The sequence below is a fragment of the Micromonospora sp. NPDC005299 genome (genome assembly GCF_042872345.1).
Classification (GTDB): Bacteria; Actinomycetota; Actinomycetes; order Mycobacteriales; family Micromonosporaceae; genus Micromonospora.
Genome location: NZ_JBIAKG010000007.1, coordinates 1 through 111,270 on the forward strand (window position 1 = coordinate 1; position 111,270 = coordinate 111,270).

General features: G+C 73.5%; 111 protein-coding genes, 4 tRNA genes and 2 pseudogenes (1 of these 117 only partly in view). 57 read left to right on the forward strand and 60 right to left on the reverse strand.

The window, feature by feature from the left end:
• Positions 1-235: 235 nt before the first annotated feature.
• Both ACFYPD_RS20460 and ACFYPD_RS20465 read right to left on the reverse strand, forming a co-directional pair.
• Positions 236-308, reverse strand: a tRNA-Lys gene (locus ACFYPD_RS20460).
• 186 nt (positions 309-494) lie between these two features.
• Positions 495-567, reverse strand: a tRNA-Lys gene (locus ACFYPD_RS20465).
• Between the two features lie 187 nt (positions 568-754).
• Between ACFYPD_RS20465 and ACFYPD_RS20470 the strand changes: the two genes are divergently transcribed.
• Together ACFYPD_RS20470 and ACFYPD_RS20475 are read left to right on the forward strand one after the other, a co-directional pair.
• Entirely contained in the window at positions 755-2,020 is a 1,266-nt protein-coding gene (locus ACFYPD_RS20470; RefSeq protein WP_387115647.1) for an Ig-like domain-containing protein, read from the forward strand.
• Positions 2,021-2,234: 214 nt separating this feature from the next.
• Positions 2,235-3,542 (forward strand): Ig-like domain-containing protein, encoded by a 1,308-nt coding sequence (locus ACFYPD_RS20475; protein ID WP_387115650.1) that lies wholly within the window; start codon positions 2,235-2,237, stop codon positions 3,540-3,542.
• A gap of 104 nt (positions 3,543-3,646) precedes the next feature.
• Here ACFYPD_RS20475 and ACFYPD_RS20480 read toward each other — a convergent pair.
• Together ACFYPD_RS20480 and orn are read right to left on the reverse strand one after the other, a co-directional pair.
• Positions 3,647-3,722, reverse strand: a tRNA-His gene (locus ACFYPD_RS20480).
• Between the two features lie 103 nt (positions 3,723-3,825).
• Complete coding sequence (orn, locus tag ACFYPD_RS20485) at positions 3,826-4,422, reverse strand: oligoribonuclease (protein ID WP_387115653.1); 597 nt, start codon at positions 4,420-4,422, stop codon at positions 3,826-3,828.
• Between the two features lie 68 nt (positions 4,423-4,490).
• Here orn and ACFYPD_RS20490 point away from each other — a divergent pair, with 68 nt between their 5' ends.
• Positions 4,491-5,765, forward strand: a complete 1,275-nt coding sequence (locus tag ACFYPD_RS20490) for a glycosyltransferase 87 family protein (RefSeq protein WP_387115656.1) — start codon at positions 4,491-4,493, stop codon at positions 5,763-5,765.
• Positions 5,766-5,905: 140 nt separating this feature from the next.
• On the opposite strand, the gene ACFYPD_RS20495 is transcribed toward ACFYPD_RS20490, so the two are convergent.
• The 4 genes from ACFYPD_RS20495 to ACFYPD_RS20510 form a co-directional block, all read right to left on the reverse strand.
• Complete coding sequence (locus ACFYPD_RS20495; RefSeq protein ID WP_387115659.1) at positions 5,906-6,820, reverse strand: hypothetical protein; 915 nt, start codon at positions 6,818-6,820, stop codon at positions 5,906-5,908.
• A 175-nt stretch (positions 6,821-6,995) separates the two neighbouring features.
• Positions 6,996-7,721 (reverse strand): YcnI family protein, encoded by a 726-nt coding sequence (locus tag ACFYPD_RS20500; protein ID WP_387115662.1) that lies wholly within the window; start codon positions 7,719-7,721, stop codon positions 6,996-6,998.
• A 16-nt stretch (positions 7,722-7,737) separates the two neighbouring features.
• Complete coding sequence (locus ACFYPD_RS20505) at positions 7,738-9,429, reverse strand: copper resistance CopC/CopD family protein (protein WP_387115664.1); 1,692 nt, start codon at positions 9,427-9,429, stop codon at positions 7,738-7,740.
• A 35-nt stretch (positions 9,430-9,464) separates the two neighbouring features.
• Positions 9,465-9,605, reverse strand: a complete 141-nt coding sequence (locus ACFYPD_RS20510) for a hypothetical protein (protein WP_387115667.1) — start codon at positions 9,603-9,605, stop codon at positions 9,465-9,467.
• A gap of 108 nt (positions 9,606-9,713) precedes the next feature.
• Here ACFYPD_RS20510 and ACFYPD_RS20515 point away from each other — a divergent pair, with 108 nt between their 5' ends.
• Genes ACFYPD_RS20515 through ACFYPD_RS20530 form a run of 4 tightly spaced genes read left to right on the forward strand, consistent with a single transcriptional unit; the run spans position 9,714 to position 12,682 of the window.
• On the forward strand, positions 9,714-10,301 hold the full coding sequence (locus tag ACFYPD_RS20515; RefSeq protein WP_387115670.1) for a sigma-70 family RNA polymerase sigma factor: 588 nt from the start codon (positions 9,714-9,716) through the stop codon (positions 10,299-10,301).
• Between the two features lie 38 nt (positions 10,302-10,339).
• Entirely contained in the window at positions 10,340-10,855 is a 516-nt protein-coding gene (locus ACFYPD_RS20520; RefSeq protein ID WP_387115673.1) for a MauE/DoxX family redox-associated membrane protein, read from the forward strand.
• Positions 10,848-11,564, forward strand: a complete 717-nt coding sequence (locus tag ACFYPD_RS20525; RefSeq protein WP_387115675.1) for a DsbA family protein — start codon at positions 10,848-10,850, stop codon at positions 11,562-11,564. The genes ACFYPD_RS20520 and ACFYPD_RS20525 overlap by 8 nt, the downstream gene beginning before the upstream one ends.
• Complete coding sequence (locus ACFYPD_RS20530; protein WP_387115678.1) at positions 11,561-12,682, forward strand: hypothetical protein; 1,122 nt, start codon at positions 11,561-11,563, stop codon at positions 12,680-12,682. Before ACFYPD_RS20525 ends, ACFYPD_RS20530 begins: the two co-directional genes overlap by 4 nt.
• Here ACFYPD_RS20530 and ACFYPD_RS20535 read toward each other — a convergent pair.
• From ACFYPD_RS20535 to ACFYPD_RS20550, 4 genes are read right to left on the reverse strand one after another with little or no spacing between them, the layout of a single operon-like run.
• Positions 12,655-13,416: an energy-coupling factor ABC transporter ATP-binding protein gene (locus ACFYPD_RS20535; RefSeq protein WP_387115680.1), complete on the reverse strand. Its 762-nt coding sequence runs from the start codon at positions 13,414-13,416 to the stop codon at positions 12,655-12,657. The two genes, ACFYPD_RS20530 and ACFYPD_RS20535, sit on opposite strands and share 28 nt — an antisense overlap.
• Positions 13,413-14,183, reverse strand: coding sequence for a cobalt ECF transporter T component CbiQ (gene cbiQ, locus ACFYPD_RS20540; protein ID WP_387115683.1), 771 nt, complete (start codon positions 14,181-14,183; stop codon positions 13,413-13,415). Before cbiQ ends, ACFYPD_RS20535 begins: the two co-directional genes overlap by 4 nt.
• A gap of 7 nt (positions 14,184-14,190) precedes the next feature.
• Positions 14,191-14,637, reverse strand: a complete 447-nt coding sequence (locus ACFYPD_RS20545; protein WP_387115686.1) for a PDGLE domain-containing protein — start codon at positions 14,635-14,637, stop codon at positions 14,191-14,193.
• On the reverse strand, positions 14,634-15,353 hold the full coding sequence (locus ACFYPD_RS20550) for an energy-coupling factor ABC transporter permease (protein ID WP_387115688.1): 720 nt from the start codon (positions 15,351-15,353) through the stop codon (positions 14,634-14,636). Before ACFYPD_RS20550 ends, ACFYPD_RS20545 begins: the two co-directional genes overlap by 4 nt.
• A 122-nt stretch (positions 15,354-15,475) precedes the next feature.
• On the opposite strand from ACFYPD_RS20550, the gene bcp reads away from it, so the two are divergent.
• From bcp to ACFYPD_RS20570, 4 genes are all read left to right on the forward strand, one after another.
• Positions 15,476-15,946, forward strand: coding sequence for a thioredoxin-dependent thiol peroxidase (bcp, locus tag ACFYPD_RS20555; RefSeq protein WP_387115691.1), 471 nt, complete (start codon positions 15,476-15,478; stop codon positions 15,944-15,946).
• A gap of 30 nt (positions 15,947-15,976) precedes the next feature.
• Positions 15,977-16,876 carry an HNH endonuclease gene (locus ACFYPD_RS20560; protein ID WP_387115694.1) on the forward strand — a complete coding sequence of 300 codons (900 nt, stop codon included), beginning with the start codon at positions 15,977-15,979 and terminating at the stop codon, positions 16,874-16,876.
• Positions 16,862-16,945 (forward strand) — tRNA-Leu (locus tag ACFYPD_RS20565). Before ACFYPD_RS20560 ends, ACFYPD_RS20565 begins: the two co-directional genes overlap by 15 nt.
• A 68-nt stretch (positions 16,946-17,013) precedes the next feature.
• Entirely contained in the window at positions 17,014-17,544 is a 531-nt protein-coding gene (locus tag ACFYPD_RS20570; protein WP_387115696.1) for a GNAT family N-acetyltransferase, read from the forward strand.
• Between the two features lie 255 nt (positions 17,545-17,799).
• On the opposite strand, the gene ACFYPD_RS20575 is transcribed toward ACFYPD_RS20570, so the two are convergent.
• Together ACFYPD_RS20575 and ACFYPD_RS20580 are read right to left on the reverse strand one after the other, a co-directional pair.
• Positions 17,800-18,810, reverse strand: coding sequence for an expansin EXLX1 family cellulose-binding protein (locus ACFYPD_RS20575; protein ID WP_387115699.1), 1,011 nt, complete (start codon positions 18,808-18,810; stop codon positions 17,800-17,802).
• Positions 18,811-18,901: 91 nt separating this feature from the next.
• Positions 18,902-19,726 (reverse strand): O-methyltransferase, encoded by an 825-nt coding sequence (locus ACFYPD_RS20580; protein WP_387116486.1) that lies wholly within the window; start codon positions 19,724-19,726, stop codon positions 18,902-18,904.
• Between the two features lie 129 nt (positions 19,727-19,855).
• On the opposite strand from ACFYPD_RS20580, the gene ACFYPD_RS20585 reads away from it, so the two are divergent.
• A complete protein-coding gene (locus tag ACFYPD_RS20585) occupies positions 19,856-20,929 on the forward strand; it encodes an LCP family protein (protein WP_387115702.1) in 1,074 nt (357 codons plus the stop codon).
• Between the two features lie 12 nt (positions 20,930-20,941).
• On the opposite strand, the gene ACFYPD_RS20590 is transcribed toward ACFYPD_RS20585, so the two are convergent.
• The 5 genes from ACFYPD_RS20590 to ACFYPD_RS20610 form a co-directional block, all read right to left on the reverse strand.
• Entirely contained in the window at positions 20,942-22,087 is a 1,146-nt protein-coding gene (locus tag ACFYPD_RS20590; protein WP_387115705.1) for an endo-1,4-beta-xylanase, read from the reverse strand.
• The gene (locus ACFYPD_RS20595) at positions 22,084-23,259 is read right to left on the reverse strand and encodes a polysaccharide pyruvyl transferase family protein (RefSeq protein ID WP_387115708.1); all 1,176 of its coding nucleotides are present in this window, start codon (positions 23,257-23,259) and stop codon (positions 22,084-22,086) included. The genes ACFYPD_RS20590 and ACFYPD_RS20595 overlap by 4 nt, the downstream gene beginning before the upstream one ends.
• Entirely contained in the window at positions 23,249-24,568 is a 1,320-nt protein-coding gene (locus tag ACFYPD_RS20600) for a lipopolysaccharide biosynthesis protein (protein ID WP_387115711.1), read from the reverse strand. Before ACFYPD_RS20600 ends, ACFYPD_RS20595 begins: the two co-directional genes overlap by 11 nt.
• 52 nt (positions 24,569-24,620) lie before the next feature.
• Entirely contained in the window at positions 24,621-25,403 is a 783-nt protein-coding gene (locus tag ACFYPD_RS20605) for a glycosyltransferase (RefSeq protein ID WP_387115714.1), read from the reverse strand.
• 107 nt (positions 25,404-25,510) lie between these two features.
• A complete protein-coding gene (locus tag ACFYPD_RS20610; protein WP_387115717.1) occupies positions 25,511-26,950 on the reverse strand; it encodes an O-antigen ligase family protein in 1,440 nt (479 codons plus the stop codon).
• 386 nt (positions 26,951-27,336) lie between these two features.
• On the opposite strand from ACFYPD_RS20610, the gene ACFYPD_RS20615 reads away from it, so the two are divergent.
• Positions 27,337-28,182, forward strand: a complete 846-nt coding sequence (locus ACFYPD_RS20615) for a glycosyltransferase (RefSeq protein WP_387115720.1) — start codon at positions 27,337-27,339, stop codon at positions 28,180-28,182.
• Positions 28,183-28,188: 6 nt separating this feature from the next.
• Here ACFYPD_RS20615 and ACFYPD_RS20620 read toward each other — a convergent pair whose 3' ends face one another.
• Positions 28,189-30,057 carry a trypsin-like peptidase domain-containing protein gene (locus ACFYPD_RS20620; RefSeq protein WP_387115723.1) on the reverse strand — a complete coding sequence of 623 codons (1,869 nt, stop codon included), beginning with the start codon at positions 30,055-30,057 and terminating at the stop codon, positions 28,189-28,191.
• Between the two features lie 129 nt (positions 30,058-30,186).
• Here ACFYPD_RS20620 and ACFYPD_RS20625 point away from each other — a divergent pair, with 129 nt between their 5' ends.
• From ACFYPD_RS20625 to hutH, 6 genes are read left to right on the forward strand one after another with little or no spacing between them, the layout of a single operon-like run.
• Positions 30,187-31,035 carry a MurR/RpiR family transcriptional regulator gene (locus ACFYPD_RS20625; RefSeq protein ID WP_387115726.1) on the forward strand — a complete coding sequence of 283 codons (849 nt, stop codon included), beginning with the start codon at positions 30,187-30,189 and terminating at the stop codon, positions 31,033-31,035.
• Between the two features lie 12 nt (positions 31,036-31,047).
• Positions 31,048-32,703 (forward strand): urocanate hydratase, encoded by a 1,656-nt coding sequence (gene hutU, locus ACFYPD_RS20630; RefSeq protein ID WP_387115729.1) that lies wholly within the window; start codon positions 31,048-31,050, stop codon positions 32,701-32,703.
• Between the two features lie 55 nt (positions 32,704-32,758).
• A complete protein-coding gene (locus ACFYPD_RS20635; protein WP_387115732.1) occupies positions 32,759-33,958 on the forward strand; it encodes an allantoate amidohydrolase in 1,200 nt (399 codons plus the stop codon).
• Entirely contained in the window at positions 33,955-35,307 is a 1,353-nt protein-coding gene (locus ACFYPD_RS20640) for a formimidoylglutamate deiminase (RefSeq protein WP_387116488.1), read from the forward strand. Before ACFYPD_RS20635 ends, ACFYPD_RS20640 begins: the two co-directional genes overlap by 4 nt.
• Positions 35,304-36,479 (forward strand): imidazolonepropionase, encoded by a 1,176-nt coding sequence (gene hutI, locus ACFYPD_RS20645; protein WP_387115734.1) that lies wholly within the window; start codon positions 35,304-35,306, stop codon positions 36,477-36,479. The genes ACFYPD_RS20640 and hutI overlap by 4 nt, the downstream gene beginning before the upstream one ends.
• Positions 36,467-38,005, forward strand: a complete 1,539-nt coding sequence (gene hutH, locus ACFYPD_RS20650) for a histidine ammonia-lyase (RefSeq protein ID WP_387115737.1) — start codon at positions 36,467-36,469, stop codon at positions 38,003-38,005. The genes hutI and hutH overlap by 13 nt, the downstream gene beginning before the upstream one ends.
• Positions 38,006-38,054: 49 nt before the next feature.
• Here hutH and rdgB read toward each other — a convergent pair whose 3' ends face one another.
• The 10 genes from rdgB to ACFYPD_RS20700 form a co-directional block, all read right to left on the reverse strand.
• A complete protein-coding gene (rdgB, locus tag ACFYPD_RS20655; RefSeq protein ID WP_387115740.1) occupies positions 38,055-38,672 on the reverse strand; it encodes an RdgB/HAM1 family non-canonical purine NTP pyrophosphatase in 618 nt (205 codons plus the stop codon).
• A gap of 34 nt (positions 38,673-38,706) precedes the next feature.
• A complete protein-coding gene (gene rph, locus ACFYPD_RS20660; RefSeq protein ID WP_387115743.1) occupies positions 38,707-39,432 on the reverse strand; it encodes a ribonuclease PH in 726 nt (241 codons plus the stop codon).
• A gap of 51 nt (positions 39,433-39,483) precedes the next feature.
• Positions 39,484-40,161 carry a hypothetical protein gene (locus tag ACFYPD_RS20665; protein ID WP_387115746.1) on the reverse strand — a complete coding sequence of 226 codons (678 nt, stop codon included), beginning with the start codon at positions 40,159-40,161 and terminating at the stop codon, positions 39,484-39,486.
• 87 nt (positions 40,162-40,248) lie between these two features.
• Positions 40,249-40,995, reverse strand: coding sequence for an MBL fold metallo-hydrolase (locus ACFYPD_RS20670; RefSeq protein WP_387115747.1), 747 nt, complete (start codon positions 40,993-40,995; stop codon positions 40,249-40,251).
• Positions 40,996-41,220: 225 nt separating this feature from the next.
• Positions 41,221-42,186: a PLP-dependent cysteine synthase family protein gene (locus ACFYPD_RS20675; RefSeq protein ID WP_387115749.1), complete on the reverse strand. Its 966-nt coding sequence runs from the start codon at positions 42,184-42,186 to the stop codon at positions 41,221-41,223.
• Positions 42,187-42,197: 11 nt separating this feature from the next.
• Positions 42,198-42,542: a MoaD/ThiS family protein gene (locus ACFYPD_RS20680; protein WP_387115752.1), complete on the reverse strand. Its 345-nt coding sequence runs from the start codon at positions 42,540-42,542 to the stop codon at positions 42,198-42,200.
• 71 nt (positions 42,543-42,613) lie between these two features.
• Complete coding sequence (locus ACFYPD_RS20685; protein WP_151463080.1) at positions 42,614-43,099, reverse strand: Mov34/MPN/PAD-1 family protein; 486 nt, start codon at positions 43,097-43,099, stop codon at positions 42,614-42,616.
• 55 nt (positions 43,100-43,154) lie between these two features.
• Entirely contained in the window at positions 43,155-43,658 is a 504-nt protein-coding gene (locus tag ACFYPD_RS20690) for a DUF2017 domain-containing protein (protein ID WP_357078644.1), read from the reverse strand.
• Positions 43,655-43,945 carry an ATP-dependent Clp protease adapter ClpS gene (gene clpS / locus ACFYPD_RS20695; protein ID WP_091269570.1) on the reverse strand — a complete coding sequence of 97 codons (291 nt, stop codon included), beginning with the start codon at positions 43,943-43,945 and terminating at the stop codon, positions 43,655-43,657. The genes ACFYPD_RS20690 and clpS overlap by 4 nt, the downstream gene beginning before the upstream one ends.
• A 115-nt stretch (positions 43,946-44,060) precedes the next feature.
• Positions 44,061-45,596 (reverse strand): hypothetical protein, encoded by a 1,536-nt coding sequence (locus tag ACFYPD_RS20700; protein ID WP_387115755.1) that lies wholly within the window; start codon positions 45,594-45,596, stop codon positions 44,061-44,063.
• Positions 45,597-45,823: 227 nt separating this feature from the next.
• On the opposite strand from ACFYPD_RS20700, the gene ACFYPD_RS20705 reads away from it, so the two are divergent.
• The 4 genes from ACFYPD_RS20705 (at position 45,824) to ACFYPD_RS20720 (ending at position 51,670) form a co-directional block, all read left to right on the forward strand.
• Positions 45,824-48,502: a LuxR C-terminal-related transcriptional regulator gene (locus ACFYPD_RS20705; protein ID WP_387115758.1), complete on the forward strand. Its 2,679-nt coding sequence runs from the start codon at positions 45,824-45,826 to the stop codon at positions 48,500-48,502.
• Between the two features lie 16 nt (positions 48,503-48,518).
• Entirely contained in the window at positions 48,519-49,805 is a 1,287-nt protein-coding gene (locus ACFYPD_RS20710) for a nicotinate phosphoribosyltransferase (RefSeq protein ID WP_387115761.1), read from the forward strand.
• Positions 49,806-49,815: 10 nt separating this feature from the next.
• On the forward strand, positions 49,816-50,397 hold the full coding sequence (locus tag ACFYPD_RS20715; protein ID WP_387115764.1) for an isochorismatase family protein: 582 nt from the start codon (positions 49,816-49,818) through the stop codon (positions 50,395-50,397).
• Between the two features lie 64 nt (positions 50,398-50,461).
• Positions 50,462-51,670, forward strand: coding sequence for an MFS transporter (locus tag ACFYPD_RS20720; RefSeq protein ID WP_387115767.1), 1,209 nt, complete (start codon positions 50,462-50,464; stop codon positions 51,668-51,670).
• A 333-nt stretch (positions 51,671-52,003) separates the two neighbouring features.
• On the opposite strand, the gene ctaD is transcribed toward ACFYPD_RS20720, so the two are convergent.
• Positions 52,004-53,761 (reverse strand): cytochrome c oxidase subunit I, encoded by a 1,758-nt coding sequence (ctaD, locus tag ACFYPD_RS20725; protein ID WP_387115770.1) that lies wholly within the window; start codon positions 53,759-53,761, stop codon positions 52,004-52,006.
• A gap of 127 nt (positions 53,762-53,888) precedes the next feature.
• Complete coding sequence (locus tag ACFYPD_RS20730; protein WP_387115773.1) at positions 53,889-54,995, reverse strand: FAD-dependent monooxygenase; 1,107 nt, start codon at positions 54,993-54,995, stop codon at positions 53,889-53,891.
• Positions 54,996-55,314: 319 nt separating this feature from the next.
• On the opposite strand from ACFYPD_RS20730, the gene ACFYPD_RS20735 reads away from it, so the two are divergent.
• On the forward strand, positions 55,315-56,454 hold the full coding sequence (locus ACFYPD_RS20735; RefSeq protein ID WP_387115777.1) for a cellulose binding domain-containing protein: 1,140 nt from the start codon (positions 55,315-55,317) through the stop codon (positions 56,452-56,454).
• A gap of 46 nt (positions 56,455-56,500) precedes the next feature.
• On the opposite strand, the gene ACFYPD_RS20740 is transcribed toward ACFYPD_RS20735, so the two are convergent.
• Positions 56,501-57,289 (reverse strand): aldo/keto reductase, encoded by a 789-nt coding sequence (locus ACFYPD_RS20740; RefSeq protein ID WP_387115780.1) that lies wholly within the window; start codon positions 57,287-57,289, stop codon positions 56,501-56,503.
• 118 nt (positions 57,290-57,407) lie between these two features.
• Here ACFYPD_RS20740 and ACFYPD_RS20745 point away from each other — a divergent pair, with 118 nt between their 5' ends.
• The gene (locus ACFYPD_RS20745) at positions 57,408-58,442 is read left to right on the forward strand and encodes a DNA polymerase ligase N-terminal domain-containing protein (RefSeq protein ID WP_387115783.1); all 1,035 of its coding nucleotides are present in this window, start codon (positions 57,408-57,410) and stop codon (positions 58,440-58,442) included.
• An 8-nt stretch (positions 58,443-58,450) separates the two neighbouring features.
• Positions 58,451-59,638, forward strand: coding sequence for a threonine synthase (locus ACFYPD_RS20750; RefSeq protein WP_387115786.1), 1,188 nt, complete (start codon positions 58,451-58,453; stop codon positions 59,636-59,638).
• Positions 59,639-59,678: 40 nt separating this feature from the next.
• Here ACFYPD_RS20750 and ACFYPD_RS20755 read toward each other — a convergent pair whose 3' ends face one another.
• From ACFYPD_RS20755 to ACFYPD_RS20775, 5 genes are all read right to left on the reverse strand, one after another.
• A complete protein-coding gene (locus ACFYPD_RS20755) occupies positions 59,679-61,046 on the reverse strand; it encodes a pectate lyase (protein WP_387115789.1) in 1,368 nt (455 codons plus the stop codon).
• A 273-nt stretch (positions 61,047-61,319) separates the two neighbouring features.
• Entirely contained in the window at positions 61,320-61,712 is a 393-nt protein-coding gene (locus ACFYPD_RS20760) for a cupin domain-containing protein (protein ID WP_151463249.1), read from the reverse strand.
• Between the two features lie 202 nt (positions 61,713-61,914).
• Positions 61,915-62,697, reverse strand: a complete 783-nt coding sequence (locus tag ACFYPD_RS20765) for a hypothetical protein (protein ID WP_387115792.1) — start codon at positions 62,695-62,697, stop codon at positions 61,915-61,917.
• 37 nt (positions 62,698-62,734) lie between these two features.
• Positions 62,735-63,136, reverse strand: a complete 402-nt coding sequence (locus ACFYPD_RS20770) for a hypothetical protein (RefSeq protein ID WP_387115795.1) — start codon at positions 63,134-63,136, stop codon at positions 62,735-62,737.
• 124 nt (positions 63,137-63,260) lie between these two features.
• A complete protein-coding gene (locus ACFYPD_RS20775; RefSeq protein WP_387115798.1) occupies positions 63,261-63,734 on the reverse strand; it encodes a septum formation initiator in 474 nt (157 codons plus the stop codon).
• Between the two features lie 104 nt (positions 63,735-63,838).
• On the opposite strand from ACFYPD_RS20775, the gene ACFYPD_RS20780 reads away from it, so the two are divergent.
• The 4 genes from ACFYPD_RS20780 to ACFYPD_RS20795 all read left to right on the forward strand — a co-directional run bounded on the left by ACFYPD_RS20780 (position 63,839) and on the right by ACFYPD_RS20795 (position 67,669).
• Positions 63,839-64,531, forward strand: a complete 693-nt coding sequence (locus ACFYPD_RS20780) for a response regulator transcription factor (protein ID WP_387115801.1) — start codon at positions 63,839-63,841, stop codon at positions 64,529-64,531.
• A complete protein-coding gene (locus ACFYPD_RS20785; RefSeq protein ID WP_387115804.1) occupies positions 64,528-65,814 on the forward strand; it encodes an ATP-binding protein in 1,287 nt (428 codons plus the stop codon). The genes ACFYPD_RS20780 and ACFYPD_RS20785 overlap by 4 nt, the downstream gene beginning before the upstream one ends.
• 58 nt (positions 65,815-65,872) lie before the next feature.
• Positions 65,873-66,433 carry a PepSY domain-containing protein gene (locus ACFYPD_RS20790; RefSeq protein WP_387115807.1) on the forward strand — a complete coding sequence of 187 codons (561 nt, stop codon included), beginning with the start codon at positions 65,873-65,875 and terminating at the stop codon, positions 66,431-66,433.
• A 132-nt stretch (positions 66,434-66,565) separates the two neighbouring features.
• Entirely contained in the window at positions 66,566-67,669 is a 1,104-nt protein-coding gene (locus ACFYPD_RS20795; RefSeq protein WP_387115809.1) for a hypothetical protein, read from the forward strand.
• Position 67,670: 1 nt separating this feature from the next.
• On the opposite strand, the gene ACFYPD_RS20800 is transcribed toward ACFYPD_RS20795, so the two are convergent.
• Positions 67,671-67,952 (reverse strand): HesB/IscA family protein, encoded by a 282-nt coding sequence (locus ACFYPD_RS20800; protein ID WP_387115811.1) that lies wholly within the window; start codon positions 67,950-67,952, stop codon positions 67,671-67,673.
• Between the two features lie 311 nt (positions 67,953-68,263).
• Here ACFYPD_RS20800 and dacB point away from each other — a divergent pair, with 311 nt between their 5' ends.
• Positions 68,264-69,847, forward strand: a complete 1,584-nt coding sequence (dacB, locus tag ACFYPD_RS20805) for a D-alanyl-D-alanine carboxypeptidase/D-alanyl-D-alanine-endopeptidase (protein ID WP_387115814.1) — start codon at positions 68,264-68,266, stop codon at positions 69,845-69,847.
• A gap of 49 nt (positions 69,848-69,896) precedes the next feature.
• Here the strand turns inward: dacB and ACFYPD_RS20810 are convergent, their stop codons facing one another.
• From ACFYPD_RS20810 to ACFYPD_RS20830, 5 genes are all read right to left on the reverse strand, one after another.
• Entirely contained in the window at positions 69,897-70,208 is a 312-nt protein-coding gene (locus ACFYPD_RS20810; RefSeq protein ID WP_387115817.1) for a hypothetical protein, read from the reverse strand.
• Between the two features lie 134 nt (positions 70,209-70,342).
• Entirely contained in the window at positions 70,343-70,780 is a 438-nt protein-coding gene (locus ACFYPD_RS20815; protein ID WP_387115820.1) for a nitroreductase family deazaflavin-dependent oxidoreductase, read from the reverse strand.
• A 77-nt stretch (positions 70,781-70,857) separates the two neighbouring features.
• Positions 70,858-71,736, reverse strand: coding sequence for a hypothetical protein (locus tag ACFYPD_RS20820; RefSeq protein ID WP_387115822.1), 879 nt, complete (start codon positions 71,734-71,736; stop codon positions 70,858-70,860).
• A gap of 121 nt (positions 71,737-71,857) precedes the next feature.
• A complete protein-coding gene (locus tag ACFYPD_RS20825) occupies positions 71,858-72,952 on the reverse strand; it encodes a hypothetical protein (protein ID WP_387115825.1) in 1,095 nt (364 codons plus the stop codon).
• A gap of 115 nt (positions 72,953-73,067) precedes the next feature.
• A complete protein-coding gene (locus ACFYPD_RS20830; protein WP_387115828.1) occupies positions 73,068-73,661 on the reverse strand; it encodes a pentapeptide repeat-containing protein in 594 nt (197 codons plus the stop codon).
• A gap of 66 nt (positions 73,662-73,727) precedes the next feature.
• Here ACFYPD_RS20830 and ACFYPD_RS20835 point away from each other — a divergent pair, with 66 nt between their 5' ends.
• A complete protein-coding gene (locus ACFYPD_RS20835; protein WP_387115830.1) occupies positions 73,728-74,960 on the forward strand; it encodes a serine hydrolase domain-containing protein in 1,233 nt (410 codons plus the stop codon).
• Positions 74,961-75,028: 68 nt separating this feature from the next.
• Entirely contained in the window at positions 75,029-75,670 is a 642-nt protein-coding gene (locus ACFYPD_RS20840) for an NAD(P)-dependent oxidoreductase (protein WP_387115833.1), read from the forward strand.
• A 2-nt stretch (positions 75,671-75,672) separates the two neighbouring features.
• Here ACFYPD_RS20840 and ACFYPD_RS20845 read toward each other — a convergent pair whose 3' ends face one another.
• A complete protein-coding gene (locus ACFYPD_RS20845; protein ID WP_387115836.1) occupies positions 75,673-76,137 on the reverse strand; it encodes a PPOX class F420-dependent oxidoreductase in 465 nt (154 codons plus the stop codon).
• Positions 76,138-76,169: 32 nt separating this feature from the next.
• Positions 76,170-76,811, reverse strand: coding sequence for a DUF6642 family protein (locus tag ACFYPD_RS20850; RefSeq protein WP_387115839.1), 642 nt, complete (start codon positions 76,809-76,811; stop codon positions 76,170-76,172).
• A 290-nt stretch (positions 76,812-77,101) separates the two neighbouring features.
• On the opposite strand from ACFYPD_RS20850, the gene ACFYPD_RS20855 reads away from it, so the two are divergent.
• Entirely contained in the window at positions 77,102-77,878 is a 777-nt protein-coding gene (locus tag ACFYPD_RS20855) for a D-Ala-D-Ala carboxypeptidase family metallohydrolase (RefSeq protein ID WP_387115842.1), read from the forward strand.
• Positions 77,879-78,004: 126 nt separating this feature from the next.
• Here the strand turns inward: ACFYPD_RS20855 and ACFYPD_RS20860 are convergent, their stop codons facing one another.
• The 3 genes from ACFYPD_RS20860 to ACFYPD_RS20870 all read right to left on the reverse strand — a co-directional run bounded on the left by ACFYPD_RS20860 (position 78,005) and on the right by ACFYPD_RS20870 (position 80,474).
• A complete protein-coding gene (locus tag ACFYPD_RS20860; RefSeq protein WP_387115846.1) occupies positions 78,005-78,457 on the reverse strand; it encodes a hypothetical protein in 453 nt (150 codons plus the stop codon).
• Between the two features lie 104 nt (positions 78,458-78,561).
• Positions 78,562-79,170, reverse strand: coding sequence for a response regulator (locus ACFYPD_RS20865; protein WP_387116491.1), 609 nt, complete (start codon positions 79,168-79,170; stop codon positions 78,562-78,564).
• Between the two features lie 65 nt (positions 79,171-79,235).
• Positions 79,236-80,474: a sensor histidine kinase gene (locus ACFYPD_RS20870; protein WP_387115849.1), complete on the reverse strand. Its 1,239-nt coding sequence runs from the start codon at positions 80,472-80,474 to the stop codon at positions 79,236-79,238.
• A gap of 132 nt (positions 80,475-80,606) precedes the next feature.
• On the opposite strand from ACFYPD_RS20870, the gene ACFYPD_RS20875 reads away from it, so the two are divergent.
• The 5 genes from ACFYPD_RS20875 (at position 80,607) to ACFYPD_RS20895 (ending at position 84,172) form a co-directional block, all read left to right on the forward strand.
• A complete protein-coding gene (locus ACFYPD_RS20875; protein WP_387115852.1) occupies positions 80,607-81,506 on the forward strand; it encodes an ABC transporter ATP-binding protein in 900 nt (299 codons plus the stop codon).
• On the forward strand, positions 81,503-82,285 hold the full coding sequence (locus ACFYPD_RS20880; RefSeq protein ID WP_387115855.1) for an ABC transporter permease: 783 nt from the start codon (positions 81,503-81,505) through the stop codon (positions 82,283-82,285). The genes ACFYPD_RS20875 and ACFYPD_RS20880 overlap by 4 nt, the downstream gene beginning before the upstream one ends.
• Before the next feature lie 2 nt (positions 82,286-82,287).
• Positions 82,288-83,007, forward strand: a complete 720-nt coding sequence (locus ACFYPD_RS20885) for a hypothetical protein (protein ID WP_387115858.1) — start codon at positions 82,288-82,290, stop codon at positions 83,005-83,007.
• 36 nt (positions 83,008-83,043) lie between these two features.
• Positions 83,044-83,607 carry an SOUL family heme-binding protein gene (locus ACFYPD_RS20890; protein ID WP_387115861.1) on the forward strand — a complete coding sequence of 188 codons (564 nt, stop codon included), beginning with the start codon at positions 83,044-83,046 and terminating at the stop codon, positions 83,605-83,607.
• Between the two features lie 70 nt (positions 83,608-83,677).
• Entirely contained in the window at positions 83,678-84,172 is a 495-nt protein-coding gene (locus ACFYPD_RS20895; protein WP_387115863.1) for a hypothetical protein, read from the forward strand.
• 293 nt (positions 84,173-84,465) lie between these two features.
• Here ACFYPD_RS20895 and ACFYPD_RS20900 read toward each other — a convergent pair whose 3' ends face one another.
• On the reverse strand, positions 84,466-86,589 hold the full coding sequence (locus ACFYPD_RS20900) for a hypothetical protein (protein WP_387116493.1): 2,124 nt from the start codon (positions 86,587-86,589) through the stop codon (positions 84,466-84,468).
• A 331-nt stretch (positions 86,590-86,920) separates the two neighbouring features.
• Between ACFYPD_RS20900 and ACFYPD_RS20905 the strand changes: the two genes are divergently transcribed.
• The 4 genes from ACFYPD_RS20905 (at position 86,921) to ACFYPD_RS20920 (ending at position 90,798) form a co-directional block, all read left to right on the forward strand.
• Positions 86,921-87,517 carry a hypothetical protein gene (locus ACFYPD_RS20905; RefSeq protein WP_387115866.1) on the forward strand — a complete coding sequence of 199 codons (597 nt, stop codon included), beginning with the start codon at positions 86,921-86,923 and terminating at the stop codon, positions 87,515-87,517.
• Positions 87,518-87,528: 11 nt separating this feature from the next.
• A complete protein-coding gene (locus ACFYPD_RS20910) occupies positions 87,529-89,538 on the forward strand; it encodes a sensor histidine kinase (protein WP_387115869.1) in 2,010 nt (669 codons plus the stop codon).
• Positions 89,535-90,179 (forward strand): response regulator, encoded by a 645-nt coding sequence (locus ACFYPD_RS20915; protein WP_387115872.1) that lies wholly within the window; start codon positions 89,535-89,537, stop codon positions 90,177-90,179. The genes ACFYPD_RS20910 and ACFYPD_RS20915 overlap by 4 nt, the downstream gene beginning before the upstream one ends.
• 79 nt (positions 90,180-90,258) lie before the next feature.
• Positions 90,259-90,798, forward strand: a complete 540-nt coding sequence (locus ACFYPD_RS20920) for a DUF1697 domain-containing protein (RefSeq protein WP_387115875.1) — start codon at positions 90,259-90,261, stop codon at positions 90,796-90,798.
• Between the two features lie 45 nt (positions 90,799-90,843).
• Here ACFYPD_RS20920 and ACFYPD_RS20925 read toward each other — a convergent pair whose 3' ends face one another.
• Together ACFYPD_RS20925 and ACFYPD_RS20930 are read right to left on the reverse strand one after the other, a co-directional pair.
• The gene (locus tag ACFYPD_RS20925) at positions 90,844-91,824 is read right to left on the reverse strand and encodes an MBL fold metallo-hydrolase (protein WP_387115878.1); all 981 of its coding nucleotides are present in this window, start codon (positions 91,822-91,824) and stop codon (positions 90,844-90,846) included.
• A gap of 154 nt (positions 91,825-91,978) precedes the next feature.
• Entirely contained in the window at positions 91,979-92,860 is an 882-nt protein-coding gene (locus ACFYPD_RS20930) for a serine hydrolase (RefSeq protein ID WP_387115881.1), read from the reverse strand.
• Positions 92,861-92,908: 48 nt separating this feature from the next.
• Here ACFYPD_RS20930 and ACFYPD_RS20935 point away from each other — a divergent pair, with 48 nt between their 5' ends.
• Entirely contained in the window at positions 92,909-93,898 is a 990-nt protein-coding gene (locus ACFYPD_RS20935; protein WP_387115884.1) for a LysR family transcriptional regulator, read from the forward strand.
• Between the two features lie 137 nt (positions 93,899-94,035).
• Complete coding sequence (locus tag ACFYPD_RS20940) at positions 94,036-94,890, forward strand: aldo/keto reductase (RefSeq protein WP_387115887.1); 855 nt, start codon at positions 94,036-94,038, stop codon at positions 94,888-94,890.
• 46 nt (positions 94,891-94,936) lie between these two features.
• Here ACFYPD_RS20940 and ACFYPD_RS20945 read toward each other — a convergent pair whose 3' ends face one another.
• Positions 94,937-95,773 carry a helix-turn-helix transcriptional regulator gene (locus ACFYPD_RS20945; RefSeq protein WP_387115890.1) on the reverse strand — a complete coding sequence of 279 codons (837 nt, stop codon included), beginning with the start codon at positions 95,771-95,773 and terminating at the stop codon, positions 94,937-94,939.
• 103 nt (positions 95,774-95,876) lie between these two features.
• On the opposite strand from ACFYPD_RS20945, the gene ACFYPD_RS20950 reads away from it, so the two are divergent.
• Positions 95,877-96,626 carry an SDR family oxidoreductase gene (locus tag ACFYPD_RS20950; RefSeq protein ID WP_387115893.1) on the forward strand — a complete coding sequence of 250 codons (750 nt, stop codon included), beginning with the start codon at positions 95,877-95,879 and terminating at the stop codon, positions 96,624-96,626.
• A 64-nt stretch (positions 96,627-96,690) separates the two neighbouring features.
• Positions 96,691-97,674 carry an aldo/keto reductase gene (locus tag ACFYPD_RS20955; protein WP_387115896.1) on the forward strand — a complete coding sequence of 328 codons (984 nt, stop codon included), beginning with the start codon at positions 96,691-96,693 and terminating at the stop codon, positions 97,672-97,674.
• A 42-nt stretch (positions 97,675-97,716) separates the two neighbouring features.
• On the opposite strand, the gene ACFYPD_RS20960 is transcribed toward ACFYPD_RS20955, so the two are convergent.
• A complete protein-coding gene (locus ACFYPD_RS20960; RefSeq protein ID WP_387115898.1) occupies positions 97,717-98,217 on the reverse strand; it encodes a GNAT family N-acetyltransferase in 501 nt (166 codons plus the stop codon).
• A gap of 181 nt (positions 98,218-98,398) precedes the next feature.
• Between ACFYPD_RS20960 and ACFYPD_RS20965 the strand changes: the two genes are divergently transcribed.
• The 4 genes and pseudogenes from ACFYPD_RS20965 to ACFYPD_RS20980 all read left to right on the forward strand — a co-directional run.
• Positions 98,399-99,016 carry an IS607 family transposase gene (locus tag ACFYPD_RS20965; protein WP_387115901.1) on the forward strand — a complete coding sequence of 206 codons (618 nt, stop codon included), beginning with the start codon at positions 98,399-98,401 and terminating at the stop codon, positions 99,014-99,016.
• Complete coding sequence (locus ACFYPD_RS20970; protein ID WP_387115904.1) at positions 99,013-100,428, forward strand: RNA-guided endonuclease TnpB family protein; 1,416 nt, start codon at positions 99,013-99,015, stop codon at positions 100,426-100,428. The genes ACFYPD_RS20965 and ACFYPD_RS20970 overlap by 4 nt, the downstream gene beginning before the upstream one ends.
• Before the next feature lie 73 nt (positions 100,429-100,501).
• On the forward strand, positions 100,502-100,993 hold the full coding sequence (locus ACFYPD_RS20975; protein WP_387116496.1) for an NADPH-dependent FMN reductase: 492 nt from the start codon (positions 100,502-100,504) through the stop codon (positions 100,991-100,993).
• A 26-nt stretch (positions 100,994-101,019) separates the two neighbouring features.
• A pseudogene (locus tag ACFYPD_RS20980) lies at positions 101,020-101,567 on the forward strand (ATP-binding cassette domain-containing protein); the annotation flags it as partial.
• A gap of 50 nt (positions 101,568-101,617) precedes the next feature.
• Here the strand turns inward: ACFYPD_RS20980 and ACFYPD_RS20985 are convergent.
• Together ACFYPD_RS20985 and tnpA are read right to left on the reverse strand one after the other, a co-directional pair.
• A complete protein-coding gene (locus tag ACFYPD_RS20985; RefSeq protein WP_387115907.1) occupies positions 101,618-102,835 on the reverse strand; it encodes an RNA-guided endonuclease InsQ/TnpB family protein in 1,218 nt (405 codons plus the stop codon).
• Positions 102,836-103,048 (reverse strand): annotated as a pseudogene (gene tnpA / locus ACFYPD_RS20990) (IS200/IS605 family transposase); the annotation flags it as partial.
• Between the two features lie 214 nt (positions 103,049-103,262).
• Here tnpA and ACFYPD_RS20995 point away from each other — a divergent pair.
• Complete coding sequence (locus ACFYPD_RS20995; RefSeq protein WP_387115910.1) at positions 103,263-103,484, forward strand: hypothetical protein; 222 nt, start codon at positions 103,263-103,265, stop codon at positions 103,482-103,484.
• A gap of 1 nt (position 103,485) precedes the next feature.
• Entirely contained in the window at positions 103,486-103,806 is a 321-nt protein-coding gene (locus tag ACFYPD_RS21000; protein WP_387115912.1) for a GYD domain-containing protein, read from the forward strand.
• A 3-nt stretch (positions 103,807-103,809) separates the two neighbouring features.
• Here ACFYPD_RS21000 and ACFYPD_RS21005 read toward each other — a convergent pair whose 3' ends face one another.
• The 3 genes from ACFYPD_RS21005 to ACFYPD_RS21015 are packed head-to-tail and all read right to left on the reverse strand — an operon-like array spanning position 103,810 to position 105,194.
• Positions 103,810-104,214: a hypothetical protein gene (locus tag ACFYPD_RS21005; protein WP_387115915.1), complete on the reverse strand. Its 405-nt coding sequence runs from the start codon at positions 104,212-104,214 to the stop codon at positions 103,810-103,812.
• Positions 104,211-104,471, reverse strand: coding sequence for a hypothetical protein (locus ACFYPD_RS21010; protein WP_387115918.1), 261 nt, complete (start codon positions 104,469-104,471; stop codon positions 104,211-104,213). Before ACFYPD_RS21010 ends, ACFYPD_RS21005 begins: the two co-directional genes overlap by 4 nt.
• Before the next feature lie 12 nt (positions 104,472-104,483).
• Positions 104,484-105,194 (reverse strand): hypothetical protein, encoded by a 711-nt coding sequence (locus tag ACFYPD_RS21015; RefSeq protein WP_387115921.1) that lies wholly within the window; start codon positions 105,192-105,194, stop codon positions 104,484-104,486.
• A 1,129-nt stretch (positions 105,195-106,323) separates the two neighbouring features.
• Between ACFYPD_RS21015 and ACFYPD_RS21020 the strand changes: the two genes are divergently transcribed.
• The 3 genes from ACFYPD_RS21020 (at position 106,324) to ACFYPD_RS21030 (ending at position 109,349) form a co-directional block, all read left to right on the forward strand.
• Positions 106,324-107,157, forward strand: coding sequence for a DUF2637 domain-containing protein (locus tag ACFYPD_RS21020; RefSeq protein ID WP_387115924.1), 834 nt, complete (start codon positions 106,324-106,326; stop codon positions 107,155-107,157).
• Between the two features lie 444 nt (positions 107,158-107,601).
• The gene (locus tag ACFYPD_RS21025) at positions 107,602-108,540 is read left to right on the forward strand and encodes a replication-relaxation family protein (protein WP_387115928.1); all 939 of its coding nucleotides are present in this window, start codon (positions 107,602-107,604) and stop codon (positions 108,538-108,540) included.
• Between the two features lie 371 nt (positions 108,541-108,911).
• Entirely contained in the window at positions 108,912-109,349 is a 438-nt protein-coding gene (locus tag ACFYPD_RS21030) for a hypothetical protein (RefSeq protein WP_387116499.1), read from the forward strand.
• A gap of 79 nt (positions 109,350-109,428) precedes the next feature.
• On the opposite strand, the gene ACFYPD_RS21035 is transcribed toward ACFYPD_RS21030, so the two are convergent.
• A complete protein-coding gene (locus ACFYPD_RS21035; protein ID WP_387115931.1) occupies positions 109,429-110,493 on the reverse strand; it encodes a glycoside hydrolase family 43 protein in 1,065 nt (354 codons plus the stop codon).
• A gap of 471 nt (positions 110,494-110,964) precedes the next feature.
• Between ACFYPD_RS21035 and ACFYPD_RS21040 the strand changes: the two genes are divergently transcribed.
• Positions 110,965-111,270: the 5' end (the start) of a formylglycine-generating enzyme family protein gene (locus ACFYPD_RS21040; protein WP_387115934.1), read on the forward strand. The gene runs 654 nt beyond the window's last position; 306 of the gene's 960 nt are visible here — the first part of the coding sequence; it begins with the start codon at positions 110,965-110,967; its stop codon lies off the right edge, out of view.

Consider the following 111,270-nt stretch of genomic DNA (forward strand, 5'->3'; position numbering starts at 1 on the left):
ATACAACGACTCCCACCCACCCGCCATTCCGCCACCCGGATGCCGCCGATCACACCCCCGACCCGGACACTCACCCCACACGACGCAGACGTCGCGAACCCGCCGCCGATCTTGGACAGTTGCCGTTCGTCACGAACGACAACTGTCCAATGATCTCGACAGAGGCGCGCGGGGCCGGGTGCGGGCCGAAAAGACATCAGGCCCGGTCCGCGAAGGACCGGGCCTGACCGAACCGTGCGCCGCCAGGGACTCGAACCCCGAACCCGCGGATTAAGAGTCCGCTGCTCTGCCAGTTGAGCTAGCGGCGCTCGCCGGCAACGGCAGGAACGGTAACACGTCGCCCATCCGCCTCCTCCGGGGGCGGCCACCGCTCCACCGTCGGTGCCGGCCGGTCGCGGCCGGCGCGCCAAGCCGCGCTGCTCGGCCCGGCGAGCGGGGGTGGCAGGCCGAAAAAGGTCAGGCCCGGTGCACTGCACCGGGCCTGACCTGAAGTGTGCGCCGCCAGGGACTCGAACCCCGAACCCGCGGATTAAGAGTCCGCTGCTCTGCCAGTTGAGCTAGCGGCGCTCGCTGACAACGGGAAGAACCTTAGCACGCACGCCGACCCGGGTTCCAATCCGATACCGGGCTCCCCCCTTCGGTCGAGCTTAACCGGCGAAAGCCCCCAAAGTTCGCGTCTGTCCGGTCGAGGGGCGCAGGCCGCGGGCTCTCATGGGGCACGATGTCCGCCAGGCACGCGAGAACAGAGGTGGGGATGGGCAGGTTCGCGCGGTCCGGGGCGGTGGTGGGCGTCCTGGTCCTCACGGCGTCGCTGGCACTGACCGGGTGCGGCGATGACCAGAAGAAGCCGGCGTTCGTGGCCGGCGCGCAGCAGGGCGACGCGGTGGCGACCACGTCGCCGGGCACGACGGGCGAGCCGAGCCCGCCCGCTCTGCCGGCGCTGACGGTGAGCCCGGCCGACGGGTCCGACAAGCGTCCGGTCAGCACCGAGATCGGCGCGAGGATTCCGGGTGGCGGCAAGGTGTCGAAGGTCGTCCTCACCGCCGCCAACGGCGCGACCGTCGCCGGACGGCTGCGCCGGGACGGCTCGTCCTGGGTCCCGTCGGCCGCGTTGAAGTACGCGACCCGGTACACCGCCACGGTCACGGGCACCGGCACGGACGGCCAGACCCGGCAGGGCACCAGCAGCTTCACCACGATGGCCAAGCCGAAGTCGATGATCGGCTCCGGGCTGTACATGTTCAGCGGCAAGACCTACGGGGTGGGCATGCCGGTGGTTGCCGAGTTCTCGCCGGGCATCCCGAAGAAGGACCGCGCCGCGGTGCAGAAGCGGATGTTCGTGCAGACCGACCCGCCGCAGCCGGGCGCCTGGCACTGGGTCTACAACGGCACGCAGGCGTACTACCGGGCGCCGGAGTACTGGAAGCCGGGCACCACGATCACCGTCCGGCTGGCGCTGGCCGGGATCCCGCTGAGCAACGGCCGCTACGGCAACGTCGACCGGAGCGCCACCGCCAAGATCGGCCGCGCGTTCGAGATGAAGGTCGACAACGCGACCAAGCAGATGACGGTGTACGAGAACGGGGCGGTGGTCCGCACCCTGCCGGTGAGCCTGGGCAAGAAGAGCACCCCCTCCTCTAGCGGCACCATGGTGGTGATGGAGAAGAAGGAGTCCACGGTCTTCGACACCCGTGACGAGCCGGACCCCAGCAACCAGTACGTCACGAAGATCGACTTCGCCCAGCGGCTCACCTGGGGTGGCGAGTACATCCACGCCGCACCCTGGTCGGAGGGCGTGCAGGGCAGGGCGAACGTCTCGCACGGCTGCGTCAACGTCTCCATGGCGAACGGCCGGTGGCTCTTCGGCAAGACGCTGGTCGGCGATCCGATCACGGTGAAGGGCACGGAGCGGCGGCTGGAGCCGGGCAACGGCTGGACGGCCTGGACCATGAGCTGGTCGCAGTTCGTCGCGGGCAGCGCCGTGCCGGTACCCGAGGGTGGCCAGGGATCGCCCTTCTGACCAGGCGTAACGTGGGCGGACGCGCTGCCGTCGGTGGCCGTTCGTCCGCGTACTGCCGGGCGGAGGGGAGACCACTCCACCCGACAAAGCGCCGCACGATATCAGAATCGTTACATCACGGGCGGGGTGTTTCGGTTCACTTCCTGCAACGGGTAACCGTTCCGGTGCGTCTGTAGGGGACGATGGGACCCGGGACCACGACTGTGAGGGAAACATGCGAGCTAGCCAGGACGAGTTGATCCGTGGCGGGGCGGCCCGACGCGGCGGGCGACGCCGCGTGTTCGCGGCCGCGGTGCTCGCCGCCGCCATGGCCCTGACCGCCTGCACCAGCGGCGGCGGCGACGGCGACGGGGACAAGTCGTCGAACTGGCAGGGGGGCGGCGAGAGCGGCCCGAAGGCGGCGGCCACCATCACCGAGCCCGCGGCCGACGCCAAGGACGTGCCGGCCTCCACCGCCGTCACCTTCACGACGAAGGAGGCGCAGGAGACCACCGTCGAGCTCAAGGACTCCGCCGGCAAGGTCGTCGAGGGCCAGCTCGCGAAGGACGGGAAGAGCTGGGTCCCCGACGGCGCGCTCGGCTACGGCGAGACGTACACGGCCACGGTGACCGCGACCGGCGACGACGGCAAGGCGGCCACCGCGACCAGCACCTTCACCACCATGGCGAAGCCCGGCAAGCAGATCCGGGTCACCAGCTTCCTCGGCGACAACCAGGTCGTCGGGGTGGCCATGCCGCTGATCGTCAAGTTCGGCCGGGCCATCCCGGAGGACTACCGCGACGACCTGCAGCGCCGGATGACGGTCACCGCGAAGCCCGCCCAGGAGGGCATCTGGCACTGGATCAGCCCGACCGAGGTGCACTACCGGCCGAAGTCGTACTGGAAGGCCAACAGCACGGTGAGCTACAAGGTGCAGGCGGGTGGGCTGCCGCTCGGCGACGGGTGGTACGGCCGTTCCGACCTGACCGTCGACGTCAAGATCGGCCCGTCGTTCGTGATGACCGTCGACAACCGCACCAAGAAGATGACGGTCACCAAGGACGGCAAGGTGATCAAGACGATCCTGGTGAGCCTCGGCAAGAAGAGCACCCCGTCGTCCAGCGGCACGATGGTGGTGATCGAGAAGCTTCGCCACACGGTCTTCGACACCATGGAGGAGCTGGGCCCCGAGGAGGGCTACCGCACTGAGATCGACTACGCGCAGCGGCTCACCTGGGGTGGCGAGTTCATCCACGCCGCGCCTTGGTCGGAGGGCGTGCAGGGCCGGACGAACGTGTCGCACGGCTGCGTGAACGTCTCGATGAAGGACGGCAACTGGCTGTTCAGCAACACCCGCATGGGCGACCCGATCACGGTGAAGGGCACCGAGCGCAAGCTCCAGAACGGCAACGGCTGGACCGACTGGAACATGAGCTGGGACGAGTACGTCAAGGGCAGCGCCCTGCCGTACGAGCCGCCGGCCGAGCCGGGCGACGACACCAGCCCGGACGCGGACGAGCCGAGCGTCGAGCCGACTCCCTGACCGACGGGCAGTGAGCGGCCTCCTCCACCCGGAGGGGGCCGCTCGCCGCTTCGAGAACCGGAAAAGACCGAAGCCCCCTCCCGGAGGAGGGGGCTTCGGTCTTCTGGGGTGACTGATGGGAATTGAACCCACGACAACCGGGACCACAACCCGGTGCTCTGCCAACTGAGCTACAGCCACCATGCTCTCCGCGCCGGGTCGACCCGGGCGGGGCGCGGACTAATAATAGCCACACCCCTGCCGGCCCCGTCCACCGGGTTGCGGCCAGCCCGCCCGGCGGGGCTCAGAGCTGGGCGGCGATCGCCTTGGCGCTCTCCACGTCCGGGCCGGGCAGCGGCACGAAGACGGTCCGCCGGTAGTACTCCAGCTCCCGGATGCTCTCCCGGATGTCGGCCAGCGCCCGGTGGGCCAGCCCCTTCTGCGGCTGACCGAAGTACACCCGCGGGTACCAGCGCCGGCAGAGCTCCTTGATCGAGGAGACGTCGATCATCCGGTAGTGCAGGTGGGCGTCGAGCCGGAGCATGTCCCGGGCGATGAAGCCCCGGTCGGTGGCGATCGAGTTGCCGCACAGCGGGGCGGTGCGCGGATCCTTCACGTGGCTGGTGACGTAGTCGAGCACCATGTCCTCGGCCTCGGCCAGGGTGACCGTGGAGCGGCGCACCTCCTCGGTGAGGCCGGACTTCGCGTGCATGGTGCGCACGATCTCCGGCATCGCCTCCAGCGCCGCCTCGTCGGCGTGGATGACCACGTCGACGCCCTCCCCGAGCACGTTGAGGTCGGGATCGGTGACGAGAGCGGCGACCTCGATCAGCCTGTCCCGGCCGAGGTCCAACCCGGTCATCTCACAGTCGATCCAGACGAGAAGATCAGCCACCGCCACAGACTACGCGCCGCCGACCCGCCCGCGCCTGAAGCACCCTCGCCGAGGTGGACCGCTAGGGTTTCCCCGTGCCAGCCGAACCCGTCGCACCACCAGCCGTCACCGAGGACGACCCGGGCGGGCGTACGGCCCGTCGGCTGGTCACGGTGGTGGCACTCGCGGCGCTGCTGCCGGCGCTCTACCGTCCGGGCCTCAACCACAAGTTTCTCGATCTCAAGATCTACATGAGCGCGATGGACTGGTGGCGGGCCGGTCATCCGCTCTACGACTACGTGCAGCCGGACCGGGTGCAGGGCCTGCTGTACTTCACCTATCCCCCGCTCGCCGGACTGGTGCTGTGGCCGTTCGCGCTTCCGCGGCTCGGCGTCACCATCGCGATCTTCACGGTGCTCACCGTGGTAGGCGTGGTGGTGACCACCCGCTGGCTGGTGCTGCCCCTGGTGCGGCGGCATGACCTGCCGAAGCTGTTCAGCGTCACGGTGGCCGTGCTGCTGGTCCTCGCGGTGGAGAGCACCCGGGAGACGATCACCTTCGGGCAGATCAACATGCTGCTGGTGGTGCTGATCCTGGGCGACCTGCTGTTCGCCGTACCCCAGGGGCGACGTTGGGCCGGCGTGGGCGTGGGGCTGGCGGCGGCGCTCAAGCTCTTCCCCGGCATCTTCGTGCTCTACCTGCTGGCCACCCGGCGCTGGCGGGCGGCCGTGGTGGCGTCGGTGACCGCGACGCTGGCCACGCTGCTCGCGGCGGCGGTCGCGCCCGGCGACTCGTGGCGGTTCTGGACCCACGAGCTGTGGGCGACCGACCGGGTTGGCCGGACCGACTACACCGGCAACCAGTCGCTGTTCGGCCTGCTCAGCCGGATCACCGCGCCGGACAAGCCGAGCCAGCTTCCCTGGCTGCTGCTGGCGCTGCTGGTCGCCGGGTACGGGCTGTGGCGGGCCGCCCGGGCGGCGCGGGTCGGGGACGCGCTGGCCGGCCTCACCCTGACCGGCCTGGTCGGTGGGCTGGTCAGCCCGATCACCTGGAGCCACCACCTGTACTGGTTCATCCCGGCGGTGGTGGTGCTGATCGACGCGGCGCTGGACGCCGACCCGGCCACCGTGGAGGGTGCCCGCCGGCGACGGTGGCTGCTCGTCCTGGCCGTCGGCACCGGCCTTGTGATCGTCTACGGGGTGGTCACGTTTCAGGACTGGGGCGTCGCCCCGGCGCGCACCGACGATCCCGTGGACTTCGTCGTCCGCAACGCGTACGTGCTGCTCAGCCTGCTGCTGCTGGCCGTGCTCCCGAGCCGCCGGCCAGCGCCGCCGGCGGGTGCCGACGCCCCGGCCGGAAACGGGCACTAACCGGACAGAACTCGCGAGAAGCGTTGTTCGGCGCTAATCTGGTCCCAACTACCTCAGGTTTCTCCCAGGTAGCACCGATCCCCCGGTGACGGTGGCCCTCCGCGTCGGCAGCGCGGAGGGCCACCGCCGTAGGGGCCGGTTCACTCGTCGACCGGCGGGGCCGGCCGGACCGGGCGCGGCGTCTCGGCGGTGGTCACCGGGGGCCACGACCAGTCCGGGTCCACCGGCAGGTCGGCGAGGCTCTCCGGCCGCCGGCTCGGCACCGGGCCGATGGCCACCCGGGACCGCTCGGCGGGCCCCGACCCGACCGAGACCAGTTGCCGGTCGGGCAGGGCGGACGACTCCGCCCGCTGGCCCAGCCCGCTGAGCGAGCTGACGCCCAGCCGGCCGGCCAGCACCGGAACCTGGTCGGGCTCGACCACGAAGACCACCTCGCGCGGGCGGACCGGGCGCAGCAGCAGCACCACGGCGAGCACCACCAGCAGCGTCCCGCCGGCCAGCAGCGCCCAGGCCACCCCGGGGAACCAGCCGGCGCGCAGTTCGGCGCGCAGATCCAGGGCCAGGTCGGCCCGCCCGTCCGGCCGCATCACCACCAGGCTCAGCGACCGGTCGGCCAGCTCGGCCGGGCTCCACTCCAGAGCGCCGACGCCCTGGCGTACCCACAGGTCCTGGCCGAGCGGGACGGCGGCCGCGGTGCCGGCGGTGGTCGGGTCGAGGCGGACCGGCAGCGGCCCCCGGGCCAGCGCGACCCGGCGCACGGTGGTGTGCGGGACGTCGGCCAGCCACCGTCGCACCTGGTCGGTCGGCGCGAGGCCGAGGAAGGCGGGGCCGTCGGCGGTCCGCGCGGTGAGCCGCAGCCGGGCTTGCCCGGCCCGGGCGACCGGCGCCTCGGCCCGGAGCAGCGCGTCCACGTCGGTCACCACGACCGCCCGGGCGGGGGTGCGGATCGTCTCGAAGCGGGCGGCGAAGCCGCCGTCCGGGTCGGCGTGCCGGGCGGCGAGCCAGAGCCCCGCGCCCGCCAGCAGGGCCGGAATCCCCACGGTCAACAGCAGCATGCCGGCGATCGTGCGCACGAAACGCATTCGCGTCGTCCCCCTCGGTAGCGAAGTACCCGGCCGACCTTACCGACGCCGACCTGCGATTCGCCGGATATCCACGCAAGCACCCGAAGGACCGCGGAAAGGCCGCCGGCCCGCCGGAAGATCCGACGGGCCGGCGTGGCGACGCAGGTCAGGACTTCGCGGCGGGCCCCCGGCGGGTACGCAGGAAGGCCAGCCCGCCGAGGATCAGGCCGGCCAGGCCGGCCACGAGACCGGCCACACCGAACGCGGTGGCGGCGCCGGTGTCGGCGTCGTCGTCGGCGGCGGCGGCGGCGGCCGGGGCGCTCGCGACGGGCGAGGCGGACGCCGAGGCGGCGGCCAGGGTCAGCACCGGCGCGGGGTTCTCCGGCTCCTCCCCGCCCGGCGTGGGCTCCTCGATCCAGCGCGAGACGTTGCCGTCCGAGTAGGTCTGGAGCACCTTGAACACCATCCGGTCGACCTGCGGCAGCGGGCCCATCGACACCGGGAACTCCTGGAACTCGCCCGGCTTCACCCCGCCGTTCGGGGCCGCCGTCCAGGTGAGCTTGGAGACCGCCTCGGTGAGTTGGCTGCCGTGCACCTCGATCGGCGGGTCGACCTTGCGCTTCTCCACCGCGACCGTCCACCCGGGGACCGGCATGGTGGAGACCGAGCCGACCGGGGCGTTCTCCGGCAGGTTCACCTCGACCTTCGTGGTCGACGCCGTGTCGCTCTCGTTCGGCACCCGGAACGCGAAGCGGCCGTAGCTGCCCTGCGTGGCCTCCTTCGGGTTGACGGTGACGTGCGCCGAGGCCGACCCGGCCAGACCGAGCACGGCCGTGGCCACGGCGGCGAGGGTGAGTGCTGCGGCGGTTGCGGGACGCCGGAGACGGATCATGTGGGCGAGCCTTCCGTTACGTGACGGGCACGGTGGCGGTCACCGTGGCCTGGTCGATGTCGGACGTGCGGACGGTGAAGCGGAGCTGCCACTGCCCCGCCGCCGGGAGGTTGATCTCGCCGAAGGCGTGGTTGTCGGTCAGCGGCAGCAGCGGGATCGTGATCGGCTCGATGCCGGCCGACGGCAGCGCGGCGGTGGCCTTCCACTCCTGCACCGGCTGAGGCCGGTTGTCCTTGGTGTACGCGTAGAGGTGCAGCGAGTTGCTGCCGGTCTCGGCCGGGTCCAGCTCGACCTGCAGCGAGTAGAGCGGGCTGCTCAGCGTGGCGGAGAAGAAGTTGTCGGGGGCCCCGGCCACGGTGGCGGAGGCGGTCCGGGCCGGCGTGGTCTGCACCAGCGTCGCCGAGAGGCCGAGCACCACCGCGGTGATCGCCAGCTCGGCCACCACCGCCCGCCGCATCGACCCCGGACGGCCCGCGGCGGCGCGCCGCCGGACCAGCGCCCGGGAGTACGCGGCCACCCCGATCACCAGTGCGAACAGCACGATCTTGGCGAGCAGCAGCCGCCCGTACGTGGTGTCGACCAGCGCCTTCGGGGTGGCTACCTCGATCAGCCCCTGCACCGTGCCGGCGAGCAGCAGCGCGGCCACCGCCAGCGCCGCCCAGCGGGACCAGATCGGCAGGATCGCGTCCAGCTCCCGCTCGTCGGCCCGGCGCAGCAGGAAGACCGCGAGCATCACCAGGCCGCCCAGCCAGACGGCCATGCCGCCCAGGTGCACGGCGTCCACCACCACCGACACGGCGGGCGCGGGCGACGCGGCCGGGTGTCCCGCGAGGGGCCAGGTGAACAGCGCCGACCCGCCGAGGATGGCCAGGATGAGCCCGTCGGTGCGGCCGACCGGCCCGGCGAAGAGCGGGCGGAGCAGGAACGCCGCCGCGGCCAGCAGACCGAGCCGGACCAGGTGCGTGGCGCCGTAGGTGCTGCCCAGCACGTCGCCGAAGCCGGAGCCGGTGACGTCGAACAGGCCGCCGCCGTTGGTGTAGGGGACCTGGAGCCACAGCTCGGCGACCGTGGCCACGGCCAGCAGGCCCAGCCCCCACCAGGCCAGCCGGGCGGGACCGCGCCGGGACAGTCGGCGGGGCCACAGCGCGGCCAGCACCAGGGCCGGGCCGACGAGCAGCAGCAGCCCGACGTAGCCGAGGTACTTGGCCACCTTCACCGCGTTGCCCACCACCGGGTTGGCCCGGATGTCCGCGCCGCTGTCCGTCGGCGGGGTGGACGGCGCGCCGACCGAGTAGGTGAACGCGCCGGAGACCGGGTGGCTGTCGGCCGAGATCACCCGGTAGCTGACCAGGTAGGTGCCGCGCGCGCCGGACGGGTCCACCGGGATGGTGACCACCGCGCCCTTGAAGGTGGGCTCGCCCCGGTCGGCCCGGGAGCCGTCGGGCGCGATCACCCGGACCTTGTCGGGGACCTTGCGGACCCCCTCGCTGAAGGTGATCACCACTTCGGCGGGCGCGCTGGGCACCACGGCCGAGGCGGCGGGGCTGCTGCTCACCAGCACCGCGTGGGCGCTGGCCGGGGTGGCCGGGGCCAACAGCAGGGCGACGAGGGTGACCAGCAGCCCGGCGGCGGTCGCCAGCCGGGCGGCCCAGGGACGGTCGGCGACGGCCACGGGGCGGCGGCGTACGGCAGCAGTCATGACCGTCATGCTTCCCGAACCGTTCGGTACCCGGCGACCCGACCTCATCCGCGCCCCGGCGCGAGCGCCGTGGGCAGCCGGCGCTCCGTCCCGCCGCTCACCCGCCCCAGCGCCCGGAGCGGGACCTGCGGGTCCTCCCCGTCCAGCCCCGCGGCGAGCGCCACGCGTACGTCGTCGCACGTCATGATCGGGTAGTCGGCGGGCGGACGGAAAAAGTTCCCGGCGTGGGCGGGACCACGTAATGGGCCGAAGGACCCTGTCCGACACAGGTACTCCGCGTAACCTCGTCTGTCGTGATCCCCGCGCCGCGCGACACCTCCACCGACCGCCCCGCGGCGGCGCGCGAGGCTGCGCGGGACGCCGCCACCGACTGGGCGCTGGCCGCCCGGGCGGGTGACCCGGTCGCCCAGGCCGCCTTCGTCCGGGCCACCCAGGCCGAGGTGTGGCGCTTCGCCGCCGCCCTGGTCGAGCCGGACAGCGCGGACGACCTGACCCAGGAGACGTACCTGCGCGCGTTCCGGGCGCTGCCCGCCTTCGAGGGTCGGTCCACCGCGCGGACCTGGCTGCTCGGCATCGCCCGGCGGGCCTGCGCCGACCACCTCCGTACCGTGGTCCGCCGCCGGCGGCTCGACGCGAGGCTCGCCGCGCACGCGGCCACCGACCGGCCCCACCCGGACCCGTCCGGGCAGCTCGGCGCCACCGACCTGGTCCGCCGGCTCCCCGCCGAACGGCGCTCCGCGTTCGTGCTCACCCAACTGCTCGGCCTGTCGTACGCCGAGGCCGCCGCGGTGGAGGGGGTGCCGGTGGGCACCATCCGCTCCCGCGTCGCCCGAGCCCGCGACGAGCTGGTCGAGGCCGTCGGCGACGCGTTGACCGGCTGATCGTGGAACTTTCCTCGGATCCGAAGCGACCAACGACCGTGACCGCACCCCGCATCCCGGCCGCCCGCTGGCCCGCCGCCCGGCCGTGGCTCGGCATCGCGGCACGCCTCGGCCTGGCCGCCGTCTGGCTGGTCGCCGGCGCCACCAAGGTCGACGACCTGGCCGCCTCCGGCCGGGCGGTCAACGCCTACCAGGTGCTGCCGTACGACCTGGCCACCGTGATCGGCGCCGCGCTGCCCTTCGTCGAGCTGGCGCTCGGCGTGCTCCTGCTCGTCGGACTGGCCACCCGGCTGGCGGCCGGCATCTCCGCGGCGCTGCTGGTCGTCTTCGTCACCGGCATCGCCTCGGCCTGGTCCCGCGGCCTGGCCATCGACTGCGGGTGCTTCGGCAGCGGCGGGCAGCTCGCCGCCGGCCAGGCCCCGAGCTACCTCCCGGAGATCCTCCGGGACCTGGGATTCCTGGTACTGGCCGGGTTCCTGCTGACCTGGCCCCGCACCCCGTTCTCGGTGGACGGCTGGCTGGCGGGCGACACCGTGGAGGTCGACGATGAGTAGTCGCAAGGGGCGGAAGAACGCGGCCCAGATGGTCCGCAACCAGATCGCCCGGGAGAAGCGGCGCACCCGCACGATCTGGACCTCCGTCGCCGCGGTGGCGGTGCTGGTGATCGCCGGGTTGATCGGCTGGGCGGTCTTCTCCAGCCAGAAGTCGGAGACCTTCACCACCCCGCCCGGCGCCAACCCGCCCGGCACGGCCATCGTCCTCGGCCAGGGCGCGGTCACCGTCGACCTCTACGAGGACTACCTCTGCCCGGTGTGCAAGCAGTTCCAGGAAACCAGCGGCGCGACGATCAACCAGTTGATCAACGAGGACAAGATCCGGGTGAACTTCCATCCGGTGGCCTTCCTCAACCGCTTCTCCACCACGGAATACTCCACCCGCTCCTCGGCCGCCGCCGGCTGCGCCGCGCAGGGCGGAAAGTTCAAGGAGTTCACCGACCAGCTCTTCGCCCGGCAGCCCGCCGAGGGCAGCGCCGGGCTCAGCGACGACGAGCTGATCGACATCGGCGCGGGCGTCGGGCTCAACCGCGACGACTTCGGCTCCTGCGTGCAGGACGGAAAGTACAAGACGTGGAGCGAGCACGTCACCGACGACGCCAGCAAGTCCGGCGTGACCGGCACCCCGACCATCCGGGTGAACGGCAAGGACATCGGGGACCGCAGCCCCGAGGGGATCAGGGCGGCCGTGGAGGCGGCCCGCAAGTGATCCCCGCACCGCTGCGGCGGGCCGCCCTGGTGGTCACCACCGCGCTCGCCGCCCTCCTCGCCCTCGCCACCCCGGCCGCCGCGCACGGCGCGGACGCCCCCGACGGCACCGACTACCGGGCCGAGGTCACCGGGATCGGCCCGGCCCGCCCCGGGCTCACCGCCCGGATGGTCGAGGCCGGCGCCCGGCTGGAGCTGACCAACCGCACCGGGGCCGACGTCGAGGTGCTCGGCTACTCCGGCGAGCCGTACCTGCGGATCGGTCCCGGCGGGGTGTACGAGAACACCCGCTCCCCCGCCACCTACCTCAACCGCACCCTCGCCGGGGACACCCAGCTCCCGCCCGAGGCCGACCCGGCCGCCGCGCCGGTCTGGCGGCGGATCGCCGACGGGCCGACGGCCCGCTGGCACGACCAGCGGACGCTCTGGCTGGAGTCGGACCCGCCGGCCCAGGTGGCCGCCGCCCCCGACCGGGAGCAGCGGGTCCGCGACTGGGTGGTGCCGCTGCGCGCCCGCACCGGCACGATCGAGGTGCGCGGCACCCTGGACTGGGTGCCGCCGCCGGACGCGTACCCCTGGTGGGCGGCGGCCACCCTCGGTTTCCTGGTGATCGGCGCGGCCGGCCTGGTCCCGGCCGGCACCGCCACCGGCGTCCGCGCCCTGCGCGGGGTCGGCGCGCTGCTCGCCCTGGGCGGGGCGGCGACCGTGGCGCTCACCGTCGCCAAGGCCGTGGACACCGGCGCCGCCGGGGCCGGCGGGATGCTCCTCGAACTGCTCACCGGGCAGATGTGGACGCTGCTCACCGGGCTCGGCGCGCTCGCCGCCGGCGGCTACGCGCTGGCCCGCCGTCCCGCCGCCGACTTCGCGCTGGCACTGGCCGGCGCCTGCCTGACCCTGTTCGCCGGCGTCTCGAACCTGGCCGTCCTGTCCCGCTCGGTGGCCCCGGTCGCCGGCCCGCCCACCCTCGCCCGTGTCCTCGTCACCGTCGCCCTGGCCACCGGCGTCGGCGCGGTCGCCGCCGGCCTCCTGCGCCTGCGCACCGCCTCCCGGGCCGCCCGCGTCACTCCCGCGACGCCCCGTCGCACGCTGACTCAGGACGCGCGGGGCACGAAGCCGTAGGGCAGCTCCAGGCGGTGCTCGGCGAGCAGGCGCTCGTCGGAGAGCAACTCCAGGGTGAGTGCGTCGGCGACCACGCGGCCGGCGTCCAGGATCACCGAGCGGTCGCAGAGCTCCGCCGCGTACGGCAGGTCGTGGGTGACCATGAGCAGGGTCACCGGGAGGCCGCGCAGGATCTCCGCCAGCTCCCGGCGGGCGGCCGGGTCGAGGTTCGACGACGGCTCGTCCAGCACCAGGATTTCCGGGCGCATGGCCAGCACGGTGGCCACCGCCACCCGGCGGCGCTGCCCGAACGAGAGATGGTGCGGCGCCCGGTCCCGGTGCTCGGCCATCCCCACCGCGGCGAGCGCCTCGTCCACCCGGGCGGCCAGCTCCGCCCCGCGCAGCCCCAGGTTGGCCGGCCCGAACGCCACGTCCTCGGCGACGGTGGGCAGGAAGAGCTGGTCGTCCGGGTCCTGGAAGACGATGCCCACCCGGCGGCGGATCTCGGCCAGCGTGTCCCGGTCCCGGCTCACCGTCAGGCCGCCCACGCTGACCGTGCCCCCGGTCGGGGTGAGGATGCCGTTGAGGTGCAGCACCAGGGTCGTCTTGCCGGCGCCGTTCGGCCCGAGCAGCGCCACCCGGTCGCCACGCGGCACGGTCAGGTCCACCCCGTGCAGGGCGACGTGACCGTCCGGGTACGCGTACCGGACGCCACGGACGTCCAGGGAGGGCGGCTGCTGCACGTACCCGATCATGTCAGGACGAGCGCGACGGCGGCGATGGTGGCCGCGATCGCCGGCACGGTCGCGGCGGCCGCCCACTGGCCGGCGGTGGCCGCGCCCGCCCCCTGCCACACCGCCGGCATCCGGCCCGTGTAGCCACGGGAGACCATGGCCAGGTAGACCCGCTCGCCCCGCTCGAAGGCGCGCAGGAAGAGCGCGCCGACCCCGGCGGCGAAACCACGGAGCTGCCAGAGGAAGCGCGGGTCGTCACCCCGGGACATCCGGGCCACCCGCATCCGCCGGGCCTCGCCCACCAGCACGTCCAGGTAGCGCAGCATGAACGTGGCGATCTGGGTGAGGATCTGCGGGCAGCGCAGCCGGTCCAGGCCGACGATCAGGTCCCGCGTCGTCGTGGTCGCCGCCAGCAGGAGCGATGCGAGTACGCCGAGCGTGCCCTTGGCCAGGATGTTCCACGCGCCGTGCAGCCCGTCGACGGAGAGGCTCAGCCCGGCCACCTCGACCCGCTCCCCGGTGCCGAAGAACGGCAGCGCGAACGCGAACAGCACGAACGGAAGCTCGATCAGCGCCCGGCCGAGCAGCCAGCGCGGCCCCACCCGGGCCAGCGCCGCCACGGCGACGACCAGCAGGGCGTAACCGCCGAAGGCCCAGTACGCCTCCCGGGGCGTGGCAACCACCGCGAGGGTGAACAGCACCATCGCGGCGATCTTCACCTCCGGCGGGAGGCGGTGCACCGCGGAGGACGACTCGCGGTAGAGCACGTGCGCGTGGCCGGCACCCATCCGGGACTCAGCGGGTGCCGGCGGCGCGCGCCGGACGCTCGTCGGCGGCCGGCTCACTGCGGGAACCGGCCGGGCCGGTCGCCGGGCCGGTGGCCGAGCCGGTCGCCGAGCCGGTCGTCGGACCGCGGCGACGGGTCAGCCAGAACAGGCCGCCGCCGACGGCGAAGGTGAGCAGCACGCCGAGCACGCCGGACAGGCCGGTGGAGAGGAAGCCGTTGCCCACCCCGCGCACGCCGTAGTCGGCGAGCGGGCTGTCCGCCAGTTCATGCTCCTTCGCCTGCTGCGCCGGGCAGGTGCCGCCGGTGATCTCGTCGTCGGCGTTCACCGTGCAGCCCTTGAGCAGCGACGAGTCGAGCCCGTCCGGGTGCGCCGAGGCGTAGTTGCTGACCACGCCGGCCAGCAGCAGGGCGACCAGCAGGCCGCCCAGGACGAACGGCCAGGAACGCTTGCTCATCGGGCACCTCCGGCGACCGGGACGGCGGGAGCCGGCACGGCCGGCTTGAGGGCGCGCAGGGCGTACACCAGGTCGGGGCGGACCTTGGCGACGGTGACCACGGTGGTCGCGGTGATCAGGCCCTCGCCGATGCCGATCAGCAGGTGGACGCCGGCCATCGTGCCGGACAGCCCGGCCAGGTTGCCGCCCAGGTCGGTGGTGCCCCCCAGCCAGTACTCGAGCACGAACCCCTGGGACGCCACCACGACGCTGACCAGCGCGGAGACGAAGGCGGTGACGCCGAGCCCGGCCGGGGTGCGCGGCAGCACCCGCAGCAGCAGCGCGATCAGCAGGTAGGCGGCGGCGGTGCCGAGGAGCGCCATGTTGGTGATGTTGAGGCCGAGCATGGCCACCCCACCGTCGCCGAACACCAGCGCCTGCACGACCAGCACCACGGCGACGCAGAGCGCGCCCACCCACGGGCCGACCAGCAGCGCGGCGAGGGCGCCACCGAGCAGGTGGCCGCTGACCCCCGCCGTGAAGATCGGGAAGTTGAGCATCTGCACGGCGAAGATGAACGCGGCCACCAGGCCGGCCATCGGGGCCAGCCGGTCGTCGAGGTCACGGCGCCCGCGCAGCACGCAGAAGGTGAGCACGGCCAGCGCGAGGGCCGCGAACACCGCGGCGACGGGACCGTCGATGATCCCGTTCGAGATGTGCATCGCCAGGGTCTCCACCCGCTGAGCTTATTTGTGCGCGGCCGTTGTTGCCAATCCCTTGCAACAAGCCATGGTGATCATCACGCGGGCGGCGCGTCGACACCCGCCCCGGACCCGACGACGGCGGTATCGTCTCCGCCATGACCGACCGCCTGAACCCCGGCGACCCCGCCCCCGAGTTCACCCTCCCCACCGACAACGGCGGGACCCTGTCCCTGGCCGACCTCCGCGGCCGCAAGGTCATCCTGTACGCGTACCCGGCCGCCATGACGCCCGGCTGCACCAAGCAGGCCTGCGACTTCCGCGACTCGCTCGCCTCCCTCCAGGCCGCCGGCTACGAGGTGATCGGCATCTCCCCTGACAAGCCGGAGAAGCTGGCCAAGTTCCGCGACCGCGACGCCATCACGTTCCCGCTGGTCGCGGACACCGACAAGTCGGTGCTGACCGCGTACGGGGCGTTCGGCGAGAAGCAGATGTACGGCCGCACCGTCACCGGCGTGATCCGCTCGACCTTCGTCGTCGACGAGGACGGGAAGATCGAACGGGCGCTCTACAACGTCAAGGCCACCGGGCACGTCGCCAAGCTGCGCCGCGACCTCGGCCTCGACTGACCCGTCGTAGGCCGCCGTTACCGTCGGCGCATGCCTCGCTACAAGTACCCACCCGAGCGGCTGGCGGCAGCGGCGGCGCGGGCGCGCAGCGTCACCGAGGTCATGCGGCTGCTCGGCGTCCGGGTGAGCGGCGGGTCGCACGCGCACGTCAGTCGGCAGCTCAAGCGCTTCGGCATCGACACCTCGCACTTCACGGGCCAAGGCCACAACCGCGGCGTGCAGGGTCATCGGCAGGCACCGTCAGAGGCTCTGGTCCGGCTGCCGCCGGACGCGGCGAGAACGCCCGGCTTCCGGCTCCGGCGCGCCCTGGCTGCCATCGGCGTGCCCGAACGATGTGAGATCTGTGGCCTCGGCCCACGGTGGCAGGACGCTCCTCTCATCCTCCACGTCGACCACATCAACGGCGACCGACTCGACAACCGGCCACCCAACCTCCGGCTGCTGTGTCCCAACTGCCACAGCCAGACCGCGACCTACGCCGGCCGGCTCCGAACGCAGGCCGACCTGGCCGACTCCGCGGACGTCTCGGCCCGCTTCCAATCGGGCGGCGGGCCGCCACCGGATGCCGAGACTTTGGTCAGGGAGGTCAGTGCCGGCCGCATGACGACCGTGGAGGCCGCCCACCTCCTCGCGTGCACAAGAGATCACGTGAGCAGGTTGCGGCGGCGTCTTGAAGCAACTGGAACCATCGCACCGCCATCGCGGGTCCGTGACCGGCCGATCCAGCACCGGTTCCGGGATCCCGTCATTCGCTTCGCACTCGCGCACCCCCAGGCCGGCTCCCGGAAAATCGCCGAGGCGCTGAGCGAGGCCTCCGGCAGCGGCACGGCGATCAGTCATCGCACTGTCCAGGCGATCCTGCGGGAGGCTGGGCTCACCACGCTGGAGGCCCGACGCACTAGACTCAGCGGGTCTGCGGGAGTGGCGTAACAGGCAGCCGCGATAGGTTTAGGTCCTATTGTCCGAAAGGACGTGGGGGTTCGACTCCCCTCTCCCGCACTAGCGCCGATGTCGTGAAGCTCACGAACCCGGGTCGGCGCCGCGTCGCCTCGCGCAGGATGGCGGGCGTGAACCTGCGCTTCGTTCTGGACCCCGACCTCACCCCTGGGCTGCGCGAGCAGATCATCGCGCTCTGGGTGGACGTGACCAACGCCGGCGGGGCGGTCGGCTTCGTCGCTCCGGTGACCGAGGCCGACGTGCGGCCCATGGCCGCGGCGACCTTCGCCGCGATCGCCGACGGGCCGGATCGGCTGCTGGCCGGCTACGAGGGGGATCACCTCGTCGGCGTGCTGATCATCGCGGACAACCGGTTCCACCTGAAGACGCACTGGCGGGTGTTGAAGCGCGTCATGGTGCACCCGGACACGCAGGGGCGCGGCCACGGCGCGGCGCTGATGCGCGAGGCCGAGCGGATCGGCCGGGAGTTGGGCCTGGCGGCGCTGCAGGTGACCGTCCGGGACGGGCTGGGCCTGGGCGGGTTCTACGAGCGGCTCGGGTACCGCGAGGTCGGGCGGCTGCCCGGCGCGCTGCGGCTCGCCCCGGGCGACGACCGGGACGAGGTCTTCATGTGGCTCGACCTGGACGCCGGCGCAGCCTGATCTCCGCCTTGCCGCGCCGGAGTGGTCGTGCGCTCGGCGCACGAGCCGCCCGTCGGGTCGCCACCTTGACCTGACGCCGCCTGCGGGGCGGCCCTGGTCGTCTGTGGCGCACGATCGCGTCCGTTCCCGGCGGCGGCTGTCGAGCTGACGTCGGCAACGACTCGGCCGTCGTGAGTCGTTCACGACATCAGCTCGACAGGCGGCCACGGAATCAACCTCCGCCGAGCCGGGCCGGTCCGACGGTGCAGGGAACGATCAGCCGCAGGCCGTGGCGACCGGGCCAGGCGTGGCCGGCGGGGCGGCGGCCGCGTCCAGCACGGCGGGAGTGCCAGGCGGCGCGGTGACCGTCGGGGCGGCGGAGGCGCTGGGCCGGGGGCTGGGCCGAGCCGAGGGCGAGCGGCTGGATGTGGCCGATCGGGCCGGGGCCGCGGCCCCGTACATCCGGACCGTGCTGCGCTGGACCTGACCCGGGAGCATCCGGATCCCCGTGGCGGTGGTGCGGTGGCCGTACACGTCGGTGACCCGGATGCGGTACGGCCCGGGGCCGGCGCCGGAGGCGATGAGCCAGTAGTTGTAGTCCTGGCGGGCGGCGGCGCGCCAGGACTCGCCCTGCCGCACCTCGACGGCGCGCAGCGGGTTGCCGTGGTCGCCGACCAGGACGGCGAACCACCATTGCGAGGCGCCCTCCTTGACGCGGAAGGTGAGCGGGCCGGGCAGCGGCGGGTCGACCACGGCGCGGTAGCTGACCTTGACGACGCCCTGCACCGGGTCGGCGATCCGGGCGAACGCCTCGGCGGAGAGGTCGAGGTGGCCGGGTTCGCACTCGGGGCACTGGTCCATGACGAGGACGCGGACGGTGCCCTTGGGGCCGGTGACGTCGAGGTGGCCGCCGCAGGACGCGCCGGACGCGTACTCGGTGGGGCCGAGGGCGACGTAGAGCCGGTTGGCGGGTGCGGCGGGCCGGGAGCAGTTGCCGCCGGCACCCTTCGAGTCGTAGAAGGTGGCCTTTCCGGTGTGGACGGTGCCGCCGAGCGGTGGTGCGGCGAGCGCGCCGGCGGGGAGGGCGCGGGGCGGTGGGGCGGCGCAGGCGGGGGCGGCGCCGCCGCGTACCGCGAGGGTCACGCCGACCACGGCGGCGAGCGCGGCGAGGCCGCCGGCGGCGAGCCAGCGGCGCGGGCCGGCCGGGGCACGGCGGCGGCCGGCCCGGGTGGGCGGGTGCGCGTCGGCGGTGGGCATGGGGCGGCGGGGAGCGCTGCCGTCGGTCACGCCGGTCGATGCTGCCGGACCGGTGCGGCGCCGGACAAGCGGGCTAAGCGAAAGCTAAGGCGGGGCGAACGGCAGGCCGGCGAGCGGATCGTCACCAGGCGACGCCGATGCCGTCGCCCGGATACCAGTGGCCGGCGGGGGTCTCCCGGTAGGCGAGGAAACGCCGTCCGGTGCGTTCGGCGTGCTCGGCGAGGACGTTGGTGGCGGTGACGTTGTCGGTGAGCAGCAGGGCGCCGGGGGCCAGCTTCGGCTCGACCGCCTCGAACTCGCTGCGCTCGTGCACCCGGCTGTGGTCGCTGTCGTGCAGGAAGAGGTCGACCGGCCGCTCCAGCGCGCGGATCGAGGCGACGGAGTCGCCGATGACGAGGTCGACCACGTCGGCCCACGGGGTGGCCCGGGCCAGGTAGCCGGCCTCGGGGTTGATGTCGAGCGAGGTGAGCCGGCCGGGGTGGCCCTCCGCGGCGTTGCGGAGCAGGGCGGCGGCCAGGACGCAGCTGCCGAGGCCCTTGTCCACCCCGGTTTCCACGATGTGGGTGGGCTTGCGGGCGCGGACGACGGCGTACCAGCCGATGCGGCGGGCGTAGCGGACCTGGCGGTCGGCCAGGCCCCGGCGGGAGGCGGCGGCGGTGGCGGCCTCGATGTGGGCGCGCAGCCTGTCGTCGCCCTCGATCTCGGCGAACCAGCCGCGCACCTGCTTGACGGGGACGTCGCAGACCACGCTGACGAACCAGGCCAGGTGGTGCCGGCTGAGCTTGGTCAGCTCGTACGTGTAGTTGTGGTGCTCCCGGGAGGTGAGCAGCCATCGGGCGGAGGTGCGCAGCACCCGGGCGTCGTGCCGGGCCACCCGGGCCAGGCGCTTCGGGAAGGCGGCGACCGGCGCGAGCCGGGTCCGGGCGATGGCCCGGCGGAGCTTCATTGCATCCACCCGTGCCGTTGTACCAGGTTCGCGGCAACGGCCGAGGAGGAAAGCGCCGAACGGGTGGCGGAGGCTGGCCGGTCGGACGAGGGTCGGCGTGACGGAGCGTCAGTCAGTAGCATCGCGCGCATGCCAGATCCTCAGCAGACCGTCGACTCGGAGCCGGACGCGCCGACCGCACCGTCCGAGGTGGAACCGACCGCCGAGGAGCCGACCAACCCGGCCCCGGGTCGGCGGCGCGGGCGGCGCATCGCCCTGATCGTGCTGCTGGTGGTGGCATTGCTCGGCGCCGGCGGTGTCGGCGGGGGGTACTTCTACCTGCGCTCGGTCGACTCCCGCATCGAGCGGGTCGACGCCTTCCAGGGCGTGCCGCAGGAGGCCCGTCCGCCCGTCGCCGCCAAGGGCGCCATGAACATCATGATCCTCGGCAGTGACTCGCGGGACCCGGACAACACCACCGGTTCGCGGTCGGACACGATCATCGTGGCCCACCTGCCGAAGGACCGGAAAAGCGCCGAGCTGATCTCCATCCCGCGGGACACCTGGGTGCACGTCCCGCGCTCGAAGGACGGCCAGCACGGTGACCGCGACGCGAAGATCAATGCGGCGTACGCCTGGGGTGGGGTGCCGCTGATGGTGCAGACCGTCGAGCAGTTCACCGGGGTCCGGATCGACCACGTGGCCATCATCGACTTCGCCGGGTTCAAGGACATCATCGACGCGATCGGCGGCATCGACATCGACGCGGAGCGGGAGTTCACCTCCATCCACCCGCCGTTCCGGAAGTTCGCCAAGGGTGTGCAGCACATGGACGGCGAGACGGCCCTGGACTACTCCCGGCAACGCAAGCAGTTCGCCGACGGCGACTTCGCCCGGATCCGCCACCAGCAGCAGGTGATCCGGGCCATCCTCGACCGGGCCGCCTCTGGCGGCATCCTCACCACTCCCGGCAAGCTGAACGACTTCGTCAAGGCGTCGTCGGCCGCGGTGTCGGTGGACAAGGGGATGTCACTGCTAGACATGGCGGCCGACCTGCGCAACCTGCGGGGCGGCAACCTGTTCTTCTTTACCAGCCCGACGAAGGGCACCGGCCGGGTCGGCACGGAGAGCGTTGTGTTCCCGGACCCGGCGAGGGTGCGCACCTTCTTCGATGCGGTGCGCCGCGACGCGGTCAAGGAGATCGTGGGCAGCGGCCAGCGATGACCCGGCCGGCGGTCAGGCGCCCGGCCCCCGCGGCCGCCTGGTGTCGAGCAGCTCGATCATGGCGGCGTGTGCCGGCTTCGGCCGGTACTGGGCGTCCAGCAGGCACGCGGCCCCGTAGCCGCGGTGGTAGCCGGGGATCCAGCTCCGGGCGTCGGTGAAGCCCCAGACGGTCAGCGACACGCAGGCCGGCACGGACAGGCAGGCGGCCAGCACGTCCCGGTAGACGGCGGCCTGCTGGTGTAGCTTCTCCGGGCCGGCCGGCAGCTTCACCCGGACGTCGAGTTCGGTGATGGCGACGGAGACGCCCAGGGCGGCGAAGCGGCGCAGGTTGGCGGCGAGACCCGCGGGCCGCCGGTCCGACTCGAGGTGGGCCTGGAAGCCCACCCCGTCCACCGGCACCCCCTGGGCGCGCAGGTCCCGCACCAGCCTCAGCAGGGCATCGGACTTGCGGGTCCGCTCTTCCGTCCCGTAGTCGTTGATGAACAGCCGGGCACTCGGATCGGCGGCGTGGGCCCAGCGGAACGCATCGGCGATGTAGCCGGGGCCGAGCTTGCGCAGCCACAGCGTGTCCCGCAGCGTGCCGTCCTCGTCGAGCGCCTCGTTGACCACGTCCCAGGCCCATACCCGGTCGCGGTAGCGGGAGACGACGGTGGTGACGTGCGCGCGCAGCACGGCGCGGAGCCGCTCCGGGGACCAGTCCGGTGACACCCACTGTGGCACGTCGTTGTGCCAGACCAGGGTGTGGCCGTAGACGGACTGCCGGCTCCGCTGCGCGAAGTCGACGAGCTGGTCGGCGCCGACCCAGGCGTAGACCCCTTGCGAGGGCTCCAGGTTGCGCCACTTCATCGCGTTCTCGGCGGTCACCGTGTCGAACTCGGCGGCCAGCACGTCGCGGTAGGTGGAGTCAAGGCTCAGCGCTCGCCCGTCGATGGCAGTGCCGATCCGCACCCCGGACGGCATCAGCTCGCGCAGCCTGTCGCGCTCGGGGGTGGGGGCCGGCGCGGAAGGCGTCGGCGAGCCGGCGACGGACGGATCGGGGGACCGCCCATGGCCGCTCGCGGTGACCACCACCAGCGTGGCGAGCAGGACGGCGCCGACCGCCAGGGTCACCGCGAGCAGCAGTGTGGACCTGGACGGGCGGCGGGAGTCCCCGGTCACCGCGGGGACGGCTCGTTGGTGGCGCCGAGCGCCCACGGCGCCTGGGTGAAGTTCAGCCGGGCACGGTCGGCGAAGTCCGCCCGGGACAGGTCGGGCACCGCGTCGTCGGTGAGCATGGCGGCCAGTATCCGGGTGACCTCCGCCGGGTCGCGCGGGACCCGGCCGAGGCGCAGCGACGCCGGCTGGGCGATCTCGTCCAGGAAGTCGTCGCACTTCTTCTGGTAGGGCACCAGGGTGAACGGGACCCCGGCCAGGTAGGCGAAGACGGCGCCGTGCAGTCGCATGTGCAGGCCGAGGTCGCACCGTTTCATCTCGTCCCAGCAGGCGCGTACGCCGTCCCGCGCGGTGACGACGCGGACGTCGCAGACCCCCTCGACCGCCGCGCGCAACCGCCGGCTGACCCCCTCGTCCCCGTGCACGGGATTGGTGTTGAAGACGAAGACCGTGACGTCCACCGGCTCCTTGAGGACCAGGGCGCGGACCCCCTCGATGAGCGCGTCCTCACGCCGCCGGGATTCCTCGTCCCCGGCCTCGTAGTCCACACCGAGCAGGGTCACGCCCAGCCTGGCCCGCGCAGCGGTGAGCCGGCGCGCCCGAGGCGGGACGGGCTCGCCGAGCGCCTCGGGCAGCAGGCCGGCCAGGTCGCCGGCGGGCACCAGCAGGCCCGGATGCCCGGCGTTCCGCAGGATCTCCGCGGAGGGGAGGTCGCGCACCCCGATGAAGTCGATCCGGCGCAGCACGTCGAGCAGCCGCCGCTCGGCGAGCGGCGACAGGAACGGCCCGACCGAGACGCCGAGCGCGGCCATCGGATGCCCGGACACCCGGGAGAAGTAGGAGAAGAGCTTCTTCTCGCTGAGCGGGCCCATCTCGCGGAACACCGACCCGCCACCGAAGACCAGCATCGAGGAGCGCCGGAGCAGGGCGGCCTTGTTGAGCAGCGTGCCAGCGCGGCCGGTCACACCGCCGCGGACATACCAGCGGGGATCCATTCCGGTGCGGTCGCCGGGCAGGTCCACCAGCGGAGGCGCCGCGAAGACCGGCGCCTGCGAGCCCCAGTACGCCCGGAGCGCCCAGTCCACGACCACGCAGAAGGCGTTGTCCCCGACGTTGTCCATGCCGTAGTAGCCGACGACGAGCGGACGGCGGGCGGCGGGCGCTGGCTCAGGTCGCACGGGGACCCTCCGTTGTCAGCCGGCGCCGGGCGTCCCGCCAGGACGGCAGTGTGGCGTCGCCGACCACCCGCCGGCGCACCGCGACCCAGAAGAGACAGCAGAGCGCAATCTCGGCGACGACGGTGGCCGTCGCCGCCCCCATGATGCCCCACACCGGTGTGGCAACGGCCAGCGCGGCCAGGTAGACCGCCGCGCCGACGCCCTGGTAGGCGACCTTGCGCCGGAGGAGGCCACCGCTGGTGAGCAGGGACGCCACGGCGGCGCCACTGAAGCGGAACGGAATGGCCAGTGCCAGCACGGCGAGCACGGCTGCCGAGTCCGCGTACTCCGCGCCGAGCAGCACCGGCAGCAGCGGGCCGGCGGCCAGCGCCACCAGCGCCGCGACCACCGCTCCGAGCAGCAACATTCCGGCACCGCCATAGCGGTAGGCCAGCAGGATCGCATCGCGGTCCGAGCCGGCCCAGCGGTGCAGCCTGGCGAGGAAGTACTGCTGGTAGACGACCCGGGGCACCAGATAGACGGCGGCCAGCACGGACATCGGCACGGACAGCAGGGCGGCCGCCTCCGGGCTGAGGAACTCGCCGGCCACCACGGTGCCGAGGTACATGCCCAGCAGGTAGAAGACGTTGCCCAGCACGAAGGGCAGCGCAGCGCCCAGCACGACGCGCACCGCCACAGAGCGATCCGGTGACGGCGGGGCGTCGGCCCGGGGATGGCCCTCCAGCGGCATGACGCCCCGGACGAACGGGCGCATCACCACCAGGCAGGCCACCACGGTGAGCAGGGCGACGACGGCGTATCCGGCGGCCGCGGCGACCACGCCCAGGCCCGCCGCCCATACCGCGAGCACCACCAGCACCCGACCCAGGTGCGGCGCGAACTGGAGCGCGGACAGCCCCCGGTAGTCGCCCCGCAACTGCTGCACCGAGGCGACCAGCCCGAGCGCGGCCTGGGCGACCACCACGGCGGCGAGCAACGCCCGGACGGTGGCCGCCCGCGGGTCGGGCAGCGCCGCGACACCCCACAGCAGCACCGCCGCGGCGATCAGCGCGCAGCAGGCGGCGACCACCCGGACCGAGGGCCCCACCCAGCGGTACGCCCCGGCGCCCTGCTGGCCGAACTGCTGCAACCACAGCTCGGAGACGCCGAACACGGCCAGCGGAGCGGTGAGCGAGACCATCGCCAGGGCGGTGGTGAACGTGCCGAAGTGGGCCTGCGACAGGCTGCGGGCCAGCAGGATCTGGGTGGCGAACGCGGCGACGGTCACCCCGACCTGGCTGAGCCCCAGCATCCCGAGGTGCACCAGCATCGCGACGAGCCGGTTGCCGCGCGGGGACCGGGCGGGAGGGCTGGCTGGCAGCTCAACGGCCGAGGGTGACAAGCCACTTCCCCGCTTCGCTCAGGGCACGCAGGGCCTTGATGCCCAGTCCGGCCCCCGGCACCCGGCAGGGCCGGTACATGTCCACCAGTCGGAACCAGAACACCAGGCCGCCCATCCGGCCTCGCGTCACGTTGCCGTCGTGCCGCCGGAACAGTACGACGGGGTGGGCCAACCGGCGCGGGTGAACGCCGGACCGCAGCGCGCGCAGCACCAACTCGATGTCCTCGAAGAGCCGGAAGCTCTCGTCGTAGCCGCCGATGCGGTCGAGCACGCGGCGGTCGATGGTGGTGCCGGAGTGCTTGAACGGCAGCCGGGGCCGGGTCAGCACGCCGAGCAGCATCCGGCCGGGGCTCCGGTAGTCGGGCAGCTTAATGGTCCGCGCCCGTTCCCCGCTCACCTCGCGGTAGTCGGTGTAGATCCAGTGCGCCCCGGTGGTGCTCAGCAGGTGGTGCAGCCGGGCGAGCGCGTCCGCGGAGAGTTCGTCGTCGGAGTCGAGCACGGTGACGTAGCGGCCGGTCGACATCCGCAGCGCCACGTTGCGCGCCTGCGCGATGCCGTTGGCCGGCTGGGCGAACACCCGGACCCGACCGTCCGCGGAGAGCATCGCCTCGTCCAGCACCCGGGTGACCGGCACCTGCGAGCCATCGTCGACGACGACCACCTCGAAGTCGGGGAAGTCGTTCGCGAGCACGCTGCGTACGGCGTTGACGAGCAGCACGGCCCGGTCCCGTACGACGATGCAGACCGAGAAGGTGGGCACCACCCGCGGTTTCTCGGCCGGCTGGGGTAGGTGAGCGGGGCGGGGGACGCCCCGGGTCCCGGCGGTTGGTTGCGCATTGGGGTCCCGCAGGGGCGCCGGGGACCAGGAGCTCATGGCGTGTCCCCGCCTTCCTCCGCCGCCGTTGTCTCCGCCGCCGGGCCGCGCTCCTCCTCCGGCGCCGAGGCCGTCTCCCGGTCGATGCTGAGCAGCAGCACCAGGCCGACGACGAAGAGCCACAGGAAGTACGGGTAGGCCAGCGGCTTCTGGGTCAGTCCGAAGAGGACGAGCGTAGCGAAGAGCACGGCCAGCGGCAGACGCCCGGCCGGGCTTAGCCGGGCCCGGACCAGGCGGTAGAGCCCCACCAGGACGGCGAGGGTCAGCCCCACCCCGATCACGCCCCAGATGACCAGCACCCGCAGCCAGTCGTTGTGCATGTCCCACGGCTCGTAGCCGAAACCGAACAGCCACACGTCCAGCGGGGACCGTTGCAGGATCTCCGCCACGTCGTTCCAGATCGCGCCCCGGCCGTGCATGAACGTGTCGGAGCGGACGTCGAGCGACCCGACCTCGGTGAGGGTGACGTGAGCCTTGTTGCGGACCGTGGCGCTGGACAGTGCGCCGGTCACCGCGGCGACCACGACCACCGCCGCGGCGACGGCCAGCGGGAGCCTCCGGCGCGTCACGCCGGTCCGCCAGCCGCGCAGCCGCCGCGCCTCGAACGCGGCGACGATGACGGCCAGGCAGACGATGGTGAAGCGATGCAGGGAGACGACTCCGGTGGCGACGAACAGCGCGATCAGGGCGTACCGCACGGCCGCGCGGAGTCGGAGGCGGTCGCCGAGCACGTAGATCAGGAACACCGCGAACATGAGCAGCCGGCCGAGCGACATTGGGTGGTAGTAGCCGCCGGAGGCCCGGCCGATCTTCTGCCCGGGCAGCTCGAAGTAGAACGAGTACGGAAGCACCCCGGCCACCTGGAGCCAGGCCAGTACGCAGTGCACGACCGCCCCGGCCACCACGATCCCGCCGACCAGCGCGAGCCGTCGCGAGGAGAGCCAGCCCGGCCGCAGCAGCGCGAGGCCCAGCAGGGCCAGCGGGGCGAAGCCGACGACCAGCCGGAGCGCCTCGGCGGGGATGGCCGAGGTCGGCTCCAGATGCGGGCCGTAGATCGAGTAGCGGCGAATGTCGAAGAGGTCCAGGAGATCCGCACGGGCCGGCACGGCCAGGTAGTCGATGCCGGACATGACGAGCATCGCGACGAGCGCCACCAGCATGAACAGCAGGGTGCGGGCGGGCAGCCGCCGCCCGGTGTACACCACCGCGGCGAGCGCGCCCAGCATCAGCAGCGCGCCCAGCACCGTGACGATGACGCCGACGTCGACCCTGTCGCCCGCCTGCGACTCACCGACGTCGAGCAGCGGCTTGACCGCGACCAGCGCCAGCGCCCCGGTGACCGCGTGGCGGGCGAGGCGCTCGATCCGGGTCGCCGGGGTGTCCGACGACGCGGCGCCCGGTGCGGGATCCCGGGCCGGGTGGGTCAGGGTCTGCATCAGGGCGTGCGTCTCCCAAGGTCTGTCGCCGCCACAACGACCGCCGGTGCGGTCGGTCCCGATTCGCGGCGGCAATGGACACCTGACCACCGTCCTATGGGGCCGGTCGGAATCAGGCTCGAAACAGGAGGACGATATCAGCGGGGCGGGAGCCCGCGGTGTCCCGAACGACGTGGTCCACACCGCATCTGCGCCCTCCGCGTTGGCTCCTGAGCAGCACTTCGGACCGGCCCGGTTCATCGGACACATCCCCTTGACGGTGCCGCTGCCCGTTACGCGACCCGCCTTGCGGCCGACGTCACCGGTCCGGCAAGCTGGCAGCCGATCACGGCCGGCCCGCGCGTCGCACGAGCCCGGCCACCGCCCCCTCGCGGAAGTGTGGACAGGTGCCCGAAGCGGCCGAGCCGAGAACGATCAGCGTGGTCATCGCCGCGCACAACGAGGCGACGGTGCTCGGTGGTTGCCTGGACGCGCTGCTCTCCGACGCCGAGCCGGGCGAGTTGGACGTCGTCGTGGTCGCCAACGGGTGCACCGACGCCACCGCCGAGGTGGCCGCCGCGCGTCCCGGCGTACGCGTCGTGGAGCTGGCGGAGGCCGGGAAGGCCCGGGCATTGAACGCGGGCGACGCGGTGGCGCGCGCCTTTCCCCGCTTCTACCTGGACGCGGACGTGGTGCTCAGTCCCGGGGCGCTGCGGCGGATGGCCGACGCGCTGACCGCCGACGGGGCATCGCCGCTCGCGGTGACCCCGCGGCGGGCCATGGTGACCGACGGCCGGTCCCTGCCGGTCCGCGCCTACTACGCCGTCAACACCCGGCTGCCCATCTTCGGCGACGCGCTCTTCGGCCGCGGCACGGTGGGGCTTTCCGCGGCCGGCCGGGCCCGGTTCGACAATTTCCCCGGTGAGATCGCCGACGATCTTTTCCTCGACTCGCTCTTCTCCTCCGCGGAGAAGAGCGAGGTGGCCGGCGCGACGTCCTACGTCCAGGCGCCGCGCCGGACGTCCGACCTGGTCCGCACCCTGGCGCGGGTGCGGGCCGGCAACACCATGCTGCGCGCCACCCACGACGGGGTGCGGTCCTCCGTGCGCTCGTCCTGGCTCCGCGACGTGGTCCTGCCCCGACCGTGGCTGGTCCCGGCCGCCGCGATCTACGTCACGCTGACCCTGGTCGCGGCGTCCCGGGCCCGTCGCCACCCGCGGGACGGCTGGGGCCGGGACAACTCGACCCGCTGAGCGGCGTCAGCGCTGACGCCGGCGCATCAACAGGGCGAGCAGCCCGACCACCAGCGCGCCGCCGAGCGCGGCGAAGATGACCGCCGGCAGCGCGGACGGGTTCGGCTCGTCGGCCGCCAGCTTCGCCCGGTCGGCGGCGCTCTGCCGATACGCCTGCGCGAGCAGGTTCGTCGGCGCGGCCTCCGCCACCGCGTCGAGGTGGGACTCCGCGGTGCCGCTCCGCCCGGTGAACCAGGCGTCGAGCCCGGAGCGGTAGAGCTTGTCGGTCTCGGCGAGGGTGTTGCTCACGCCCGCCTCGCCAAGCAGGGTCGTGGCGGCGGAAACCGGCAGCAGGGCACGGTTCGCCCCGCCGTCGGCCGCCCGGTCGCTGTCCACCACGCCGACGACACGGCCGGCGGTGTCCACCGCGACGCCGCCGTGGGAGTAGATCCCGATGTCGTCGTTGACCCGCTGGACGGCGACACTGCCCTGGTCGCCGGTCCCCGTGACCTGCACCACTTTGGACTCGACCGTGAAGCGGGCGCCCCGGAAGGAGCTGTCGGTGGTCCCGTAGCCCAGCAGGAGCAGCACGCTGCCCGGGCCGGGGGCGTCCGCTGACGCCAACTCGACGGCGGGCAGCTTGGCCTGGGACAGCTTGACGACCGCGAGGTTGCCGGCGTCCGGTTCGAGCACCCGGACCACCTCGCCCGGGATCGCCGGGCTGGTCGCCAGGTCGCCCCGCGCCACGTTCAACTGCCCGGACACCTGGCTGGTGAACGGCGAGGCCGGGTCGGTGCCGGTGAACCGCGTGGTCGTCAGCTTCGACCGGACGTACCCCTCGAGGCCGGCGGCGGTGAGCCGCTTCTGGTCGACGAGGATGCGCCCCAGAGTGTTGAGGGCGCGCTCGCGCGCGGCCTCGTCGGTCGGCCGCACGCACTGGCCGTTGGTGAGCACGACGCCGTCGGAGTTCACCACGAAGCCGGAGCAGCGCCGCTTGAAGGTGACCGGGGTGGGGCTGATCGGGACGTTGGTCTTCGCGTCCCGCAGCATTCCGGTGAAGCTGGCCTCGACGAAGACCAGCGACGGCGCGGCGATCGCCAGGGCACGCTCCTCGGCGCTGTACGGCGCGGCCTGCGTCCAGGGCCTGAGCCCCGGAGCGGCGGCCGACGACGCCGGCGCCGCGGTGGCGAAACTGGTCGCTCCACCGGGCACGGTCGAGGGCTCCTCGTCACCCGAGTTGGCCCAGAGCAGCGCGCCGGTGCCGACGGCGGCGACCAGGACCACCAGCCCGGCGACGACGGCGGCGGGCAGTCCGCGACGGCGCGGGGCCGGCGGCGAGGGCTGGATGCGGCGGACCGGGTTGGCGAAGGCGTCGGCCGGGGGCGCGTCGGCGGGCGACACCGGCTGGGCCGGGGAGACCGGGACGGCCTCCACCGGCGCCTGCTGATGCGGGGTCACGGCGGCGTGCATGGCCCACGGCAGCGGGGCGCCGGAGGTCGGGGTGGGCGTGCCGGAAACGGGCGCCCCGGAGACCGGCTGCGGCGGGTTGGTGACCGTGCCGGTGGCGGGAATGAGCACCTCCGCCTCCGCCTCGGCCGGGTGCAGCTCCATGCCGAGGCTCTGGAACAGACGCTGGGCGCCGACGCCCTCCTCCGACGGGTACGCGACCCAGGGCTTGGCGGCGGCGAAGTCGGCGTTGACGTAGCGCTGCCCGCCGAGGGCCATCGCGTTCGCGGCGTTCGAGAACGCCTCCCGCCATGGCTGGTCCGTCGCCGCCGCGCCGTCGAGGAGGGCCACGGTCACCAGCCGGTCCTGCCCGTCGATGGCCCACCACGCCGTGCCGACCTGGCAGACGCCGAGCGCCTCGGTGAACCTGTACGGGCCGACCGGCTGCATGTGATAACTCCTCTGCTTATCTGCCGTGCGGATAGTACAGAGCGAGCGCCTCCTTCCTCGTCCTCCGGTCGCCGGACCGCCACCGGTCGAAGGTTGCGCTCTGAAAGTTTTCATGCATAGAGTCAGCCCGTGAATGAAAGCGGTGCGGCACCCACCGACCGCCTGCTCGACCTCTTCCACGGCGTGCGGCTCACCCCGACCCAGCGCCGCATCGCGCACTGCCTGGTCCAGCAGGCGGGCGCGGCGGCGTACCTGTCCGCGGCGGAGGTGGCCGAGCTGGCCGGGGTCAGCCAGCCGTCGGTGACCCGGTTCGCCATGGCGCTCGGGCACGACGGCTACCCCGCGCTGCGCCGCCGGCTGCGCGAGCTGACCGCCACCGGCGCCGCCGACCCGGCCGAGGCGGGTAACGCCCTCCAGCGGGCGGTCCACGCCGAGATGGGCAACCTCGACCGGCTCGCCGGGCAGCTCGCCGACGCGCAGCGCATCGCCGAGGTCGGCCGGCTGCTCGCGGCCAGCCGCCCGCTGCCGGTGCTCGGCCTGCGCGCCGCCGCACCGCTCGCGGCGTACTTCGCGTACTTCGCCGCGAAGGTGCACCCGGATGTGCGGGTCGTCGACGACGGGGGCAGCCTCCTGGCCGACCGGCTCGAACAGGCCGCCGCTGCCGGGGCGCGCGCGCTGCTCGCCTTCGTGCTGCCCCGCTACCCCCGGGAGACCCTGGACGCGCTGCGCGAGGCCCGGGACGCCGGGCTGACCGTCGTGGCCATCACCGACTCCCCGGTGAGCCCGGCCACCGACCACGCCGACGTGGTGCTCCCCGCCGCCGTCGGCACCGACCTGGTCTTCGACCTGCACACCGCCCCGATGACCCTGGCCATGGTGGTGCTCCAGGCGATCTGCGACGCCACCCCCGCCGAAACCCAGGCCCGGCTCGAGGCGTTCGAGTCGTCCGCCACCCGTCGTCAGTTGTTCCTCGGCTGAGAGGAGAACGAGATGCACCAGCCCGTCCGCGCCGCCCGCGGCACCGCACGCACCGCGAAGGGGTGGCCGCAGGAGGCCGCGCTGCGGATGCTGATGAACAACCTCGACCCGGAGGTGGCCGAGCGCCCCGAGGACCTGGTGGTCTACGGCGGCACCGGCAAGGCGGCCCGGGACTGGCCGTCGTACCACGCGCTGGTCCGGACGCTGACCGACCTGCGTGACGACGAGACCATGCTGGTGCAGTCGGGCCGCCCGGTCGGCGTGATGCGCACCCACGAGTGGGCGCCTCGGGTGCTGCTGGCCAATTCCAACCTGGTCGGCGACTGGGCCACCTGGCCGGAGTTCCGCCGGCTCGAAGCGCTCGGCCTGACCATGTACGGGCAGATGACCGCCGGCTCGTGGATCTACATCGGCACCCAGGGCATCCTCCAGGGCACCTACGAGACGTTCGCGGCGGTGGCCGAGAAGCGGTTCGGGGGCACCCTGGTCGGGACGCTGACGCTGACCGCCGGCTGCGGCGGGATGGGCGGGGCGCAGCCCCTGGCGGTCACCATGAACGGCGGCGCCTGCCTGATCGTCGATGTGGACCGCAGCCGGCTGGAGCGCCGGGCGCGCGACCGCTACCTGGACGAGATCGCCGACAACCTGGACGACGCCGTCGAGCGGGTGCTCGCCGCGAAGCGCGAGCGCCGGGCGCTGAGCGTCGGCGTGGTCGGCAACGCCGCGGTCGTCTTCCCCGAGCTGCTGGTCCGGGGCGTCGAGATCGACGTGGTGACCGATCAGACCAGCGCGCACGACCCGCTGTCGTACCTGCCGGTGGGGGTGGAGCTGGCCGACGCCCGGGACTTCGCGGCGACGAAGCCGGCGGAGTTCACCGACCGGGCCCGGGCGTCGATGGCCCGGCATGTGGCGGCGATGGTCGGCTTCCTGGACGCCGGCGCCGAGGTCTTCGACTACGGCAACTCCATCCGCGGCGAGGCGAAGCTCGCCGGCTACGAGCGGGCCTTCGACTTCCCCGGCTTCGTGCCGGCCTACATCCGGCCGCTGTTCTGTGAGGGCAAGGGCCCGTTCCGCTGGGCCGCGCTCTCCGGTGACCCGAAGGACATCGCGGCCACCGACCGGGCCATCCTCGACCTGTTCCCCGAGAACGAGTCTCTGGCCCGGTGGATCCGGATGGCCGGCGAGCGGGTCGCCTTCCAGGGCCTGCCGGCCCGGATCTGCTGGCTCGGCTACGGCGAGCGGGACAAGGCCGGGGTGCGGTTCAACGAGATGGTCGCGTCCGGCGAGCTGAGCGCGCCCGTGGTGATTGGCCGGGACCACCTGGACTGCGGCAGCGTGGCCAGCCCCTACCGGGAGACCGAGGCGATGGCCGACGGCTCCGACGCGATCGCCGACTGGCCGCTGCTCAACGCGCTGGTCAACACCGCCAGCGGGGCGTCCTGGGTGTCGATCCACCACGGCGGCGGCGTGGGCATCGGTCGGTCCATCCACGCCGGGCAGGTCTGCGTGGCCGACGGCACCGCCCTGGCCGGGCAGAAGATCGAGCGGGTGCTCACCAACGACCCGGCCATGGGCGTCATCCGGCACGTCGACGCCGGCTACGACGACGCCCGCGAGGTCGCGGCGCGCACGGGCGTCCGGGTGCCCATGGCGGAGGGCACGGCGTGAGCGCAAGGAGTGCAGCGCAGCGGAGCCCCGCAGCCGCGAACAACCGAGGTGCCGCGTGAGCGATCTCGCCGTCCGGTTCCGCAAGCTCTGGGACGAGATCGCGCCCGTCGGGCGGGACGCGGGCAGCGGCGGCTACCTGCGCTACGCGCTCACCGAGCCGGAGCGCACGCTGCGCGCGTGGTTCCGGGAGCAGGCCGGGCAGCGGGGCATGCCGGTCACCGAGGACGGCAACGGCAACCTCTTCGCCTGGTGGGGTGACCCGGCGGCCGGGGACGCGGTGCTCACCGGCAGCCACTTCGACTCGGTGCCGCACGGCGGGGCCTACGACGGGCCGCTCGGCATCGTGAGCGCGTTCCTGGCCGTGGACGAGCTGCGGGCCGCCGGGGTCGCCCCGGTCCGGCCGGTGGCGGTGGCCGCGTTCGTGGAGGAGGAGGGCGGCCGGTTCGGCGTACCCTGCCTGGGGTCGCGGCTGCTCACCGGCGAGATCTCGGTGGAGCGCGCGGCCGGGCTGCGCGACGCGGCGGGGGTGAGCTTCGCCGAGGCGCTGGGCGACCGGCCGGCGGGTGCCGACCCCGGCCTGCTCGGCCGCTTCGCGGCCTTCGTGGAGCTGCACGTCGAGCAGGGCCGCGCGCTGGTCGACCTCGGCGCGCCGGTCGCGGTGGCCAGCGCCATCTGGCCGCACGGCCGCTGGCGCTTCGACTTCGCCGGCGAGGGCAACCACGCGGGTACGACCCGGATGGCCGACCGCCGCGACCCGATGCTCACCTACGCGTTCACGGTGTTGGCGGCGAACAAGGAGGCCCGGCTGCGCGACGCGCACGCCACGGTGGGCCGGGTGGCCGTCGAGCCGAACGCCACCAACGCCATCCCGTCGAAGGTGACCGGCTGGCTGGACGCCCGGGCGGCCGAGCCGGAGACGCTGCACGGCCTGGTCGAGGCGGTCCGGGCCAAGGCCGCCGAGCGGGCGCGGCGGGACGGCACGGAGCTGACCTGCACCGAGGAGTCGGCCACCCCGCTGGTGGCCTTCGACGACGGGCTGGCCGGCCGGCTGGCCGCGCTGCTCGACGCGCCGGTGCTGCCCACCGGGGCCGGGCACGACGCCGGGGTGCTGGCCGCGCACCTGCCGACCGCGATGCTCTTCGTGCGCAACCCGACCGGGGTGTCGCACTCCCCCGCCGAGTCCGCCACCGACGCCGACTGCGCGGCCGGGGTGACGGCCCTGGCCCGGGTGCTGGAGGAGCTGGCATGCCGCTGACCCGCTGGCTGGCCGAGTACGCCTGGCTGCCCGAGCACGCCGAGCCCACCCCCGACGTGCTGATCGAGGCCGAGGCCGGGCGGATCACCGCGGTCACCCCGCTGGTCGGCGGCGGCGCGGCCCCCGCCGGGGTCGAGGTGCTCGGCGACGCGGTACGCCTGCCCGGGCTCACCCTGCCCGGCCTGGCCAACGCCCACTCGCACGCCTTCCACCGGGCGCTGCGCGGGCGCACCCACGGCGGGCGCGGCGACTTCTGGAGCTGGCGGGACGTCATGTACGACGTGGCGGCCCGGCTCAACCCTGACTCCTACCTGGCCCTGGCCCGGGCCGCGTACGCGGAGATGGCCCTCGCGGGGATCACCTGCGTGGGCGAGTTCCACTACCTGCACCACGGCCCGGAGGGCACGCCGTACGCCGACCCGAACGCCATGTCGGCCGCGCTGGTCGAGGCGGCCGCGCACGCCGGGATCCGGATCACCCTGCTGGACACCGCGTACCTGACCGCGAGCGTGGACGGCGCGCCCCTGGTCGGTACGCAGCGCCGGTTCGGCGACGGCGACGCGCTGCGCTGGGCGGAGCGGGTCGACGCGTTCCGCCCCGAGAACGACCACGCCCGGCGGGGCGCGGCCATCCACTCGGTTCGCGCGGTGCCCGCCGAGCAGCTCGCCACCGTGGCCGGCTGGGCCGACCGCAACGGCGTGCCGCTGCACGTGCACCTGTCCGAGCAGCCGGCCGAGAACGACGCCTGCCGGGCCGTGCACGGCTGCACCCCGACCCGGCTGCTGGCCGACCACGGGGTGCTCGGCCCGCACACCACGGCGGTGCACGCCACCCACCCGACGAGCGCCGACGTCGCGTTGCTCGGGGACAGCCGGACCGCCGTGTGCCTCTGCCCCACCACCGAGCGGGACCTGGCCGACGGGATCGGGCCGGCCCGGCGGATGGCCGACACGGGCAGCCCGCTCAGCCTGGGCAGCGACAGCCACGCCGTGGTGGACCTCTTCGAGGAGGCTCGCGCCGTGGAGCTGGACGAGCGCCTGCGCACGCGCAAACGGGGGCACTTCAGCGCCGCCGAGCTGGTTACCGCGGCCACCGCCGCCGGGCACGCCGCGCTGGGCTGGGGCGACGCGGGTCGGCTGTCGGTCGGCGACCGGGCCGACCTCGTGACGGTGCGGCTGGACAGTGCCCGGACGGCCGGGGTGCCGCCGGTCGGCGCGTTCTTCGCGGCCACCGCGGCCGACGTGTCGCACGTGGTGGTCAACGGCCGGACGGTCGTGGCGGACGGCCGGCACCAGAGCGTGGACGTCCCGACCGAGCTGCGGCACGCCATCCAGGAGGTGACCTCGTGAGGGGCAGCCTGCTGGTGGACAACATCGGGGAGCTGGTCACCAACTCCCCGGGCGGCGACGGGCCGCTCGGCATCCGCCGCGACGCCGCCCTGCTGATCGAGGACGGGCAGGTGGCCTGGATCGGCCCGGCCCGGTACGCGCCGGCCGCCGACCGGCGGATCGACGCCGAGGGGTCGGCCGTGCTGCCCGGCTTCGTGGACAGCCACGCCCACCTGGTCTTCGCGGGCGACCGAGCCGCCGAGTTCGCCGCCCGGATGTCCGGCGAGCCCTACACCGGCGGCGGCATCCGGACCACCGTCGGCGCCACCCGGGCCGCCTCCGACGACCAACTGCGGGACACCGTCCGGCGGCTGCGCGACGAGGCGATGCGGCAGGGCACCACCACCGTCGAGATCAAGAGCGGGTACGGGCTCACCGTCGCCGACGAGGCCCGCTCGCTGCGGATCGCCGCCGAGTTCACCGAGGACACCACGTTCCTCGGCGCGCACGTGGTCCCCGCCGAGTACGCCGACCGCCCCGACGACTACGTGGGCATGGTGTGCGGGCCGATGCTGGCCGCCGCCGCCCCGCACGCCCGGTGGATCGACGTGTTCTGCGAGCGGGGCGCCTTCGACGTGGACCACGCCCGGGCGATCCTCGCCTGCGGGCAGGCCGTCGGGCTCGGCGTGCGGGTGCACGCCAACCAGCTCGGCCCCGGGCCGGGCGTGCAGCTCGGCGTGGAGCTGGGCGCGGCCAGCGTGGACCACTGCACCCACCTGTCCGACGCCGACATCGACGCGCTCGCCGCCTCGGAGACGGTCGCCACGCTGCTGCCCGGGGCGGAGTTCTCCACCCGGTCGCCGTACCCGGACGCGCGCCGGCTGCTCGACGCCGGGGTGACCGTGGCCCTCGCGACCGACTGCAACCCCGGGTCGTCGTACACGTCGTCGATGCCGTTCTGCATCGCGCTCGCCGTACGCGAGATGCGGATGACCCCGGCGGAGGCGGTGTGGGCCGCGACGGCCGGCGGGGCGGCGGCGCTGCGCCGCGACGACGTGGGGCGGCTCGCGCGGGGCGCGCGGGCCGACCTGATGATCCTCGACGCCCCGTCCCACCTGCACCTGGCCTACCGGCCGGGGGTTCCCTTGATCCGCCAGGTTCTGCGCAACGGAGTGCCGCAATGTCGACCGTAGTCATCCAGCCCACCGGGATCTCCCCCGCCGACGTGCTCGCCGTGGCCCGCGGCACCGCCAAGGTCGTCCTCGACCCCGCCACGGTGGAGGCGATGGCGACCAGCCGGTCCATCGTGGACGGCATCGAGGCCGCCGGCCGGCCCGTGTACGGCGTCTCCACCGGGTTCGGGGCGCTCGCCAACACCTTCGTCGCGCCCGAACGGCGGGCCGAGCTCCAGCACGCGCTGATCCGCTCGCACGCCGCCGGCATCGGCGCGCCGATGCCCCGCGAGGTGGTGCGGGCCATGATGCTGCTGCGGGTGCGCTCGCTCGCCCTCGGCCGCTCCGGGGTCCGCCCGCTGGTCGCCGAGGGCCTGGTGGACCTACTCAACCACGAGGTGACCCCGTGGGTGCCGGAGCACGGCTCGCTCGGCGCCTCCGGCGACCTGGCTCCCCTCGCCCACTGCGCGCTGGTGCTGCTCGGTGAGGGCTGGGTGCTCGGCCCGGCCGGCGACCGGATCCCGGCCGGCGACGCGCTGCGCCGGGTCGGGCTGGAGCCGGTGGAGCTGGCCGCCAAGGAGGGGCTGGCACTCATCAACGGCACCGACGGCATGCTCGGCATGCTGCTGCTGGCCGTCCACGACGCCCGGCACCTGTTCGCCATGGCCGACGTGACCGCCGCGCTGGCCATCGAGGCGATGCTCGGCTCGGAGCGGCCGTTCCTGCCGGAGCTGCACGCCATCCGGCCGCACCCGGGCCAGGCCGCCTCGGCCGCGAACATCCACAAGCTGCTGCAGAACTCGGCGGTGATGGACTCCCACCGCGACGACCTGGCGCACGCCGTGCAGGACGCCTACTCGATGCGCTGCGCCCCGCAGGTGGCCGGGGCGGCCCGGGACACCCTCGACTTCGTCGAGGTGGTGGCCGGGCGGGAACTGCTGTCGGTGGTGGACAACCCGGTGGTGCTGCCGGACGGGCGGGTCGAGTCGACCGGCAACTTCCACGGCGCGCCGCTCGGCTTCGCCGCCGACTACCTGGCCATCGCCGCGTCCGAGGTGGGCGCGATCGCCGAGCGCCGGGTGGACCGGCTGCTCGACGTCACCCGCTCCCGGGAGCTGCCGGCGTTCCTCTCCCCCGACGCCGGGGTCAACTCCGGCCTGATGATCGCCCAGTACACGGCGGCCGGGATCGTCGCGGAGAACCGCCGGCTCGCCGCCCCCGCCTCGGTCGACTCGCTGCCCACCAGCGGCATGCAGGAGGACCACGTCTCGATGGGCTGGGCGGCGACCAAGAAGCTGCGCACCGTGCTGGACAACCTGACCAGCCTGCTCGCGGTGGAGCTGCTGGCCGCCGTGCGCGGGCTCCAGCTCCGCGCCCCGCTGACCCCGTCGCCGGCCGGCCGGGCAGCGCTGGCCGCGCTCGGCGAGGCGGTCGGCGAGCCGGGACCGGACGTGTTCCTCGCCCCGCTCATGGAGGCGGCGCGGGAGGTGGTGGGCGGCCCCGGGCTGCGCGCCGCGATCGAGCGCGAGGTCGGCCCGCTGGGCTGACCCGGATGTGGCGGTGTCCGGCCGGACCGGGCACCGCCACGACGTGCCGTCAGGCGGCCGGCGGGAGCACCTTGGCGACCAGCTTGGCCAGCTCGCGCAGCGCCTTGCCCCGGTGGCTGACCGCGTCCTTCTCCTCCGGGGTCAGCTCCGCGTTGGTCCGCTTCTGCCCGTCACCCAGGAAGATCGGGTCGTAGCCGAAGCCGCCGTCACCGCGCGGGGCGCGCAGCAGGCGGCCCGGCTGCCGGCCGTCGACCAGGTGCTCCTTGCCGCTGGGCAGCACCAGCGCCACCGTGCAGACGAAGGCGGCGCCCCGGTGCTCGTCCGGCAGGTCGGCGATCTGGTCCAGCACGAGCTGGAAGTTGGCCTGGTCGTCGCCGTGCCGGCCGGCCCAGCGGGCGCTGAACACGCCCGGCATGCCGTTGAGCGCGTCCACCGCCAGCCCGGAGTCGTCGGCGATGGTCGGCAGCCCGGTCCGCCGACAGCCCTCCCGGGCCTTGATGAGCGCGTTCTCGCCGAAGGTCAGGCCCGACTCGGGCAGCTCCGGGTATTCCTCGACGTCGTCCAGGCCGAGCAGGGCGATCCGGTGGGCGCCGAGCGCGCCGTCGAGGATCCGCTGGAGCTCGACGAGCTTCTTCCGGTTGCGGGTGGCCAGGAGCACGGTGTTCATGTTCAACGCCTTCCGGTGCGCGTCAGCCAGGTCATCAGTTCAGCGCCTTCCGCTGCGCGTCGGCCAGTTCCAGGCAGCCCGCCACGCCCAGGTCGAGCAGGGCGTCCAGCTGCTCCCGGGCGAAGATGCCGGCCTCGCCGGTCCCCTGCACCTCGACGAAGTCACCCGTCCCGGTGCAGACCACGTTCATGTCGACCTCGGCCGCCACGTCCTCCTCGTAGCAGAGGTCGAGTCGCGGCTCGCCGGCGATGATGCCGACGCTGACCGCCGCCACCGACCGGTGCATCACCTTGTCCACCTTGCCCGCCAGGGCCTTGCGCTCGGCGAGCCAGGTCACCGCGTCGTGCAGCGCCACGTACGCGCCCGTGATGGCCGCCGTCCGGGTGCCGCCGTCGGCCTGGAGCACGTCGCAGTCGAGCACCACCGAGTTCTCGCCGAGCGCCTTGAGGTCGACGCAGGCCCGCAGGCTGCGGCCGATGAGCCGGGAGATCTCATGGGTCCGGCCGCCGACCCTGCCCTTGACGCTCTCCCGGTCCGAGCGGGTGTTGGTGGCCCGGGGCAGCATCGCGTACTCGGCGGTCACCCAGCCGAGCCCGGAGCCCTTGCGCCAGCGGGGCACGCCCTCGGTCACGCTGGCCGTGCAGAGCACCCGGGTCGCGCCGAACTCGACGAGCACCGAGCCCTCCGGGTTGGTGCTCCAGCCCCGGGTCAGGGTCACCGGTCGGAGTTGGTCGGGCCGCCGCCCGTCAGGTCGCGCCATGCCTGCACCCTATGCGGTCCCGTGATCGAACCGCCCCCGGGTGCCCACCGTTCAGTCGTGCCAGCCGACGCTCAGCGTCACGGTGACGGAACCGTCGACGGTGCTCCTGCCGCTGCGGGGCAGGACGCTGACCACGCCGGCGGTCATCGAGAAGCCGTCGCGCTTCCAGGTGAAGACGCCGCAGGTCGGGATGCCGGGATCGGCCAGGCAGGTCCGTATCCGGTCCACGGTGATGGGCAGGCCGGCGTTGACCAGCCACGCCTGGAGGCTCTGTGCCACGTCGACCGGGCAGGCGCCCCGCTGGCAGGTGAGCTTGTAGGTGGCGCCGGCCGAGTTCTCGTCCGCCTCGACCCCGGAGCTGGTGAAGCCGGCGGGCACGCCGGCGTCGGCGATCATCTCCTTGCGCTGTTCCTGCAGCTGGCGGGGCTGGTACCAGCCGTTGTAGGTGAACGCGCCGCAGCAGCAGAGCCCGAGCAGCAGTGCGCCGACGGCGAGCAGGACCGCCACCACCCGGCCGGCGCCGGACCGCCTGCGCGGCACCGGGTGCGGGCCGGGCGGAACGGGCGCGGCGTACGGCGGGTGCGGCGGATAACCGCCGAAGGGCCCCGGGTACGGGACGCCGGGCGGCTGCGGCCCGGGCGGCGGCGACCAGCCCGGCGCGGGCGGCGGGGCGGGCGGCCAGCCGGACGGCTGGTGCGGGCCGGGTGCGCCGGAGGAGGGGTCGGTCACCCGCGTGATCTTAAAGCGCGCTCACCTTCCGCGGCTGCCCCGTCGATCGTCGCGCGCAGCACGCGGTACGCACGCCCACCGGCGCGGTCAGACCTCGTAGGAGGCGCCGGCGCGGACCACCTCGAGCGGTCCGGTGTACGCCCCGGCCGCCGACTCCACGGTGTGCGACTCGCTGCCCCAGGCGGGGACGAGGTGGGTGAGCAGCAGCCGGCCCACGCCCGCCTTGGTGGCCGCCTCGCCGGCCTCCCGGCCGGTCAGGTGCAGGTCCGGTGGGTTGTCCACCCCGTCCATGTAGCTGGCCTCGCAGAGGAACACGTCGGCGCCCTGGGCGAGGCGCAGCAGCGCGTCGCAGGGCGCGGTGTCCGCCGAGTAGCAGAACACCCGGCCGCCGTGCTCCAGCCGCACCCCGTACGTCTCGACCGGGTGGTTCATCCGGTCGACCGTGACGGTGAACGGACCGATCGGGAACGTGCCCGGCTGGAGGCCGTAGAACTGGTAGACGTCCTCCACCGTGCCTTCCTCCTGCCCGTACGCGCTGGCCAGCCGGTCCGGCGCGCCGGAGGGGGCGTACATCGGCAGGGGCGGGTACGGGCCGTCCGGGGCGTACCGGCGCACCACCACGTAGGACACCGCGTCGAACATGTGGTCGCAGTGCAGGTGGGTGAGGAGGATGGCGTTGGGGGCGTGCAGCCCGACGTAGCGCTGGAGCGTGGAGAGCGAACCCACCCCGAAGTCGATCAGAAGCCGGAACCCGTCGGCCTCCATCAGGTAGGCGGAGCAGGGAGACTCGGGTCCGGGAAAGCTGCCCGCGCACCCGAGGACAGTCAGTCGCATCCGGTCGCCTCGATCTCACGCACGGTAGTCGACCCGCCGGCGGTCGCCCCGCCGATGATCTCTACCGACGCGTTCGCCACGCTGCGCAGCCTACGCGTCGGCCCGGTCGGGCAAGAATCATCTGCCGGAAGTTGTCATCAACGTGACACCCGCACACGTCCGGTCCTGGGAGGTGACGGTCGGTTCGGTCGGCGGCGTGCGCGGACCGAACCGACCGTCGAGCCGTCAGGCCCAGAGCTGCCCCTCCAGGGCGTCCTCGGCGTCCGCGAGGGTGCCCCCGTACGCCCCGGTCGACAGGTACTTCCAGCCGCCGTCACAGACCACGAAGGCCACGTCGGCGCGGCGGCCGTCGCGGACCGCCTCGTGCGCCACCGCGAGGGCGGCGTGCAGGATCGCCCCGGTGGAGAAGCCCGCGAAGATCCCCTCCACCTCGACGAGCTGCCGGGTCCGCAGCACCGCGTCGCGGGTGCCCACCGAAAAGCGCCGGGAGAGCACCGTGGCGTCGTACAGCTCGGGCACGTAGCCCTCGTCGATGTTGCGCAGCCCGTAGACCAGCTCGCCGTAACGGGGCTCGGCGGCGACGACCTGGATGCCGTCGACCTTCTCCCGCAGGTAGCGCCCGGTGCCCATCAGGGTGCCGGTGGTGCCCAGGCCGGCCACGAAGTGGGTGATGGTCGGCAGGTCGTGCAGCAGCTCCGGCCCGGTCGTCTCGTAGTGCGCCCGGGCGTTCGCCTCGTTGCCGTACTGAAAGAGCATCACCCAGTCCGGGTGCTCGGCGGCGATCTGCTTGGCGGTGGCGACGGCCTGGTTCGAGCCGCCCGCCGCCGGCGAGAAGATGATCTCCGCGCCGTACATCCGGAGCAGCTGCACCCGCTCGGTGGAGACGTTCTCCGGCATCACGCAGACCAGCCGGTAGCCGCGCAGCTTGGCCACCATGGCCAGCGAGATGCCGGTGTTGCCGCTGGTCGGCTCCAGGATCGTGTCACCGGGGCGGAGCCGGCCGGCCTCCTCGGCCGCGCGGACCATGAACAGGGCCGCCCGGTCCTTGATGCTGCCGGTCGGGTTCCGGTCCTCCAGCTTCGCCCACAGCCGCACCGGCGGCGCCCCGTCGGAGACCGTCGGCGAGAGCCGCGGAAGCCCCACCAGGGGCGTGCCGCCGCTGGCGTCCAGCAGGCTGTCGTACCGTGCCATGCCGTCCGCCCTCAGCGACGCGCGGCGCGCGCCACGGCGGCGCCGTGCTGCGCGATCGCGGCTGCCGCCGCGAAGCCGAACGCGCCACCGGCCACGGCCGGCAGGATGGTGACGCTGTCGCCGTCGTTGAGCTTGGCGTCGAGCGCGCCGAGGAAGCGGACGTCCTCGTCGTTGACGTAGACGTTGACGAACCGGTGCAGCGCGCCGGCGTCGGTGACCAGCCGGGCCCGCAGGCCGGCGTGCCGGGAGTCCAGGTCGGCGAGCAGGTCGCCCAGGGTGTCAGCGCTGCCCTCGACGACCTTCGCGCCGCCGGTGTAGCTGCGCAGGATGGTGGGGATGCGAACCTCGATGGCCATGGTGTCTCGTGCTCCTTGTTCGGGTCGTGCCAGGTGACGGGAAGAAGAAAGGGTGTGCCGGCGCTGGAAGTTCAGCGGTCGGAACACTCGTAGTCGACCGTCGCCGGGCTCTGCCCGAACATGTAGGACTGGACGGCGTGCGGGTCCACGGCAGCCACGATCTCGACCGGCTCCTCGGTGACCACGCCGTCGACGATCCGGAAGGAGCGGATCTCCTCGGTGTCGGGCTCGCGGGTCGAGACGAGCAGGTAGTGCGCACCCGGCTCCCCGGCGAAGGAGACGTCCGTGCGGGACGGGTAGGCCTCCGTCGCGGTGTGCGAGTGGTAGATGACGACCGGCTCCTCGTCGCGGTCGTCCATCTCCCGCCACACCCGCAACTGCTCCATCGAGTCGAACTCGTAGAAGGTCATGGAGCGGGCGGCGTTGTCCATGGGGATGTGCCGGGTCGGGGTGTCGCTGCCGGCGGGACCGGCGACCACGCCGCACGCCTCGTCCGGGTGGTCCCGGCGCGCGTGGGCCACGATCGCGTCGATGATCGACCGGTCGATGCTCAGCACGACGCCCAGCCTAGCCCCTGGCCGTCTCGGGCCGCGAGGTGGCGACCGTCACCACTCAGTCGATCAGGGCGTTGAGCAGGGATTCCTGGAGATAGCCCAGGTACGCGTAGACCGACAGTTGGAACACCCGGGAGGAGGTGGGGTCCTCGGCGACCGCGTCGTCCAGCTCCTCGCCCAGGTCGGTGCCGTCCTTGATCTCCAGCCGGACGCCCATGGCGAGCCGGGCGTCGTTGAGCGCGCGCAGCCAGGCCTCGGCCGCCTCCGCGTCGAGCCGCACCTCGCCGCCGGCCTCGCCGTCGGGCAGCGCGGCCAGGATCGCCCCGGCCTGGTCGATCTTGGCGGTCTTCAGGTCGCCCTCGGTGTAGCGGCGGAACTCCGCGCTGCCCGCCACGTCGTCCGGGTAGACCTCGGGGAAGAGCCGGCCGACCACCGGGTCGCCGTGGTCGAAGCCGTCGGTGAGCAGGCCGACCACCTCGGAGGCGACCTTGCGCAGCACCCGCACCTCATCCACCGCGAACGTGGCCACGTAGCGGTCGCCCTGCCGACGAAACATGCTCATGACCGGTCCACCGTCGCCCAGAGGCCGTACGCGTGCAGTTGCGACGCGTCGTGCTCCATCCGCTCGCGGGCGCCGCTGGAGACGACCGCCTTGCCCTTGTGGTGCACGTCCAGCATGAGCTGCTCGGCCTTCTCCCGGCTGTATCCGAAGAGCTTCTGGAACACCCAGGTCACGTACGTCATGAGGTTGACCGGATCGTCCCAGACGATGGTCACCCATGGCCGGTCGGAGACCGGCACCTCTTCGGTGTCCGGCGTCTCGACCGGCGCAACCTGTGGAGCCGCCATGCCCCCCATCGTGCCACCGGATCCGGGGAACCGATGAACCGGAACGGCGCGGCGGTCGGGATCACCCGCCCGGGCCGCGTACGCCGACCGCGGCGACCGTGCGGCGACCCCGACCTCAGGCGAGCAGGATGCCGTGGTCGACAGCATCGGTGAGGACCGCGCCGAGCGAGAGGCGGATCACCTCGAAGCGACGGGACACCTGGCGGGCCAGCTCCAGCTCGACCTCGCGCAGCGCCCGCTGCGCCCAGGAGCGGGCGGCGTTCGGGTCGGCGTTGCCGGGCACCCGCCAGTGCTGCCAGCACCCGCCGTTGAGGGCCACCCCGACGGGCGGGAGCGCCTCGTCGCGCTCGGCGCCCGGATAGCCGGCCAGCGCGTCGAGCGCGCCGGCGCCGGCCAGCCCGGCCACCCCGGCGGTGCTGGTGACGAGGAGCACGCGATCCAGCTCACGGCCATCCGAATGATCGGCCAGGCCCCAGCGGACGGCGTGCACGATCCGCCGGCGCACCCCCTCGGCGAGCGGCGCGCCGAAGACCCGGGCGGCCGCGTCGTCGACGATGCCGCGGACCGCCTCGTCGCACTGCGCCGTGGCGAGCAGGGACAGCGCCTCCATCTCACGGTCGAGCACCTGCGGCAGGCCGGCACAGCCGACCCCGAAGACGATCTCCTGCACCACTCGGAGGTGGATGTTGGCCAGCTCCAGGGCGAGGTGCTGGCGGATCCGCTGGGCGCAGGAGCGGGCCTGGCGGTCGATCCGCTCGGTGAGGTCGGCCGGCTCGGACCCGGCCACCACGGGCACCCGGCCGTGCGCGCCGGGCGGCTCCGGCGGGCGGGAACTTGCCCGACGCAGTCCCTCGTCGGCGGCCCAGCCGACCAACGCGCGGCGCAGCACCGAGTGCTCGCCCTGGCGGACCGGGAACCAGCGGGCCGGGGCGAGCGCGGGCACCGCGGCCAGCAGCGCGGCCCGGTGCGCGGCGACGGAGACGTCCACCGGGTCGTACCGGCGGGCGGCGGGGCCGGGCGGGCCGGACCGGCCGGCCGACGACCCGGACGCCCCCGTGTCCTCCGTCGTCGTGCCGTCCGCCGGCGCCGCCCAGCCGGCCACGCCGGGGGTGACGGCGAAGAGCACCTCGACCCGGGTGCGCGCCACCTCGGCCAGCAGGTGCAGCTCGGCCGCGCTGAACGCCTGGTCGGCGGAGATCACGAAGAGCAGGGCGCCGGCCCGGCCCGCCGCGTTGAGCAGCACCCGGCCGCCGGCCACCCCGAGGGCGCCGGTGTCCGGCGTGTCGAGCACGGCGAAGTGGCGCAGCAGCGGGTCCGGCAGGCTCAGCTCCACCCGGCGCGGCGGGCGAGCGAGGGCCGGGCCGGCGGCGAGCGGGTCGGCGCGGTAGGAGTGCGGCTGGCGGTAACCCGGCACGTAGGCGGCCCGGGTGGGCACCTTGGCGTGGTGGACGAGGAGATGGCTGCCGGCGGGCACGGTGAGCATCCCGGGGTCGAGCCCGAGCAGGCCGGCGAGCAGCTCGCGACGGCCGGCGCCGGCCGGGCCGGTGACGACGACGCCCAGCGGCTCGTCCGGCCCCGGCTCGGTCACGCCGAGCCGGGTGGGCAGCGGGGCGCAGCGGGGTGTCTCGGCCAGCCCGCCCGGTTCGGGCACGTCGACCGATGGGAGTGGACCTGGGTTCAACAGGCGGCCTCCGGTGAGGCGACCGGGTTGCGGTCCGGTCGCGTGGAAATCCCTGGTCGCAGGGGGATGTCGGAAGAGTACGGCTGTCACGGATCCGACACCGAACACATCCGATACTCACGAGTAATCAACAGATTACTCAACTTCGCTGCGTGACGGTGTACACGCGGACGGAACACCATCGATATGCTGCACCGATGAGTCGGTGGGACTTCGTCGGCCGAACGGATGAGCTCAACCGTCTGTTGTCGGCGGTCGGCGGTCCGGAGGGACGCGGGCTGCTCTTCAGCGGCAACGCCGGGGTGGGCAAGAGCCGGCTGCTGCGGGAGGGGGTGGCCGCGCTCTCACCCGACCGCTACGCGATCTGGTCCGTCGCGGCCAGCGCCACGACCGCCGCGCTGCCGTTCGGCGGGCTGGTCCAGGTGCTGCCGGCCGCGCAGCCGCAGGGCCTCTCCCCCGCCGGCATCCTGCGCTGGGCGGTCGACGTGCTGCAGGAGCAGGCCGCCGGCCGGCCGATCGTGCTGGCGATCGACGACGCGCACCTGCTCGACCCGCCGTCGGCGGCGCTGGTGCACCTCATCGCCCGCTCCGAGAACGCCACGGTGCTCGGCACGCTGCGCAACGGCGAGCAGATCCCGCTGCCGATCCGCGCCCTGTGGACCGACGACCTGGTTGACCTGGTCGAGCTGGGGCCGCTCGGCCCGAGCGAGACCACCGGGCTGCTCGCCGCGATCCTCGGCGGGCCGGTCGACGCGGGTTCCTCCGAGCGGCTGCACCGGCTCTCCGCCGGCAACCCGCTGCTGCTGCGCGAACTGGTGCTGGCCGCCTCCGGCGGCGACGAGCTGAGCAAGACGTACGGGATCTGGAAGTGGACCGGCCGGCTGGAGCTGGCGCCCAGCCTCACCGACCTGATCGACACCCGGATCGGCCAGCTCACGCCCGGCGTGCGGGCGGTGGTCGAGCTGGTCGCGTTCGGCGAGCCGCTCGGCCTGCAACTGCTGGATCAGGCGGTCGAGCCCGCCGACGTGGAGATCGCCGAGGAGCGCGGCCTGATCTCCATGGTGCGCGACGACCGGCGGCTGAACGTGCGCCTCGCCCACCCGCTCTACGGCGAGGTGATGCGCCGGCGCTGCCCGGTCAGCCGCACCCGCCGGCTCCAGGCCACCCTGGCCGGGCTGCTCGAACGGGTCGGCAAGCGGCGCCGCGACGACCTGTTGCGGGTCGCCGTGTGGCGACTCGACTCGGGTACGGCGCAGGACCCCGCCCTGCTGCTCGACGCGGCCGCCCAGGCCTTCGGCCGGTACGACGTGCCGCTGGCCACCCGGCTGGCCCGGGCGGCGCTCGACGGCGAGGGCGGCTCGGACGCGGCGGAACTGCTCGCCACGATCCTCATGTTCGCCGACCGGCCGGACGAGGCGATCGCGGTGCTCGACCAGGTGGCCGGGGCGATCCAGGACGACCGGCGGCGCGGCCGCTGGCTGACCGCCCGGGGCATGGTCAGCTACTGGGGGCTGAGCCGGGAATCCACCGTGGAGGAGATCGCCGCGCGCGGCGCCGAGCTGACCGATCCCGCCGACCAGGCCCGCGTCCGCGCCTTCGAGGCGATCATGCGGCTGCACCGGCTGGACACCGACACCGCGGTCCGGCTGGCCCAGACGGTGCTGGACCGGCCGGCGGCCCCGATGGCCGCGCGCGAACTGGCCCGGTGCACCCTCGCGCACCTCCAGGCCGCGCAGGGGCAGTACCGGCGCAGCGCCACCGCGATCGCCCGGGTGCAGGCCGAGGCGGCGTGCTGGCGGGGCGACATGCCCTACCTCCAACTCGCCATGGAGCTGGCCCGGGGCACCCGGCTCGCGCTCTCCGGCGACCTGGCCGGCATCGACGCGATCGTCGCCGACGAGTTCGCCGACCTGGCCGGCGCCGGGGACTTCCGGCTCGGCACCGGCTACCTGGCGATCCTCCAGGCGTACGCGGCGCGGCTGCGCGGGCGCGGCGACGAGGCGCTGAAGACCAGCCTCGGCGCCTGCGCCGTGCTCGCCACCAGCCGGGTCTACGCCGGACTGGCGCACGCCGAGCGCGCCCAGTCGGCGGCGCTGCGCGGCGACGCCACGCACGCGGCGGAGGCGATGGCCGAGGCGGACCGGACCCACGCGCCCGGAATGGCGGTGCTCTACCCCTGGCTGGAGCAGGCCCGGGGCGCGGTGCACGCGGCGGTCGGCGACCTGCCGGCGGCCACCAAGCACCTCACCGCGCTCGCCGATCGGCTGCGCGAGGACGGCCTGGCCGGCCACGAGCTGCTGGTCCTGCTCGACCTGGTCCGGTTCGACCAGGCCACCGCGTCGATCGGGCCGACCTGCACCGACGGCGGCCGGCGGACCGTGGCGCAGCGCCTGACCGAGCTCTCCGAGCAGGTCGACGGGGTGCTGCCGCCGCTCGTCGCCCGGTACGCCCGCGCCGCCGTCGACGGCTGTCCCGACGACCTGCTCGCTGTGGCCGACGGCTTCGCCGCCCGGGAGCTGACCGTCTACGCCGCCGAGGCGACCGCCATGGCGCTGCACCGGATGCGCGGCGGCCGGCCCGGGGCGACCGGCCCGGCCCGCGAGCGCCTCGCCGAGCTGCTCCGCCGCTGCGACGAGGTGTCCACACCGGCGCTGCGGCTGCTCCGCCCGACGCTGAGCGAGCGGGAGTGGGAGATCGCCCGGCTCGCCGCCGACGGCGTGACCAGCCGCACCATCGCCGAGCGGCTCTTCCTCTCCACCCGCACCGTGGAGAACCACCTCCAGCGGGTCTACAGCAAGCTCGGGGTGGCCGGCCGGACGGAGCTGCGGGCCGCGTTGCGGTCGATGCCGGGCCACGACGGCACGGATCCGGCCTGAACTCTAGGCTGAGTCGGTGAGCACCCTTCGCCCCGCGCTGCTGACCGACCATTACGAGCTGACCATGGTCAGCGCCGCCCTGCGGGACGGCACGGCCGACCGTCGCTGCGTCTTCGAGGTGTTCAGCCGGCGGCTGCCGGCCGGGCGCCGCTACGGCGTGGTCGCCGGGACGGGCCGGCTGATCGACCTGATCCGCGACTTCCGGTTCGACCCCGACGAGATCGACTTCCTGCGCCGCACCGGCGTGGTGGACGACCGGGCCGCCCAGTGGCTGGCCGACTACCGCTTCACCGGCGACGTCGACGGATACGCCGAGGGCGAGCTGTTCTTCCCCGGCTCCCCGATCCTCACCGTCTCCGGCACCTTCGCCGAGTGCGTGGTGCTGGAGACGCTGGCGCTGTCGGTGCTCAACCACGACTGCGCGGTGGCGGCCGCGGCGGCCCGGATGGTCACCGCCGCCCGCGGCCGGGCGCTGATCGAGATGGGGTCCCGCCGCGCGCACGAGGAGGCCGCGGTGGCCGCCGCCCGGGCCGCGTACCTGGCCGGGTTCCGGTTCACCTCCAACCTGGCCGCCGGCCAGCGTTACGGCATCCCCACCGCCGGCACCGCCGCGCACGCGTTCACCCTGCTGCACGACGACGAGCAGGCGGCGTTCGCCTCGCAGGTCGCCACGCTGGGCAAGGACACCACGCTGCTGGTCGACACCTACGACATCAGCCAGGGCATCCGCAACGCCATCGCGGTGGCCGGGCCGGAGCTGCGCGCGGTCCGGATCGACTCGGGCGACCTGGCGGTGATCGCCCAGCAGTCCCGCGAACTGCTCGACTCGCTCGGCGCCACCGAGACGAAGATCATCGTCTCGGGCGACCTCGACGAGTACGCCATCGCCTCGCTGGCCGCCGAGCCCGTCGACATGTACGGCGCGGGCACCGCCGTGGTGACCGGCTCGGGCGCCCCCACCGCCGGCCTGGTCTACAAGCTGGTCGAGGTGGAGGGGCGCCCGGTGGTCAAGCGCTCCGAGCACAAGGCCACCATCGGTGGGCGGAAGGTGGCCGTCCGCCGGCACAAGCCGACCGGCACCGCCACCGAGGAGATCATCGTGCCGCAGGGGGTGCCGGACCGGCAGCCCAACGACCGGCTGCTGCAGCGCTCGTTCGTCGTCGAGGGCGAGCCGGTGGCGCTGCCCACCCTCGACGAGTCCCGGGAGCACCTGCGGGAGTGCCTGATCTCCATCCCGTGGGAGGGGCTCAAGCTCTCCGGCGGCGACCCGGCCGTCCCGGTGACCGTCGTACCCGCGAGCTGAGAGGACCGACATGGCCAACGCCTTGATCATCGTGGACGTGCAGAACGACTTCTGCGAGGGCGGCTCCCTGGCCGTGACCGGCGGGGCCGGGGTGGCCGCCGGCATCTCCCGGCTGCTCGACGCCGAGCCCGAGCGCTGGGACCACGTGGTGGCGACGAAGGACTACCACGTCGACCCCGGCGCGCACTTCGGCGACCCGCCGGACTACGTCGACTCCTGGCCCCGGCACTGCGTGGTGGGCACCGCCGGCTCCGAGTTCCACCCCGACCTGGCGACCGGCCGGGTGGAGGCGATCTTCCACAAGGGCGAGCACGCGGCCGCGTACTCCGGTTTCGAGGGGCACGCCGACGACGGCGAGTGCCTGGCCGACTGGCTGCGCCGGCACGACGTCGACCGGGTCGACGTGGTCGGCATCGCCACCGACCACTGCGTCCGGGCCACCGCGCTCGACGCCGCCCGGGAGGGCTTCGGGACCACCGTGCTGCTGGACCTGACCGCCGCCGTCGCGCCCGACACGCTGGACGTGGCGCTGCGGGCCTTCGACGGCGCCGGGATCACCATGGTCGGCGAACCTGTGATCAGGGCCGCTTGAGCAGGTAATTGGTTGCGGCTGTCGCACCCCCGGTCAAGGATGTCGGCCGGAGGTACGGACCGTCGTGAACTTGAAGCCTTACCGGGAGGCGCTCGCCCTGCCCGGTCTCCGGTCGTTGCTGCTGATCTCGGTGCTGGCGCGCATCCCGCTCACCGCGACCGGCGTGACGCTCACCTTCCACGTCGTGCTCGACCTCGGTCGCGGCTACGGCGCGGCCGGACTGGTCGGCGCCGCCTCCACCGTCGGCGCCGCGTTCGGCTCCCCGCTGCTCGGCCGGCTGGTCGACCGGCGCGGGCTGCGCCCGGTGCTGCTGCTCACCACGATCGCCGAGGGCGTCTTCTGGGCCAGCGCGCCGACCCTGTCGTACCCCGTGCTGCTGCCCACCGCGTTCCTGGCCGGGCTGTTCGCGCTGCCGGTCTTCTCGGTGGTCCGCCAGTCGGTCGCCGCGCTGGTGCCGGCCGAGCGGCGCCGCCCCGCGTACGCCCTCGACTCGATGTCGGTGGAGCTCTCGTTCATGGTCGGCCCCGCGCTGGCCGTGGCCATGGCCGCCGCCGTGTCGCCCCGGCTCACCATGTGGGCGGTCGGCGCCGGGATCGTCGCCTCCGGCGTCTGCTTCTGGCTGCTCGACCCGCCCACCCGCGCCGCCGACGAGCCGGCCGGCCCGGCCCGCAAGGTGCCCCGCCGGGAGTGGGTCACCCCCCGGCTGCTCGCCGTGCTGGCGGTCAGCCTGGCCGCCACCCTGGTGCTCGGCGGCACCGACGTCGCGGTGGTCGCCGTGCTGCGCGAGGGCGGCGAGGTCGCCTGGACCGGCGCCGTCCTGGCCATGTGGGCGGTCGCCTCGCTGGTGGGCGGCTTCGCGTACGGGGTGGTCACCCGCTCGCTCTCCCCGCTGGCCCTGGTGGCGGCGCTGAGCCTGACCACCATCCCGGTCGGGCTGGGCGGGGCGCACTGGTGGCTGCTCTGCCTGGCGCTCGTCCCGGCCGGCGCGCTCTGCGCGCCCTCCATCGCCTCGACCTCGGACGCGGTGAGCCGGCTCGCCCCGGCCGGTGTCCGCGGCGAGGCCATGGGCCTGCACGGCTCGGCCGTCACCGTCGGCATCGCGCTCGGCGCGCCGCTGGCCGGCGCGGTGATCGACGCCTCGGCGCCGGCCTGGGGGTTCGCGGTCACCGGCGCGATCGGCCTGCTGGTCGCCCTGGCCGTTCTCCCGATCGAACTCCGCCACCGGCGCGAACCGACCCCCACCCCACCCGAACTGGCCACCGCCACCCCCTGACCCCAGCAGACCTCCCCAGCTCCCGCCCACCCCGGCCCCCGCCCCTCGGCAGGGTTGATCAAGAGGTTTGCGTCAGGATCCGGGCCGTTCCTGACGCAAACCTCTTGATCAACGGAGCCGGGACCTCGACGCGCCCGGAGCCGAGTGTGCGCCTGCTCGGCGAGGTGGGGGTGTCAGGCGGTGCGGGATGCGCCTGCCTCGCCGCACTGGCGCCGCACGCCGCACGCCGACGCGGTGCGCCGTGAACGCACCGGCCTGGCGGCGGGGAAGGGGTTGAAAAGGCAACGGGCGCCGCACCCACAGGGGTGCGGCGCCCGTACTGGGTCGCCTGGGTCAGCTCTTTTCGAGCCGGCCCTCGGTGTCCTCCTGGTAGCTGGCGCCACCGTCGGACTCGCTGCTGAGCGGCTTCGCGCCGCCCTCGGGCGGGCCGGCCAGGGAGTGCCCGGCGGCCAGCTCGGGGAACTTGTGGTCGAACGCCGGCCGCTCGGAGCGGATCCGCGGCATCCGGTCGAAGTTCCGCAGCGGCGGCGGCGAGCTGGTGGCCCACTCGAGCGAGTTGCCGTAGCCCCACGGGTCGTCGACCTCGACCACCGGACCGGTCTTGTACGACTTCCAGCAGTTCCAGATGAACGGCAGGGTCGAGATGCCGGTGATGAAGGCGCCGATCGTGGAGAGCGTGTTGAGGAACGTGAAGCCGTCACCGGGCAGGTAGTCGGCGTAGCGGCGGGGCATGCCCTCGGCGCCGAGCCAGTGCTGCACCAGGAAGGTGGTGTGGAAGCCGATCATGGTCAGCCAGAAGTGGATCTTGCCGAGCCGCTCGTCGAGCATCCGGCCGAACATCTTCGGGAACCAGAAGTAGATGCCGCCGAACACGGCGAACACGATGGTGCCGAAGAGCACGTAGTGGAAGTGCGCCACCACGAAGTAGGAGTCGTGCAGGTGGAAGTCGAGCGGCGGGCTGGCCAGCAGCACACCGGTCAGGCCACCGAAGAGGAAGGTCACCAGGAAGCCGATGGCGAAGAGCATCGGCGTCTCGAAGGTGATCTGGCCCCGCCACATGGTGCCGATCCAGTTGAAGAACTTCATGCCGGTCGGCACGGCGATCAGGTAGCTGAGGAAGCTGAAGAACGGCAGCAGCACCTGGCCGGTGGCGAACATGTGGTGCGCCCACACGCTCATCGACAGGGCGGCGATGGCGATGGTCGCGGCGACCAGGCCCTTGTAACCGAAGATCGGCTTCCGGGAGAAGACCGGGATGATCTCGGTGATGATGCCGAAGAACGGCAGCGCGATGATGTAGACCTCGGGGTGCCCGAAGAACCAGAACAGGTGCTGCCAGAGCATCGGGCCGCCGGTGGCGGGGTCGTACACGTGGGCGCCGATCAGGCGGTCCGCGGCGAGCGCGAACAGCGCGGCGGCCAGCAGCGGGAAGACCAGGATCGCCAGCAGGCTGGTGACCAGCATGTTCCAGGTGAAGATCGGCATCCGGAACATGGTCATGCCGGGGGCGCGCAGGGTCAGGATCGTGGTGATCAGGTTGACCGCGCCGAGGATGGTGCCCAGACCGGAGATGGCCAGGCCGACCACCCACATGTTCGCGCCGACGCCCGGCGAGTGCTCGGCGGTGCTCAGCGGCGTGTAGGCCGTCCAGCCGAAGTCGGCCGCGCCGCCCGGGGCGATGAAGCCGGCGGTCGCCATGGTGCCGCCGAACAGGTACAGCCAGTATGCGAAGGCGTTCAGGCGGGGGAACGACACGTCGGGCGCGCCGATCTGCAGCGGCACCACGTAGTTCGCGAAGGCGAACACGATCGGCGTCGCGAAGAACAGCAGCATGATCGTGCCGTGCATGGTGAAGAGCTGGTTGTACTGCTCGGGCGACAGGAACTGCAGGCCCGGCCGCGCCAGCTCGGCGCGCATGATCAGGGCCATCAGGCCACCGATCATGAAGAACGCGAACGCGGTGACCATGTACATGATCCCGATCTGCTTCGCGTCCGTGGTGCGCAGCAGCCGCGCGATTGCCGACCCCTTGACCGGCTCGCGGACCGGCCAGGGCCGGGTCACGACCGGCTTGGGTGCGACGGTGGTCACGAGTGGCCTCCGGTTCTGGGTTGTCCCGCTCGGCGCGCTCTTGATCTGCGCAGCCGTCATCCGCAAGGAGGATAGTCCCCGGTAGGTGGCCCCGCCGCGTGGGGTGGCGGCTACGATCACCGGCCCGCTAGAGCGGACCGGTCAGCAGCCGGTAGTGCTCCTGGAAGATCCGTCCGCCGCGTCCGCGCAGCAACGGGTCGCGCAGCGCCGGCGGCACGTCGCGGGTGCGGTTGCGGTCCCGGGTCCGATCCCGCACCCAGCGGGTACGCGGGCGGCGGCGACCCTCGTACGCGAACAAAGCAGCGTCGACGCTGCCGGCCGCCTTCAGCGACTCGGCGAGCACCACGGCGTCCTCCAGCGCCATGGCGGCACCCTGGGAGAGGGTCGGCGCGGTGGCGTGAGCCGCGTCACCGACGAGCAGCACCCGGCCGTGGAACCAGCGCCCGAGCTCGACCTCCTCGGTGAGTTCCACGTCCACCGTCTCCAGGGCGGCGAGCACCTCGGGCACCGGGCCGCCGTAGGCGTCGAACAGCTCGTGCAGCCGGGCGAGCGGGTCGGCCGGCAGGCTGGTGCCGGCCTCGTCGGCGTAGCAGTGCAGCCGGCCGGCGCCGAGCGGCACCACCAGGAAGCCGGCGCGCTGGCCGAGCAGGGCGGTCCAGTCGGGCACCCGGGGGCCGCCGCGCACCACGCTGCGGTAGACCACCTGGCCGGCGGGGCGGGGCGGGCCGCCGAGCGCGGCCAGGGTGCGCACCGCCGATCGGGGGCCGTCGGCGCCGATGACCAGGTCGTACTCGCCGCTGGTGCCGTCAGTGAAGCCGACCGCGACGCCACCGGGCAGCGGCTCGACGGTGCTGACCTCGGCCCCGTGTCGGACGGCGCCGCCGGCACCGGTGAGCAGCACCCGGTGCAGCTCGGCGCGGGGCAGTGCGCGGCACTCCCCCACCCCGGTCCAGAGCGCGTCGAGGTCGACCTCGCAGAGCGGCGCGCCGGTGGCGTCCAGGAAGCGCTGCCGGTGGATGACCTCGCCGAGGGGACGTACCGGGCCGTCCAGGTCGAGCCGGCGCAGCGCCCGGGCCGCGTTGCCCGGGAGGTAGAGGCCGATGTCGCCGCGCTCGGTCGGGGGCAACTTCTCGGTCACGTCGGGGCGGAACCCCGCGAGGCGCAGCGCCCGGGCCACGGCGAGACCGGCGATGCCCGCGCCGACGACGAGGATGCGCAGGGGGGAACCACCCATTGTTGGGTACGCCTCCGGAGGGGTTCGGAACGCGTTGGAGGCAGAACATTACTCGCCGCAACCAACCGGCGGAAGTGCCCATCGGCCCTGGCGTGGACGCCCGGTCAGTGACCGGGAGCCCTCCCACCGGCGGGAATCCCGCCCCGACCGGGGGACCTGGCCGCCGACCGCCAAAGCAGGCAGCTATTGCCCGATCACACACCGTGGCCGATGCGATCGACTCGGTCGGAACGGTTGCGCACGAGTTTCAGACATGTAAATGTATGGGTATCAGCGTGGGAGCGCTCCCGGCCCGCGCACCGACATGAATCGGAGCATCATGAAGCGTCCACTGAGGGCCCTCGCCGCGGCCGGCCTGCTGGCCGCCGGCTCGATCGTCGCCGTCGCGCTCGGCGGCTCCGCCTCCGCCGACACCCAGATCTGCGAGCAGTACGGGTCGACCACCATCGGCGGGAAGTACGTCGTGCAGAACAACCGCTGGGGCACCAGCGCGCAGCAGTGCATCAACGTGACCTCCACCGGCTTCTCGATCAGCCGCCAGGACGGCGTGGGATCGACCAGTGGGGCGCCGGTCTCGTACCCGTCGATCTTCGTGGGTTGCCACTACACGAACTGCTCGCCCGGCACCAACCTGCCGATCCAGGTGAAGAGCATCAGCAGCGCGCCGAGCAGCATCAACTACACCTACGTCAGCGGCGCGGTCTACGACGCCGCATATGACATCTGGCTCGACCCGACGCCGAAGAAGGACGGGGTCAGCCAGATGGAGATCATGATCTGGTTCAACCGGCAGGGCCCGATCCAGCCGATCGGCTCCGTGGTCGGCACCGCCAGCGTCGCCGGCCGGACCTGGGAGGTCTGGCGGGGCAGCAACGGCTCGAACAACGTCATCTCGTACGTGGCGCCGTCCCCCATCACGAGCATGAGCTTCGACGCCATGGCATTCATCAACGACACCCGGAGTCGGGGCGCGATCACCAACGACTGGTATCTGACCAGCATCCAGGCCGGCTTCGAGCCGTGGCAGGGCGGCGTCGGCCTGGCGGTCAACTCCTTCTCCCAGAGCGTCAACACCGGCGGCAGCACCCCGCCGCCCACCACAACCCCGCCCCCGACCAGCACCCCGCCCCCGGGCAACGCGGCCTGCGCGGTGAAGTACACCGCGACCAACGTCTGGAACAACGGCTTCACGGCCGAGGTGACGATCACCAACACCGGCTCCAGCACGGTCAACGGCTGGACCCTGGCCTACAACCTGCCCTCCGGGCAGACCATCACCGGCTCGTGGAACGCCACCGTGACCCAGAGCGGGTCGGCGGTGAGCGCGCGAAGCCTGAGCTACAACGGCACTTTGGCACCGGGGGCCTCGACCAGCTTCGGCTACCAGGCGACGCTCAACGGCGCGTTCTCCGCACCCACCAGCTTCGCCCTCAACGGCAGCACCTGCACCAGGGCGTGACACCCACCTGATCCCGGGGCGCGGTCCGCACGGGCCGCGCCCCGCCTCACGCCGAACCGCCGAGGGCGTCGATGTCGCGCATCTCCTCGGCGGTGAGCGAGAAGCCGAACACGTCGGCGTTGGCCCGGATCCGCTCCGGAGTCACCGACTTCGGGATGACCACGATCTCGTGGTCGATGTGCCAGCGCAGCACCACCTGGGCCGGCGAGACGTCGTGCGCCTGGGCGATCCGGACCAGCACCGGGTTGGAGAGGTCGCTGGTCTTGAACGGGCTGTAGCCCTCCAGCACCACCCCGCGGTCCCGGTGGGCGGCGTGCACCTGCCGGTCGTACAGGGACGGGCTCCAGCGGATCTGGTTGACCGCCGGGGTCTCCTCGGTGGCCTGGATGAGCTCGTCGATCTGGCTGATGCTGTAGTTGCTCACCCCGACGGCCCGGGTCAGGTTCTCGTCCCGGGCCGCGAGCATCTCCCGCCAGACGGGGATGCTGTCGGCGGGCGAGGACGGCGGCCAGTGGATCAACCACAGGTCGACGTGGTCGGTGTCCAGGGCGGCCAGGCTCGCCTCGATGGTCTCCCGTTCCCGACCCACCCGGTCGGGCGGCAGCTTCGTGGTGATGAAGAGGTCCTCGCGGCGCAGCCCGCTCTCCGTGATCGCCCGGCCGACCTCCTTCTCGTTGCCGTACATCGTGGCGGTGTCGATGTGCCGGTAACCGGCGTCGAGGGCGGCGAGCACGGCCTCGTACCCGGCGTTGCCGGTGGCCTGCCAGGTGCCGAAGCCGAGCAGCGGCATCCGGACGTCGCCGGTGAGCGGAACGGTGGGCTGGTCGAGGTCCATACCGACGCTTCTACCCGTGATCGCCGCCGCCATGCCGGTGACCCGCCGAGCGGCGGCCGAATGGGACAGGAGAGGCAGGAACCGGGCGACCGGGCCGGACCTGCCGGAGAATGCGGGGGTGGCTGACCGGCTGGAGGAGTACCGGCGGAAACGGGACGCGGCGCGTACCCCGGAGCCGGTGCCGGAGGAGACCCCGGAGCGGAAGCGGGCCGCGCGGCGCAAGCCCCGGTTCGTGATCCAGCAGCACCACGCCCGGAGCCTGCACTGGGACCTGCGGCTGGAGCACGACGGCGTGCTGGCCTCCTGGGCGGTGCCGCGCGGGCTGCCCCGCGACCCGGGCCGCAACCACCTCGCCGTGCACACCGAGGACCACCCGATGGAGTACCTCACCTTCCACGGCGAGATCCCGGCCGGCGAGTACGGCGGCGGGCGGATGACCGTCCACGACACCGGCACCTACCGCGTGGAGAAGTGGCGCGACGACGAGGTGATCGTGGTCCTGGACGGCCGGCGGACGAAGGGGCGGTACGTGCTCTTCGCCACCGGTGGTCGGGGTCGGGACTGGATGGTCCGCCGCACCGACCCGGCCCCGGAGGGCTGGACGCCGATGCCCGGGCTGGTCCGGCCGATGCACACCACCCCCGGCAAGGGGCTGCCGAAGGACGAGGCCGCCTGGGGGTACGAGCTGCGCTGGGACGGGGTGCGGGCCATGGCGTACGTCTCCGGCGGCCGCCTGCGGCTGCTCGACTCCTCGGACGAGGACATCAGCGGGGCGTACCCGTGGCTGCGGGCGATGGCCGAGGAGCTGGCCCCGGTCGAGGCGGTGCTGGACGGCGTGCTGGTCCGGATCGACCCGGGCGGGCGGGTGAAGCCGCCGACGAAGCGCGACGGCCAGTTCCTCGCCGTCGACCTGCTCTGGCTGGAGGGCGTGACCAGCCTCGACGTCCCGTACGCGCAGCGCCGGGAACTGCTCGACGGTCTGGCGCTGACCGGTCCGCACTGGCAGACTCCGCCGTGGTTCCCGGGGGTCGGCGCGGACGCCCTGCGGACCGCCCGCGAACAGGGGCTCCCGGGGGTGGTGGCCAAGCGCCTCGACTCCCCCTACGAGCCGGGTCGGCGCAGCCGGCACTGGTTGAGCCTCGACCCGAGCTGAGGAGCGTTGTGCACCTGACGCACCTGGAGTGCCCGCGCTGCGGCGCGCGGCATCCGGCCGACAAGTTGCAGAACCTGTGCGAGTGCGGTTCCCCGCTGCTGGCCCGCTACGACCTGGCCGCCGTGGCCGCGGCGGTCACCCCCGAGCAGTTCGGGCTCCGCCCGGCCGACCTGTGGCGCTACCGGGAGCTGCTGCCGGTGGCCGATCCCCGCTTCGTCACCACGCTGGGCGAGGGCTGGACGCCGCTGCTGCGCGCGCCGGCGTACGGGCACGAGATCGGGATACCGGACCTGATCGTGAAGGACGAGGGACTGACCCCGACCGGGTCGTTCAAGGCGCGGGGCGCGGCGGTCGGGGTGAGCCGGGCCCGGGAGCTGGGCGTCGAGCGGATCGCCATGCCGACCAACGGCAACGCCGGGGCGGCCTGGGCGACGTACGCGGCCCGGGCCGGGATGGGCGCGACCATCGCCATGCCGCTCGACGCGCCGACCATCTGCCGGCGGGAGTGCGTCGCCGCCGGGGCGGACCTGCGGCTGGTGGACGGCCTGATCAGCGACGCCGGCCGGTGGGTGGCCCGGCTGATCGCCGAGTCGGGCGGACGGGTCTTCGACGCCGGCACGCTGCGCGAGCCGTACCGCCTCGAGGGCAAGAAGACCATGGGGTACGAGATCGTCGAGCAGCTCGGCTGGCAGGTGCCCGACGTGATCATCTATCCGACCGGAGGCGGGGTCGGGCTGATCGGCATCCACAAGGCGCTGCACGAGCTGCGCGAGCTGGGTTGGGTGGAGGACCGCCTGCCCCGCCTGGTCGCCGTGCAGTCCACCGGCTGCGCGCCGATCGTCCGGGCGTTCGCGGCCGGCGAGCCGCGGGCCACGCCGTGGGCGGACGCGCACACCCTGGCGTTCGGCATCACCGTGCCGGCCCCGCTCGGCGACGAGCTGATCCTGGCCGCGCTGCGGGAGAGCGGCGGCACCGCGATCGCCGTGGAGGACGCGGAGATCCTCGCCGACCTGCGTGACTTCGCCGCACGGGAGGGGCTGCTGCTCTGCCCCGAGGGCGCGGCCTGCCTGACCGCCGCCCGGCAGCTGCGGGCCGGGGGCTGGATCCGCTCCGGCGAGCGGGTGGTGGTGTTGAACACCGGCGCCGGCATCAAGTACCCGGAGACGGTGGACGTCTCGGGCGTGCCGATGGTGTGACGCGGGCGCCCCGGGAGCGGGGCGCCCGCGTCGGACCGCCCTACCGGTAGGTGATGTCGGAGGCGGAGTAGAGGCAGTTCACCCCGTCGGCGCCCTCGCCGATCTCCTTCGGTTCGCTGCCCTTCGGCACACCCTGGTACTTGACGCAGATCCGGGTGGACCGGTTCGGGTCGTTGAGGATGGTGATCCGGCTGAACCGGGCCGTGTCACCCCAGTTGGTGTTGATGCCGGCCAGCACCTTGGTGCCGGTGGCGGTGACGTTGTCCATCACCACGTGGCGCTGGTAGGAGGTGGAGCAGTTGCCGCAGGCCCGGTAGAGCTTGCCGGAGCTCTCCACCCGGAAGTTGCGGATGTGGACGGTGCCGGGGCCGTTGTGCTGGAACACCTTGTCGCTGGCCGACCGGGCGCCCCCGCCGTCGACGGTGTAGGTGGTGCCGCCGCGGAAGGTGGCGGCGTCCTCGCCGACGTCCTCCCACCAGACGTTGAGCAGCGTGCAGTCGCCCTCGCAGTGCACGCCGTCGCCGGCCGGCGCACCGATGATCACGTTGCGCAGGGTGGCGCCCGCGGCCAGTTCGAACATCGGGTCCTGGCTCTCCGACTGCCCGCCGTCGCCGATGCCGTAGTAGCGCTTCATCCCGCCGTCGAAGAGGCCGGAGACCGGGATGGTGGCGTCCACCTTGACGCTGGCGGTGGGCGTCGGCCACGAGGCCGGCGGCGGCGCGGTGCCGGTGGGGGTCGGGGTGGGCGAGCCCGGTGGGGTGCTGGTCGGCGGCGTGGTGGGGGTGCTGACCGAGGAGTCCACCGCGACGTCGTCGAAGCTGCCGGCGGCGTACGCGGTGACCAGCCCGATCCGGCCGGCCCCCACGAGACTGTTGCTGCCGCCGCCGACCTGGGTGCCGTTGACGTAGCCGCGGATGGTGCTGCCGCTGGCCTCGATCGTCAGGGTGTACCAGGTGCCGGTGGCCGCGCCGACCGCTGCCGAGCCGAGCGAGGTGATCTGGCTGCCGTTGACCGCCTGGAGTTCGGCCCGGCCGGAGCCGAGCAGGGCCAGCCGGTACATCTTGGTGCTGCTGCTGGCCCGGGCCGCGATCCCGACCAGGGCAGCGGACGAACCGAAGCCGGTCGGCCGCACCCGGGCCCGCACCTGGTAGTCGGTCCAGGCGGTCTGGCCGGCGAACTGGCGGGCCAGCTCGCTGGAGGTGCTGGACTGGCTGAAGGCCCCGTCGGCGACCGCCCAGGTCCCGCCGGACTTGGACCAGCCGGCGGCGTCGCCGTCGGAGAAGGTGTCGGAGAAGACGGTGGCGGCGAACGCCGACGTCACCGTCCCGGCGGCGAGCGCCGCCACGGTGACTCCGGCGCCCGCCGCGAGCAGCAGCGGGCGTCGGAGCCTGGCACGTGAGGTCTGCACGGTTGTCCTCCTTGAGGCACGTGGTGGTGGACCGCCGCGGCGGAGGTCGACGCCTGGCCACGGTCGCGACGGTCGCTGCGCCCCGCCGGAGGCCCGGTCTCCGGTAACGGGGTGGCGCGGAAGCGGGGCCCAGGAAAGGGCTTTCCCGTACCAGCAGGTTAGGCCCGTGCAGAGATAAGGGTCAATGGCTGCGATGTGCAGGAATGTTGCAGCTCAACCCGGCTCGCGCTCCACCACGGCGGTGGTGGAGCGCGGGAGCGGGTCGGGCGGCGCTCAGGAGGTGGGCGGCTCGTCCTCGCCGGCCTCCTCGGCCGCGTCGGCCTCCTCCTTGGTCCGGTGCACCGCCCCGTCGGCGTGCTCCGGCGGGCCGTACACCGTGTACAGCACGAGCGGGTTGGGGCCCGTGTTGACGAAGTTGTGCTTCGTGCCGGCCGGTACGACCACCAGGTCGCCCGCCACGACCTCCTTCTTCTCCCCGGCCACCCGCGCCTCGCCGGTGCCGCTCACGAAGGTCAGGATCTGGTCGATGTCCTCGTGGACCTCCTCGCCGATCTCCCCGCCCGCCGGGATCGTCATGATCACCAGTTGGGTGTGCTGCCCGGTCCACAGCACGCGGCGGAAGTCGGGACTCTTCTCGGCGACGGTCGCGATCGTGAAATGCTCCATGGCCCGCTCATACCCGGTCCCCGAGCTGCTCACGCCGGGACTCGCAAATGGTGGAATTCCCCACCCGCGCCGGGTTTGGATCCCCTCTGGACGGGCATCTGCTGCACACAAGACCGGTGCGTGCTGGGCCGGTCGAGCCAGGTCCCCGCTTTCGTACCGCCGTACGGCTGCGGTGGTGGGAGACGGCCAGAGCGCGGCGACGTTACGACCCAGGTCGGGCGGCGCCGTGCGCTCGTGTGCGCGCCCGTTCCGCCCACCGGCACCCGGCCAGCACCAGCGCCGCCGCGAGGAACCCCAGCAGGTCGGCCCAGATCCCGCCGGCGGTCGTCCGGACCTGGTATTCCTCCACGCTGTAGAAGACCAGACCCGGGCCCGTTGCGCCGCCCGCCGGCCAGGCCGGCGGGGCCACGCCGAGCGCGGCCACCGCCGCGAGACCCAGGCCCAGGGTGACGGACACCGACCCCGACCGGACCAGGGCCATCAGGGCCAGCCCCACCAGCACGAGGTACGACGGCAGCACGTCGGCCGCGTCGGGCGGCAGCGCGTACGGGGGCCGGAGGACCGCGGAGTCCCGGGCCAGGACGAGCAGCCCGGCCAGCACGGCCAGCACCACGGCAGCCGCCGTACGCCACCGATCCGGCGCCCACCTCGGCAGGGCGGCAACGGCCACCGCGAGCCCGACCCCGGCCACGCCCCGCAGGGCCTGGACCGCGGTCCACCCCGGTTCGGCCGGCGGCGCCATGACCCAGCCGAACTGCGGCTCCCCGTGCAGGGGCAGGGTCGCCACGGCCACGGCGGCTGCGGCGACGGCCAGCCCGTACCGTGCGCGCGGGGGCAGGTCGGGTGCGGCCAGGGCGGCTCCGGCCAGGGCGCACCAGGCGAGGGCCTGCGCGGCCGGGAGCAGCGGCTGGGCGAACCAGCGCCCGACCAGATGGGCGAGGGCCAACAGGATCGCGGCCGCGACGAACAGGCGGTGGGGACGCACCGCGCGATGCTGCCACAGGGACGCGACCCGCGGGGTGTCAGGCGAGAACGGCCAGGTGGAACGGGCGGTCGGTGTGGCCGCTCGCGGCGTACGTCTCGACGAAGACCGCGTTGGGGATGCCGGTTCGCGGCGCCACCGTGACCGCTCCCTGTGGGGCCAGGCCGCCGGCGGCGGGGCCCACGGTGCCGACGTACGCGGCGCCGGCGACGTCCTGGTCGAAGCCGACCTGGTACATCCCGGTGGCCAGCCGGGTGGCCGAGGTGGCGCCGAGCCCGCGGATCAGGGTGCCGTTCGCGTCGACCACGGCGAACAGCACGCGGGCGGTGGCCGGCAGGCCGGCCGACGTGCAGGAGTTGATCTCGCTGTCGGCGCGGGCGACCTCCGCCACGTCGGGGGCCGGCTGGCCGGCCGAGCCCCGCCTCGATCTGGAGCTGGACATGCGGGTCCTCTCTGCCGCCGATGCGGCGGCGGCATGCTCCCGAAGCTATGCCGGCCCACCGTCCACCAACCACCGACAGCACTGTCCGATCAAGGACAGTTGACCCCTCTGAGCTGGGAAAACATCAGTCGTGCGGGGTGGCGACCGGCTCGGAGCCACGGCAGCGCAGGCGCAGTTCGTGCTCCCCGTCGGGGCCGACGAAGCGGACCTCGACGTGCTCGTCCGGCCCCCGTTCGGCCTCCTTCACCCGGTAGCCCTGCGCCGGGGACCAGGACACCAGGCGTACCCCGGCCGGCCCGCACGCGGCGAGCGCCGTCCCTCCGGCGGTGCGGAAGGTGCGCTCGGTTCCGCTCGCCGCCGGTGGGCGGCTCGCCGCGGTGGCCGTCGGCGTCGCGCCCGCCGTGGGGCCCGCGCTCGGGGTCGTGGCCAGCGGCGCGGGCGAGGCGAGCGCGCGGGCCACCTCCCGCTGGTCGCGTACGCCTCCGGGGGTGCCGGTGATGCCCGCGCCGACCAGGTGGATCGCGGCCAGCCCGACGAGGGTGGCGGCGGCGGTGGTGGCCAGCCACCCGGCGGCGGCGAGGATCGGACGACGGCCCATGCCCCCGAGTCTCCCCGATCCAGGGTTGCGCCGGGCTCCGGGGAACGCTAAGGCGGGGTTAACGAGGGCGGGACCGGGCGGTGGGAGGGGCTAGCCTGCCAACCGTGGCCCGGCTGCTGCTCATCGAGGACGACCTGACCATCCGCGCCCCGCTGCTTCGGGCCCTGCGGGAGCGTGGGCACGCGGTCGCCGCGGCCTCGACCGCGCTGGACGGGCTGCGCGACGCGCTGGACGACCGGCCCGACCTCGTCGTGCTCGACCTGGGACTGCCCGACCTGGACGGCGGTGAGCTGCTGCGGATGCTGCGCGCGGTCAGCGCGGTGCCGGTCATCGTGGCGACCGCCCGCGACGACGAGGCCGAGATCGTCCGGATGCTCGACGCCGGTGCCGACGACTACCTGGTGAAGCCCTTCACCGCGGCCCAGCTCGACGCCCGGGCGCGGGCGGTGCTGCGCCGCTCGACCGCCGATCCCGCGACGGAGCCGGTGCTCGTGGTCGGTGGGCTGCGGATCGACCCGCGGGCCCGGCAGGTCACCCTGGACGGCGCACCGGTCGAGCTGACCCCCCGCGAGTTCGACCTGCTGCACCACCTCGCCGGCCGGCCCGGACAGGTGGTCACCAAACGCGAGCTGCTCACCGAGGTCTGGCGGATCCCGTACGGCGGGGCCGACAAGACCGTCGACGTGCACCTGTCCTGGCTGCGCCGCAAGCTCGGCGAGAGCGCCCAGGAACCGCGCTACCTGCACACCGTCCGGGGCGTCGGGGTGCGGCTGGACGTGCCGGGGAGCAGCCGGTGAGGCGCCGGCTGACGCTGCTGGTCGCCGCCGTCGGGGTGCTCGTCATGGTCGCGTTCCTGGTGCCGCTGGCCGTGCTGGTGCGCACCGTCGCCGCGGACCGGGCGACGGTCCGGGCCGCCGCCGACGCCCAGAGCCTGGTGGCGGTGGTCGGCACGGCCGACCCGGCCACCGTCCGGCTGACCGTCGATCACCTCGCCGCCGACTCGGGCCGCGAGGTGAGCGTGTTCCTGCCGGACGGCACCGTGCTCGGCGTGCGGGTGCCGCGTACCCCGGCGGTGACCCTCGCCGCGCGGGGGCAGAGCCTGACCGTCGAGTCCGCCGCCGGCCGGGAGGTGGTCATCGCCGTGCAGGGCCGGCCGGACGGGACCGCGGTGATCCGCACCGTCGTCCCCCGCGCGGAGCTGACCGCCGGGGTGACCCGGGCCTGGCTCGTGCTGGCGCTGCTCGGCCTGCTCCTGGTGCTGGTCGGACTGGCCGTCGCCGACCGGCTGGCCCGCACCCTGGTCCGGCCGATCGCCGACCTCGGCGCGGTCTCCCACCGGCTCGCCAATGCCGAGCTGGACGCCCGGGTCGACCCGGCCGGACCGGCCGAGCTGCGGGAGGTCGCGGGCGCGCTGAACCACCTGGCCGAGCGGATCCAGGTGCTGCTGCGCGAGGAGCGCGAGCAGGTGGCGGACCTGTCGCACCGGCTGCGCACCCCGCTGACCGTGCTCCGGCTGGAGGCCGAGTCGCTGCGCGACCCGCACGACGCGGCCCGGTTGACCACGGCCGTGGACGGCCTGGAACGCGCGGTGACCGGCGTGATCCGGCAGGCCCGCTGGCGCAGTACGGCGGCCGAGGGCGGCGGTTGCGACGCGGCCGCGGTGGTCGCCGAGCGGGTGGCGTTCTGGTCGGTGCTCGCCGAGGACACCGGGCGGAGCGTGACGCTCGACCTCGCGCCCGGACCGTTGCCGGTACGGGTGACCGGTGACGAGCTGGCCGCCGCCGTGGACGCGCTGCTGGGCAACGTGTTCGCGCACACGCCGGACGGCACTGCGTTCACAGTCCGGCTCGCTCCGGACGCCGGGCAGGTGGCGCTCACCGTGGCGGACGCCGGCCCGGGCCTGCCGGCCGGGTCGGTCCGGCGGGGCGCCAGCCGGGCCGGGTCGACCGGGCTGGGCCTGGACATCGCCGACCGGGCCGCCCGGACCAGCGGCGGCCGTCTGGAGCTGGGCGGTGGTCCGGGCGGTGGGGCGGTGGTGACGCTCCGGCTCGGCCTTAACCCGGGATTAGACCTCGGGTAGCGCGCCGCTATCCGTCCCGGGCCGATCCTCGACGTACAACCGAGGAGAGGTGGAGACGATGCGACGAACGTCCCTGGTACTGGCGGCGATGGGCGGGGCGGCGGTGCTGGCGGTCACCGGCGCGGCGATCGGCGTGACCACTGCCGACGGGTCGGGTCCGGCCACCGCGCCGGCCGCCGTGACCGCCGACGTCACCGACCCGGTCGGCGACAGCGCCCACGACAACCCCGGAACCGCCGACGACAACCCCGGGACGGCCGACGACAACCCCGGGACGGCCGACGACAACCCCGGCGCGGACGACTCCGCGACCGCGGGCACGGCCCCGACGCGCCGCGCCCCGAACGCGGCGCCGCGTGGCGCGGTCGACCGGCAGCAGGCCGGCAGGGTCGCGCTGGCCCTGCTTGGCAGGGGCCGGATCGTGGAGATCGAGGCGGAGACGGAGCACGCGCGTCCGGTGTGGAGTGTCAAGGTAACGCGCGCCGCGACCACGTATGAGATCAAGGTCGACCGCGCCGACGGCACCGTGGTCGAGGTCGAGCGGCGGGCGGCCGACGGAAGCCGCACGCACCACCGGGACGACGACCACGGCGGGGACCGGTCCGGCAGCGACGACTGAGTGCCGGTCCGGGGGTCCGGGCGGACGGGTTCCGCCCGGACCCGGCGTGTCCGGCCGTCACCAGGACGGATGGATTGTCAACGAGGTCCGGAAAGTCTGTGGCGGAACGCGAGCGGGTCGCTACATTGAAGTATGGTGCCCGCCCACGGGGGTCGGGCGACGGAACCGGTCTACCGCCCTGTGCTGGCCGGTCGCCGGGGTGAGCTGGAAGCGCTGGCCCATCTCGACGACGCCACCGCTCCGCTGCTCGCCCCGGTCATCGACGTCCACGCGGTGGATCCGTGCACTGTGGACCTGTTCGGCCGGCTGCCGGCCGGGCTCCTTCCCGCCGTCGACGTGTCGGTGCTGCCCGAGTCGGCGGAGAGCGAGCTGGTCCGCTGGGGCGTACCACTGGTGCCGGTGATCGGGCTCGCGGAGGGCGACCGGCGGTTGGTGGCGCACGGTGCGGCCGCCCGGGAGTACGCGCGGCGGGCGGTGGTCCGGCTGCGAACCGGGCAGGACCGGGCCGGCCCGGACGCGACCACCGCCGCCCTGGAACGGGTGTGGCGGCTGGCCCGGCTGGTGCCGGAGCAGTGCGACCTGCTCATCGACGCGGGGGACGTGTGCTGCCCGGCCGACGTCCGGCTGGCCGAGCCCCGGATCGGGCGGCTGGTGGAGTGGGCCCGGCGGCACGCCTGGCGCTCGGTGACCATGGCGGCGGGCGGGGTGCCGCCGACGCTGTCCCGGCTCCCGACCGACGAGCCGGTCCGCCTGGACCGCTTCGACTGGCAGCTCTGGCAGCGCCTGGCCGGCCTCGGCGTCGGCTACGGGGACTACGGCGTGGGCTGCGCGGTGCCCGGAGCGGACGGGCCGGGCGACCGGCTGCCGACGCTGCGCTACACCACAACCGGGGCGTGGTGGGTCTACCGGTGGTCGCGCCGGGGCGGTCGGGGCGACGACCGCTTCGCCGACCTGTGCCGCACGCTCGTCGCGGCCCCGCACTGGCCGACCGCGGGCGCGAGCTTCTCCTGGGGCGACCACGAGATCGTGCGCCGGGCGCGGCGCGGCGCGGGTGCCGGTTCGCCGGCGAACTGGATCGCCTGGAGCACGTCGCACCACCTGGCGCACGTGCTGGCCACGCTGCTCCGCCCGGAGCAGGAGCAGCGCGGCGGGACGTGGCGGGACGACCAGGACGTCCCCGAGCGGGGGCGCGCCGGCCGGCCGCAGCGCGGTGGTGAGACCCGCCGCGCCGGGTGAGTCACTCCTTGTCGGTGAAGCCGAACTGCACGACGCCCTCGTCGTCGACCGTGGCGTCCACGGAGGTGCCGTTGAGCAGTTCGGCGGCGTCGGCGTCGAGGAAGATGCGGGCACCCTGGTCGTCGATCACCTGGTCACCCTGGGCCGGCTGCTCGACCAGCTCGATGGAGAGCGAGCCGGCGTCGGTGTCGGCGGCGATGCGCAGGCCACCCTCCTCGGCGACGTCCTGCTGGTTGGCGAGGTCGCGGATCACCAGGACGGCATTGTCGGTCATGGTCAGCATGGCGGAACTCCTCGTGTCTGGTTCGGGAATCGCGGGCGGGTCGATGCGACCCACGCGGCCGGTCGGGACCCCGGGAAGGCGAATCAGGCTTCGCCGTGCAAACCGGGGCAGGTCGAACGCCCCTCATGGCCTACGGTGCCCCCTGCCCGGGCATCCGTCAAATAGAGCCGGATCAGTCGACAGCGGGCGGGCGGGCGGGCGCGGCGGCCGGGAATGTTTCTTCCTCCGCCCAGCGGGTATTCCACCGGGTTCGGCAATAACTTTCGCTGTGGAGTCTTCTCTGGAGGAAAGCTCCATGGCAGCATCGGCATATGCATCGTCGTCTCTTCCCCCGGGCGCTCGCGGTGCTGGCGTTGGTCGCCACCGCGGCCACCGCCGGCGCGCCCACCGCCACGGCCGAAGCGCCCACCCCCGCGCAGACCCGGCTGCACGCGACCATCGACGCGATCCTCGCCGACTCCCGGCTGGCCGGGGCCCAGGCGGGCGTGGTCGTCGTCGACACCACCACGGGGCAGACCCTCTACGACCGCAACGGGGACCGGCGGCTGGTCCCCGCCTCGAACACCAAGCTGCTCACCTCGACGGCGGCCATGGAACTGCTCGGCCCCGGGCACCGGTTCACCACCGACGTGGCCGGCGACGGGGTCCGCCGGGCCGGGCTGCTCTCCGGCAACCTCTACCTGCGCGGTGGGGGCGACCCGACCATGCTGGCCGAGGACTACGACCGGCTGGCCGCCGAGGTCGCCGCCGCGGGCGTACGGGTGGTGACCGGCAACCTCGTCGCGGACGACACCCGCTACGACCGGACCCGGCTCGGCCCGGACTGGACCTGGGACGACGAGTCCTACTACTACGCCGCACAGGTCTCCGCGCTGACCGTCGCCCCGGACACCGACTACGACGCCGGCACGGTGATCGTGCACGCCACGCCGGGCGCCCGGGCCGGCGCGCGGCCGAAGGTCACCATGACGCCGGCCAACGCCTGGCTGCGGATCGACAACCGCGCCGAGACGGTCGCCACCGGCGACACGACGATCTCCTTCGAGCGGGAGCACGGCGGCAACACCATCGTGGTGACCGGCCAGATCGCGGTCGGCCAGGCCGAGGAGAGCGACTGGATGACGGTCTGGGAACCCACCGGGTACGCCGCCGACGTCTTCCGGTCCGCGCTGCGCCGGCACGGCGTGCGGGTCCTCGGCCGGACCGTGCTCGGCCAGGGCACCCCGGACGGCGCCAAGCCGGTCGCCCGGCACGACTCGATGCCGCTGGCCGACCTGATGGTGCCGTTCCTCAAGCTCTCGAACAACGGCCACGCCGAGGTGCTCACCAAGGAACTGGGCCGGGTGCTCTCCGGCTCCGGCACCTGGGCCGCCGGGCTGACCGCGATCAGCGAGTACGTCGGCGACTCCGGAATGGACACCGGGACGCTGCGCCAGCGCGACGGCTCCGGGTTGTCCCGGCGCAACATGATCCCGCCCGCCCAGTTCGTCGCACTGCTCTCGGCGGTCCGCGCCGAACCCTGGTTCGGCACCTGGTACGCGGCCCTGCCGGTGGCCGGCAACCCGGAGCGGTTCGTCGGCGGCACCCTGCGCAGCCGGATGACCGGCACCGCGGCCGCCAACAACGTGCACGCCAAGACCGGCAGCCTGACCGGGGCGTCCAGCCTCTCCGGCTACGCCACCGACGCCGACGGGCACGTGCTGGCCTTCTCGGTCGTGCTCAACAACTACCTGACCTCGTCGGTCAAGGGGTTGGAGGACCAGATCGCGATCGCGCTGGCCTCGTACACCGAGAAGGGGACGACCACGGCGCGGCTGGCGGTGCCCGCGGCGCCGGAGTCGCCACGGGCGCCCGAGGGCCTAGAGTGTTCCTGGGTGAAGCCGGCGGTCTGCTGAGCCTTGGGCGCCCCTGCCCCTCGCACGCGGCCAGGGGCCGGGTGGCCGCTCAGGCGCCGGGCCGGGCCGGACCGGGCTCGGCGGCGGGGTCGCCGCGCTCGACGAGCGCGTCGATCTCGGCCGGCGGGAGGCCGCGCAGCGCCAGCACCCGCCGACCCCAGCGGTGCAGCCGGCACGGGTGCGGGCTGGCATCGTTGCGGCAGATCGTCCCGCCGGACCAGCGCCGCGGCGCGTGCACCACCACCGCCCGCACCGCGAACTGGGCGTCCTCGCCGGTCACGTACGGCGGCAGCGGGATCTCCCGCAGCACGTCGCCGTCGGACGGCGGGCGGGAACGGACGACGCGGGCACTGCTGCTCATCGGTCGAGCCTCCACAGCGGATGGTCGGACGGGGACATCGGAAACCTATGACGTCCCGCGCCGGCCGCGACGGACAAACTGTCCCGGCGGTTCGGCCCGCGGCGGCGGGTCGACCACCCGCGAGGTAGGGGCCGTCAGACCCGTTCCAGCACCACCACCGGGATCTCCCGGTCGGTCTTCGTCTGGTACTCGTCGTACGCCGGCCAGGCCGCCGTCATGGTGCGCCACATCCGCGACTTCTCCTCCGCCATCGCGGTGCGCGCCCGGACCGGGAAGGTGTCCGGCCCGACCTGCACCTCCGCCTCGGGGTCGGCGAGCAGGTTGAGGTACCAGGCGGGGTGCTGCGGGGCGCCACCCTGCGAGGCCACCACCAGGTAGGCGTCGCCGTCCCGGCCGTAGATCAGCGCGGTGCGCCGCAGCTTGCCGGACCGCCGGCCGCGGGTGGTCAGCAGCAGGGTGAAGACGCCGGGACGCCACTCGTGGCCCTCCGCGCCACCGGTCTCCACGTATCGCCGGATGTGCTCGGCGACCCAGCCCTCGGGGCTGTCCAGCACCTGCTCGCTCGTGGGCATTGATGTTCCTCCCGGATCGTCGGGCCTGCGGGCCCACGCTACCGCCGGCCGGCCCCGGGCACCCGGACGATCGGCGGTCAGCGCAGCGCGACCGCCTGGAGGCTGACGTTGCCGCAGTCCCCCAGGGACTCCTCCACCGTCCAGGTCATCAGCAGCTTCGCGCCGGCCGGCGCACGGAACCGGATGGTGAAGTCGGCGGTCCGCACGGTGTGCGGATCCTCCAGGCGGAGCGTGCTGACCGGCCCGCCGCCGGAAATCCGCAGGTCGAGGCGAGCGCGCGCCATCCACAGCCCCGCGTAGAGATGCACGGTGCGGGGCCGGCCGTCGGCGGTCACGGCCAGGGTGAAGCCGCTGCCCCGGTCGCAGGTGTACACCCCGGACATGGTGCCGTCCGCCGAACCGACCGGGGCGCCGTCGCGCCAGGCGTACGCCTCCGGGTTGTTGCTGTAGCTCTGCCGCTCGCCCCAGCCGCCCTCGTCGCGGATGTCGCCGGAGCCGTGCCTCTTGCGCACCGGCGTCCGGGCGCCGAGGTGTCCCCACTGGACCCAGTCGACCGCGCCCACCGCGCTGAGGTCGACCCGCGCCGGCACGTCGGACTGGCTCACGGTCAGCGTCGGCGGCACCGCGGGCGGGGACGGCGACGGGCTGGGCGAGGGTGGGCGCTGGCGGGGGCGCAGCCCGGGCGTGACGGCACCGGCCTGGGTGCCGCCCGGGGGCGGCAGCACGGGGCGGCCGGTCGGCGCGACGGGCAGCACCGCGCTCTCCTCGCGGGCCGCGTCGTGCCGCTCGGTGCCCAGGTACGCCACCAGTGCGGCCAGGCAGGCGAACGCGGCCAGCGCCTCCAGCAACCAGCGCCGCCGTTGCCGGGCCCGCGCGAGGCGGCGGAGCGCCGACCGCGTCGGTCCGTGCGGGTACGACGTCCGGTCACCGACCCGACCGTGGTCCTGCTGCCCCACCGAACCTCCGCTCACCGCCCGCGCTCCGGCCGCCGGTTCACGTTTGCATCATGGGCGTCGGTGCGCCATATGTCGGCGGGAGGCAGTTTCCACTTCGTTACCAATCGGTAGCGACGGCGGATCAGCTCAGCGTGACCGCCTCCAGCGTCACCCCGTCGTTCTCCCCGCCCACCACGGTCAGCGCCCGCCAGGTGATCAGCAGCCGCTGGCCGCGCGGGGCGCGGAAGTGGACGACGTACTGGAAGAAGCGGTCCCCGGCGACGAGGGCGACCGCACGGACGGCCGGGTCGCCGCCGCCGGAGAGGCGCACGTCGAGCCGGGCGCCGGCCGAGAACGCGCCGACGAAGAGCCGGACCGTCCGCAGGTCACCGCTGCCGGCCACGCTCAGCGCGAAGCTCTTCCCCGCGCCACGCTGGAAGACACCGGACCGGGTCCCCTCCTGCCGGGCCGTCGGCGTGCCGTCCGTCCAGGTGAGAGCGGAGGCGCCGGCGTTGTGCTCCCGGCGGTCGCCGCCGAGGTCGCCGATCTCGCCGGTGCTGCGCTGCTTGCGCTCGACGCTCGCCGCGCCGGCGCCACCCCAGTGCAGCCAGTCCCGGCTGCCGAGCACGGTCAGCGACACCGACGGCGGCACCGGCTCCTGGTCCAGGTTCAACAGCGGCCCACCGGGGAGGGCCGGGTTCCCGGTCACCGGCACCACAGTGGGCGGCGCCGCGGTCGGCGCCGGAGCCGGAGCAGTGGGCGCGGCCGCCGACACGGTGCGGCCGCCGTCCGGTTCCGCGCCCCGGCCGGCGTACGCCAGCACCAGCACCAGCGCGGTCAGCGCCGCCCCGGCGAGGACCACCCGGCGCCGACGACGCCGGGCCCGGGCCACGCCGACCCGGGTGGCCGGCCGGTCGGGCGCGACGCCGACAGCGGTGCGGACCCTGGCCGCGGCCGGAGCGACCAGCCCGGCGAGCCGGACCGTGACGCCCTCCGGGGCGGAGTGCCGCACCGGCGCGGCGGGCCTGGATTCCGCCGGTGGCGGCGCGCCCGGATCGCCGAGGGCCGGCCGGTCCGGGGCCGGCGGGCCGGCGGGCCCGACCGGCGGGGCGTCGGGGTCGCCGGGAAACCGGCGGGGCCCGGGCGGCGGATCCGCCGCGCGGGCCGGCTCGGCCGGTACCGCGGGCAGCCAGCCCCCGACCCGGATACCGGTCTGCGTGAGTTCGTCCTCAGCCACCGACCCCTCCCTCGGCCACCGGCGCCGGCGGCCGTCCCGTGGCCCACCGCAGGGAGGATGACACACACCTCGATCTTCGAGAAGCCATCAACCGGAGGCAGCTTCCCGACAGCGCTCAGCGGATCTCGAAGCCCAGCGCCTGCGCCAGCACGATGGCCTGCTCCGCGTCGACGACCGCGCCGACCCGCTGCACCGCCGTCGGATCGAGCGCGGTCAGGTCGCTGCCGCGCAGGTCGGCCCGGATCAGCTTGGCGGCGTGCAACTGGGCGCCGGAGAGGTCGAGGCCGGTGAGCACCGCGCCGGTCAGGTCGGCGCCGGTCAGGTCGGCCTCGCGCAGGCGCGCGTCGGTGATGCGCACCCCACGCAGGTCGGCGCCGGGCAGGGCGACGAAGGACCAGTCGCCGCCGTCGACCCGCAGCGGGCGCAGGTCGCACTGCTCGAAGCTGCTGCCGACCAGCTTGCAGCCGGTGAACTCGACCTCGAAGAGGTTGCACCGCTTGAAGGTGCAGCGGGTGAAGGCCGAGTCGGTGTGCCGGGAGGCGTTGAGGGCCACGTTGCCGAAGACGCACTCGGTGAAGGTGGCGCCCTGGCTGACCGCCTCGGTGAGGTCGACGTGGAAGAACTCGCACCGGACGAAGTGCCGGTCGACCAGCTGCTCGGCGTACCAGTCCTCGTGGCGGTAGGTGACGTCCTCGACTGCTTCCGGCATGCCGCCGAGACTAGTGTGACCAACCGACACTTCCCGCTCGCCGTACCGGCCAGTAGGTTCGGCGTCGTGAGCGTCGCAGTGAGCACCGACCCGGACCGCATCGGCTTCGACCCCGCCCGGCTGGCGCGGATCGACGAGCACTTCGGCAGGTACGTCGACGACGGCCGGCTCGCCGGCTGGCAGATCGTGGTGACCCGCCGGGGCGAGATCGCCCACTCCTCCACCTACGGGCTGCGGGACCGGGAGGCCGGTGCGCCGGTCGAGCCGGACACCCTCTGGCGCATCTACTCGATGACCAAGCCGATCACCTCGGTCGCCGCCATGATGCTCTGGGAGGAGGGCCGGCTCGAGCTGAACGACCCGGTCAGCCGCTGGCTGCCGGAGTTCGCCGACGTACGGGTCTACGACCGGGGTTCGGTGCTCAAGCCGTACACGGTGCCGGCGGTCGAGCCGGTCCGGGTGTGGCACCTGCTCACCCACACCGCCGGCCTGACCTACGGTTTCGCCCAGGTCAACGTGGTCGACGGCCTCTACCGGGCGGCGGGCTTCGACCTGGGCGTGCCGGCCGGCGCCGACCTGGCCGAGGCGACCCGCGGGATGGCCCGGCTGCCGCTGCTCTTCCAGCCGGGCACGAGCTGGAACTACGGAGTCTCCACCGACGTGCTGGGCCGGCTCGTCGAGGTGGTCTCCGGGCAGTCGCTGGACGCGTTCTTCGCCGAGCGGATCTTCCGGCCGCTGGGCATGACCGACACCCGCTGGTGGGTCGACGAGCCGGACGCCAAGCGCCTCGCCGCGCTCTACACGCCGCACCCGGCCACCGGCCAGGCGGCCCGCGCCGAAGCGATCGGCCGCTACGCGCTCAGCGCGCCCGAGTGCCTATCCGGCGGCGGCGGGCTGGTCTCCACGGCCGCCGACTACCACCGGTTCACCCAGTTCCTGCTGCGCGGCGGCGAGCTGGACGGGGTCCGCCTGCTCGGCCCCCGCACGGTGCGCTTCATGACCCGCAACCACCTGCCCGGCAACCGGGACCTGGCCTCGTTCTCCCCGGACGGCTTCGCCGAGACGATCCTCGACGGGGTCGGCTTCGGGCTGGGCTTCGCCGTGGTGCTCGACCCGGTGCCGTCCCGGGTGCCGAGCAGCGTGGGCGAGTACTACTGGGGCGGCCTGGCCAGCACCGCCTTCTGGGTGGACCCGGTGGAGGAGGTCACGGCGCTGCTCTTCACCCAGCTCATGCCGTCGAGCACCTACCCGCTGCGCCCCCAGTTGCGCCAGCTCGTCTACTCGGCACTGGTCGACTGACCGCCTGCCGCCCGGCCGGTTCGTCGGAACGGCACCGGTCGGGCGGCCCGCTCCCTAGCCTGGGGAGCATGAGCGACATCGTCGTGTTCGGCGCCGGCGGCACCGCTGGCTCGCGGATCGCCGCCGAGGCGGTCGAGCGGGGGCACCGGGTCACCGCGGCGGTGCGCCGCCCGGAGGCGACCAGCTACCTGCCGCCCGGGGTCCGCACGGTGACCGGTGACGCGACCTCGGCCCGGAGCGTGCGGGAGCTGGCCGAGGACGCCGACGTGTTCGTGGTGGCCATCGGCGGCGGGGAGCGGGAGCTGTGGCGCGACGCCGCCCGGACCCTGGTCGACACGCTGCGCGAGCTGCCCGACCCGCCCCGGCTGATCCACGTGGGGGGCGGCGCGACGTTGCTGACCCCGAAGGGCACCCGGTATCTGGATGAGCCGGACTTCCCGGAGGAATACCGGGACTCGGCCGAGGGGCAGGCCGACGCCCTGGAGGTCTACCGCTCCTCGGCCGACGGGGTGACCTGGACGTACGTTTCGCCGCCGCCGCTGGAGTTCCACCCGGGCGAGCGGACCGGCCACTACCGGACCGGCACCGACCACCCGGTCACCGACGCGCAGGGCCGGTCCGTGCTCACCTACGAGGACCTGGCGGTGGCGATCGTCGACGAGATCGAGGACCCGCGGTTCGGCAACGCCCGCTTCACCGCCGCGTACTGAGGTCAGTCGGCCAGCCGGGCGGGGAAGCCACCGGTGGCGATCGGCCCCCAGCCGTCGATGGTCACCCGGATCAGCGACTTGCCCTGCTTGACCATCGCCTCGCGGTACTCGTCCCAGTCCGGGTGCTCACCGGAGATGCTGCGGAAGTAGTCGACCAGCGGGTCGAGCGCCTCCGGCAGGTCGAGCACCTCGGCGGTGCCGTCGACCTGCACCCACGGCCCGTTCCAGTCGTCGGAGAGCACGCACGCGGAGACCCGGGGGTCGCGGCGGATGTTGGTGACCTTGGCCCGCTCGGGATAGGTGGAGATCACCAACCGCCCCTCGGCGTCGACCCCGCAGGAGACCGGGGAGGACTGGGGCCGGCCGTCGGCGCGGGTCGTCATGAGCACGACCCGGTGTCGGGGGCGGAGGAACTCGATCAGGGCGTCCCGGTCGACCCGGGTGTTGCGCGCGATGCTGCGTGGCATGCCTCGGTTCTACCAGGCGGGTCGGGCGGGCCTCAGCGCGGACGGCCGGCGGTCCGGCGCGGGGATACCTGCGCCGGCACGCGCGGCGGCACGCTGGGCCGCCAGGCGCGGCCGTTGGCGTAGATCACCCGGAAGCCGAGGTAGGAGGCGAGCGGGGCCCAGTGGGCCGAGCCCATCCGCAGCTCGGCGGCGTTGTGCCGCTGCCCGTTGGCCAGCACGTCGAGCAGCACGGTCTCGAACGCGGCCGACTCGACCCAGTCCACCTCGCGGGTGAAGCCGCAGACCAGCGCGGCCCCGGTGACGTCGAGGAAGTCGCGCAGCGCGGCGTCGGAGGCGCGCAGCACGGAGCAGCTGCCGAAGTAGAGGCGGCGCCCCTCGCAGCGGCCGGCCATCCGCTCGGCGACGTCGGTCAGCTCGACGGAGTCCCAGTCGGTGAGGCAGAGCCGGCTCGGCTCGCCGTGCATGGCGAAGAATCCGACCCGGAAGTCGGCGTACTGCTTGAGCAGCCAGCGGTCGAGGAAGTAGAAGAGCTCGTCGCGGGTCGCGGCGTCCTTGTGGATGAAACGGATCCGGCCCAGCCGTTCGAGCAGTTCGAGGGTGGGCAGGACGGAGCCGCGCTCGTTGAGGTCCCGGTGCCACTGCCCCTCGACGCAGAAGACGCCACCACGCGCCAAAGCCCACCTCCCCGACCTCTGAGGCAGACGCTACCGGGCGGCGATGCCGAGGAGGTATCACCCTCGGTGTGGCTGGTTGACGGATTCCGCTACGGACACGCGGTTCCGGGCCGGAACGGGCGTTTCACAATTCTCCGCAATCGGCAGGAAATGCCGAGCCACCGCCTAATGTGAGGGCAATTCTCGTTATCCGCCACGAACCGGCACCGCGGCTGCCACGGTGGAGGTACGGGGCTTTCCGGTCGATGTCCCCGTTACAACCCCACTCCACTCTCCAACCGGAGGAATCTGTGCGCACCAACATGCTCAAGCGGGCGGCCGTCGCGTTCGCGCTGGCCCTGCCCGGCGCCGCGATCGCCACGGTCGTCGCCGCGCCGCCAGCACACGCCGACGGCTGCTACACCTGGCCCCGGAACCTCTACCAGGGACGCAGCGGGGAGGACGTCCGGCAACTGCAGATCCGGGTGGCCGGCTGGGCCGCCTACCGGGACATCGTCCGGATCGACGGCAGCTACGGGCCCGAGACGGCGGCCGCGGTCCGCCGCTTCCAGTCCGCGTACGGGCTGCGCGCCGACGGCGTCGCCGGCCCGCAGACCTTCGCCAAGATCTACGACCTGCAGGACAACGACTGCACGCCGAAGCACTTCAGCTACAGCGAACTGGACAACGGCTGCGGCAAGGGCGGGTGGAGCGGGGGCCCGCTCTCCTCGACCGCGACCCGCGAGAACGCGGTGCGCGCCATGTGGAAGCTGGAGGCGCTGCGGCGCAGCCTCGGCGACACGCCGCTCTACGTCAACAGCGGCTTCCGCAGCATCGCCTGCAACCAGCAGGTCGGCGGCGCCTCGGACAGCCAGCACCTCTACGGCACCGCGGCCGACGTGATCTCCCGCGACAGGACGCTCTGCCAGGTGGCCCGGTCGGCCCGCAGCCACGGCTTCAGCGGCCTCTTCGGTCCGGGCTACCCCGGCCACGACAATCACGTCCACGTGGACTCGCGCCGGGAGAACAACCGCGACCGGACGGCGAACGGCACCAGCTGGTCCGCCCCGAACTGCGGGGTGAGCTGAGCCGAGCCGACGGCGGCCCGACGCGGGGGTGGGGGCTCCCCGCGCCGGCCGCCGTCGACGGCCCCGGCGACGCTGCGACCATTCCGGTTCGGCGTGTCTGCGCCACGCCGCGACCCGGAACAGTCGTCAGCTCGCGCGGGGCCAGCGCGGCCGGGTGACGGGGGGTGCCACCGGCCGACCGGTACCGCCGGGCCGCAGAGCGGGCCGCACCGGAGGTGCGGCGACGCGGCCGGCCGGGCCGCGCGGGGACTGGGGCGCCGTCGGCCGCCCGGCCGACGGCCCGGTCAACACGAACGGGAAGGGCACGTGCACGAACGGGTTCCCGTGCCGTACCAGGGCGTCGATCTGACGCTCGTTGAGGCCGTGGGCCTCCAGCACGCGCCGTCCCCACCGGTGCAGCCGGCAGGGGTATGCGGAGCCGTCGTTGCGGCACTTCGGTCCGGCGGGCCACTCCTCGGCGGCGTGCACCACCACCGCCCGGACCGCGAGCCGGACATCCTCGGGGGTCAGCGGCGCCGGCACCGGCACCTCGCCCAGGATCTGATCGATGGGATCCGTCGACTGCTCACCAACTCGCACGGCAGGCCTCCCGCAGTTCGGCAGCGGTGCGGCGGACCGGCCGCACCACATCCTCGACCACTGGTACGGCCCAGCGCCGGCAGGAGTTCAATCCGGCCCGACGGTCAGACCAACCCGGCGTCCTGCACCAGCAGCGCCACCTGCACCCGGTTGTTCAGATCGAGCTTCGTGAGCAGGCGCGAGACGTACGCCTTCACGGTCGCCACGCTCATGAACAGCTCCGCGGAGATCTCCGCGTTGCTCCGGCCCTGCCCGAGCGCCACGGCGACCTCCCGTTCCCGCTCGGTCAGGCCGTGGAGCAGCCGCAGCGCCCGCTCCCGGCGGGTGTCCGGCGACCGGGCCGGCGCCGGTGCGGTCACGTGCGCGATGAGCTTGCGGGTAACCGCCGGGGACAGGGTGGCCTCGCCGGCCGCGACCCGGCGGACCGCCGCCACGATCTCGGCGGGCGGGGTGTCCTTGAGCAGGAAGCCGCTCGCCCCGGCACGCAGCGCCCGCAGCACCTGCTCGTCGGCGTCGAAGGTGGTCAGCACCAGCACCTCGGGCGGGTCCGGCACGGCCCGCAGCGCCTCGGTGGCGGCCAGCCCGTCGACCCGGGGCATCCGGATGTCCATGAGCACCACGTCCGGGGCGTACGCGGCGACCGCGGCGGGCACCTCCGCGCCGTCGGTGGCCTCGCCGACCACCCGCACGTCCGGCACCCCGCCGAGGATCATCGACAGCGCGGCCCGCACCAGCGCGTCGTCGTCGACGATCAGCACCCGGACGGGCGGCTCGGCGCTCACGCGGAAGCCCAGGGCAGCCAGGCGGTGAGCCGGAAGTCGCCGTCGGCGTCCCGCCCGTGGTCGAGCCGGCCGCCGGCCAGGCTGACCCGTTCCGCGACCCCCACCAGCCCGGTCCCGGTGCCGGGGATCGGCGAGCCGGCCTCGCCGACCGGCCACGGGTTGCAGATCTCCACGGCCAGGCCGTCGCCGGGTCCGCCGGCCAGCCGGACGGTCACCACCGCCCCGGGCGCGTGCTTGCGGGCGTTGGTGAGCCCCTCCTGCACGATTCGGTACGCGCTGCGCCCGACCGCCGCGGGCACCGCCGCCGGGTCGGCGACCTCGTCCACCACGCTGACCCGTACGCCGGCGGTCCGGGACTCGGCGACCAGGGCGGGCACGTCGCCGAGGGTGGGTTGCGGGCGCTCCGGGGTGGCCTCGGCGGCCGGCTCGGCGCGGAGCACGCCGATCACCTCGCGCAGGTCCTGCAGCGCGGCGTGCGCGCTGGCCCGGATCACGCCGGCCGCCCGGGCGACCTCCGCCGGGGGCGCGTCCGGGCGGAACTCCAGGGCGCCGGCGTGCAGGCTGAGCAGGGAGATCCGGTGGGCGAGCACGTCGTGCATCTCCCGGGCGATCCGGGTGCGTTCGAGCTGGCGGGCCTGGTCCAACCGGAGCTGCTGCTCGGCCTCGGCCCGCTCGGCCCGGTCGCGCAGCGACAGCACCAGCTGGCGGCGGGCCCGGACGAAGAGCGCCCAGGCGACCGTTCCGCCGATGAAGAGCAGGGTCCAGGCCACGGCCGCCCAGAACGGCAGCACCGGGTCAGGGCGGATCGCCAGGTAGAGCGGCGTCGTCACCAGGTTCCAGCCGACCAGCGCCAGGGCCACCGCGAGCCGCTGATGCACGACGATTGTGAACAGGATGATCAACAGGGCGATCCCGGAGGTGACCGAGAAGAGTGCCAGCGGCGCGGCGGCAACGGCCAGCCCGACCGGCCAGCGCCGGCGCGACCACAGGGCGGCGCTGACCAGCAAGCCGATGGCCAGGTCCAGCTGGTTGAGCCAGGCCGGCCCGAGGTTCATCGCGAACTCCGGCTTCGGCTGCACCGAGTCGCCGTAGGCGAGAAGCACCCAGGCCAGCGAGAGCAGGAAGGCCAGGCTGTCGACGAGCCAGTCCCGGGGCGTGCGCCGGACGATCCGGGCGGCGGGCGCCAGGGAGCCCGGCAACAGCCAGGGATGATCGGGTACGACGGCGGTGCTCATCCACCCATGCTAGGAAGCCCGCTGCGGCCCGACCAGCTACCAAAGTCGACGCCTGCCGGTAGACCGAGGTATCGGCGGCTCCCGACCGCCGGCCGCAGCGGGCGACCGGGTGGCCCGGGCAGGCTCGACGGCATGATCGAAGTCGACCACCTCACGAAGCGGTACGGCCCGCACACCGCCGTCGAGGATGTCTCGTTCCGCTGCGAACCGGGCACGGTGACCGGTTTCCTCGGCCCGAACGGCGCGGGCAAGTCCACCACCATGCGGATGATCTGCGGGATGACGTCGCCCAGCGCGGGCGGCGCCACGGTGACCGGGCGGCCCTACCGGGAGCTGCCCAACCCGGGGCGGGAGATCGGGGTCCTGCTCGACGCCTCCGCACAGCACGCCGGGCGGACCGGCCGGGAGGCGCTGACCCTGGCCGCCCGGACCATGGGCGTGGAGCGCGGGCAGGTCGCCGCGAAGCTGGACCTGGTCGGGCTGAACGAGACCGCGGCGCGGCGGCGGGTCGGGGCGTACTCCCTGGGCATGCGGCAGCGGCTCGGCCTGGCGCTGGCGCTGCTGGGCGACCCCCGGGTGCTGATCCTCGACGAGCCGGCCAACGGCCTCGACCCGGAGGGCATCTTCTGGATGCGCGGCCTGCTGCGCGACTTCGCCGACCGCGGCGGCACCGTGCTGCTCTCCTCGCACCTGCTGCGCGAGGTGGAGGCGGTGGCCGACCGGCTCGTGGTCATCGGCGGCGGCCGGGTGGTCGCCCAGGGCGGCAAGGACGAGCTGCTGGCCGGCGCCGGCACCCTGGTCCGCGCCCGGGACCAGCACGCCCTGCGGCTCACCCTGGACCGGGCCGGCCTGCCGGCGAGCGCCGGCACCGACGGCGGCTACGTCGTCCGGGCCGAACCGGAGGCGGTCGGCCAGGCCGCGGCGGACGCCGGGCTGGTCCTCACCGAGCTGCGCCCGGCCGGCAGCGGCGGCCTCGAACAGCTCTTCCTCACCCTCACCGCCGGCGCGTCCACGAAGGAGGCCGTCCGATGACCGCCGTCACCGCCCCCGCACCCACCCTGCGCCGCCCGGCCGCGGCCGGGCCCTCGCTAACCCGGCTGACCGCGGTGGAGCTGCGCAAGCTCGCCGACACCCGGGCCGGACGCTGGCTCCTGATCACCATCGGGCTGGTCGCGGCCGCCATCGTGACGGTGCAGATCTTCGTGCTGAAGGACGCCGAACAGACCTTCACCGCCTTCTTCACCCCGTCGCTGTTCCCGGTGGGGCTGCTCCTGCCGGTGCTCGGCATCCTCTCCATCACCGGGGAGTGGTCGCAGCGCACCGCGCTGACCACCTTCGCGCTGGTGCCCCGCCGGGAGCGGGTGGTCACCGCGAAGCTCGCCGCGGTGGTGCTGGCCGCGCTGGCCTCGGTGCTGGTCAGCCTGGCCGTCGCGGCCGCCGGCACGCTCGCCGCCCGGGCCACCGGCGGAGCCGGCACCTGGACCTTCGACTGGCACCTGCTGCCGTACGCGGCGGTGTTCCAGGTGGCGAACGTGCTGATGGGCGCGGGTTTCGGCCTGCTGCTGCTGAACACCCCGCTGGCGATCGTCACCTACCTGCTGCTGCCGACCGTGTGGAGCGTCCTCGCCGCGATGATCCGGGCACTGCGCGAGCCGGCCCGGTGGCTGGACACCTCGGTCACCATGGAGCCCCTGCTCACCCCCGACATGACCGCCGGGCAGTGGGGCCGGCTCGGAGTGTCGCTGGCCGTGTGGCTGCTCGTCCCCCTGGTCGCCGGGCTGGTCCGTACGCTGCGGCGGGAGGTGTCCTGACCGTGGCGGCGCGGGGATCCGGCGAGGCCGTCGTGGTCAGCGGCGGCGCCGGCGAGCTGGTGCTCATGTGGGCCGGGTTCCCGCTGCTCGGGGCGGGCCTGGGCGCGGTGCTGACCGCCGCGTCCGGCTGGGTGGCCGACCTGCCCTGGTTTCCCTTCCAGGGCTGGTTCGCGCTGCTGGACCGGTGGCCGGCGGAGCGGTCGTACCCGGTGGGGGCGGGGGTGGTCGCGCTGGCCGGCCTGGTGCTCGCGTTCCTGGGCACCCGGGAACGGCTGACCGTGACGGTGGGGCGCACCTCGGTCCGGCTGCACCGCGACGGCCACGGCCGGGACGTCGCCCGGGCCGGGGTCACCGGGGTGTTCCGCGACGGGAAGGCGCTGGTGCTGCTGGACGCGGCCGGCGGCGAGCTGGCCCGGGAGCGGTCCGACCTCAGCGCGGCGCGGCTGCGCGCGGCGTTCACCGGGCAGGGCTGGCCCTGGGTCGAGCAGGACCCGTACGAGGCGGCGTACCGGCGGTGGGTCGAGGGCCTGCCGGGGCTGCCGGCCGGGGCGGATGCGCTGCTGCGGGCCCGGCAGCGGGCGGTCGACGCCGACCGGGGCGGGGAGGCGGTGGAGCTGCGCGGCGAGCTGGCCCGGCTCGGCGTGGTGGTCCGGGACGAGGGGAAGCGGCAGTACTGGCGGCTGGTCCCCGGTCCGCCGGACCGCGACGGCGCGCGGCGGTAGCGTCGGCGGTGGGACCACCGAGGGCGGGAGGGCGCGATGACCGAGCGGCAGCCGTACCGCGTGGTGGCCCGTCACCCGGGGTTCGAGCTGCGCCGCTATCCGGCCCACCTGGTCGCCGAGGTCCGCGTGAGCGGGTCGTTCGAGTCCGCTAGCAACGCCGCGTTCCGGCCGCTGGCCCGGTACCTCTCCGGGGCGAACCGGTCGCGCCGGGCGGTCCCGGTGGCCGCACCGGCGGCGCCGGAGCCGGCCGGCTCGGAGCGCATCGCGATGACAGTTCCCGTGCTGCAGGAGGAGGGCGACCGGCCGGGAAGCTGGCTGGTGCGGTTCGTGATGCCGGCGGGCTTCACCCCGGCCACGCTGCCCGAGCCGAAGGACCCGCTGGTCACCACCCGGGAGATTCCCGCCCAGCTCGCGGCGGCGATGCGGTTCTCCGGGCGGTGGACCGCGCGGGCGTTCGAGCGACGGGCCACCGCGCTCGGCCGCGCGGTCACCGCCGCCGGCCTGAGCCCGACCGGCGCCGTCCGATACGCCCGCTTCGACCCGCCGTGGAAGCCCTGGTTCCTGCGCCGTAACGAGGTCGTGCTCCCGGTCGCCGAATAGGCGGCGGCCGGCACGGCCGCCGGTCACCCCTAGACTCGGTGATCCCGCTGCCCGCCGAATGGGAGACCCCGTGCGTCGCTGGTCCGCCGCCCTGGCCCTGGTGCTGCTGCTCGCCGGCTGCGGCGGCGGCGCCGAGACGACCGCCCTGCCGGTCTGGGAGAGCCCGTCGCCGAGCGCGCCGGCCCCGCTGACCGTGAAGGAGGCGAAGGGCCGCTACCTGGCCATCGTGGCGCCGTACAACACCGCGTTGGACGAGCTGGAGGAGGCGCTGAAGGCGCGCCGGCCGTGGCGGACGGTGCGGGGCCTGGCCCGGACGGTCGCCACCACCAACGCCGCCCACGCCGAGCAGCTCCGCACCACCGCCTGGCCGGCCGCGACGCAGGCCCCGGTCACCGCGCTGCTCAAGGAGAACGACGTGGCACTGCGGCACTGGCGGCTCGCCGCCGAGGCGGGGACCGCCGCGGCGCTGATGCGCGAGATCCGGGCCGCCGCCGCCCACGACGGCGGCGCGCAGGCCGACAAGGTACGCACCAGCCTGGGCCTCCCGGTCTACCGGGACTCCTGACCGCTCGGGAGGGCGATGAGCGGTCCCGCGATCGCGTCCGTGTTGCGGCGCCGGCCCCGGCGAGCACGGCGAGCAGCAGGTCCGCCCCGGCCGACGGGTCGACCGCGCCGTCGGCGACGAGCCGGTCGACCAGGCCGGGAGGACGGGCGGGTTGGGTCCCGCCGAATCAACCACGAGCCGGACGCCGGTGAAGGGTGTTCATGTGAAAGCCGCTCGGGATGGTGACCCCGGCTCGCTCCGGACGACGTCGGGCCCGCGCCGAGGTGCGGCGCGGGCCCGACGGGGTGGGAGATCTACTTGCTGTTGCCCGTGTTCTTCACCCGGAAGGTGTAGTCCGCGTCCAGGAAGGTGAGGTCACCGGTCGGCAGGTTGGAGATCAGGACGGCGAAGTCGTCCTGGTTGCCGTTGGCGCACTTGGTCCGCAGGCCGCCGGCGGTGAACTGGTCGCCGGTGGACCGGTAGACCCAGTTGCCCGCGCCGTCGGTGGTCTCCCCCGCCGAGGTGACGCCCGGCGTGAGGTCGCAGTGGCTGACGACCTGCACCGTCCAGTTGTTGTCCTGCACGCCACTGGTGGCGAACCAGTTGCCAGCCGCCGAGCTGAGGCCCGCGTCGGCGCCGTTGACCTTCACGTCGTCCACGAACCAGCCGGTGTCCATGTACGCGGCGTCCGTGGAGTACCGGAACCGCACGTCCGTGGCGCCGGCCGGCAGGTCGGCGGTGAGGTGCTGGTAGACCGGGTCGTCCACGAAGTACTGCCCGCCGGAGGTGCCGGTCAGGCCGTTGCCCTCCTCGTTGTTGCCGTGCGGGTCGTCGTTCGTAGTGACGACCTGGGCGGCGTCGTTGCGCAGCGGCACCGTCACCCAGTTGCCGCCGACGAGCGCCTCGACGAAGCCGTAGTCCCAGCCCTCCTCGATGAAGTGCCAGCTCCAGAAGTCCAGCGAGGTGACCGCGCCGGAGGCGGACACGTCGAGGATGTTGTCGTTCTGGCTCTCGTACCCGCCGTACCAGTGGGTGGTGCCGGTGTGCGGCGGGATCACCGTCTCGTCGTCGCCGTCGAACGCCAGCGACACCGTCGGGCCGGGGTTGCGGAACCGCTCGACCGACATGCCGAACGGCACGGCGGTGGTGTCGGGGCGGTTCTTCAGCCGCGCCCACTTGGCCTCCGGGGTGGAGCCCTGGTAGCTGCCCCGGCCCGCCCAGAAGACGTCGTCGGCGATGTCCATGGTCCACGAGGTGTCGGCGGGGTCGCCGAAGTTGAACGCCTTGATGTCGTAGATGGGCGAGTCCTCGTCGTCCAGGTAGACCGCCACCGACCAGTCGCGGAACAGGTCGGCCGCGCTGCGCAGGTGCGCGCCGGTCGCCGCGTTGAAGTCGTCGATGGCGTTCTGCACGCCGGTCATGCCGTCGGCCTGCTCCTCGAAGATCTTCTTGATGAGCAGGTCACCCGCCGTGCCGTCGTACTGCTTGTCGGGCGTGTAGGTGCCGTCGCCGTTGCCGCCGGCCTGCTCCCAGAGGTACTGGAAGTAGGTGAACGAGGCGCCGTAGTTGGCCAGGGTGCCGCCCCACCGGGTCAGCGACGTCTCCTCGTACAGGACCTGGTGGTTGGTCAGGTGCGAGCCGCCGGCGTCCAGGCCGTTGAGGAAGATGGCGAAGTCGGCCAGGCCCTCGTCGACCCAGGACAGCTCACCGGGGTCGCTGTAGTTGTGCAGCAGGTGCTGCAGCTCGTGGGCGACCGTGCCCTCGTACAGCTCCGGGCGGTCGTTGGCCGGGTCGGCGTCGCGCCACGGCGAGTCGTTCGGGCCGACCCGGTTCGCCCAGTCCAGGGCGTCGACCACGATGACGTTCATGCCGTTGCTGTCGATGAAGTCCGGCGCGAAGTAGCCGGCCGTGTACGAGGTCTGCGCGCAGTCGTAGTAGGCGTCGTCCTGGATGTTGTAGAGCACCATGACCAGCGAGTCGCTGGCCGGCTCGTCCGGGTCCGCCGCGTCCATCGGGCCGTAGTGTTCCTCGTCCACGGCGACGATCTGGTCGGCGAGCTTGTCGCCGACGTAGTTGATCTGCGCCTGGGTCAAGGCGAACTGCGCTGCCGTGGCCGTGGCGCACGGCGTGAACGCGTCGCCCGGGTTGTGGTCGAACTGCGGGTCGAGGCTGGCCACGCCGGCCGGCGCGGTGCCGTCGAGCGGGGTGCCCTTCGGGACGTAGATGTAGACCGGGGTGCCGTCGGGGGTCGTGTTGGCGTAGACCCGGGTGAAGTCCTGGTTGTAGGTGCCGCCCGCCGCGCTGTCGTTGATCGGCAACGTGATGGTCGGCTCGCCGGGAAGGTTCTCGTGGTCGTTGGCCTGGGCCGGGGCCGAGACCGTGAAGGCGAGCGCTGTCACGCCCGCCACTGCGGCCGCGATCCGGCTCGGTCGTCTCATTCGCACGCGGATGCCTCCTGCTGTGAGGCGGTGATCAGCTCCGGCCACCGCCGTCGGGTCACAGGTCCACCCCCAGTGGATGCCGCGCAAGGGCAGCAGCTGACCAGGGGAATGTTGACTTCAGGCAACCACTTTCGACGGTGGGTTGCGAAGCGGCGACAGGTCACAAGTGCGACACAAACGGGCCTCGCATCCCGCCGTACGGACGAGCGCCCCCGCGCCGCCCGGCGGACCCCGGCAAATTCCCGGACCGGTCGGGAGGCTGCTCCCCGGTCACCCGGGAAGCCGGTCCCGCACTCTTCCGAGCACGACCTCTCGGAAGGAGAACGCGATGCGTACGTTGATCGAACGGCTGGCCCGGGTCCCGCTGGGCGCGGTCGGGCTCGCCGTCACCCTGTGCGCGGCGATGGCCGCCGGACATGTGCTGCTGGTGCGGCATATCCACGACACCGGCGGCGAGGAATGGCCGCAGTGGGTAGGCCGGTTGACCATCGAGTCGTACTGGGGGTTGCTGCCGCTGGCGTTCCTAGCCCTGTGGGCGCGGCGGTGGCAGCGCACCGGCCGGCTCGGCCGGGTCGGGGCGGCGCTGCTGGTCGCCGGGCCGGTCGCGGCGCTGCTCATCGCCGTCGCCGCCGTGGTCTGGGGCGGGATTCTCGCCCGCGGCGACCTGCCCGCCTCGGTGATGTCGCTCGAACTGCTCTTCTACGTCATGATGCTCGGCGTGCTGGTCACCGGGATCGCCTTCCTGCTCGACGCGGGGGTCCGCTGGTGGGGTGCGGCCATGATCGTCGGCCTGCTGGCCGACTTCGTCATGCCGCTGGCCCTGTCCGCCGTCTACGCCGTGTTCGGGATCCTGCTGACGGTCGCGGCGCTGCGCTCGGGCCGCGAGGACGTCTCCGTCGAGCCCGCCGTCGAACCGGCTCATTGAGGGGGTAGGGGATGAGCGGAGCCGCGGTGACGGCAGGGGTGGGCGGCGCGCCGGACGGCCTGCGCGCGGCCGCCGTCACCGCGGTCTCCGCCGCTGTGGCGGCGGTCGCCGGTGGCGCACTGGTCATCGTCGCCGGGCCGGGCGCAAGCTGGACCCTGGCCAGCAACCTCACCCACAGCCTCCTGCTGCTGGCGGCGGGGTGGTGGCTGCTGCGCAGCCGCGACGGCCGGCGCGTGGGCGGACTGCTCCTCGGGGCCGGCGCCGCCGGGGCGACCGCCCTGTTCGCCGCCGGCTGGACCGCGCTGGGCTGGCCGGGATGGCCGGTGGCCGCGTGGCTGCAGCTCTGGCTGTGGGCGCTGTTCGTGGTACCTCTCTTCACGGTGCTGCCAGCGATCTTCCCAGACGGCCGACCACCGGCGCCGGCGTGGCGCTGGGTGCCGTGGCTGGGCGTGGCGGCCACCGCGGTGACCGTCCTCGACGGCGCGCTCGGACCCGGTCCGCTGCCCACCGGCGAGGCCGCGGCGCCGGCCAACCCGCTCGCGGTCGGCTTCTCCCCCACGCTGGCCCTCGCCTCCGGCGGGGCCGTCGTCGCCGCCGTGCTGGCGGCGCTCGCCAGCCTCGCCGTGCGCTGGCGGCGCGGGAACCGGACGCAACGCCAGCAGCTGAAGTTCCTCTGGTACGCGCTCGGGATGGTCGTCACCATCGAGCTGGTGGGCGGGCTGATGCCGCGCCCGCTGGCCCAGGTCGGCTACTTCCTCATCCCGGTGCTGCTCGTCGGCGCGATCGCGCTCTCGGTCCGCCGCTACCGGCTGTACGACATCGACCCGTTCATCCGCCGCACCGTGGTGCTCGCCGCGCTCACCGCGCTGATCTTCGGGGTCTACCTGGCCGTGGTCTCGGCGCTCGGGACCGCCGTCGGTCCCGCGCCCGGGCTCGCGCTGATCGCCTCGGCGGTGGTGGCGGCGACAGCGGACCCGGTGCGACGGCGGGTGCAGCGGGCGGCCACCCGCTGGCTGTTCGGGCAGCGTGAGGAGCCGTTGGAGGCCCTGGCCGCCCTGCGGGAGCAACTGCGGGCCGTCGCCGACCCCTCGGAGCTGCCGGCGACCACCGCCTCCGTGGTGGCTCGGGCGCTACGGGCCCCGTACGTGTCGGTCCGGCTGCTCGCCGACGGCGCGCACGAGGAGGTGGCCCGGGTGGGCGTGCCGTCCGGCGAACCCTCGGTGGAGGTGCCGCTGGAGTGGCGCGGAGAACTGGTCGGCACGTTGATCGTCGGGCCCCGGGTGCCGGGCGAGGCGTACTCGCGCGCCGACCTGGCGTTGCTGGCGGAACTGGCGCACGGGATCGGGTCGGCGCTGCACGCCGTACGCCTCGCGAACGAGCTGCGGGTGGCCCAGCAGCGGGCGGTGCACGCGCGGGCCGACGAGCGGCGCCGGCTGCGGCACGACCTCCACGACGGCCTGGGGCCGCTGCTGTCGGGCATCGGTCTGGCGCTCGACGGCGTGCGCCGCGCCGCTACGGTGGACGATCGGCTCGCTGCCGACCTGCGGCTCATCTCGGGACAGGTGCGCTCAGCGGCCACCGCGGTCCGCCACATCATCGACGCCATGCAACCCGCGGCCGTGGCCGACCTCGGCCTGGTCGAGGCGCTCGCCGAGCACCTCGACCGGTGCGCGGCGCTGCCCGCGGCGCCGTCGATCCGCTACGTCCACCGGGGCGTGTCGAGCGCCGACCTGCCGCCCGCCGTCGCGGAGGCCGCCTACCTGGTCGTGCTGGAGGCGGTGGCGAACGTGCTCCGGCACGCGGCGGCGGGCACCTGTACGGTGACGCTGACCGGCGGCGACCGGCTGAGCGTGCGCGTCGACGACGACGGCGTCGGCATCGGTGACCGCTACGTCGCCGGCGTCGGCACCGGGTCGATGCGGCGGCGGGTACGCGAGCTGGGCGGCCAGTTCGAGTTGGGCCCGCGCCCCGGTGGCGGTACGCGGGTGCGGGCGGTGCTTCCGGTCGGGGGTGTCCAGTGAGCGAGCTGCGGGTGGTCATCGCCGACGACCATCACGTGTTCCGGATGGGGCTGCACCGGCTGCTCGACAGCGTGCCGGGGATCAGCGTGGTGGCTGAGGCGGCGGACACGCCCGGAGCCGTCGCGGCCGCCCGCGAGCACGACCCCGACGTGGCGATCATCGACCTGCACATGCCGGGCGGGGGCGGCGTCGACGCGACGGAGCAGATCCGTCGCCACGGCCTGCGCACCCGGGTGCTGGTGCTGACCATGCACTCCGAACACGTCATGGTTCGCCAGGCGGTACGTGCCGGCGCCCGGGGCTACCTGTTGAAGGACGCCGAACCGGACGAGATCATTCGAGCGGTCCGTGCCGTGCACGCCGATCAGGCCATCTTCGACGCCGCGGTCGCCGACCGCATGCTCGCGGCGCTCACCGAGACCGGGCCGGCCAACCCGTTTCCACAGCTCACCGAGCGGGAGTTCGACGTCCTCGCCAGGCTGGCCGCCGGCCAGTCCAACCAGGCCATCGCCGCCCGGATCGGGATCAGCCTGAAGACCGTGCAGAACCACGTCTCGAACGTCCTGCTCAAGCTCGGCGTCGCCGACCGGGCGCAGGCGGTGGCAAAGGCGCGCGACGCGGGTGTGCACCGGCCAGGCTGACGCGGCCACACGCCCGGCCGGCCGACGGGCCCCTAGGCTGGTTGCCGAGTCGAGTGACGGCGAGACGAGGAGGATCCCGATGACCCGCTACGCCGCCCTACTGCGGGGCGTCAACGTCGGCAGCACTCGGCTGGCAATGGCCGACCTGCGCCGCATCGTCACCGACCTCGGGCACGAGGACGTCAAGACCTACCTGCAGAGCGGCAACGTGGTCTTCAGCAGCCCGCCGACCAAGGACGACCTCCTGGCCGAGGGCATCGCCGGCAAGCTCGCCGACGAGCTGGACCTGCGCGTGCCGGTGCTGGTGCGCAGCGGCGACGAGCTGGCGGCGGTCGCCGCGGCCAGCCCGTACGCCGGGAAGCAGGACGACCTGACCCGGATGCTGGTGGCCTTCCTGTCCGCCGCGCCGAGCCCGGCCCGGGTCAAGGACCTGGTCGCGCCGGCCGGGGAGAACCTGGAGTTCGCGGTCGACGGCCGCGAGGTCCACCTGCACTTCCCCGATGGCGGCTACGGGCGGACGAAGTTCACCAACGCCCACCTGGAGAAGAAGCTGGGCGTGGTGGCGACCACCCGGAACTGGAAGTCGGTGCTGGCCCTGCGCGACCTGACCGCCGGCTGAGCGGAGGGGCCGGCCCCCGTGGCCCGACCCCTCCGCGACCGATCCTCAGAAGTGGTACGCCGTGTGGTACTCGGGCACCAGCACGCGGCTGCGCGGCGACGCCTTGCGCACGGCGGCGATCAGGTCGTCGAGGCGCTTGCGGTCGTTCGGCGCCACCGTCGGCGGGTTGGTCAGCGGCGTCTCGAAGTTGTCCCAGTGCACCGGCACCACGACCGTCGGATGGTCGAGGGCGGCCATCAGCCGGGGCACGTAGTCGGCCGTGGCGGTGGTCGCGGCGGAGGCCACCATCGCCACGTCGGGAGCCAGCCCGGCCAGGTTGCGCTCGGCGAAGTCGCTCGCCCCCATGAAGAACACCGACGGGCCGCCGTCGACGCGGATCTGGTACGCCAGGGTGTCCCCCTCGGGCAGGTCGGAGATCCTCTCCGGCTTCGGCGGCCGGCTGACCCGCACCCCGGGGAAGGCCATCGACCAGGCGGCGTTGCGGCTGTGCAGGGAGCTGACCACCTCGACCGTGTACGCGCCGAAGTCGAGCACCTCGCCGCCTTTGACCGGCGCGAGCTGCCCGCCCGGCAGCCCGTACGCCAGCCCGAGGTGGTAGGCGGTCAGCGTGCCGACGACCCGGGCGCCGGTGCGCCCGGCGATGTAGGGCACGTCGTTGAAGTGGTCCCAGTGGGTGTGCGTGACCAGGATGTTCTCGGCCCGGTCCACCAGCGGGTCGACGGCGGTGGTGTCCACCGTCAGCAGGGTGTTCTCGTTGAACGCGCCCGTGAACAGGCCGGTGTCGTAGCGGCTCAGGTACGGGTCGACCAGCACGGTCCGGTTGCCGATGTCGATCCGCCAGCCGGACGTACCCCACCAGCGGAAGCTGACCGCGCCGGAGCGCCGAGGCCCGGCGGCGGCGACCGGGGCGGCCTGGGCCGGCGCGGCGGATGCGCCGGCGACCAGGCCGGCGGTGGACACGGCGGCGGTGCCGACGGCGGCATCGCGCAGGAAGCGGCGGCGGTCGTAGGGGCGTTTGTCGAGCATGAGGCGTCCTCCCCGTGCGGGACAGGTTGATCGGTCCGCCCACCCCACCACCGGCCGCCCGCCGATGTCCAAGATCGACGGGCGGTTAGCTCGATACGCGTCCGGATATCACCGCAGGTCACGACCGTTGACCCGGGCCGGCGCGGCCGGGAAATCAGCCGGCGCGCAGCACCTCGACGGCGGCCCGGGCGGCCTCCCCCATGGCCAGGTCCACGTCGATCCGGCGGGTGCTGAGCCGCTCGGTGCGGGCGAAGACCGCGACCGCGTACCGGCCGCCGTCGGGATACTCGACGACCCCGGCCTCCAGGTGCAGGCCGGGCAGGGTGCCGGTCTTGCCGGCGACCCGGACGCCGGGCGGGAAGCCGGCCGCGAGCCGGGTCCAGAAGAGCTGCCGGGCCATCAGCTCGCGGACCATCGCGCAGGCGGCCGGCGGCCCCGCCTCGTCCCGCCAGATCAGGCCGAGCAGCCGGGTCATCTCCCGGGCCGTGCTGGAGGTGGTGTGCTCCGGGTCGAACACCCGCATGGCCCGGATGCGCTCCGACGGCAGGGTGGGGAAGATCCGGGCGAAGTCGGCCTCGGTGCGGGCCCCCACGTCGGCGAGCATCGTCTCGACCAACTGCCGGGGGCCGCCGACGATCCGGGTACGCGGCAGGTCCAGCTCGGCGGCGAGCATCGGCAGCACGTCCGGGCCGACCCGGCGCAGCAGCAGGTCCGCGGCGGTGTTGTCGCTGACCGACATGGCGAAGTAGGCCAGGTCGCGCAGGGACACCTCGACGTCGTCGGCGCAGCCGGCGACGCCCCAGCCGCCGAGCCGGTCGGCGGCACCGACCAGCACCCGCTCCACCGGGTCGAGCTGGCCGGCGACGACCTGCCGGGCGAACTCCAGCACCAGCAGGATCTTGAACACGGAGGCGATCACCACCTGCTCGTCGGCCCGCAGCGTCACCTCCCGCCCCGGCGCGTCGACGTCCTCGACGTGCAGGCAGCCGCTGATCCCGGCCCGCCGGAAGATCTCCCCGATCCGCTCCCCGCTCACCCCGACACGCTAACCAGCGGCGACCGGGACGGGCGTAGGGTGCCCGTCGTGGACCTGCTGCGACACCTGCGGCACTTCGTGGTGGTGGCCCGGGAGCTGCACTTCGGGCGGGCGGCCGAGGTGCTGGGCATGGCGCAGCCGCCGCTGAGCCAGTCGATCCAGCGGCTGGAACGCGAGCTGGGCGCCACCCTCTTCGACCGGTCGCAGCGCCAGGTCCGGCTCACCACGGCCGGCCAACTCCTGCTCGGCGAGGCCGACGAACTGCTCGCCGGGGAGCGCCGGCTGCGCAACCTCGTCGACCAGGTCCGCCGGGGCGCGCTCGGCGTGCTGCGCGCCGGCGTACCCCCGGAGACCCCGGCCGTGACGCTGCGCGCGCTGCTCGACGGGCTCGCCGCCCGCGCACCCGGGCTCGACCTCGACCTGCACGAGCTGACCAGCGCGGAGCAGCGGCGGATGCTGGCCGAGGGGCGGCTCGACGTGGGTCTGCTGCACCACCCGGTGGAGGAGGCCGGGCTGCGCTTCGGCCCGGCCGTGGACGCGCCGGTCGGGGTGCTGCTGCCCCGGGCCGCTGCGGCGGCCCGGGCCCGCGAGGTGAAGCTGGCCGACCTGGCCGGCCTGGACCTGATCACCGCGCCGCCGGCCACCGCGCCCGGCTGGCACGGGCACCTGCTGGCGGTCTGCCGCCGGCACGGCTTCGCGCCGGCCCGGGTCCGGCCCGCCCGCAACCCGGAGTTCCTGTTCGGACTGCTGCTGGCCGGTGGCGCGGTCGCCCTGGAACCGGAGTCGGCGGCCCGCCGCGAGCCGCGGATCGCCTGGCGGCCGCTGGTCGACGCGCCGCTGGTCAAGCGGACCTCGGCGGCCTGGCCGGCGCGGGCGGGGCACCCGGCGGCCCCAATGTTCGGGCAGCTCGCGGCCGAGGTGCTGGCCGTCGCGGAGCCACCACCGGCGACCGCGGCGCTCGCGTCGGCCGCCCGGCCCTGGCCGGTGCTCTTCGAGGCCGGCCAGGACGGAACGGGTCAGCAGCCGCAGGTGGGGTGAACCACCGGTGGCGGCGCAGATCACCCGACAGCGGCCGTGACGAGCCGGGTCGAGCGGGTAGAGAACCCGGGTGGCAAGGCCCGGCGCCGCGCGTGGAAGCGTTCCCGGGCACCCGGACGATCGGAGATGAGGCTTCCATGGCCCCGAACAGCGTTCCCGACATCTCGCTCAACGACGGCAACACCATCCCGCAGCTCGGCTTCGGGGTCTTCCAGATCGAGCCGAAGGACACCGTGCAGGCCGTCAGCACGGCGCTGGAGATCGGCTACCGGCACATCGACACGGCCGAGATGTACGGCAACGAGGCCGAGGTCGGGCAGGCCGTGCGCACCTCCGGGCTGGACCGCAGCGAGGTCTTCGTCACCAGCAAGCTGAGCAACGCCTTCCACCGCCCGGACGACGCCCGCAAGGCGTTCGAGTCGACCCTCGCCGAGCTGAAGTTCGACTACCTCGACCTGTTCCTGATCCACTGGCCGCTGCCCACCCTCTACGACGGCGACTTCGTGTCCACCTGGCGGGCGCTGGAGGAACTCCAGCGCGACGGCCGGGCCAGGTCGATCGGCGTCTCCAACTTCCAGGTGGCCCACCTGGAGCGGCTCGCCGCCGAGGCGGAGATCACGCCGGCCGTGAACCAGATCGAGGTGCACCCCTACTTCGCCAACGAGCAGGTGCGCGCCTACGGCAAGGCACACAACATCCTCACCGAGGCGTGGTCGCCGATCGCCCAGGGCAAGGTGCTGGACGACCCGACCGTCGTCGACATCGCCGAAGAGGTCGGCCGGACCCCGGCCCAGGTGGTGCTGCGCTGGCACGTGCAGCGCGGCGACATCGTCTTCCCGAAGTCGACCACGCCGAGCCGGATCGAGGAGAACTTCCGGATCTTCGACTTCGAGCTGGACGACGCGTCCATGGACCGGCTCAACGGCCTGGACAAGGGCGAGGCGGGCCGGCAGGGGCCGAACCCGGACACCTTCGACTACGTGCCCGACTGAGCCGCCACCGCGACCGGAGGCCGGGCTGCCGGCCCCGGTCGCGGGCTCAGGAGTGGACCCGCTCGGCGACCCGCCGGAACGCGGACTGCGTCGGCGACCCCGGCGCGGGAACGTAGACGATCAGCCGCTGGTCGGTCTCCGGCACGTGCAGCACCCGGCACTCGAACTCCAGCGGGCCCAGCTCCGGGTGGGCGACCCGCTTGACGGTCGGGCGCCGCTCCCCCACCTCGTGCTCGGCCCAGAGCGCGGCGAACCGTGGGGAGAGCCCGAGCAGCTCGGTGACCAGCGCGGCCAGCGCCGGATCGGCCGGGTAGCGGCCGTACGCGGCCCGCAGGTCGGCCACGGTCGTCCGGGCGAAGCGCAGCACCTCAGGGTCGGCCCAGTGCGACTCCGGCACCTCCCGACCGAACATCCAGCGGACCATGCTCCGCTCGCCGACCGGCACAGTCGACAGGTCGCCGACGAACCAAGCGGCCAGCCGGTTCCAGGCCAGCACCTCGTATGCGGCGTCGACCAGATAGGCGGGCGTCTCCGTCATCGCGTCGAGCAGGTGCCGCAGCCCCGCCGGCACCTCCCGGGCCGGGCCCACCGCGTCCGGCGGGCTCTCCCCGGCGACCCGGAACAGGTACGCCCGCTCATCCCGGCTGAGCAGCAGCGCCCGAGCCAGCGCGGCGAGCACCTGCCGGGACGGGTGCGGCCCACGCCCCTGCTCCAGCCGGATGTAGTAGTCGATGGACATGCCGGCGAGCTGGGCGACCTCCTGGCGGCGCAGGCCCGGCGTGCGGCGGCGCACCCCCTCGGGGAGGCCGACCTCGGCGGGGCGCAACCGGACGCGGCGGGTGCGCAGGAACCCGGCCAGCTCGTCGCGACGCAATGTGCTCATGCCCCCCAGCCTGCCGCACCGCCGGCCGCCGAGGCTGGTACCGCCGGTACCAGCCTCGGCGGGCCTCTCCCGCCGGCCCGCGCCCGGCGGCAGCCTCGACGGCATGACGACGACAATCGCCCTGATCACCGGGGCCAACAAGGGAATCGGCCTGGCCACCGCCCGGCAGCTCGGCGCGCGCGGAATGACCGTGCTGGTCGGCGCGCGCGACGCCGCGCGGGGCCGGGCGGCGGCGGACAAGCTGCGCGCCGAGGGTACGGACGCCCGGTTCGTGCCGCTGGAGGTCACCGACGAGAAGTCGGTCGCCGCCGCGGCCCAGCTGGTCGAGCGGGAGTACGGCCACCTAGACGTGCTGGTCAACAACGCCGGCATCATCCGCGCCGACGGCGCCGGGCTGCCCAGCGAGACCACCCTCGACACGCTGCGCGAGGTGTACGAGACGAACGTGTTCGGCGTGGTCGCGGTGACCAACGCGCTGCTGCCGCTGCTGCGCCGGGCGCCGGCCGCCCGGATCGTCAACGTCTCCAGCGAGGTCGGCTCGATCGAGGTCATGACCGACCCGAAGGGCGCCCTGTTCGCGCTGACCTCGATCCCCTACCCGTCCTCGAAGACCGCGCTGAACATGGTCACCGCCATGTACGCCAAGGAACTGCGGGACACCCCGATCACAGTGAACGCGGCCAACCCCGGCTACTGCGCCACCGACCTCAACCATCACGGCGGCTTCCGCACCCCGGAGGAGGGCGCCGAGGTGAGCGTGCACCTGGCCACCCTGCCGGCGGACGGGCCGAGCGGCCTGCTCTGGGGCTACCAGATGGACGCCGGCGGCGGCTACGGCGTGCTCCCCTGGTGAGAGTTTGACTTCGCGCGCACTCGAAGGTGGAGGGTGGTGGCACCGTTGCAACGGGGAGGAACCCATGCGTTACCGCACCATCGGCACCGACCCGGCCACCCGGCGCGAGGTCAGCGTGCTCAGCCTCGGCGCGATGCTCTTCGGCACCGCCACCGACGAGGCCACCTCGTACGCCATCCTCGACCGGTACGTCGAGGCCGGCGGCACGTTCATCGACACCTCGGACAACTACGCGTTCTGGCACAACGGCGGCCAGGGCGGGGAGAGCGAGGAACTGCTCGGCCGCTGGCGGCGCAGCCGCGGCGTCGGCAGCGAAGTGGCCGTCGCCACCAAGCTCGGCGCCCGCCCCCTCGCCCCGGGCACCAGCTACCTGGACAACGCCGAGGGCCTGTCCGCCAAGGTGATCCGCGAATCGGCCGAACGCAGCCGCGAACGGCTCGGCGTGGACAAGCTCGACCTGCTCTACGCGCACATCGAGGACCGGACCGTGCCGCTGGAGGAGACGGTCCAGGGCTTCGCGGAGCTGGTGGCCGAGGGCACGGTCGGGCTGCTCGGCGCCAGCAACCACCGCGCCTGGCGGATCGAGCGGGCCCGGGCGCTCGCCGCCGCGGCCGGCCTGCCCGGGTACGAGGTGCTCCAGTACCACCGCAGCTACCTGCCCCGCCGGCCGGACCTGCCGAGCGACCTGGATCCCGACGGCGACGTCGGCTGGGTCGGCCCGGACCTGGCCAGCTACCTGCGGGCGGAGCCCCAGCTCACCCTGGTGGCGTACTCGCCGCTGCTCAAGGGCGCCTACGCGAAGGCGGAACGGCTCGGCGAGGGGTACGCCCTGCCGAGCACGCCGGCCCGGCTGGCGGCGCTGCGGGCGGTCGCCGACGAGCTCGGGGCGACCGCCAACCAGGTGGTGCTCGCCTGGCTGCTGGGCGGGGACGTGCCGGCGATCCCGCTGGTCGGCTTCTCCTCGGTGGCGCAGCTCGAGGAGAGCCTCGCGGCGGTGGACCTGGAGCTGACCCCGGAGCAGCGGACCCGGCTGGACACCGCCCGCTGACGGGCGCGACGGGGCGGGCCGGCCGGCTCGCCCCGTCGTGCGTCACCGGGTCAGCTCGATGCGCCAGTCGTTGGAGCGCATCAGGTGCCCCGGCGGATATTCGAACTCCGTCTCGCCGAGCAGCGTGAACCCGGCCTTGCGGCACACCGCGTTCGACGCCGGGTGGTCCACCGACGGGTAGGCGTGCGCGAAACGCCGGTCGCCGTGCGCCGCGGCCTCCGCGATCAGCGCGCGCACCGCCGCGCTCGCCAGCCCCCGCCCCTGGTACGCCGGCAGCACCGCCCACCCCATCTCGTAGACCGGCTCGCCGCGCCACTCCCGTTCCCAGTAGCCGACGCTGCCCACCTTCGTCCCGTCGGGCAGCCCGACGGTGAACATGTGCCCGCTGCGCGGGCCGGTGCCGCGCAGGTAGCGCTCGTGCCGCGCGATCACCTGCTCGTCGGTCTCCGGGCCGCCGGTGTGCGCCCGCACCTCCGGCGCGTTGAGCTGCCGCAGCAGCCCCAGGTCGTCGGCGCTCCACCGCGCGAGGCGCACCTCGGTCATGCCCGTCCCCCTTCGTCCCGGCGCCGATTGAAGCAGCCGCCCCCGACACACGTCCGCCAGATCCGATCTGGCGGGTTGCCGGTCGGCGTCTGGCGCCTCCGGGTCGAGGCCCGACACCAGCGGGAGGGGAGCAGCGACTAGTGGTTGCTTTCCTTTCTAGAGCTGTCCACACTGGATTGCCGTGGGTGGTGTGTATCGGATCGGTGAGTTCGCCAAGCGGGTGGGCCGTTCGGTGAGCACGGTGCGCCGGTGGGAGGCGGAGGGCCGGATCACGGCCCGTCGTCTGCCGTCCGGGCAGCGGTATTTCGACGATTCGGATGTGCGCAGGGTGTTGCGGCCGGGCTTCGACGTCGACCGGCGGAAGGTTGTGGTGTATTGCCGGGTGTCGTCGCCGGGTCAGAAGGCGGACTTGGCCTCGCAGGTGGCGGCGATGCAACTGTTCTGCCTCGCTCGTGGTCTGGCGGTGGACGAGTGGATCAGCGAGGTTGGCGGCGGGATGGACCTTCGCCGCGAGAAGTTCCTGGCGTTGATGGACGCTGTCGACCGGGGTGAGGTCGCCACGCTGGTGGTGGCGCACCGGGACCGGTTGGCCCGGTTCGGGTTCGACTTGCTGGAGCATCTGGCGGCGCGTGGCGGCTGCGAGATCGTCGTGGCCAACCAGGAGTCCCTGTCCCCGCAGCAGGAACTGGTCGAGGACCTCCTGGCCGTCGTGGACACCTTCTCGCACCGGCTGGACGGGTTGCGCCGCTACGAGAAGGAGTTGAAGAGGGCGGACTTGACCGTGGGGGGTGACCGGTGAAGGTCACCCGGATCGCCTACTCGGCCCGACTGAATCCGGGTAAGTACGCGGCCCTGGTGGAGCAGGCCCGTCGGTTGGGCCGGGTGCGCAGCGAGGTGTGGCAGCGCTACGGCTCGATCAACGGTGTCGGGGCCGGACTGCGGGACCGGCAGGTGCGCGACCGGTGGCTGGCCGACGGCACCCACGCGTTGTTCGGTGTGCTGGCGAATGCGTGGAAGGAAACCGTCCGCGACGCCATGGCCGACATCGCGGCGAACCTGGCGGCGGCCAAGGTCGACGTCCGGCGGGCGATCAGCCGACGCACCAACGATCCGGCCGAGCGCAAGCGGATGTTCACCGCGCTGAAAGCCGACCAGTGGGCTGAGGATCCGTTCCTGTCTCGGCAGATGCGCAAGCATTGGAGGCGGGGCCGCAACCGCACGCACGATCAGATCGTGGTACGCGCCGACAGGTACCACGCCGCCGTCGATGGGCGGGGACGGTTGTGGCTGGCGATTCCCGGTCTCGAGCCCCGCAAACTGGTCAGGATCCCGCTGTCCACGACCGTCGCCCCGACCGGGACGCTGCGGCTGATCCTGCGCGGCGGCCGGGTCGAGGTCCACTACCAGATCGACGCGGCGCAGATGCGGTCCTCGCAGCGAGCATGCGGCGAGGCGACGACCGGCGTGGACAAGGGCTACACCGAAGCCCTCACCGACTCCAACGGCCAGCCCCACGGCTTAAAGCTCGGCGTGCTGCTGTCCAGCGAGTCGGACCGGTTGAAGGAACGAAACCGGCGTCGGGCGAAGCTCCGCTCAATCGCCAACAACGCCGCGCTGCGTGGCGACGACGCGAAAGCGCACCGGATCAAGGCCAACAACCTCGGCACGATCAAGCGGGACCGGCAGGCCGCCCGACATCGAGCGCGGGTGCGCACGGAGATCTTCACCGCGGTGCACGAGGTCGTGGACAAGGCCGCCACCGTGATCGCCGAGGATCTCACCAAACGCTTCACCGGCCGCAAAAAGCTTCCTAAGAACATCAACCGGCGTCTCGCCGCGTGGACCAAAGGAGTCACCGCCGAGGCCCTGAAAAACGTGTCGGAGCGCAGAGGTTCTGCGCTCGTACATGTCAACGCCGCCTACACCTCACAAACCTGTCACCGCTGCGGCCGGCTCGGCCGACGCAGCGGGGACCGGTTTCACTGCACGCCGTGCGGGGTGGTGTGGCAGGCCGACGTGAACGCCGCGATCAACATCCTGCACCGAGCCGGCGACCCCGACATCGCCCTGCACACCCCGCATCAGAAGGTGAAGCAGATCCTGCAGGACCGGACCGATCGCCACCGGACCAGACTGCCGGTCCAGGACTCCAGCCCAGCCACCGCCGGGCGGAGAGCGAACCATCCGAACCGCTCAACTATGAGCAAGTAGTAGGAAGCAGCATGACGCCGTTGCGGCTCTCCGTGATCATCGGCAGCACCCGAGAGGGACGGATCGGCGACCGATCGGTCGCTGGTTCGTCGCGCAGGCACGCCGCCGCGAAGAGCTCACGGTGACCGTGCTCGACCTCGCCGGGTACGACTTCCCGGCCAGCCTGCCGGCCGAGCCCACGGCGGCCATGCGGTCGTTCGCGCGGGAGGTGAACCGGGCGGACGCGTTCGTGGTGGTCACCCCGGAGTACAACCACAGCTTCCCGGCGTCGTTGAAACAGGCGATCGACTACGCCTACGACGAGTGGCAGGCCAAGCCGGTCGGCTTCGTGTCGTACGGCTGCCGCTCGGTCGGCCTGCACGCGGTCGACCAGCTCCGGACCGTGTTCACCGCCCTGCACGCGACGACCGTGCGCGACACCGTCGGCGTCGACCTGCTCGACGGCGAGCCGACGGGGCGGGCCGAGGAACAGCTCCGGCAGGACGCCCGGGTGCTCCTCGACGAGCTCTGCTGGTGGGGCCTGGCGCTGCGCGAGGGCCGCGCGGCGCGCCCGTACGTCTCCTGAGACACCAACGACGAGAGGTAGTGATCATGAGTAACCGGAACACCGGCCCGGCCGTCGAGGCCGACGGCCTGATCCGGTCGTTCGGCTCGACCCGCGCGCTCGACGGCCTGGACCTCCAGGTCCCCGCCGGCACCGTCTACGGCCTGCTCGGGCCGAACGGCGCCGGCAAGACCACCGCGGTGCGGGTGCTGGCCACGCTGCTGCGCCCGGACGGCGGGCGGGCCCCGCGTCTTCGGCCACGACGTCATCGCCGAGGCGGACGCCGTCCGCGCCCGGGTCAGCCTGACCTGCCAGTACGCCTCGCTCGACGAGGACCTGACCGGGGCGGAGAACCTGGTCCTGCTGGGCCGGCTGCTCGGCCTGGGCCGGCCGGCGGCCCGGCAGCGGGCCGACCGCCTGCTCGCCGCGTTCGGGCTGACCAAGGCGGCCGGTCGGCAGGTGAAGAAGTACTCGGGCGGGATGCGGCGGCGCATCGACATCGCGGCGAGCATCCTCAACACCCCCGGACCTGCTCTTCCTGGACGAGCCGACGACGGGTCTGGACCCGCGCAGCCGCAACCAGGTGTGGGAGTTGACTTCCTCCCCACGCCTGAAGGGCGGGGGATTCCCGTGGCTGAGGCGCGTTCACGCCACGAGCCGTTCGGGTGGTTGGCGTTTCACAGACAGCCCTGCGGCTAGGTCTCCGCGCCCTGTTACCGCCAGCCCGGCGGCGAGGATGTTCTTGGCCGCGTTCACGTCGGCGTGGTCCTGATGCCCGCAGGCGACGCACCGGAAGACCGCTTGGCTCTCGCGGGACTCCGAGGCGACATGCTTGCAGGCGTTGCAGGTCTGCGACGTGTACGCCGGGTTGACCTTCTCGATCTTTGCCCCGTGGTAGCGGGCGGCGTGTTCCAGCTTGAGCAGGAATCCGCCCCACCCTTTGGCGAGGATGGCCCGGTTCAGGCCAGCCTTCTGGCGGACGTTACGGCCGGGCTGCTCAACGGTGCCCTTCGCGCTGGCCGTCATGTTTGTGATCCGCAGGCCCTCGACAGCGACCATGCCGTGCTCGCGGACCAGGCGCACGGCGGTCTGCGCGGCGAAGTCAGCTCTGCGGGCCCGGATACGGGCATTCAGCCGGCCGAGCTGCGCGCGGGTAGCGTCGCGACGTTTCGATCCGCGGCTGCGGCCATGGACCCGCAGCGACCGGGACATGCGCTGCTGCAACCGCTTGAGCCGGGCCGCCTCACCCGCGGTGACGAACTCACGCTCGTCCAGCCCCCCGTCAGAGGTGGCCACCGCCACGGTGACACCCCGGTCCACACCGACCGGCGGCTTACCGTTCGGGGCAACCTCGCTCCCGCCGTCCTCGACGCAGAACGAGATGTACCAGCGTCCGCCGTCACGCAAGACGGTGGCGTTGCGGATGGCGCCACCCAACGGCCTGGTCCACCGGAACCTGACCGGCCCGAACTTCGGCAGGCGCACCTCACCCCACCTGCGGTTCAGCCGCTGCACCGCGACGCGCTTGGGGTCGGGAAACCGGAACGACGGGGCCGTGCGGGCCTTGGACCGCCAGCGCACCTTCCACGTGCCATGCCTCTTGCACGCCCGGTCCAGGTCCCGCAGGGTTTGCTGCAACGGGTGCGACGGCGCGTCGGCCAACCACGCGCAGTCCAGGTCCTTCTTCGCCTCGGCCATCTGCCCGGCCTGCTCGTTGTAGCCGATGAACGCGCCGCGGCGGCGGTACTCACGGCGCTGCTCCAACGCCGTATTCCACACCGCCCGACACACCGCGCCGACCTGTTCGGCGTAGGCGGCCTGCTCGTCGGTGAAGGCGAGCAGATAGCGGCGGCCGGTCAGCATTCAGCGGCCCTTCTGCTGCTCAACATACTCCTTCACCGCTGCCAGTGGGGCACCGCCGGTGGTCGCCACGAAGTACGAGTTCGTCCATAAGGTCGGCAGCCGGGAACGCAGCGACGGGAACTCCTCACGCAGCACCCGAGACGTCCGTGCCTTGATCGCCTTGACGAGCTTGTGGACGCCGAACTGCGGGTCCACCTCGACCAGCAGGTCCACTTCGGCGCGCAGCAAGGCCGCGGGGTGTTCCCGCCCGATGATCGCCTCGCCGAACCGCGGCTCCATGACCTCCGGACGGTAGTCGACCGGTCCGACAACGCGGGGAGCCCGCACGGCCGGCGCGGGCCGCTGCTGCCGCACCACGCCCGCGCCACGGACCGGGGTCAGGTCCAGGGCCAGGACTAGCGCCGGAGGCAGCGGGTAAGCGCGGCCCATGGGTAGCCACAAGCAGAACAAGCATGATCCGGGCGGCGAGTCGGCACGGGCGAACCGGAGCCCGGGCAGCGGCGCGCCGGGCCGCCAGGGCGCGGAGATGGAACGTCCGGGGAAGCGGCATCGGTTGCACACCGCCACCGGCGCCGCGGGCTCGGAACGGGACCAGGGCCGCGCCAAGGTCCAGGGCGCCCAGCGGGTGCAGCGGCAGGGCGGCGGTTGACATGCCCGCCTTCCTGCTGCGCTCCGTCTACACCCCGGACGGGATCGGCGGGCTGACCCGCGACGGCGGCACCAAGCGCGCCGAGGTGGTTCGGAAACTGGTCGAGGATGCCGGCGGGCAGTTGCTGTCGATGCATTTCGCCTTCGCCGACGACGACACCTACGTGCTGTGCGACCTGCCCGACCACCGCACCGCCGCCGCGCTGGCGATCCGCATCGGCGCGGCGCGCGGGCTGCGGACCCGGGTCACACCGCTGCTGACCCCGGCCGAGGTGGACGAGGCGACCCGGACGCAGACCGACTACACGCCCCCGGGCGACTGAGTCTCAGCGCGCGTCGGTGACCACGTGCGAGCAGGCCGGGCAGGCCGCCGGTCCCTGCTCGGCGAACCACCGGCAGGTGCGCCGGATCGCGCACTTCGGCAACTGCTCCTCGCCCGGTTCGGCCGTCTCCGCGTAGGAGGCGGCCATGCGGGCGCCCAGGCCGCAGTGTTCGCCGGTCCAGAAGCCGCAGGACGAGGTGACGCACGGGCCGGCCAGCCGGAAGCGGGACTCCACCGGGGCGTCGGAGTCGCCGGCCGCGGCGAGCGCCACCTCGGCCGGCACGGCGGGCGTGACGTAGGCGACCCGTCCCGCCGGAGTGATCATGCCGAGGAACACGGTGGCGTTCGCCGCCGGCGTGCTCGGACACATCCGCTCCGGCGGGTCGGTCCGCCCGACGGTGTCGGTCACCGCTGCATCCAGAAGCCGATGTCGTTGATCTTCTGGCCGAGGTCCTGGGCGAACGGGCCGTCGAGCACCCAGAGGCCGTACCACTCGGGGCGCAGCTTGAGGTTGCCGTGGCCGAGGGTGAGCGGGTTGGTCAGCCGGGCGTTGGCGGTGCCGAGGGCGGCCAGGCCGGCCTTCTGGATCTCGCCGGCGATGAGGGTCTGCTGCTCGGGGGTCAGGTCGACGCCGTCGACCACGAACCGGAATTCGTTGCGGGACATGTGTACCTCCGGTCATTCGTACGATTCGGTGCCCAGCCCGCGGCGCAGGCTGATCCGGGTGAAGGCCGCCCAGCCGGCGTGCGAGGCGGCGTCGGTCGGCTGCCCGGCCCGGGCGAGCGCCCGGCCGGCGTGCTCCGCCCAGCGGGCGGCGGTGGCGCTGCCGTCGCCCCACAGCTCCCGGCAGGCGGCGACCGCGAAGGCGACCTGCCCCGGCGCGCCGGTGAACCCGGCCGGCCCGTCGCCGACCCGGACCGCCCCGTCCGGCAGGACGCGCACGCTCGGGAAGTGGTGGTGCAGGCTGGCCACGGTCGCCGCGTGGGTGGCGTCCCGCCGCCCCGCCGCGAAGCCGGTGCGCAGCTCGTCGTCGCGCCGGTAGCGGATCGCGTGCAGGGTGAGGGCGTCGCCGCCCGGAGCGATCCGGCCGACCACCTGCACAGGGGCGCTCCAGGCGCGGGGTGAGTTCGCCGACCAGAAGGCCAGCCAGGCGGACAGCCGGGCGTGGAAGTCGGCCTGGAAGGCGACCGCCGCCGCCGTGCCGTCGGGTGCACGCAGCGCCGCGGTGGCGATCCGGTCCCGGGTGACCAGCGGGGTGGTGGCGCGGACGGGGGTCGCCGCGGCGGCGGCGGTCGGGGCGGCGGCCACGCCGGTCACGGTGACCGCCGAGGCCGCCGCCGCGCCGGCGAGCAGCCGCCGGCGCGAGAACGGGTACGGGTTGTCGTTCATCCTTGGCCTTTCGTCGACGGCCAGTGCACCGACGCTATCGACCGAGACGGATCAGATGAACACCCTCCGTGACGGGAGGCCGACAGGAAAGCCGGGAATCCCCGGCGGCGTGAATGGTCGCTCCTGTGCAGGATTCACGTCCGCAGCGGCGCCGTTCACCCGAATCTCGCCGCCCTGCAACGCGGTGCGCGACGACCGAGGCACGTTCGTTTCCCGCGACGCGACGCCAACTCCGGCACGCATTGGCGGGCATTGCGGGAATGGGGACTTCGCGGCTATGTGCCTCGCGAACCCGCGCCCCTCCGCGCGCTCGGAGGTCCACTCTGGGCGCCGCGCGCCTGAAGCACCGGGCCCGTTCGACTCCGCAGCCGAAGGCGCGGACACTGGCCGGGCGGCCCTGCAGGTCGGCACCCATGGTGACGCTTGGACCTAGGGCGGATCCAGGCAGAAGGTGACCATCCAGGCGTGCAATATGGCGGGTTTTGCCGCCCACAACGCCGAGGACGGCGAACCGGTCACCGTCGCAACTTCCGCGCGCCTGACCGCCGACGGCGGACTCCGTAGCACTTGGCCGGACTAGTTGCAAGATTGGGTGCTCGATCCGTTGCGAATCGGAGGTTGACTCTGTCGGATCTCCGGGGCGTAATGGATATAAGTTCCCGCAGCGCCGGCTGGCGCGGTCGGCCACACATGCAGCGGGCAGGCACTCCCAGTTTGGGGTGCCTGCTGTTGTTCGCGCCGGTAGCGCCGGGAGATGGGAGGCCCCACATGAAGGATCGTCCGTCGGCGAGTTGAGCCGCCGCATCACCCACAGTGCTTACGGCGCTGTCGGTGGGAGTTCTGATCTGTTGTGGCTCGACGTGGCCGTCCGTCCCGCGTCCGCTCGTTGACCACAGCCTGCTGTGCGGGTTGTGGTGACGCCTGCTGCTCTGGTGCCTGCCCTTGCACTGTCCCTCTCGTGCCGCACCTGGAACCTGCAACCCCAATTTGGAGGAGAACGTGACATCACCGCACATCGTCCCGGCGAGGCCGGTGATCGCGGCCGTCGTGTCCGCTTACCCGATCAAGGTCTGGCCGGTGGTGCCTAGCGAAGCGTCATCAGGAACAGCCGTCGACAGGTGGTGGGCTGTTGGCGACACCTGACCAACAGCGCCATGCCCCGTCCCGCCGTCGGTCGAGGCGGGAGCGGCTGGAGAGCCGCGCTCAGGTGGCGATCATGCTGCTGATTGGCGGCGCGGCCGGAGCGGCGTCTTTCACGCATGTGCATGACGTCGAGGCGGGGCACGGTCAGCCGGGCTGGCTGGCATGGGCCGACGCCGTCGTTCTGGAGTTGACGTCGATCGCCGCGAGTCTGGAGTTGCGCCGTAACCGGCGCGCGGGCAAGGGCGTCGCTTTCCCCGCCACCGTGCTGATTGTGGCGGTGTTGCTGTCGCTGGCGGCACAGGTGGTAGAGGCGGAGGTGTCGGTGATCGGCTGGATCGCCGCCGCCCTGCCGGCCCTGGGCTTTTTGGCGATGGTGAAGATCGCCCTCGGCCGCGCCGACCCAGCCCCACCGGACCGGACCGCTCGGCCCGTGCGGGCCGAGCCGGGACCGGCGCGGACCGTGGACGCTTCGGTCCTGGACGCTCGCCAGTCGGTTGCCGTGACCGCTGCCGCGGTCCGGGACTCCACGACCGCGGTCCCCGTCTCGGCGGACCCGGGCCGGGCGGTCCCGGACCGCCGGACCGACGAGGCGTCGACCGACGATGCCGGTCCGGCGGTCGCCGCGCTGGTCCCGGCCGCCCGGACCGCCGCCCACACCCTCATGGCCGAGGGGACGCCGCTGTCCCGCAAGGCCGTCGCCCAACAGCTGCGCGCTGACGGGCACCAGCTGTCCAACGCCACCGCCTCCGCATTGGTGCGCGTCCTCCGCGCCGATACCACTGCACCCGCACGGGATCTGTCACCGGAGGAGGCCGCGTGACAGAACCATCACCCGCGGCATCTGTCAGACCGAGGCGTCCCTGTCAGACCCGTGTCCGTCAGGAAGCCCGCCGTCTGACTGGACCTGCCCCGACCTGACACAGCGAACACCGACCCGCCCGCCACGGCGCGGCCGGTACACGCGCCACCGTCTCACCCATGCCTGATCAAGGAGCAGCAAGCATGTTGACCCAGCTCAGCCACCCGCAGCAGCCGCCTCATCACCCGCCTGCGTCACATCGCCTCTCCCACCACCGTCACAGCGGACCCGGTGTGGCTGGCCGTGCCGCCCTCGGTGTCGATCCCCGTTCCACCGTCCGTCTTGATCCTGACCCCCGAACTGACCCCCCGATCCCGCTCACAGCCCAGGTCAGGGCCACTCTCACCCGCTCGATACCGTTCCAGACAGACCCTCAACTCTGGGGTCTCCCCCCAAGGGCTGCCCATGCGTAAACCACTACCGACTTCGGATCCGCTGCTGCAGCTGCAGGCCAGCATCACCGCCCGCGACGACCGCCTCCTCGGCTGGCTCTACGACCACGGCGTGCTCACCACCGACCAGATCGCCGCCGCCCTGTTCCCATCCCTGGACTTCGCCCAACGCCGCCTGCGCCGCCTCACCGTCCTGCGGGCGGTGGACCGGTTCCGACCCAACCGGGCCTACGGCGGCTCCTACCCCTACCACTACGTGCTGGACCAGCTCGGCTACGACCACGTCCACGCCCAACGCGGACTCGGGCGACCACGCCGGGACCAGGCACGCCGCCGCAAGCAGTCCCTCACCCGTCGGCCGGACCTGCCGCATCTGCTCGGCGGCAACCAGGTCTTCGTCGACTTGGCGGCCCACGCCCGCACTCACCCCGACGGTGAGCTGGTCCGCTGGCAGCCCGCGTCCGCGTTCCACGAGCCGGGGGTCCTATACCGCAGGGGTGGGGACCCGCAGATCATGATCGGCGGACCGAGCGTATTTCCCCGTCCGGACGGTGCCGGTGTGTGGACCGAACAGGACCGGTTGGTGCCGTTCTTTCTCGAGTTCGACACCGGACTCGAACGCCTCGACGTCCTCACCGAGAAGATCGCCAAGTACGAGCGGCTGTATGGGATGAGCACTTGGGCGTGGCCGGTGCTATTCCACCTACCCTCGGCCCGCCGCGAGACGAACCTGCACCATCGCCTCGCCGGCATCGCCCTGGAGACGGTCATCGCCACCACCACCACTGAACTGCGCACCGCACTCGGCGCCAGCCCCGCCGACCAGATCTGGCAACTGACCGGCTGTAGCACCGGCCGACACCGCCTCATCGATCTGCCCTACACCACCACCGACCACGACGACGAGTTCCCCTCGGCTGCCGCGCCCGGTCCGGATGGGCGGGCCACTTGATGGGGGCGGTCGTGGTCAGGCAGGGCGTTCGGCGGCCTGGTGGCCCCACACTCCGCCGACCCCGCCCATGCCTCGCCACATGTCCGGGCAGCGGCGGTTGCCGCCGTACAGCCCCCACCGAGGCGGCGGCCCGGACTGCGCGCCGGCGCGGGGCAGCACCTCGTCAGCTGTCACCGGTCTGCCAGCGGTGACAGACCCCGGGACCACCCGCGCACTCATACCCGCGGCCCCGCCGTGACAGTTCCTGTGAGTGGCGCACGTCTTCACTTCCGCAGCCACCGGAGTTACAGTCCGCGGCCCTCCAACGTCGCCGGTCTGACACCGATGGCGACCGGTTCGCCGCCCTTGCCAAGCTCCGCGACGAAGGACTGATCCGCCACCTCGGCGTCAGCGCCGTCGACGCGGCTCAGCTCGCCGAGGCACGGTCCCTCGCTCCGGTCGCCGCGGTACAGGACCACTTCCACGTGAACACCGATCCGACTCCGATGTCCTCACGCATGAGAGCAGGACTGCATCGCGTACGTGCGGTTCTTTCCGCTCGGCGGGGGCAGGGAACGGATCGACCAGGCCCCGCTGGTGACGGTGGCCGCCCGTCATCAGGCGACCGCCGCACAGGTCGCCGTGGCCTGGCTGCTCGCCAGGTCACCGATCACCTCGCCATCCCCGGTACCAGCTCGCCCATCTGGCCGAGAACGTCGCGGCAGCCGACCTCCGCCTCACCGCTGACGACCTGGCCGAGCTGGCCGAACAGCACATCGAACGTGGGTATGCCTGATCGGCGCAGACCGGCCGATGTCCGCGGTGGCTAACCGGGCGTCGTGTCGGCGAGCGACGGTGCGCCCGGCCCACCTGCCTCATGACGAGTCGCAGGTGGGCCGGGTGTCGTTCTTACCGCGGCGCGGTGTCCGGGGGCCAGCTCACGGGCGGCAGGAACGCGGGCACGAACGGGGTCGCGTTGTCGGCGCCCCAGGTGAGGGTCGCGGCGTACACCACTCGCGTGCGGTTCGGGTCCTGCACGAGGCCGTCGAACCGGCACGGATCGTTGTCCGCGGAGCACACCCATCCGTGCAGGAAGATTCGGCTGGGTCCGGAGCCGGTGGCGACGACGTCGGCGCCGCCGGGGCCGCACAGGCCGCTGTTGCCCTTGTCCAGCAGCACGTGCTCCTCCTTGTCGGCAAACGACCACAGGTCCGTGGAGCGCCGCCACACGGTGGAGTACTTGCACTGGTCGTACCAGTTCGCCGCGGCGAACAGCACGTAGTACTCGCCGCGCTGGACCATCACCGGGTTCTCGATGCTGTCGGCGTGGCGGACGAGTTCATGGCTGATCTCCGCGCGGCCGTGCAGCCCGTCGTCGGAGAGCGGGAACATCCGGAGCGTGCCCGGCGTCTTCTGGGTCTTGTAGAGCAGGTACCGCTTACCGTCGTCGGTCTGGAAGGGCGATGGGTCGATGACTCCGGCCGTCTGATCGGGCCGGTCTGCCGCCGGGTCCTCACCGTCGAGGATCGGGCAGATCAGCGGCTTGGCGGCCGGCTGGTACGGGCCGGCCGGCCGGTCTGCGACGGCCGTACCGATGCAGCGTTGGCCCTTGAAGCCCTTCGCCTGGGCGGCGTAGTACAGCACCCATCCGGCCGGGGTGTGCACGGCGTCCGGGGCCCACACCGCGCCCTGCCCGGACGCCCACTCGCCCCAGCGCGCCAGCGCGTCCGGCATCCGGACCCACGGCCCCTGGGGGGTGTTGGCGTGCGCCACCCGGGCGAGTCCGCCGGTCATGAAGGCGTAGTAGTCGTTCCCGTCGCGCACGATTCCGGGATCGGCCGCCTCCTGGCCGGGCGCGTACACGGGCCGGGGTGCCGGGGCCGACGCTTGGACGCCCGGTGCCTGCACCGCCAGGGTGCCGGCCGCCGCGATCACGGCCGCACCGGCCGTCGTCAGCGCTCTTCGAAGTCGCATCTGGTTCCTCCCGCTGGTGTCTGGTGGCGGCCGAGCGCACGTGGCCACACCTCGTAGCGCTCGAGTCCCGGCCGGCAGCGGCTGCGCCCGGCACCTTCGGGACGGTGGCAGTCGTACCGGAAAACTGCCGCTCGTCAGGGGTGCTGCTTTCTGACGCCTTCCGCGGCCTGGGACGTGATCTCTGGTTGTCCCGAGGCTGGCCGGTCTGTACGGACACGGGCTGGTCGTCTCTCGCCGGTGCGCGTGCCCGGAAGAGGTACTGACCGTTCTACAACGTTGAATAGATGGTTTTAAAGAGCCTCGGCCATCACCGCCCCAGACGTCGGCCGTCGGCCGGCTGCGGCGGCGACGCGGCCGGGTGGCGGCGGACCGGCCTGGCGGGCTTACAGTTCCTGGCGTAGTTCAACGTCGTACAGGACGGTTCGGGGCCCCCGACCCGACGCCGGGCCGGACCTGGGAGAGGTGGGAGAGATGTCGATCGTGGCCGGCACCCAGAGCCCCACATCGGCGCCGCCCGGGATGGTGTGGATCCGCGGCGGGCGGTTCACGATGGGCTCGGACGATCACTACCCGGAGGAACGCCGCGCCCACCCGGTGCAGGTCGACGGCTTCTTCATCGACGTCCACACGGTGACCAACCGGCAGTTCGCCGAGTTCGTGGCCGCGACCGGCTACGTCACGGTGGCCGAACGGACCCCACACCCGTCGCTCTTCCCGGGCGCCGATCCGGCCGACCTGGTGCCGGGAGCGCTCGTCTTCCAGGGCACCGCCGGGCCG

Excerpts from the sequence above, each read along its gene's own strand:
- ACFYPD_RS20910 (WP_387115869.1), top strand. The coding sequence starts at position 87,529 with ATGAGCGGAGCCGCGGTGACGGCAGGGGTGGGCGGCGCGCCGGACGGC.
- ACFYPD_RS20545 (WP_387115686.1), bottom strand. The coding sequence starts at position 14,637 with ATGAGCAAGCGTTCCTGGCCGTTCGTCCTGGGCGGCCTGCTGGTCGCC.
- ACFYPD_RS20950 (WP_387115893.1), top strand. The coding sequence starts at position 95,877 with ATGACGACGACAATCGCCCTGATCACCGGGGCCAACAAGGGAATCGGC.
- rph (WP_387115743.1), bottom strand. The coding sequence starts at position 39,432 with ATGGCGCGACCTGACGGGCGGCGGCCCGACCAACTCCGACCGGTGACC.
- ACFYPD_RS20865 (WP_387116491.1), bottom strand. The coding sequence starts at position 79,170 with ATGATCCTCGGCGGGGTGCCGGACGTGCGGGTGGTCGGCGAGGCCACC.
- ACFYPD_RS20525 (WP_387115675.1), top strand. The coding sequence starts at position 10,848 with ATGAGTAGTCGCAAGGGGCGGAAGAACGCGGCCCAGATGGTCCGCAAC.
- ACFYPD_RS20800 (WP_387115811.1), bottom strand. The coding sequence starts at position 67,952 with ATGCTGACCATGACCGACAATGCCGTCCTGGTGATCCGCGACCTCGCC.
- ACFYPD_RS20505 (WP_387115664.1), bottom strand. The coding sequence starts at position 9,429 with ATGACGGTCATGACTGCTGCCGTACGCCGCCGCCCCGTGGCCGTCGCC.
- ACFYPD_RS20900 (WP_387116493.1), bottom strand. The coding sequence starts at position 86,589 with ATGAGACGACCGAGCCGGATCGCGGCCGCAGTGGCGGGCGTGACAGCG.
- ACFYPD_RS21035 (WP_387115931.1), bottom strand. The coding sequence starts at position 110,493 with ATGCGACTTCGAAGAGCGCTGACGACGGCCGGTGCGGCCGTGATCGCG.
- ACFYPD_RS20845 (WP_387115836.1), bottom strand. The coding sequence starts at position 76,137 with ATGCCACGCAGCATCGCGCGCAACACCCGGGTCGACCGGGACGCCCTG.
- ACFYPD_RS20870 (WP_387115849.1), bottom strand. The coding sequence starts at position 80,474 with ATGAGCACCGCCGTCGTACCCGATCATCCCTGGCTGTTGCCGGGCTCC.
- ACFYPD_RS20880 (WP_387115855.1), top strand. The coding sequence starts at position 81,503 with ATGACCGCCGTCACCGCCCCCGCACCCACCCTGCGCCGCCCGGCCGCG.
- ACFYPD_RS20470 (WP_387115647.1), top strand. The coding sequence starts at position 755 with ATGGGCAGGTTCGCGCGGTCCGGGGCGGTGGTGGGCGTCCTGGTCCTC.
- ACFYPD_RS20500 (WP_387115662.1), bottom strand. The coding sequence starts at position 7,721 with ATGATCCGTCTCCGGCGTCCCGCAACCGCCGCAGCACTCACCCTCGCC.
- hutH (WP_387115737.1), top strand. The coding sequence starts at position 36,467 with ATGTCGACCGTAGTCATCCAGCCCACCGGGATCTCCCCCGCCGACGTG.
- ACFYPD_RS20890 (WP_387115861.1), top strand. The coding sequence starts at position 83,044 with ATGACCGAGCGGCAGCCGTACCGCGTGGTGGCCCGTCACCCGGGGTTC.
- clpS (WP_091269570.1), bottom strand. The coding sequence starts at position 43,945 with ATGGCGGCTCCACAGGTTGCGCCGGTCGAGACGCCGGACACCGAAGAG.
- ACFYPD_RS21010 (WP_387115918.1), bottom strand. The coding sequence starts at position 104,471 with ATGTCCCGCAACGAATTCCGGTTCGTGGTCGACGGCGTCGACCTGACC.
- cbiQ (WP_387115683.1), bottom strand. The coding sequence starts at position 14,183 with ATGGGTGCCGGCCACGCGCACGTGCTCTACCGCGAGTCGTCCTCCGCG.
- ACFYPD_RS20810 (WP_387115817.1), bottom strand. The coding sequence starts at position 70,208 with ATGAGCAGCAGTGCCCGCGTCGTCCGTTCCCGCCCGCCGTCCGACGGC.
- dacB (WP_387115814.1), top strand. The coding sequence starts at position 68,264 with ATGCATCGTCGTCTCTTCCCCCGGGCGCTCGCGGTGCTGGCGTTGGTC.
- bcp (WP_387115691.1), top strand. The coding sequence starts at position 15,476 with ATGACCGACCGCCTGAACCCCGGCGACCCCGCCCCCGAGTTCACCCTC.
- ACFYPD_RS20560 (WP_387115694.1), top strand. The coding sequence starts at position 15,977 with ATGCCTCGCTACAAGTACCCACCCGAGCGGCTGGCGGCAGCGGCGGCG.
- ACFYPD_RS20600 (WP_387115711.1), bottom strand. The coding sequence starts at position 24,568 with ATGCTGGTGCACCTCGGGATGCTGGGGCTCAGCCAGGTCGGGGTGACC.
- ACFYPD_RS21015 (WP_387115921.1), bottom strand. The coding sequence starts at position 105,194 with ATGAACGACAACCCGTACCCGTTCTCGCGCCGGCGGCTGCTCGCCGGC.
- ACFYPD_RS20790 (WP_387115807.1), top strand. The coding sequence starts at position 65,873 with ATGCGACGAACGTCCCTGGTACTGGCGGCGATGGGCGGGGCGGCGGTG.
- ACFYPD_RS20585 (WP_387115702.1), top strand. The coding sequence starts at position 19,856 with ATGCCAGATCCTCAGCAGACCGTCGACTCGGAGCCGGACGCGCCGACC.
- ACFYPD_RS20715 (WP_387115764.1), top strand. The coding sequence starts at position 49,816 with ATGGCCAACGCCTTGATCATCGTGGACGTGCAGAACGACTTCTGCGAG.
- ACFYPD_RS20960 (WP_387115898.1), bottom strand. The coding sequence starts at position 98,217 with ATGACCGAGGTGCGCCTCGCGCGGTGGAGCGCCGACGACCTGGGGCTG.
- ACFYPD_RS20815 (WP_387115820.1), bottom strand. The coding sequence starts at position 70,780 with ATGCCCACGAGCGAGCAGGTGCTGGACAGCCCCGAGGGCTGGGTCGCC.
- ACFYPD_RS20680 (WP_387115752.1), bottom strand. The coding sequence starts at position 42,542 with ATGGCCATCGAGGTTCGCATCCCCACCATCCTGCGCAGCTACACCGGC.
- ACFYPD_RS20955 (WP_387115896.1), top strand. The coding sequence starts at position 96,691 with ATGCGTTACCGCACCATCGGCACCGACCCGGCCACCCGGCGCGAGGTC.
- ACFYPD_RS20875 (WP_387115852.1), top strand. The coding sequence starts at position 80,607 with ATGATCGAAGTCGACCACCTCACGAAGCGGTACGGCCCGCACACCGCC.
- ACFYPD_RS20840 (WP_387115833.1), top strand. The coding sequence starts at position 75,029 with ATGAGCGACATCGTCGTGTTCGGCGCCGGCGGCACCGCTGGCTCGCGG.
- rdgB (WP_387115740.1), bottom strand. The coding sequence starts at position 38,672 with ATGAACACCGTGCTCCTGGCCACCCGCAACCGGAAGAAGCTCGTCGAG.
- ACFYPD_RS20735 (WP_387115777.1), top strand. The coding sequence starts at position 55,315 with ATGAAGCGTCCACTGAGGGCCCTCGCCGCGGCCGGCCTGCTGGCCGCC.
- ACFYPD_RS20945 (WP_387115890.1), bottom strand. The coding sequence starts at position 95,773 with ATGAGCACATTGCGTCGCGACGAGCTGGCCGGGTTCCTGCGCACCCGC.
- ACFYPD_RS20795 (WP_387115809.1), top strand. The coding sequence starts at position 66,566 with ATGGTGCCCGCCCACGGGGGTCGGGCGACGGAACCGGTCTACCGCCCT.
- ACFYPD_RS20535 (WP_387115680.1), bottom strand. The coding sequence starts at position 13,416 with ATGATCGGGTACGTGCAGCAGCCGCCCTCCCTGGACGTCCGTGGCGTC.
- ACFYPD_RS20770 (WP_387115795.1), bottom strand. The coding sequence starts at position 63,136 with ATGTCCAGCTCCAGATCGAGGCGGGGCTCGGCCGGCCAGCCGGCCCCC.
- ACFYPD_RS20510 (WP_387115667.1), bottom strand. The coding sequence starts at position 9,605 with ATGACGTGCGACGACGTACGCGTGGCGCTCGCCGCGGGGCTGGACGGG.
- ACFYPD_RS20920 (WP_387115875.1), top strand. The coding sequence starts at position 90,259 with ATGACCCGCTACGCCGCCCTACTGCGGGGCGTCAACGTCGGCAGCACT.
- ACFYPD_RS20730 (WP_387115773.1), bottom strand. The coding sequence starts at position 54,995 with ATGGGTGGTTCCCCCCTGCGCATCCTCGTCGTCGGCGCGGGCATCGCC.
- ACFYPD_RS20925 (WP_387115878.1), bottom strand. The coding sequence starts at position 91,824 with ATGCTCGACAAACGCCCCTACGACCGCCGCCGCTTCCTGCGCGATGCC.
- ACFYPD_RS21000 (WP_387115912.1), top strand. The coding sequence starts at position 103,486 with ATGCCCGCCTTCCTGCTGCGCTCCGTCTACACCCCGGACGGGATCGGC.
- ACFYPD_RS20705 (WP_387115758.1), top strand. The coding sequence starts at position 45,824 with ATGAGTCGGTGGGACTTCGTCGGCCGAACGGATGAGCTCAACCGTCTG.
- ACFYPD_RS20690 (WP_357078644.1), bottom strand. The coding sequence starts at position 43,658 with ATGAGCATGTTTCGTCGGCAGGGCGACCGCTACGTGGCCACGTTCGCG.
- ACFYPD_RS20495 (WP_387115659.1), bottom strand. The coding sequence starts at position 6,820 with ATGCTGCTGTTGACCGTGGGGATTCCGGCCCTGCTGGCGGGCGCGGGG.
- ACFYPD_RS20905 (WP_387115866.1), top strand. The coding sequence starts at position 86,921 with ATGCGTACGTTGATCGAACGGCTGGCCCGGGTCCCGCTGGGCGCGGTC.
- ACFYPD_RS20830 (WP_387115828.1), bottom strand. The coding sequence starts at position 73,661 with ATGCCGGAAGCAGTCGAGGACGTCACCTACCGCCACGAGGACTGGTAC.
- hutU (WP_387115729.1), top strand. The coding sequence starts at position 31,048 with ATGCACCAGCCCGTCCGCGCCGCCCGCGGCACCGCACGCACCGCGAAG.
- ACFYPD_RS20995 (WP_387115910.1), top strand. The coding sequence starts at position 103,263 with ATGGGTAGCCACAAGCAGAACAAGCATGATCCGGGCGGCGAGTCGGCA.
- ACFYPD_RS20580 (WP_387116486.1), bottom strand. The coding sequence starts at position 19,726 with ATGAAGCTCCGCCGGGCCATCGCCCGGACCCGGCTCGCGCCGGTCGCC.
- ACFYPD_RS20475 (WP_387115650.1), top strand. The coding sequence starts at position 2,235 with ATGCGAGCTAGCCAGGACGAGTTGATCCGTGGCGGGGCGGCCCGACGC.
- ACFYPD_RS20775 (WP_387115798.1), bottom strand. The coding sequence starts at position 63,734 with ATGGGCCGTCGTCCGATCCTCGCCGCCGCCGGGTGGCTGGCCACCACC.
- ACFYPD_RS20740 (WP_387115780.1), bottom strand. The coding sequence starts at position 57,289 with ATGGACCTCGACCAGCCCACCGTTCCGCTCACCGGCGACGTCCGGATG.
- ACFYPD_RS20675 (WP_387115749.1), bottom strand. The coding sequence starts at position 42,186 with ATGGCACGGTACGACAGCCTGCTGGACGCCAGCGGCGGCACGCCCCTG.
- ACFYPD_RS20985 (WP_387115907.1), bottom strand. The coding sequence starts at position 102,835 with ATGCTGACCGGCCGCCGCTATCTGCTCGCCTTCACCGACGAGCAGGCC.
- ACFYPD_RS20940 (WP_387115887.1), top strand. The coding sequence starts at position 94,036 with ATGGCCCCGAACAGCGTTCCCGACATCTCGCTCAACGACGGCAACACC.
- ACFYPD_RS20610 (WP_387115717.1), bottom strand. The coding sequence starts at position 26,950 with ATGCAGACCCTGACCCACCCGGCCCGGGATCCCGCACCGGGCGCCGCG.
- ACFYPD_RS20760 (WP_151463249.1), bottom strand. The coding sequence starts at position 61,712 with ATGGAGCATTTCACGATCGCGACCGTCGCCGAGAAGAGTCCCGACTTC.
- ACFYPD_RS20620 (WP_387115723.1), bottom strand. The coding sequence starts at position 30,057 with ATGCAGCCGGTCGGCCCGTACAGGTTCACCGAGGCGCTCGGCGTCTGC.
- ACFYPD_RS20670 (WP_387115747.1), bottom strand. The coding sequence starts at position 40,995 with ATGCGACTGACTGTCCTCGGGTGCGCGGGCAGCTTTCCCGGACCCGAG.
- ACFYPD_RS21025 (WP_387115928.1), top strand. The coding sequence starts at position 107,602 with ATGCGTAAACCACTACCGACTTCGGATCCGCTGCTGCAGCTGCAGGCC.